This is a genomic window from Escherichia sp. MOD1-EC5990, from assembly GCF_002965285.1.
GTDB classification, from domain to species: domain Bacteria; phylum Pseudomonadota; class Gammaproteobacteria; order Enterobacterales; family Enterobacteriaceae; genus Escherichia; species Escherichia coli_F.
The window spans coordinates 1-84,256 of record NZ_PTRV01000022.1 but is presented as its reverse complement, the minus strand read 5'-3'; the positions used below and the strand labels follow the sequence as shown (position 1 = coordinate 84,256).

Here is an 84,256-nt window from a genome sequence, read left to right as displayed (position 1 = left end):
CTATTAATATTTTGACGAATGATAAGGTATTCAAGGCAGGGTTAAGACGTAAGATGCGAAAAGCAGCCATGGACAGAAAGTATCTGGCGTCAGTCCTTGCTGGGAGCGGGCTTTCGTAGTCTTACCCCGACTCTCCCCGGCCCTAAACACAACCCCCACTCACCACAACCTAAACTCATCCGCATCCCGCCATGCTGGAAACTTTTCTCTATATTCCCTTAACACCGCCATCGACAACTCGGCATCAATGCGCGTTGCCTGATGCGCGTCGGCAGTAGTAATAATCTCGCCCTGTGGATTAATCACCCGGCTGTCACCGCGATAATGGCAGCCGTTGCCATCGCTGCCGACGCGATTGCATCCCGCCACATACGCCTGATTCTCAATCGCGCGGGCCGTCAGCAATGCCTGCCAGTGCAGAGAGCGCGGTGCAGGCCAGTTGGCAACGTAGATGGCGAGGTCATAATCGTTGAGATTGCGCGACCACACCGGAAAACGCAGGTCGTAGCACACCAGCGGCAAAATACGCCAGCCGCGCCATTCCACAATCACTCGCGCATTGCCCGCTTTATAATGCAGATGCTCATCTGCCATTCGGAACAGATGACGCTTATCATAAAAATGTACCGTGCCGCCCGGCTCAACCAGCAAAAAGCGGTTAACCGAACCAGACTCCGTTTGTAATGCAACACTGCCTGCAATCAGCGCATTGCACTGCTGCGCTTTAGCTGTCATCCAGTTCACTACGTCATCTTGTGCTAGCGACGAAGCTGCCGCTTCCATGGCAAAGCCGCTGGTAAACATCTCCGGTAGAACGATCACATCGCGCCCGGTAATACCTTCTAGTTGACGATCAAAATGGCGCAGGTTGGCAGGACCATCCATCCACACCAGTGGTTGCTGCAAAAGCGTAATCTTCAAGCCAGGCACGGTGTACAACTCCTTTATGTGAAGGGTTTTATAACTTTAACACCTTATCAGGCAGTTGCCTTAGCGCAGAATAAATTGATAACAAATGCTGATATTGGAAATATCTGATTTGCAAATTATCGTGTTATCGCCAGGCTTTAGGAGGTTAATAACATGGGCAGGATAAGCTCGGGAGGAATGATGTTTAAGGCAATAACAACAGTCGCCGCTCTGGTCATCGCCACCAGTGCAATGGCGCAGGATGATTTAACCATTAGCAGCCTTGCAAAGGGCGAAACCACCAAAGCTGCGTTTAATCAGATGGTGCAAGGGCATAAGCTGCCTGCCTGGGTGATGAAAGGCGGGACTTATACCCCTGCACAAACCGTAACGTTGGGAGATGAGACGTATCAGGTGATGAGCGCGTGCAAACCGCATGACTGTGGCTCGCAACGTATCGCTGTGATGTGGTCCGAGAAATCTAATCAGATGACGGGGCTGTTCTCGACCATTGATGAGAAAACGTCGCAAGAGAAACTCACCTGGTTGAATGTGAATGATGCGCTTTCGATTGATGGTAAAACGGTGCTATTCGCGGCGTTGACCGGCAGCCTGGAAAATCATCCGGATGGCTTTAATTTTAAATAATTAGCGGATAATGAAACGGAGCCTTTCGGCTCCGTTATTCAATTATGCGGCTTCAACTTTCCGCACTTTCTCCGGCAACTTTACCGGCTTCGTCGCCAGCTCTTCCGGCTCAAAGTCATCAACGTTAATACTGCGCAGACGACTCTCTTCAGCTTTCACCAGAATAGCGGCTTCATCTTTATCAATCAGCCCCTTTGCCAGCGCGTTGTGCGCCAGTTCATCCAGACGGGTAAATGGCAGGTTTTTACCCAGCTCTTTACAGATCCGCTGATGAATCGGATCGGCGGCAATCACATCCACCAGCGCCTCTTCCAGTAAACCAACCGGGTTATGCTCGCTCGGCGTCAGGTACTGACCGCGACCAATACGTGAACGGGTGGCGTTAGGCACTTGTAAAATCTTCGCCACTTTATGATCCAGTTTGTCAGACGGTGCCAGATAATGGCGTCCGGTCGGGAAGATCACCACATTCAGCAGCCCGGCAACCACGCGGTTCGGGAAGTTTTGCAGTAAATCGTCCATTGCCTGTTCAGCCTGATACAGCGCATCCTGTACGCCCCAATGCACCAGCGGCAGGTCGGCTTCATTACGGCCTTCGTCGTCATAACGCTTCAGAACGGCAGAGGCGAGGTAAAGCTGACTTAAAATATCCCCCAGACGTGCCGAGATGCGTTCGCGACGTTTCAGGCTGCCGCCCAGCACCGCCATCGAAACATCAGAAAGCAGGGCGAGGTTGGCACTCAGGCGGTTCAGGTGCTGATAATAACGTTTAGTGGCATCGCCGGTTGGTGTGCTGCTGGTTAAACCGCGCGTCAGGCCCAGCCAGAAGCTGCGAACTTTGTTACTGCCGACGTGGCCGATATGTTTGAATAGCAGTTTATCGAACGCGTTAACGTCATTGTTCTTCGCCGCTTCCATCTCTTCCAGCACGTACGGATGGCAACGAATCGCTCCCTGACCGAAGATCATCATGCTGCGGGTCAGAATGTTGGCCCCTTCAACGGTGATGGCAATCGGTGCGCCCTGGTAAGCACGGGCCAGGAAGTTGCTTTGCCCGAGCATAATGCCTTTGCCCCCGGTGATATCCATCGCATCAATAATCGACTGCTGCCCGCGGTGGGTACAGTGATACTTAACGATAGCCGACAGCACGGCAGGTTTTTCACCGAGCATAATGCCGTAGGTAATCAGCGATGCCGCAGCATCCATTACATAAGCGTTCCCGGCAATACGCGCCAGCGGCTCTTCAATCCCTTCCATCTTACCGATAGAGATTTTGAACTGACGGCGAATGTGCGCATACGCGCCCGTTGCCAGCGCTACCGATTTCACGCCGCCGGTTGAGTTGGAAGGTAGGGTGATGCCGCGGCCCACGGAGAGACACTCCACCAGCATCCGCCAGCCTTGCCCGGCCATTTTTGGTCCGCCGATAATGTAGTCGATCGGTACGAAGACATCTTTGCCGCGCGTCGGTCCGTTCTGGAACGGTACGTTCAGCGGAAAGTGGCGACGACCAATTTCCACGCCTGGCGTGGTGGTCGGGATCAGCGCACAAGTAATGCCTAAATCTTCTGCACCACCCAGCAGTTTTTCCGGGTCGGAGAGTTTAAACGCCAGCCCAAGCACGGTAGCAATTGGCGCGAGCGTAATGTAGCGTTTGTTCCAGGTCAGTCGCATCCCCAGCACCTGCTGGCCCTGCCACTCGCCCATGCAGACAATCCCGGTATCCGGAATCGCGCCCGCATCGGAACCCGCTTCCGGGCTGGTCAGTGCAAAGCAAGGGAGCTCCTGACCACGCGCCAGACGCGGCAGATAGTGATTTTTCTGCTCGTCAGTGCCGTAATGTTGCAGCAGCTCGCCCGGGCCTAATGAGTTCGGCACGCCGACGGTAATCGCCAGGATCCCGCTCACGCCGGAGAGTTTTTGCAGCACACGAGATTGGGCATAAGCCGAGAACTCCAGCCCGCCGTACTCTTTTTTGATGATCATCGCGAAGAAGCGATGCTCTTTAAGGTACGCCCACAGCTCCGGCGGCAAATCAGCCAGCTCATGAGTAATCTGGAAATCATTCGCCATCCGGCAGGCTTCTTCTACCGGGCCGTCGAGAAACGCTTGCTCTTCTGCGGTCAGGCGCGGCTGCGGATAGTTATGCAGCTTTTTCCAGTCCGGCTTACCCTGGAACAAGTCGCCTTCCCACCAGGTAGTGCCTGCATCAATCGCTTCTTTTTCAGTGCGTGACATCGGTGGCATCACCTTACGGAATCCACGAAATACCGGCGCGGAAATCATCGACTTACGCATAGGCGCAAAGTTAAATGGCACGAGGATAATGGCCAGAGGCACCAGTACCCACGCCGACCACAGACCAGCGACGCCGAGGGCGGCTGTCCAGGCGAGCAAAATCAGACTGCTGATAAATAAGCTCACGCGGTGATAGAACAACGCGCCGAGCAGGACAACCGTAGCGAGAATACTCAAAATCATCATAACGAAAAGCCCCTTACTTGTAGGAGGTCTGACCACTTGTGATGATATGGTTGTAGTGGATGTAAAAATATTTAGCAATGTGTTTACAATATAATTACAACAAAGCTCACATTGTTGCTGTTTTTATCCGCACTTCAGGTCAAAAAGTCCTGGTCATCGCACCTGCCCGTACTTCTCGCTTTTGGCGGTATCCGGTACACTGCATTTTGTCTATTACATTTATGCTGAAGGATATCCTCATGTACCAGGATCTTATTCGTAACGAACTGAACGAAGCGGCGGAAACGCTGGCTAACTTTTTAAAAGATGACGCCAATATTCACGCCATTCAGCGCGCGGCGGTCCTGTTAGCAGATAGCTTTAAAGCCGGTGGTAAGGTGCTTTCCTGCGGTAATGGCGGTTCCCATTGCGACGCCATGCACTTTGCCGAAGAGTTGACGGGGCGCTACCGTGAAAACCGTCCGGGCTATCCGGCGATTGCCATTTCTGACGTTAGTCATATTTCCTGCGTCGGTAACGATTTCGGTTTCAATGATATTTTCTCCCGTTACGTTGAAGCGGTAGGTCGCGAAGGCGATGTACTGCTGGGGATCTCCACCTCTGGTAACTCTGCAAACGTGATCAAAGCGATCGCAGCGGCGCGTGAGAAGGGGATGAAAGTGATCACCCTGACCGGTAAAGACGGCGGCAAAATGGCTGGCACGGCGGATATCGAAATTCGCGTTCCGCACTTTGGTTATGCCGACCGCATTCAGGAGATTCACATTAAAGTGATCCATATCCTGATCCAGTTAATTGAAAAAGAGATGGCTAAGTAAGGGCTTTTCTCCCTCTCCCTATCAGGGAGAGGGCCGGGGTGAGGGTAACAGCCTGCACCTTATTACTTTTTAATCAATCTTCGCCGGGGGCCATGCGCTCCCGCTGTTGTGGAGGTTACCGATGTGCGAATTGCTCGGGATGAGCGCCAACGTCCCTACCGATATCTGCTTTAGTTTCACCGGACTTGTACAGCGTGGTGGTGGAACCGGGCCACATAAAGATGGCTGGGGCATTACCTTTTACGAAGGTAAAGGCTGTCGCACATTTAAAGATCCACAACCCAGCTTTAATTCCCCCATCGCCAAACTTGTCCAGGACTACCCGATAAAATCCTGTTCGGTGGTGGCTCATATTCGCCAGGCTAATCGGGGCGAGGTGGCGCTGGAAAATACTCACCCATTTACCCGCGAGTTATGGGGGCGTAACTGGACTTATGCCCATAACGGACAACTGACGGGCTACAAATCACTGGAAACCGGCAACTTCCGCCCGGTAGGCGAAACCGACAGCGAAAAAGCCTTCTGCTGGCTCCTACATAAATTAACGCAGCGTTACCCGCGCACACCGGGCAACATGGCGGCGGTATTTAAATATATCGCCTCACTGGCGGATGAACTGCGGCAGAAGGGCGTTTTCAACATGCTGCTTTCGGACGGGCGCTATGTAATGGCGTATTGCTCGACTAATTTACACTGGATCACCCGCCGCGCGCCGTTTGGCGTGGCAACGTTGCTGGATCAGGATGTGGAAATCGACTTCAGCTCGCAGACCACACCGAATGATGTGGTCACGGTGATTGCAACACAGCCGCTGACGGGCAATGAAACCTGGCAAAAGATTATGCCAGGCGAATGGCGCTTATTTTGCCTCGGGGAGCGTGTAGTTTGATGCCAGCTGTGGTTGCACAACTTCGTGGCTTAACGGCTTGCTGACCACGTAACGGCCATTGACCACAGAAACGGTCGGTGGCTTACGGGTTTGCTCAAAGTAGTCGTAGCCCGGCTTCAGTTGCTCCCAGAAGTCCTTAAAGTTGGAATATTTATGGCGCTTCATATTGGCGTCGGTCATGCGGAACGGGTAAATACTCACTTGCACGCTCGGCTGACCAAACACCAGCGCACCAGTAACGAACTGGAAGATCTCATCAATACCCTGATTGGTCATCGCGTAGCAGCCGATGGAAACACAATCGCCGTGGATCATCAGGTATTTCCCTTCATAACCATGCGCACGGTCATAGGCATTGGGGAAACCGATATTAATCGCCTTGTAGTAACGGCTGTCTGGTTTTAACTGATTACGCTGGACGCTATAAAACCCTTCCGGGCTTTTGAAATCGCCCTGACGCTGTTTTGGCCCCAAGCCGCCGGAATATTTACAGATTTTATAGCTGTCGAGCAGTTGATATTGCTCGCCCATTTTGACGTAGAGATCGAGCGTACGTTCTTCCTTGAAGATCTGGATGTAGACAGGGGATCCCATCAACTGCTGCTTATACTCTTTGCTCACTGGCGTGGTCGAGCTACTGCTGCCCAGCAAACCGGCAAACGAAACGCACGGGATCAACAACATCGCAAGAATTAATGCGATTTTACGCATACTGCTTATTCCTTGATAAAACGGTTACACACGCCAGGACGGCAAAATGGATCCCAAATCGGAATAGTCTGGATTTGGAAGGCTCACATTATCACCAAAAGAGTTTTACGCAAGCCTGTCGGCGCAGGGTTTACAAATTTAGCACAAGGGCAGTTTTCATTAGTCCGAAAAGCGCATGTATCATTTATTTCCTAAGATTATGAAACCTCAATAGTAATATGCAAATAAGCAATTAATAATCCCGTTTACTCCTCCGGTCTTTTAAAATTCTCACCTTCATTCAGCCGGTTTATGTCCTTCATGTCTTCGTTCTTGCTCGGCAGATTTCTGCATCCAGGCGTGTTTTCGTTATGCGTTTTGCTCCCTTTACTCGCCAGCGCCACCACATCACATATCTCTTTCAGCTACGCCGCCCGCCAGCGGATGCAAAACCGTGCGCGTTTATTAAAACAGTACCAAATTCATCTGAAAAAGCAGGCCAGCTATATTGTGGAAGGCAATGCCGAAAGCAGAAGGGCACTGCGGCAACACAACCGCGAACAGATAAAACAGCATCCAGAATGGTTTCCTGCGCCGCTCAAGGCGAGTGACAGACGCTGGCAGGCGCTGGCGGAAAACAATCATTTCCTCAGCAGTAACCACCTGCATAATATCACCGAAGTGGCGATTCACCGTCTGGAGCAGCAGCTTGGCAAGCCATACGTCTGGGGCGGCACGCGACCCGATCAAGGCTTCGACTGTAGCGGGTTGGTTTTTTATGCCTACAACAAGATCCTCGAGGCGAAACTCCCGCGCACGGCCAATGAGATGTATCACTACCGTCGGGCAACCATTGTGGCAAATAACGACCTGCGCCGGGGAGATTTGCTGTTTTTCCATATTCACAGCCGCGAGATTGCCGACCATATGGGCGTGTATCTGGGAGACGGTCAGTTTATCGAGTCGCCGCGCACCGGGGAAACCATTCGGGTAAGTCGGTTAGCTGAACCTTTCTGGCATGATCATTTTTTAGGCGCGCGGCGGATTTTGACGGAAGAGACGATTTTGTAAATGGGTAATATTGACGAACTGGCAACAGGTCGGATGCCACGCGGCATCCGACCTGTTTACATCTGGGCTGAAAACTCACGTTCTAAGACATCAATAATGAGCTGGTTTTTTGAAATGGAATGTTGTCTGGCGACGATGGTCAGCCGCGAATCGATGTGATGCGGCACACGAAGCGTCAGGCGTTTTTGCTCTTCTTCTTCACGAAAAGGGGCAATACCGTCCTCTTCACAATCCGCCATCCACTCATCCAGAGCGCTTTCGCCTTCACGATATAATGCCTCAATACTTGTGGCTACAAAGTCACAATAACCGTTTACATTGAGGAACTTGCCGCGAAATGCGTTGATATCGGCTTCAAATGTCACTGCGGCTGGTTGACCTTTAATTGTGATAATGTTCGATGCTTTATTCATAATCTACCCCTACACAGTTAACAAACCACTCCTTAAGACCTGCTACTGCGCCTTTATCCATCACATTCTTTGGATGCGGCTCATGTGTGCTGAATTTGGTCGTTCCAATCTGAAATTTTCGTCTGGAGCCGTTGTTATTTTTTATTGAGCCACCCACCGCTTTAATGAGAGCAACAACATCATCCCATTTAATTCCAGATTTTGGCGGCTCCGTCATTACATCGTCGAATGTTTTTCTATGACGAGAGCCTAGCGCGCTGACCTTAATCATACTATCAATCCATGACGTCATTGTATGGTGTCATCGTAGTCTCTTTGCAGTGTGACGTCAATTAATGGTGTCAGGTGCTGCAAAGTATGGAAAAGAATCCTCAATCAACTCAACGCCCCCATAATCTTCAACTCCAGCTCGTCCGGCACTTCGTTATACGACAGCACATGCAACCCCGGCGCAAACAACCTCGCATAACGCGCCAGCAAAGGGCGCAACTGCGGCGGCACCAGCAGCACCGGGTCTTTCCCTGCCGCTTTCATCTGCTCTTTCACCTGCGGCATCGTGTTCTGGAACTGGTTGAGCATATTCGGGTCCACCGGCACGCTATCGAGCATCACTTTGCCAGCCTGTTGCGCCTGATTCACCACGTTGGACAGCAGGTTTTCCAGCTCATTATTCAGCGTATACACCGTCAGCTCCTGCTTGCGAACGAACGGATGGGTAATGCTGCGCCGCAGTGCCAGGCGCACATCGGCCGCCAGCAGAATATGATCTTTGGTGACGGTGCTACTGGCGACCAGCACGGTGGCGATGGTGACGATATCGCGCAGGGAAACGCCTTCGGTCAGTAGTGCCCGGTACACTTTCAGCAACTGGCTGTAATTCAGCGCCGCACTCAAATCCTCTGCCAGGCGCGGTGCCATTGACGACAAACGGTTATGCAACTGCGTGATGTCGTCATAGTTAAACAAATCAGGAATATAGCTGCGCACAATCTTATTAACATGGGTAGCAATCACGCTGGCGCTGTCGATCACCTGATACCCCATATTCAGCGCCTTCGCCTTCTGCGCGGGCTGAATCCAGGTGACCGGCATCCCGTACGCCGGGTCGTTCCCCAGCACGCCGTCTATCTCGCCGTAGGTTTCGCTGGAGGGCAACGCCATCAGTTTATCCGCCGGAATATCAGCTTCATCAGCCTTAATGCCGTTGATGAAAATGGCGTACTGGCTGGGCTTGAGGCGGAAGTTTTCGCGAATACGGATCTCCGGCAGCAGCACGCCGTTGCCGTCGGAAATCACCTGCCGCACGCCGCGAATACGCTGGGTGAGCGGGTTGCCCTGCGCTTTGTCCACCAGCGCCACCAGCTTGTAACCGAGGCTTAAACTGATGGGCTCGATCAGCGGAATGGTTTCCCAACTGACCTGTTGCTCGCTGGTTTCAGTGATTGTGCGGGTCAGCGTTTCGAGGCTTTTCTCTTCCGCCTCCGCCGCCTGCGGGCGTTTGCTCATTCGCCAGCCGGTAAAGCCAAGCAAGGCGCTGAACATCAGGAACGGGAAGTGCGGCATTCCCGGCACCACCGCCAGCACGAACATAATCCCGGTGGCGGTGTAGAGCACCGACGGGCTTGCCAGCAACTGATGGCGCACGTCATGGGCGATATCGCCGTTGTCGCTGACGCGGGTGACGATAATCGCTGCCGCGGTAGAGAGCAGCAGGGACGGGATCTGCGCTACCAGCCCGTCACCGATGGTCATCAGCACATACTGCTGGAAGGCGGCATCGGCGCTCAGGTTGTATTTGAAGATCCCGATACAAACGCCGCCAATCAGGTTGATCGCCAGAATCATCATCCCGGCGATGGCATCCCCGCGCACAAACTTCGATGCCCCGTCCATCGCGCCGTAGAAATCGGCCTCGCTGGCAACATCTTTGCGGCGGGTCTGCGCCTGCGCCTGGTTGATCAACCCGGCGTTAAGATCGGCGTCAATCGCCATTTGCTTGCCGGGCATCGCGTCTAGGGTAAAGCGGGCAGAAACCTCGGAAATACGCTCGGCCCCTTTGGTGACGACAATAAAGTTGATGATCATCAGGATGATAAACACCACGAAACCGACGACAAAGTTGCCGCCAATCACCACCTGACCAAACGACTCAATCACCTTACCCGCTGCGCCCGCGCCGAGATGCCCGTGCAGCAGCACCACGCGCGTAGAAGCAACGTTAAGCGTCAGGCGCATTAAGGTGGTGATCAGCAAAATAGTCGGGAACAGGCTGAATTCCAGCGGACGTTTCGCCGACACCGCCACCAGCAGCACCATCACCGCCAGCACAATGTTGAAGGTGAACAGAATATCCAGCAGCGCAGGCGGCAGCGGCAAAATAACCATCGCCAGAATACACAAGATCACCAGCGGCACGCCGAGATTGCCGCCGCGCAGTAGCGCGAGGAACGATTTAGTTGTTTTCGCCATCCAGTTTAAGCACCTCTTTGGGAATGGAAATATGTCTGTTCAGAGCCGGGCGCGGCTGTGCGCCGTCGCGCCAGTGTTTCATTTGCAGGACGTAGGTCAGAACGTGGGCGATGGCCCGGTAAAGCTGAAACGGAATTTGCTGATTCACCTGGGTGGTGTAGTAAACCGAGCGCGCCAGTCGCGGGAACTCGACCACTTCCACCTGATTTTCAGTGGCGACCTGACGAATATAGAGGGCGATTTCATCGGTACCTTTTGCCACCACAAACGGCGCGGCGGCGCGTGACTGGTCATACTGCAACGCCACGGCGTAGTGGGTCGGGTTGGTGATCACCACGTTGGCTTTCGGCACCACTTTGCGAATTTGCCCCATCGCCAGTTGCCGTTGCAGCCGCCGCACGCGCGCCTTCACTTCCGGCTTGCCTTCCTGATTTTTGTACTCTTCTTTCAGCTCCTGCTTAGTCATCTTCAGCCCTTTGGTGAACAGGGCTTTCGCCAGCGGCACGTCGATAAGCGCGAAGAAAATAAACAGGATGACAAAGTTGCGCATCACGCTGGCGTAGAGCGACAAACCCTCATTCATCGCCAGTTTGAACGGCAGCGCTTGCAGGCCGAGGAAGGCGGCAAAGTTATTGCGCAGGCTAATCCACAGCATCACCAGCACCACCACCGACTTCGCCGTCATCTTGCCTGTTTCCGCAAGATGTTCACTGGAGAACAGCCGCCCAATCCCTTTTAACGGACTGATTTTGCTGAAATCCGGGAGGATTTTTTTTGGCAAGAACAGCCAGCCACCGGGCACCAGCGAAGAGAGCAGCGCGGCGGCGGGCATCGGTAGCAAGGTGAGAATAAACTTGCCGAGAATTAACAGGTGATGGCGCAGAAACTGGCCGATCACCTCCGGGTTATTAATCTCCTGCGCGTACTGATGCACGCTGATAAAACTCTCGCGTACAAAATCGGCATACCACGGGAAGCTGCTGGAGATCACCACAAACGCCGCAAACAGGCTCGCCGCCAGCCCTATATCCTTTGAGCGCGGCAGTTGTCCCTCTTCACGCGCTTTACGCAGCTTTTGCGCCGAGGGTTTCTCTGTTTTTTCTTCGCTGCTGCTATCCGCCATAGTGACCTTTCAGCGCGTCGAGCTGCTGCAACACAAAATTCGCCATATGCAGATAGTGATCCGGCAGGTTGTAGAGCAGGGTGGCAAAGCAGACCAGCCCTGCCAGCATGTTGATGGGAAAGCCAAGTGAAAAGAGATTCAGCGGCGGCGCAATGCGGTTGAGCAGGCCAAAGCAGCCCTGCACAATCAGCATGATAAAAGTGGTCGGCAGCGCAAGCAGCGATGCGGACGCCAGCACCCAGCTAAAGGCCAGCGCAATGGTGCGCAGGGTTTGCGGATGCAGCGCGTTGCCAATCGGCCAGTAGGTGAAGCCCTTGTACAACACGCTCACCAGCAACAGATGCCCGTCCATGGCAAAAAACAGCAGGATCGCGTAGACGTTGATAAGCTCCGCCAGCACGGTGGTCGATGCGCCGCTGCTCGGGTCGTTCATCACCGCCATGCTCATCCCCATATTGAACGAGAGAATTTGCCCGGCGAGTTGCAGCGCCAGAAACAGAAACTGAAACATCAGCCCGAATAACATGCCCCATAAGATTTGCTCCACCGTCAGGATCAAACTGTTGAGCGAGAGCAAATCATGCGGAATGGGATGGGGGATCAACGGCGTGATGATGATTGCCAGCGCCAGCGACAAAATAATCCGCACGCGCATAGTCAGGGCGCTGTTATCCAGCACCGGCACATAGCGCAGAAACGCCATAATGCGCACGAAGGGAAACCACAGCCCCAGCGCCAGATCCGTCAGTTGCGTAACGTCGCTTGTGCGCATCTTAATGCACCAGCAACGCGGCCTGGCTAAACAGGTGAATGCACAGGTCATGCAACTGGGTAATCATCCATTTGCCGCATATCCCCAGCACCACCAGCGTGACAATCAGCCTCGGCAAAAAGCTCAGGGTCTGTTCGTTAATCTGCGTCACCGCCTGGAACACGCTCACCAGCAGGCCAACGAGCAGGCTTGGCACCACCAGTACCGAAACCAGTAAAATCACCACTTTTATGCCGCTGGCGACAATGTCGGCGGCTACGTCAACGGTCAGCATAATCAGCCCAGCCCCAGTCCGCGAATGCTGGTGGTGAGCGTGCCGATGGTCAACGACCAGCCGTCGATCAGCACAAACAGCATCAGCTTAAAGGGCAGCGAAACGATCAGCGGCGACAGCATCATCATCCCCATCGCCATCAATACGCTGGCGACAATCAGGTCGATAACCAGAAACGGGATGTAAATCATAAAGCCAATCTGGAAAGCGGTTTTCAGTTCGCTCAGCACATAGGCGGGCACCACGATGGAGAGATCCTGGTCGGCGGCATTGCCCTTTGCGCCGCCGATGGTCATGATTTGCGCCATCGCTTTTTTGTCGGTCTGCGCCAGCATAAAGCGTTTCAGCGGCGTCGCGGCGGTGCTTAACGCATCGGTCAGGGTAATCTGATCGTTTTCGAACGGCACCACCGCGTGGTCGTAAATATTCAGCCAGACAGGGCGCATCACCAGCAGGGTGAGGGAGAGCGCAATGCCAATCAGAATGCGGTTTGGCGGCGTTTGTTGCAGCCCCAGCGCCTGGCGCAGTAGTGAAAGCACGATAATAAAGCGCGTAAAGCAGGTCATCATCAGCACCATCGTCGGCAACAAACCGACGAGGGTCATCAGAATCAGTACCTGAATTTTGACGCTGTACTCCTGAGTGTTGCCGTGAGTGACCACATTAAGCAGCGCAATATCGCCGCCCTGGGCTAATGCCAGCGGCGCGAGCGCCAGCAGCGCCAGGCCCAGCGTCAGTTGAGTGCGGCGTTTCATGGCGCCAGGTCGTTGATATCGCGGGTGTTAAACTCCAGCACGCGCAGGCCGTACTTCTCGTTGACCACTACCACTTCCGCTTTGCCCAGCAGGATATTGTTCACTTTGATATCCAGCGGCTCCCCGGCGAGTTTATCCAGTTCAATCACCGTGTCATCGTCGATGTTCAGCAGGTCGGCTAACATGATTTCCACCGAGGAGACTTCCAGCGTTAAGGTCACCGGAATGCGTTTCAGCAGCGTCATCGAGTCGGAAAAACGGTCCTCCAGGCGGGTGACCAGCGTTTCGGCGTCGGCGGATTTCGTGACAGGCGCAACGTCATCGGTGAGGCCAAAATCCCCGGCTAAAATATCTTCTTGCTTACTCATGGCTATTCTCATTTTTGCCCGCCAGCTCCGACAAAAACAGTTTGTCTTTGTCTTCCACTATCAGGGCGCTAAATAATTCAGATTGCCCAATCGCCACCGGGAACGTTTCTCCCAGCGAGATGGGTAAAATATCTCCGGCTTTTACCTGCGCCAGATCGGCAACATTCATCGACAGCTCGGCGATTTTGACGTTCAGGGTCAACGGCAGGGAGCGGATGATCTCTTTAATCAGTGCCGGCTTGTTGACGGATTTCGCCACCTGCTGCGGTTTACTGTGCTCACTGTGGCGGATCAGATTTAAAATAAAATCGGTGTGGGCATCGTCGAGCAAAATACGAAAACGGCTCTCTTCATCGCCCGCGAGGGTAAAGGTTAATTGATACGCCCAGTGGGTAATCACTGTGCTGCTGTCCAGTTTTAATTTCAGTGCAATACCGGAGGTTTGCAGATTAAATATCAGCGTGCAGATATCCAGCGCGAGTCGGTTCTTTAATCGTGTTTCGGTTTTGGTCGGTAGGCCGTTATGCGCTTTCGCCTCTTCAAGAGACGATTCCAGACCATAAAAATTACCCAGCAGCATTAACAATAAGGAACGATCAATATCAAACGCCAGATGCCCGACCTGGGAAACCATCAACTCGGCGTTTTTATTAATAATATCCATTTCGCAACCAATCTTTTTTAAAGTGATATTGCTGCGATGCTTTTTGAGAAAGTAGCTGCCAAGATGCGAATCAATCACGTCAAAATTCCCCGTAAACAGGGTCGGCAGGCGATGGTAGGGGCGTCCGAGCCGATTACCTTCTAATTTAAAGATGCCTGGCGTTTTACTGTACTTCAGCATGGCTTACTTTCTCTGCTGTAATGGTATGGGCGTTTTTGTGCATGCAATTCCGGCAGTGACACAAGGTGAGGTATTAAATAGACGGGGCGTGAAAGGGGCAAATTATTAATAGGGTGAAAAAATAATTAAATTATTAAAGGGTGAGATATCAGGCATCGTCATAAAACATTGCACGAACAGTAGGCCTGATAAGACGCGCAGCATCGCATCAGGCACCGGTGCAAGATTGTCGGATGCGGCGTAAACGCCTTATCCGGCCTACATGGATAACTCGTTGTTTGTAAAAAAATAATATTTTTATTATCGTTTAATTCAAACTTGTTAATCCCGCCGGTGATACGCTTCAGAACATCCTGATTATTGTCGCTACTTATATTGTTCACCCTATGTCTGAACTTATTGCATCTGCCGCCTCCAGCATTAACGCTTTTACTCTGGCAAAGCGTGTCGCCGCCTTTAACGTGCCGGTCCTGATTCAGGGCGAAACCGGCGCGGGGAAAGAGTGCGTGGCGAAGTATATTCACACCGTAGCCTTTGGTGAAAATGATAATGCGCCCTATATCGGCGTGAACTGCGCGGCGATCCCGGAAAATATGCTGGAATCGACGTTATTTGGCTACGACAAAGGTGCATTTACCGGCGCAATTGCCAGCGTGCCAGGAAAAATGGAACTGGCAAATAACGGCACCTTATTACTCGATGAAATTGGTGAAATGCCGCTGGCGCTACAGGCCAAAATATTACGCGTATTGCAGGAACAACAGGTTGAGCGATTAGGCAGTAACCGACAAATCAAACTCAATTTTCGCCTGATTGCCTGCACCAATAAAAACCTGGAGCAGGAAGTTGCCGCCGGACGTTTTCGTGAAGATCTCTATTATCGTCTGGCGGTTATCCCTATTACCATGCCGCCACTGCGTGAACGCCTGAACGATATTATTCCGCTGGCAGAGTCATTTATTAAAAAATACTCCACGGTGCTGGTGAAAAATATCACCCTGTCCGAATCCACCCGCCGTGCGCTGCTTAATTACCGCTGGCCCGGTAACGTGCGCCAACTGGAAAACGCCATTCAGCGGGGAATGATTTTAAATCGCGACGGCGTAATTTACCCGGATGCATTAGGCCTGCCGGACACCGATATTGCTGACCACAGTGAACTGCAATGGCCTGTTCAGCCCGCCGTCCACATTGCCGAAACCGGCGATTTAGGCCAGCACGGACGAAGCGCGCAGTATCAATATATCGCCGACCTGATGCGCAAATATCAGGGCAACCGCAGCAAAATCGCCGACCTGTTAGGCATTACCCCACGTGCCCTGCGCTATCGACTGGCCTCCATGCGCAAGCACGGTATCGAAGTTTTCTCCTGACCCGGAAGTTAAAAATGAGCATTACCACAATCAACAGCACCATGCAGGCGCAAATTATGCAGGACGTGCAGCGGATGCAGGCCAACGCCCAGGCGCCAGTGCTACCCGCCATGACCTTCAGTTCCACCGACCCGGACGTGTCGTTTAACCGTATTATGTTCGGCGCGCTCGGTCACGTTGACCAGTTCCAGCAGGTGGCGGAGCAGCAGCAAACGGCTGTCGACACGGGCAAAAGTGATGACCTCGCCGGGGCGATGATCGCCAGCCAGCAGGCGTCGCTCTCTTTCTCCGCGCTGGTGCAGGTGCGCAACAAAATCGCCACCGGATTTAACGATCTGATGAGTATGTCGATCTAACCCTATGAATGCACAAATAAAGAAGTTAACCCAGGCCTTTCCGGCGTTTCGACTGCGGCTCGCAGATAACAAACGCTGGGCGTTGATGGCGGGTGTGGGGCTTGCCGTTGCGGCGACGGCGATTATCGTCAGCGTGCTATGGACGGGGAATCGCGGCTACGTCTCGCTCTACGGACGCCAGGAAAATCTGCCCGTGTCGCAGATTGTCACCGTGCTGGACGGCGAAAAGCTCACCTACCGCATCGACCCGCAAAGCGGGCAGATACTGGTGCCGGAAGACGAACTGTCGAAAACGCGCATGACCCTTGCCGCGAAAGGCGTGCAGGCGATATTGCCCAGCGGCTACGAGCTGATGGACAAAGACGAAATGCTCGGCAGCAGTCAGTTCGTGCAGAACGTGCGCTATAAACGCAGCCTCGAAGGGGAGCTGGCGCAGAGCATCATGTCGCTGGACGCGGTGGAAAGCGCGCGGGTGCATCTGGCGCTCAACGAAGAAAGCTCGTTTGTGGTCAGCGATGAGCCGCAAAACAGTGCCTCGGTGGTGGTGCGCTTGCATTACGGCGCGAAGCTGAATATGGACCAGGTGAACGCCATTGTGCATCTGGTGTCCGGCAGTATTCCGGGGCTACAGGCCAGCAAAGTCAGCGTCGTCGATCAGGCGGGAAATCTGCTGACCGACGGCATTGGCGCGGGCGAGGCGGTTTCTGCCGCGACCCGTAAACGCGATCAGATCCTCAAAGATATTCAGGACAAAACCCGTGCCAGCGTGGCGAACGTGCTGGATTCGCTGGTTGGCATGGGGAATTACCGCGTCAGTGTGATGCCGGATCTCGACCTCAGCACCATCGACGAAACTCAGGAACACTACGGTGACGCGCCGAAAATCAACCGCGAAGAGAGCGTGCTGGACAGCGACACTAATCAGGTGGCGATGGGCGTGCCCGGTTCGCTCAGTAACCGTCCGCCGATTGCAGCGAATCAGATGACCAACGGTGCGGAAGAAAACCGCTCGCCGGAAGCGCTTTCCAAACACAGCGAAAGTAAGCGCGACTACTCTTACGACCGCAGCGTCCAGCATATTCAGCATCCCGGCTTTGCGGTGAAACGCCTCAACGTGGCGGTGGTGCTCAATCAAAACGCCCCGGCGCTGAAAAACTGGAAGCCGGAGCAAACCACGCAACTGACCGCGTTGCTGAATAATGCCGCCGGAATCGACGCCCAGCGTGGTGACAATCTCACCTTATCACTGCTCAACTTTGTGCCGCAGGCGGTGCCTGTCGAACCGGTTATTCCACTGTGGAAAGATGACAGTGTACTGGCGTGGGGGCGGCTGATTGGCTGCGGCCTGCTGGCGCTGTTGCTGCTGTTCTTTGTGGTGCGCCCGCTGATGAAACGGCTGACGGCGGTACGTGCGCCGGTTATCACACCAGAACCGGAAGCCATCAGCGAACCGTGGATCGCCGTGCCGGAAGAGGAGCGTAAAAATGTCGACCTGCCGTCGCTGCCTGGCGATGACAGCCTGCCGTCCCAGAGTTCTGGCCTCGAAGTGAAACTCGAGTTCCTGCAAAAACTGGCCATGAGCGACACCGATCGCGTTGCCGAAGTTCTCAGACAATGGATTACCAGCAATGAGCGAATTGACAATAAATAAGAGCAACAGCTATCTCGAACAGGCGGCGATTCTGCTGCTGTGTCTGGGCGAAGAAGCGGCGGCAACGGTGATGCAAAAACTCAGCCGCGAAGAAGTGGTGCGCCTGAGCGAAAACATGGCGCGGCTTTCCGGCGTCAAAACCAGCATGGCACGCAAAGTGATCAATAACTTCTTTGATGAGTTCCGCGAACAGAGCGGGATCAACGGCGCATCGCGATCCATGTTGCAGGGCATTCTTAACAAGGCGCTGGGCACCGAGATCGCCAGCAGCGTGATCAATGGCATCTACGGCGATGAGATTCGCTCGCGGATGGCGCGCCTGCAATGGGTGGAACCGCGCCAGCTGGCGATGCTGATCTCCGAAGAACATCTGCAATTGCAGGCGGTATTCCTCGCGTTTCTGACGCCGGAAATCTCGGCGGCGGTGCTCTCTTATCTCAACGAATCGGTGCAAAACGAAATTCTCTACCGGGTAGCGAAACTCAACGACGTCAACCGCGACGTGGTGGATGAACTGGATCGTCTGATCGAACGCGGCCTGTCGGTGCTTTCAGAGCACGGCTCGAAGGTGAAGGGCATCAAACAGGCGGCGGATATTGTCAACCGCTTCCAGGGAAACCAGCAGGTGATCCTCGACCAGATGCGCGAGCGCGACGAAGACGTGCTGGAGCAGTTGCAGGATGAGATGTACGACTTCTTTATTCTCAGCCGCCAGAACGAAGAGGTACGCCGTCGCCTGCTCGACGAAGTGCCAATGGAAGACTGGGCGGTGGCGCTGAAAGGCACCGAAGCCCTGTTACGTCGCTCCATTTATGCGGTGATGCCAAAACGTCAGGTGCAGCAACTGGAAGCGATCACCGCGCGCCTGGGTCCGGTGCCGGTTAGCCGTATCGAACAAATCCGCCGCGAAATCATGGGTATCGCCCGTGAACTGGAAGAGGCGGGCGAAATTCAGCTACAGCTCTTTGCGGAACAGACGGCGGAGTAACCCATGACCATTGAAACACTGCGCGGGCGCTATCGCCTGCACCGTTTCCCGCCGCGCCAGCGTGCGGTGACCGGAGAACCGCTCACTGCCAGCATTAGCGCCGCCGATTACCAGCGCCAGTTGATGGACGGTTTTCAGGAAGGGCTGCAAAAAGGGTTTGCTCAGGGCATGACCGAGGGGCAGGAGCAGGGCTTTAGCGAAGGTCATCAGCAAGGTTTTGCCGAGGGGCAACGTCAGGGCTACACCGAAGGCAGCCTCGCCGGGCAGCAGGAAGGGCGCAAGCAGTTTATTGAAGCGGCGCAGCCGCTGGAGGCCATCAGCGGTAAAGTGAACGACTTCCTCGCCCATATCGAACGTAAACAGCGGGAAGATTTGCTGCAACTGGTGGAGAAAGTCACCCGCCAGGTGATTCGCTGCGAACTGGCGCTGCAACCGACGCAGTTACTGGCGCTGGTGGAAGAGGCGCTGGCGGCCTTCCCGGCGATGCCGGAAACCCTGCAAGTGATGCTGAGCACGGAAGAGTTTAACCGCCTGCGCGATGCGGTGCCGGTAAAGGTCAACGAATGGGGGCTGACGCCTTCGCCGGATTTGCCGCCGGGGGAATGCCGGGTGATTACCGATAAATCAGAACTGGATATCGGCTGCGAGCATCGCCTTGAACAATGCATGACCGCACTGCAAGAGACGCTAACGCCGGAGTCGCAGGGTGAGTGATTTTTCTGCTTTCGATAACGCCCTGCGCTCGCTGGAGTCGATCCCGCTGGCTCGCGTCGCCGGACGGCTGGTGCGCCTGAACGGCATTCTGCTGGAGAGCGTCGGCTGCCCATTAATGACCGGACAACTGTGCCGCATAGAAAGCGCCAATCATACGCTGATTGACGCGCAGGCCGTGGGCTTTAATCGCGACATCACCTATTTAATGCCATTCAAACAGCCAGTTGGCCTGATGGCGGGGGCGCGTGTCTTCCCGGAAGAAAAAGCCCACGACATCCTGATTGGCGAAAGCTGGTTAGGCCGCGTGGTGAATGGCCTCGGCGAACCGCTGGATGGTAAAGGCCGCCTGAACGGCAACGACCTTCTGCCGCCGCTACCGCCCTCGGTCAATCCCTTAACCCGCCGTTCGGTGGACGAACCCTTAGATGTGGGCGTGAAAGCGATCAACGGCCTGCTGACCATCGGCAAAGGCCAGCGCGTCGGGCTAATGGCGGGCAGCGGCGTCGGGAAAAGCGTGCTGCTGGGGATGATCACCCGCCAGACTAAAGCCGACATCGTGGTGGTTGGGCTGATTGGCGAACGCGGGCGTGAAGTGAAAGAGTTTATCGACCATTCCTTGGGCGCGGACGGGCTGGCGAAGTCTATCGTCGTCGTCGCGCCCGCCGATGAATCGCCGCTGATGCGCCTGAAAGCCACCGAACTGTGCCACTCCATCGCCGCCTGGTTTCGCGACCGCGGGCATCATGTTTTACTGCTGGTGGATTCCCTGACCCGCTATGCGATGGCGCAACGTGAAATTGCGCTCTCGCTTGGCGAACCACCCGCCACCAAAGGCTATCCGCCGTCGGCATTCGGCATGATCCCCAAACTGGTCGAAAGCGCAGGCAACAGCGAAAGCGCGGGATCGATGACTGCCATCTACACCGTGCTGGCGGAAGGCGACGATCAGCAAGATCCCATCGTCGACTGCGCCCGCGCGGTGCTGGACGGGCATATCGTATTAACCCGCAAACTGGCGGAAGCGGGGCACTATCCGGCCATCGATATCGGCCAGTCGATCAGCCGCTGCATGAACCAGGTCACCCGCCCGGAACATCAGCAATCCGCTCGCGCGTTAAAGCAAAACTACGCCGCCTATATGGAGATCAAACCGCTGATCCCACTCGGTGGCTACGTGGCAGGCGCGGATGCCAGCGTCGACAAAGCGGTGAAAATGTTCCCGGCCATCGAGCGATTTTTACGCCAGGAGATGCGCGAACCCGCCTCCCTCGAACTGGTACAAAGCCGCCTGCAAATCCTCTTTCCTGGTGCCAAAAAGGCAGAACAGTAACTATGCGACAAATCATCGACACCCTCGCGCAATTGCAGCGCCTGCGGGATAAATCGGTCAAAGACAAAACCGTCGAGCTGGCAAAGCAAAAACAGATTTGCGCGGGCTATGACAACAATATCAAAGCGTTAGGCTACCTGGTGGAGAAAACATCTGCGGGCGCGGCGGCGTCGGTGGAATCGCTGAAAAACGTCAGCGGCTACAAAGGCACCTTGCGCAAAGTGATCGCCTGGCAGGAGCAGGAAAAAACGCTGGCAAACATCAAGGCTACGCGAATGCAGAAAAACCTGACGGCGGCGGCATGCGAAGAAAAAGTGGTGACCCTGACGCTGGATGACAAACGCCGCGAGCAGCAAGAAAGTGCCACGGCGAAAGCGCAAAAAGCGGTGGATGACATCGCCGTTCAGTGCTGGCTGCGGCAAAAATTAGCGGAGTAGCCATGAAAACGGTCATCACCTTCGGCACCTTCGATGTGTTTCATGTCGGTCATCTGCGCCTTTTACAACGCGCCCGCACGCTGGGCGAACGGCTGCTGGTCGGCGTATCCTCTGATGCTTTAAATATCGCCAAAAAGGGCAGGGCACCGGTTTACCCTCAGGATGACCGCATGGCGATTATCGCCGGGCTGGCGTGCGTGGATGGCGTATTTCTGGAGGAGTCGCTGGCGCAGAAAGCGGAATATCTGCGGGGGTACAGTGCGGATGCTTTGGTGATGGGCGATGACTGGGCAGGGAAGTTTGATAGCTTTGCGTATATTTGTGAGGTGGTCTATTTCCCGCGCACGCCGTCGGTGTCGACGACGGGGATAATTGAGGTGATTCGGAGTAAATCAGCCACCTACTGATTTGATTCCCGCAGTGAGAGAAGATGATGCCGTCTGCCGTTTGGCTATGTTAAATATGTTTAAAAAATCGCGTTTTTTCGACATATCGCCAAAACATGTCGATGGCATAAACGTATTCCAACGACATGTTTAAAAAATCGAATTTTATCGACATATTCCTGACGGTTCCTTGCCCGCCAGCGCCTCCACAACCACCATCGCCGCCCGTTCTCCCGCCTTGCCATCCATAAACGCGTCACAATAGTGATGGCGAATCTCCGTAAGCCGCGCCTGTACCGCCCCCCAGTCAAACGCCTCTGACAATAAGTAACGCAGCTCAGCCATATCATGAGCCACCGGCAATATTTCGCGAATCCGCTGGTCAGCGCTCTCCGCCGTGGAGTAACTTTTCTCACCGTCGAGCAGTTCCGTCATACCCGGAAAGTCGAGCAGGATCACTCGCTTATCAACGTGGATAGCATCGAAAATAAAGCCGCTGTTATCGGTGAGCACGTAATCGGCCTTTGCCAGCTGCGCCAGTGTGTGCTGGGCTGAGTTGGTGCACTGTTTTAAATGCCTGCGTGCCTGGGTTAGCGATGCGGCTTCTTCCGGGCGCGAGCAGGTACCGTGGTGCAGTTTGCAAATCAGGTTCACATCACCGCTCAAGCGCCCCAATTTTTCTGCCCAGTGGGGCAGGGAGCTTAATGCGCCAAACGTGGGGGCGTAGAGCACCGTAGGTTTACGGGAATCGGGTTGGATATTTTCCGGCAGGGCGCGGTCAAACGTGCCGTTATGCCAGGCGTCGAAGCGTGGGTTGCCGACCACTTTCGCGCTGCTGAGGTGCGCCAGCGCCTGCTGGCTGTAGTGGCTGTAACACAAAATGCGTTGATAAAAACGGTTCCAGTCGGCGTGGTTCCACGTTTCTTTGGCTAAGCCGTACATGGCGCGGATGTTCACGGGTGAAAGGCCATTGAGCGCGGGTGTGTGGTAGGGGCTGACCAGGCATTTCACCCGCTGACCGTGTGCCTGCATTTCAGACAAGCGCATACCTTTAAGCTGCGGATCGTCGATGCTTTTTAGCGTCGCCAGCATTTCATCCAGAAACGGTTTAAACACGCGATCGTTGATTACCAGTGTGCAACTTTGCCCCTGCGCCTGTAGGGCGGTGATGATTGGGCGATAGAGCGCGTAGTGGAATGAGGTTTCCATTAAAAAGCCGATGGTGTCGGCGATGGGTAATGCGGATGGCTTTGTGGCTATGGGTAACTTATTGAAATAGTGAATGATGTTATCGGTCGCTTTTTTCTCGATATCGCTAAAGCCCGGTCGCTGGTAACAAATACTCGGGTAACAGGCCAGCCATTTGTCGGCGCGTAGCAGTGGCTGCCAGCCGTCTTCCAGCGAGTGCTCATCGTTGCCCATCTGCTGCGCCAGTTGTGGGTAGTAACGACTGTTCACCAGATAAGCGCACACTTTGCGGCAGTCCCGCGCGTGCACCAGCCCCGGCAGGCTTTTTAGCATTGTTCCTTGCGAAATTTCGCCACCAAGGATCATCACCTGCCAGGGGATTTTCGCCAGGCTCGCCAGCAGCGTGTTCAGTACCTGAATATGTTTCTCCTGCTTGAGAATAACCGCGTCATCTTCCAGCAGCAGGTAATTTTGCCAGCTGTGCTGTTGCGCCAGGCGTAGCGCCTGCAAGTGCGACAGGCGGCGGCCCCGTTGACCGTTTTCATCTTCACAGGCGGCAAGGCGGGTAATTTTTTCAGGCGGAATATGCAGCAATGCCAGCTCTTCACGGATCTGCCGTAAACGATCCGGGCGTTTATCCAGATTCACAACAACTATCTGATCGATCGCCTGATGGTTGATCCCCTGGTGATGCGTGGCGTTATGCAGACTCAGATAAGCATTGCGTAGCAGCGGATCGCTGACGATATCGCTCAGTTCGGCATTTACAGGCGTGCTGGCCCCAAGAATAAAATCTTTATCAAAGGTGTTGTGGCTATGCGAGATACACAAAATGGTGCGTTCGCTGGGCAGTTGTAGCGGGTTAACGCTGAAATTGTCGGTGAAACTTTTCTCTTCGCCTAAATTGCAATCGTCATCGTAACGGTGCTTTTTCAGGTAGTTACGGTGATAACAAAAGGTGCCGTTGAGGATGTTATGCGGGCCAAAGCTGCGGCTTTGAAAGATGCGGTTGATATGGCTGTACCAGATGGGGATCTGGTCGGAACCAGAGATCAGCGCCCGGTGTTTTTGCATCATGGCGATGGTCCAGGAGATTTTATCTGCCGGGTAGTAGTCGTCGTCATCCATGCAGAGGATATATTCGCCGCTCGCCAGTTCGTTGAGCATATTGCGTTTTTTGCCCAGCGGCAGTTTTTCCGGGTGATGGATGTAGCGGATGTTAAAGGCTTCCGGTGTGCCATTGGTCAGGCGGTCGATGATGTGTTGATGGCTTTGCGGTGAGTCGTCGAGGATGATCAGTTCGCGGCGGTCTGCCGGGTAGTTCTGATAGCGGTACATATAGAGCAGGTACGGGAGGAATGCGCCGCGGTTCCAGGTTGGCGTGACGACGCTGACGAACGGTTTTTCGCGGTGGGTGGCGAGTGTTTTGATGATGCTTGGTGTTGGCATGGTGTTTGGGTGAGTTAGTGGGTGAATGTGATGGGTTAGGAGGCGCTATGCGCGCTTTGCCCCTCACCCTAACCCTCTCCCCGAAGGGGCGAGGGGACCGATCGAGCGTGGTGCTGAATTGGGCGCAGGTTTTCTCCCTCTCCCTGTGGGAGAGGGCCGGGGTGAGGGGCATCAGCGCGCACAGAGCGATTCATGTAAGCAGCGAAAACGCTGAAAGCAGCGGCTCGGCGGCACATAACGACTGAATTTGCTGGCGAACTAACAGCGCATTTTCACTCACTCGCCAGCGTTCAAACACCGCGAAGAGGGCGAAAATATCCTCCTGCCGCAGCGGTGAATCATCCAGCGTCCATAAACTGATTAACGTGCGGATGAGGTAAAAATCGCACACCAGCGGGCAATAATCCGCCCCGTCAGTCTGCCCAATCACATCGTGGTAAACGCGGTAAATCAGCCAGTTACGCATCATCCACGGCGCGGTGGCAAAATGCTGTTGCCAGGTGGTTTGCCACTGCGTCTGAAGCTGATGCTGTAACAGGGCTTCGCTGTTGGCGTCGTGCAGCGTCAGCAAAGTCACCTGCAACGGTAGCGAGGCTTTGCGCGGGCTTTCTGGCAGAATCGACCAGTCAAACGCACAACTGCCGAGCAGTGTCACCAGTTGGCGCGCCAGCTGTGGCACGGGCGGTAGCTGGGCGAACTGTGCCTGTAGCGTGCCTTTTTGTGCGTGATCGGCCAGCGCCTGCGGCAGCGTTGTCAGCCGGGCAAGAGTGTCGCCGTCTCTGCCCGGCATTTTATTGGCGCGGGAGAGCAGGATACCGACGGCATACAGTGAAAGCTCTGGGGTTAAATCCGGGAGCGTGAGGGTGCTCAAAATTATCTGGTTTACTATCGCATCGCGCGCGGAGAGTGCTGCGGCATTTTCTTCCACAGGGCGATAGGTAAGCTGTAATTCAAAGGCCCTGGCATCGTTGAGCACTGCTTTGCAACTGGCAATATCGGTCAATGCCAGGCTCTGGCGAATCTCATTCTTCCACACCTTGCGGACGTATAAAGGCGAATCGGGATATTGCGCCATAAAATTGCGCACATATTCCGGTTCGTAACATTCAATAAAACTCATAGGTGGCTTCCAGTCTTTAATGCTGTGCAGGATGTGCAATAAGCGTGCCGGGATTTTTTTTCATCAAAAACAAAGGATTGGAAATCAGGCGGAAAATCCGTTTCCGCTATGGGGAAGGTATTCGCGTTATTCCTGATACAGAAAATCCGCTTCGCTGCCTAAAAAAGACTGAATAAATTCATACTGACGAATCAACAGCTCGCCGTTTTTATCGTTATAGGCTTTGCAGCGTTCCGTTTTTTGCTCCAGGCGTTGCCACAACTGTTGTGCTGCCGCTTTTTGTACCGCCGGAAGCCAGGCAAACACCTGCGCCAGACCGTCACGATTTACGCTGACACCCAGCAGTTGCAGCAGGCTGTGCCGCTGATGGCTATGCCCATGCAACTGCTCATAGTGCTGCGTTATCTCGTCGTTTACCGCCATCAACTCTTCACTGGCGCGGCGAATCATGCAGATCCGCTGACGCTGGAGAAGTTCGCGCAGGGAATCGTACAGTGCGTCGTCGTCACGAATTCCCTGCAACAACGCCTTCACCTGTTGTAACCGGATACTCACTTCATCGGCCTCTTAGTTCTGGAAAAAACTCAGCATGTCGCTGGCTAACTGTTCGGTGTCCACTTGCAGGCTGCCGGACGCCAGCATCGCCTGCATTTGCGCCACTTTATCGCTGTCGATATCGCTCTCTTGCTGGTCGTTCAGCGTTTGCTGGGCAGACTGCAATCCCGCCTGGGTAATGTCGTCGGCGCTGAGCGTCGTGGTGGTCGCCGTAGTTTTGCGCGGCTGGCTGGAGCCTGCCGTTGTGGCTGTCGGGCGATTGCCTGGCATAGTCGGGGTGATTTTCATCGCAACCTCGTCTCTGTTTGAAGGTGTGTTACTCCGGTAAAGCGGTTAACAGGCGGCAAAACTTTAATCGCCTGCGTAAATTACTCCGCGCTTACCGTTGTCACCACGCCGCTTTCCGCCACTATTGCGCTAATGACCCGCTGACTGCTGGCGTTACGTACTTTCACCATTTCCCCTTTGCGACCATTTTTCAGCGCCACGCCGGGCATCGAGGCGGTGATCCCCGCGCTCTGGTAAACAATCATCACCGGCTGATCGCGCTCGATCAGCACTGGCGAAACCAGTTCTTCTTTGGTAAGCGGCCTGCCTGGTTGCAGGGCATGTTTGCTGCTTAAACCAATCGCTTCATTGAGATCCATCAGCACATCCCGCCGCTGGGCGCTGACGTTGTAGGGCTTCAGCTCCACATCATTTGCCGTGAGCGGCGTATCGCGGGCAACCAGTGACTTCGCCATCACCACCGGCACCAGAACATCCGGGCGCACCGCAACGTTCATCTGCCAGCTTTGCGGGCAACTGACGGTGAAGTTCATCCGGTTGAGAGCGATTTCCGCAGGCGAAGTCAGCGTGACGCCGGGGGCCGTAGCGCAGGGCGCGGCGGTCGCAATCTGCGAGGGAATGTAGACCTTAAAGGTGTAGCGATAGTCATGCCACTGCCGCTGTTGCGCCAGCGATTCAATCTGCTGGCTCGCGGCATTCAGCACCTGGGCGTTGACTTGTTCCCGCGCGCTATGTTGCACGGGATGGACGGCGGCGTAGCCCGGTAAGGCCAGCGCCAGGAGGAAATACAACTTCCGCCTGCAAAATTGAAAACTCATAAACCCTTTCTCATCAGTCACTTAAAAATTGGCACAGCGATTGCTTAGCGTATGCGGATTGAAGCGGGAGTGACGCAAGAAATGGGGATCAGTTTTCAGCAAGCATTGGGAGTACATCCGCAGGCAGTGAAGTTACGTCTTGAGAGGACCGAGCTACTGACTGCGAATCTGGCGAATGTCGATACGCCAAATTTCAAGGCTAAAGATATTGATTTTGCCAGGGAGATGCAACGGGCAAATAACGCGGCGGTGGATGTGCAGTACCGCGTGCCGATGCAGCCGTCGGAAGATGGTAACACCGTGGAACTGAACAGCGAACAGGCGCGGTTTTCACAAAATAGTATGGATTATCAAAGCAGTCTGACCTTTCTGAATCTGCAAATCAGCGGTATCAGAGAGGCCATTGAAGGGAAATAAGCATGTCATTTACTGATATCTATCAGATTTCCGGCTCGGCGATGACGGCGCAAACGCTGCGTCTGAATACCGTCGCCAGTAACCTGGCGAATGCCAATGCGCCCGCCAGCAGCGAGGCGCAGGCGTATAAAGCACGCAGCCCGGTGTTTGCCGCGGTGTATCACCACAGTTTGCTGGCGGGAACGCATCGTCATGCCATTGACGGCGCCAGCGTGCAGGTGCAGGACGTGCTGCAAACCGGCGGGGCGCTGAAACGCTATGAACCGCATTCGCCGCTGGCGGATGCCAACGGCGATGTCTGGTATCCCGACGTCAACGTGGTGGAACAGATGGCGGACATGATGTCGGCTTCGCGCGATTTTGAAACCAATGTCGATGTGCTCAACAACGTGAAAAGTATGCAGCAAAGCCTGCTGAAACTGGGAGAAGCCTGATGAATACCCTGGCGCTGAATGCGCAATCGCCGCAGCCGACCGCCACGGCGGAAAGCAACAACGTGGCGGCCAGCGACACGACAAGCAGCAGCGATAGCTCGCCCGTCGATACTTTCCTGACGCTGTTTGTCGCCGAGATCCAAAACCAGGACCCGACCGACCCGACCGATGCCACCGAATATATCGACCAGCTTTCGTCGATGGCGCAGGTGGCGATGATGGAAGAGATGAGCGTGCAGGCCAATACCAACGCGGTGCTGATGAGCAACATTCAGGTGATGGCGCTCGGCAACCTGGTGGGCGACGACATTATGGTGCAGACCACCGCCTTGCAGGTGAGTGACCAGACCATTAACGGTCGCGCCACACTGGACGACGCCTGTACCACCGCCGAACTCCACTTTACCGATGCCGCGGGCGATGACTACACCGTCTCGCTGATCCCGGAAGGGAGTTCGTCGGTTGGACCAGGCCAGGTTGATTTCTCGATTAATCCGGCGGATTACGGCATCCCGCCGGGTGATTACGACGTTTCGGTGGTGACCAACACCGGGGAAGAAGAGGTACCGATTGAAGTCTCCGGCGAAGTGGAGGATGTACGTATCCCGCTCGACGGCAGCTCTCCGGTGCTCAACGTTGCAGGTGTGGGCGAAGTGCCGTTCACCATGATTAGCCAGTTTGGCGTACCCGATGCCGACAGTGATGTGGCGTAAGAATCAATTAACAGGAAGAAACAATGAGTTATGAAATTGCCGCAACGGGGCTGAATGCCGTTAACGAACAGCTGGACGGGATCAGTAACAACATCGCTAACGCCGGAACGGTGGGGTATAAGTCGATGACTACCCAGTTTTCAGCCATGTATGCCGGAAGCCAGGCAATGGGCGTCAGCGTGGCGGGCACCGCGCAAAGTATTTCGCGCGGCGGTTCGCTGGTCTCCACCGGTAATGCGCTGGATCTGGCGATTAACGACGACGGCTTTTTTGTGATGTGCGACAGCGCAGGCAACATCTCTTATACCCGCGCCGGATCGTTTGAAACGGACAAAGACGGCTATATCGTTAACGCCTCGGGCGCTTATTTGCAGGGCTATCCGGTCGATGACAGCGGCACTTTGCAAACCGGTACGGTGACGGATATCCAGATCAAAACCGGCAATATCCCGGCGCAGGCCAGCAGCAGCCTGACCTTTACCGCCAACTTCGATGCCAGTGACGACGCTATCGACCGCACTACCGTGCCGTTCGATCCGACCAACAGCAGTTCGTACACCGACAGCTACACCACCACGGTGTATGACTCATTAGGTAACGAACACTCGGTATGCCAGTACTTCACCAAAACCAGCGATAACACCTGGGAAGTGCAGTACACCTTCGACGGTCAGCAGCAGACTGGTGTTCCGGCGACGACCTTAACCTTCGACCCGAATACCGGAAAACTGACCTCGCCAACTACGCCGCAGACCATTGAGTTTCAGACCGACGCCGCCGCGCCCATCGATTTGACCGTCGATTACTCCACCTGTACGCAATACGGTTCTGAATTTTCTGTCACCACCAACTCCGCCAACGGTTACGCTTCCGCCACGCAAAACGGTGTGCAGGTTGATGACGATGGCAAAGTTTACGCCACCTACAGCAACGGCGAGCGCATGTTGCAGGGCCAAGTGGTGCTGGCGACTTTCCCGAATGAAAACGGCCTGGAGGCAGTGAGCGGCACCGCATGGGTACAAACCGGGGAATCCGGCACGCCACTGATTGGCGTTCCCGGCTCCGGCACCTGCGGCACGCTGTCGTCCGGTGTGCTCGAAAGCTCTAACGTCGATATCACCAGCGAACTGGTTAACCTGATGACCGCCCAGCGTAACTATCAGGCCAACACCAAAGTTATCGCCACCAGCACACAGCTCGATGACGCGCTGTTCCAGGCAATGTAATGGATCGCTTGATTTATACCGCCCTGAGCGGGGCTTCTCAGACGTTGTACGAGCAGCAAATTAGCGCCAACAACCTGGCGAACGTCAACACCAACGGTTTTCGCGCCGATATGGCGATGGCGACCAACGACAAGGTGAAAGGCGGCGGCTTCGACACGCGCTATATGGCGCAGGAAGGGGCCAGCGGCGTGAACGACAGCACGGGTGTGGCGGAGAAAACCGAACGCCCGCTGGACGTGGCGATTCAGGGGGCGGGTTACATTGCGGTGCAGGATAAAAACGGCAACGAAGTTTATACCCGCAACGGCAACATTCAGCAGGACGATCAGGGGCAACTGACCATCGACGGCAATCTGGTACTGGGGGATAACGGCCCGATCATTCTGCCGCCGAACGCCATTGCCTCGTTTGGCAGCGACGGCACGCTGTCGGTGACGCCCGATGACGGTGACGTGACCGCCACGATGGATATCGACCGCCTGAAGCTGGTGGATATCCCGGTTGCTAACCTGGCGAAAAATCCTGAAGGGATGCTGGTGACTAGCGACGGCGTTCCGGCCCAGCGTGATGAAAACATCAAAGTCAGCGGCGGTTTTCTCGAGGGCAGCAACGTCTCGGCGGTGAGCGAAATGATGTCGTCCATCGCCATGAACCGCCAGTTTGAAGCGCAGATCAAAATGATGAAAACCGCCGAAGATATCAGCGACGCGGGCAACCGCTTATTGCGCGGCTCGTAACCGCTCATCGTAGGCCGGATAAGGCGTTCACGCCGCATCCGGCAACTATGCGGCGGTGCCTGATGCGACGCTTTGCGTCTTATCAGGCCTACAAGTTTGTGCCCAAATCGTAGGCCGGATAAGGCGTTTACGCCGCATCCGGCAACCGCGGCCCCAAAATAACACGGAATTTACCACCATGAACGCAGCATTATGGATCAGCAAAACCGGCCTCTCGGCGCAGGATGCTGAAATGAGCGCGATTGCCAACAACATCGCCAACGTTAACACCACCGGCTTCAAGCGCGACCGGGTGATGTTTCAGGATCTGTTCTACCAGACCCAGGAAGCGCCGGGCGCGATGCTCGACCAGAACAACATCATGCCGACCGGGCTGCAATTCGGTAGCGGCGTGCGCATTGTCGGCACTCAGAAAACCTTTACCGAAGGCAACGTCGAAACCACCGACAACGCGATGAATGTCGCCATTATGGGGCAGGGGTTTTTGCAGGTGCAAAAGGCCAACGGCGATATCGCCTATACCCGCGACGGCAACTTGCAGGTGAACGCCGACGGCGTGCTGACCAACTCGCAGGGCTTGCCGTTACAGCCGGAAATCGACGTTCCGGCGGGGGCGACGAATGTTGCGTTTGGTGAGGACGGCACGGTGACGGCTATCTTACCTGGCGACAGCGACGTGACCGAGTTAGGGCAACTGACGCTGGTCAACTTCGCCAACCCGGCGGGGCTTTCTGCCGAGGGTGACAACCTCTATCTGGAAACCGCCGCCAGCGGTCAGCCGACCGAAGGCGTACCGGGCGAAGATGGGCTTGGCACCTTGCAGGACAATGCGCTCGAAGGCTCGAACGTGGATATCGTCAACGAAATGGTGGCGATGATTACGGTGCAACGTGCCTACGAGATGAACGCCAAAATGGTGTCGGCGGCGGACGATATGTTGCAGTACATCAGTCAGACGCTGTAAGGCGTTAAGGGCGGTGCGGCCTGATGCCCTCACCCCGGCCCTCTCCCACAGGGAGAGGGAGAAAAGTGGAGCACGATGTAAAAACGCGCTCGATCGGTCCCCTCGCCCCTTTGGGGAGAGGGTTAGGGTGAGGGGGAACAAACCCGCTCCAACCCACCAAACAACCGGCCACCCCGTGGCCTGCAACACTAAACAGGCAGAACGTGAAAAATTATCTCTGGCTGGTGGCGCTGCTTCCCCTGCTTAGCGGGTGTGAATCGCAGGCCATTCTGGTCAAAAAAGACGACGCATACTTTGCGCCACCGAAAACCGAAGCGCCGCCTCCGGCAGACGGGCGTGCCGGGGGCGTGTTTGAAACGGGCTACAACTGGTCGCTAACCGCCGATCGGCGGGCTTATCGCGTGGGCGATATCCTGACGGTGATCCTCGAAGAATCGACCCAGTCGAGCAAACAGGCGAAAACCAATTTCGGCAAAAGCAACAGCGTCGATATCACCGCGCCAACGGTATTTGGTCACACCAAAAATAACCTCTCCGGCTCCATCGACGCCAACCGCGACTTTGACGGCAGCGCCACGTCCCAGCAGCAGAACAGTCTGCGCGGGGAGATCACTGTTTCCGTCCATGCGGTGCAGCCCAACGGCATCCTGGAAATTCGCGGCGAGAAATGGCTCACCCTCAATCAGGGCGATGAGTACATCCGCTTAAGCGGCCTGGTGCGCGCCGACGATATCCAGAATGACAACTCGGTTTCTTCCCAGCGGATCGCCGACGCCCGTATCTCCTATGCCGGACGTGGCGCGTTAAGCGACGCCAACGCCGCAGGCTGGCTGACCCGGCTGTTTAACCATCCTCTGTTCCCGATTTAATGCCGGAGAGTGCAATGCAAAACTGGATAAAAACGGTGATGGTAGCCGTAAGCCTGGCGCTACCTGGCGTGGCGCTGGCGCAATCGCTGGAGTCGCTGGTCAACGTACAGGGCGTGCGTGAAAACCAACTGGTCGGCTACAGCCTGGTGGTCGGCCTCGACGGTACGGGCGATAAAAACTAGGTCAAATTCACCAACCAGACCATCACCAATATGCTGCGCCAGTTTGGCGTGCAGTTGCCAAATAAAATCGACCCGAAGGTGAAAAACGTCGCCGCGGTGGCGGTGAGCGCCACGTTGCCGCCGATGTACTCGCGTGGGCAGACTATTGATGTCACCGTCTCGTCGATTGGCGATGCCAAAAGTATTCGCGGCGGCACCTTGCTGCTGACCCAGTTGCACGGCGCAGATGGCGAAGTGTATGCCCTGGCGCAGGGAAGTGTGGTGGTGGGCGGGATGAATGCCACCGGGGCCAGCGGCTCGAGCGTAACGGTTAATACGCCGACCGCCGGGTTAATCCCCAATGGCGCGACGGTGGAGCGCGAAATCCCCAGCGATTTTCAGATGGGCGACACCATCACGCTTAACCTGAAACGCCCGTCGTTTAAAGACGCCAACAACATTGCGGCGGCGATCAACGCTTCGTTTGGCGGCATTGCCACGGCGCAGAGTTCCACCAACGTCACCGTGCGTGCGCCCACCAGCCCCGGCGCGCGGGTGGCGTTTATGTCGCAACTGGATGATGTGCAGGTGCAGGCGGAGAAAATCCGCGCCCGCGTGGTGTTTAACTCGCGTACCGGTACGGTGGTGATGGGCGATGGCATCGCGCTGCACGCGGCGGCGGTGTCGCACGGCAGCCTGACCGTCTCAATTAACGAAACCAGCAACGTCAGCCAGCCGAATGCCTTTGCGGGCGGGCGTACGGCGGTAACGCCGCAGAGCAATATCGCGGTGAATCATGCCCGTCCGGGCGTGGTGAGTTTGCCGGAGTCGAGCAGCCTGAAAACGCTGGTCAATGCGCTGAACAGTTTAGGCGCAACGCCGGACGACATTATGTCGATTTTGCAGGCGCTGCATGAAGCGGGCGCGCTGGATGCCGACCTGGAGGTGATCTGATGAAAGTCAACGCCAGCGGCGGGATTGACGGCAGCGATGCGTTAATGGGGCCGAAGGTTCAGGCCAATGATATTAAGCAGGCCGCCGAACAGTTTGAGGCGATTTTTTTACGCAACATGCTGAAAGAGATGCGTAAAACCAACGAGTTGTTTGATTCGAAAGATAACCCATTTAACAGCGATTCGGTGCGCATGATGCAGGGGTTTTATGACGATGAGTTGTGTAACACCCTGGCGCAGCAGCACGGGATAGGGATCGCGGCGATGATTGTGAAGCAGTTGTCGCCGAAGCATAAATGAGGCTCCGACGTTCGGTGCCTGATGCGACGCTGTCTCGTCTTATCAGGCCTACGAGTCCGCACATATTTTTATGTTTGCGCCTGTATGTAGGCCGGATAAGGCGTTCACACCGCATCCGGCGATCGGTGCACGGTGCCTGATGCGACGCTGACGCGTCTTATCAGGCCTACGGGTCCGCGCCTGTTTTTATGGGTGTGCCCGTTTGTAGGCCGGATAAGGCGTTTACGCCGCATCCGGCTATCGGTGCACAACGCCTGATGCGACGCTGACGCGTCTTATCAGGCCTACGAGTTCGCACATATTTTTATGTTTGTGCCCGTATGCAGGCTGCATCCGGCGTGTGGCGCCCGGTTTACGGAACTTAAGAATCCCCAACTTCACGCCGCTTTTATCCGGCACGATTTACCGGTAAGGATCCAACATGGACATGATTAACATCGGCTACAGCGGCGCATCAACGGCGCAGGTGGAGCTGAACGTCACGGCGCAAAACACCGCTAACGCCATGACCACGGGCTACACCCGCCAGGTGGCGGAGATCAGCACCATCGGTGCCAGCGGCGGTTCGCCGAACAGCGCCGGAAACGGTGTACAGGTGGACAGCATTCGTCGCGTCTCCAACCAGTATCAGGTGAATCAGGTGTGGTATGCCGCCAGCGATTACGGCTATTACAACACCCAGCAAGGGTATCTCACGCAACTGGAAGCGGTATTGAGCGACGATAACAGTAGCCTGAGCGGCGGGTTCGATAACTTTTTCGCGGCCCTCAACGAAGCGACCACCAGCCCCGATGATTCTGCCCTGCGCGAGCAGGTGATCAGCGAAGCCGGGGCGCTGTCGTTGCGTATCGATAACACGCTCGATTACATCGACTCGCAAAGCACAGAAATCATCAGCCAGCAGCAGGCGATGGTGTCGCAAATCAATACGCTCACCAGCGGCATCGCCAGCTATAACCAGCAAATCGCCCAGGCCGAAGCCAACGGTGATAACGCCTCCGCGCTGTATGACGCTCGTGATCAGATGGTGGAAGAACTCAGCGGAATGATGGATGTGCAGGTCAATATCGACGACCAGGGCAACTACAACGTCACCCTGCAAAACGGTCAGCCGCTGGTGAGCGGGCAGCAAAGTTCGACCATCGCGCTGGAAACCAACGCCGATGGCACGCCAACGATGACACTGACCTTTGCCGGAACGACCTCGACCATGACCACCGATACCGGCGGTTCATTAGGCGCACTTTTTGATTATCAAAACGACGTGCTGACGCCGCTGACCGACACCATCAACAGCATGGCGTCGCAGTTCGCCGATGCGGTCAACAATCAGCTGGCGCAGGGCTATGATCTCAACGGTAACCCCGGCGAGCCGCTGTTTATTTACGATGCCAGTAATGCCGATGGCCCGCTGACCGTTAACCCGGATATCACCGCCGATGAACTGGCGTTCTCCAGTTCGCCGGACGAAAGCGGCAACAGCGACAACCTGCAGGCGCTGATCAACATCTCCACTGAGCCGCTGGAGATAGCCAACCTCGGCAGCGTGACGGTCGGGCAAGCGTGCTCGTCGATCATCAGCAATATTGGCATTTACACTCAGCAAAACCAGACCGAAGTGACCGCTGCGTCCAATGTCTATTCTGAGGCGCAAAACCAGCAGAGCAGCGTCAGCGGCGTCAGCATGGACGAAGAGGCGGTGAACCTGATCACCTATCAACAAATTTATGAAGCCAATCTGAAAGTCATTTCCGCCGGGGCCGAGATTTTTGATTCGGTGCTGGAAATGTGCAGCTAAGCGGGAGCGCGAAAATGCGAGTAACCACCCAACAAACCTACGTCTCGATGACGCAAAGTTTTAATAATCTTTCTGGCGAACTGGCGCACGTGGTCGAGCAGATGGCAACCGGCAAGGAAATTTTGCAGCCATCGGATGATCCTATCGCCGCCACACGTATCACCCAGTTGAACCGCCAGCAGTCGGCGATTGAGCAGTATCAGAGCAATATCGACTCCGCGTCGGCGGGCTTAAGCCAGCAGGAATCCATTCTTGATGGCGTCAACAACAGCCTGCTGGCGGTGCGCGACGACCTGCTGGAAGCAGCGAACGGCACCAATACCGCCGATTCGCTGGCAAGCCTCGGTCAGGATATTGAGTCGCTAACCGAATCGATGGTGGCGGCGCTCAACTATCAGGATGAAGACGGGCATTACGTCTTTGGCGGCACTATCAACGATCAACCGCCGATTGTGGCGGTGGACGATGACGGTGATGGCGTGACCGATCGCTACAGCTATCAGGGTAACAGCGACCATCGCCAGACTACGGTGTCGAACGGCGTCGAAGTAGACACCAACGTGGCGGCGAGCGATTTCTTTGGCAGCAATTTAGATGTGCTCAACACGCTCAATGCCCTGTCGCAGGAGTTGCAAAACCCTAACGTTGACCCGGCAGATCCGCAGGTACAAAGCGATATTCAAAACGCCGTTAATGTGGTGGACACCGCCTCGGACGACCTCAACGCCTCGATTGCGTCGCTCGGCGAGACACAAAACACCATGTCGATGCTGAGCGATGCGCAGACCGATATCTCTACCTCTAATGATGAGTTGATTGGTTCATTGCAGGATCTCGATTACGGCCCGGCGTCGATCACCTTTACCGGACTGGAAGTGGCAATGGAAGCTACCCTCAAGACTTACTCGAAGGTGAGTGAGTTGAATTTGTTCAGCGTTCTCTAACTCTTTCAGGAACAGTATGCAGGTCGGACTTACATCTTCATCACTCGCCACCGGCGGCGCGCATAGCGCTGCGGTATCGTCGTCAACCGTTGCGCCCACTCAGGCGGTGCGGCAAAAGCTCCCGGCGACGGCGAGTGAATATCCGGCCTCGCCGCTGATTACCACTCGCCCGCAGCGTTACAGCGTGCAGCTTAACGATCAGCTCACCACGTTGCAGCAGGCGGATCACTATCTCGGGCAACTGGAGCAGCAATTGCTCGATTATCGTCATAGCCAGCGTAAGAGCGGGCAGGCGCAGGGTACGGCGCTCACGCAGATGCTGGACAAACGCACCGCACTTTCCGGCGGCGCGGTGGACCGCCAGTTGCAGCCGGTGTTACAGGGCGAAGCGCGGGTGACCTTTCACTCGCCGGATCTGGCGAATCTCGTCAACAACCCTACACCGGGAACGCGGATGTTCAGCGTTTCTGACGGGCGGCAGACCCAGCTTTCGGCGGTGATGCTGTCTGAGGATGATAACGCCGGGCAGTACCAGACACGGCTGACCAACGCCCTGCGCCGCGTAGGCGTGCAGCTGCATCAGCAAGCGGATGGCATCAGTTTCTCCACCACTGAAAAACAGTGGCCCCATATCGAGCGCACCTTAAGCGTGCGCAGCGATGGCGATAAGTCGGCGTTTATGCCGCTAAAAACCTTTTCCGAACCCTCTGAAGCCGAGCGGTTAGCGCAAAGCCTGCAACAGGGCGGGGCGGGGATTTCTCAGACGTTAGAAAACATTAATCAGCAGCGCGCGAAGATGGCTGTGCAGCAGCAAAAGGTCCGCCAGTTGATCGACGGCATGTCCCGCTTTCCGCAGACAGAAAGCGCGGTACAGGCGTCGGAAAATCTCGGCGGTGTGCTCGACAGCGCCAATCATAACTATCAGGTTTTATTGCAGGCGGTGAACGGTCAGGCGCGAATTTCCAGCCAGACGGTGAGGAATTTATTGGGGTAATTATGGGTATGCCGGATAAGACGCGTTTAGCGTCGCATCCGGCATTTATTAGCATTCATCAGCACTTCTGCACAGTATTTAACAACTTCTCTAAATTCTGATACATCGTGCTATTAATATCACTGTTCTGCCAGCCTTCCACATTAAAGGTTAATTGCCAGCTACCATTGCACTGGTTGCGCAGAACAATATCACTCTCCAGTCGGTTACGAACATATTTATAATAGGTTGTCATTGTCATATTATGCGCTGACAATAAATTATCGAGTTTGTCTTTTCCTGGTGCGAGGGTTTGTGATAGTAACGGTACGGAATTATTTTCTCCAGCAGAAGTTAAATGAAATATTTTTATTCTTGGACTGTTAATTGACTCTTTTACCAGTTGCGGGGCGTCAGGTGTACTTTTCAAGTGTGAATACCCCACGGTCGAGCCAATTAATATAACAGCTGCGGCCAACGCTAACCCCATCAGTCCTTTATGTTTTTTTCTAACAGGTACAGGCGGTGTTGTCGAAGATATCTCTTCTGGGGCTGTATCCTGTATCTGGTCGGTAATGATCAGCGCTTCTGCAGGCGATGACTCCGGCAAAGACACATACTCTTTATTGCACAGGTACCCTTTTTTCGGGATAGTTTTAATAATGTTCTGTTGCTTGCCGTCATCATCAATGGCAACGCGCAGAGCGTGGATCGCCGTCGGCAGGCTGTTACCGCCGACAATGCGGTTCTTCCATACTTCGGCACATAAATAAGATCGCGATAAAACCACATCGGCATTTTTTGCTAATGTTTCCAGCAAAATAAAATGGTATTCGCCGAGACGACGTGTTTCACCCGTTTCGCAATGTATTAAGGCATTGAGTGACGGGTCCATCCGCCAGTTGTTGATAATAATACTCATAGTTGAGTTTACCTTAGCAAGGGATAAATGGTTCCTGATAGTGCTTTACATAAAGCACAGTCTTATACGTCCCTGAGAAGATGATTTTTCTGCGTGATAATTAATATTTTATGGTAATAGGATTATTCTTAATCACTATATGGCGTGGGAATGTAACGAAATGACAGGACAGGTACAATAGGCAAATGTGTACTATTTGCAACGCAATGTAAATTTTGGCATCAGTACATTGAGAACAAAGCGCATTAATTGATGACAATCTTAACTATATCAAGCGGTTAATAAAGACATATTTTGATACCTGGCCATGTGGCAGATATTGCTAATAATCTTTTTATCTGAATTTAACCTCTACTTTTTTTAGCTAAAAGTGGCATCGGATAATACGTGGCGAAATTTTTTTCATAGTGATTTTAAGTTTGCGCCTGAGGTGTCGTTTTTACAGGGTATCGAAACGAAAACGATTAATCCCAAGGAGCAGTATCATGTTATCTATTAACACCAATAACGCCTCAATGGCCGCCGTTAATGCAATCAGCAAAAGCAGTTCTTCTTTGTCTACATCTATGGAACGCCTGGCAACAGGTAACCGGATTAACTCTTCTGCCGATGACGCCGCAGGCAAACAGATTGCTAACCGTCTGACTGCACAGTCCAGCGGTATGGGTGTGGCACTGAGCAACATTAATGATGCAACGGCGATGCTGCAAACCGCTGACAGCATGTTCGACGAAATGTCTGATGTGCTGGGTCGTATGAAAGACCTGTCAACTCAGGCAGCGAACGGCACCTACAGCGACGACGATCTGCAGGCGATGCAGGACGAATACGACGAACTGGGTCAGCAGATGTCTGACATGCTGCAAAACACCACTTATGGCGGCACCAACCTGTTCGGTGTTTCCGGTACCAGCAACACCGGTACTGACGGTCTGTTCCAGAGCGCGGTGACTTTCCAGGTGGGCGCGGAATCTTCCGACACCATGACCGTGAACATTTCAAGCCAACTGAATACGCTGGTGACGGATCTTTCTGCTATCAGCAACTCCTTTAGTGCGGATCAGGCTGACACCACGGGTACTGCGGGCGTGTCTGGCGGTACTGAACTGACTGCGTCTGGCTCAGCTAACCAGATGATCACCAGCATTTCTACGGCGATGGATGATGTTTCACAGATCCAGTCCAAGCTGGGTGCGTCTATCAACCGTCTGAACGACACCGCAAACAACCTGACCAGTATGCAGGACAACACCGAAGTCGCTATCGGCAACATCATGGATACCGATTACGCGACGGAAGCGTCCAACATGACCAAACAGCAGGTGCTGATGCAGACCGGTATCACTATGCTGAAACAATCCAACAGCATGTCCAGCATGGTTTCCAGCCTGCTGCAGTAGTGCGGGATTGCCGGATGCGGCGTGAACGCCTTATCCGGCCTACAAAATTTTGCAAATTCAATATATTGCAGAAACCTTGTAGGCCTGATAAGCGCAGCGCATCAGGCAGTGTTGCGTTTGTCATCAGTCTCAATACCGCCTGCGGGCGGTGTTGTGCTTTTTGCGGCAGGCACTTTTCCGCCGAACCGGAAACACGCTTTCCGCCCATTTTTCAATCTTTTGATTATTCACATAAAAAATATTGGCACGCCTTTTGCCAATAACCTGACATCGTTATCCGGAGTCATCAATGATTAACCCAAGAACTATTGCCCAGGAAATCGCTTATGCGGATGTCGCTACCCAGGCGGCAAATTTGCAGGAAAAGCAGACCGAGCTGGATGCCGAAAGCAGCGGCCTGGATACGCTCAGCTCGGCGTTGAGCGACTTTCAAAGTGCCGTCGATGCGCTGAACAGCGATACCGACGGCCCGGTAACGTTTGCCGCCACCAGCAATAATGACTCAGCGACCGTTTCCGCTAACTCGCAGGCACAGGCGGGAAGCTACTCGTTTTTCGTTGAGCAACTGGCGCAGGGGCAGCAGACCACGTTCAGTATGGGCGACGACGCCTTTTCCGCTACCGGCACCTTCGAGCTGACGATGGGCGACAGCACCATGGATATTGATTTGTCGGCGGCGGATCAGAACGGTGACGGCGACGGTTTTATCGACGCCAGCGAGCTGGTGAATGCGATTAACGACTCTGACGATAACCCCGGCGTTTCAGCGGCGCTGGTAAAAACCGACGGCACCACCACCATTATGCTCACCTCGGATAGCACCGGGGCGCAGAGCGCATTTTCGGTGAGCGTAACGGGGCATGATGCCAGCAACGATAGCGCCAGTGCGCCCGTTGCCACGGATGTTTCCTCCGCTCAGGACGCGATTATTCATCTCGGCAGTGCCACGGGGCCCGAGATCACCAACAGCAGCAACACCTTTGATGATGTGATCCCCGGCGTCACCATGACTTTCACCGAAGTCAGCGATTCTGACAGCGATCTCACTACCTTTAACATCAGCGAAGATTCCAGCGCCAGCCAGGAGAAAGTACAGACCTTTGTTGATGCCTATAACACCTTGATTGATACGGTTGATTCGTTGACTACTCATGGTGATGACAGTACCAGCGCCGGGGTATTTGCGGGTGACGCCGGGCTCAACTCACTGGCGAACCAGCTCGATGATATCGCCCATGCCAGCTACAACGGGGTGTCGATTGTTGACTATGGCATCACGCTTGATTCTCACGGCCACTTACAGATTGACTCCGACCAGTTCAACGACGAAATGGCGAAAAATCCTGACGGTCTGACCTCTATTTTCGTTGGCGACAACAGCATGGTGGCACAGATGGACGATCTGATTAACACCTACACGGACTCCAGCAACGGCATCATCACCCTGCGCCAGCAGAACATTGACGATCAGATGAGCAAAATTCAGGACGAAGGCGATCAGCTTACCGATACCTATAACGCCAACTATGACCGTTATCTGGAGGAGTACACCAACACGCTGGTTGAGGTGTACACCATGAAAGCCAGCATGGCGGCATTCGCGTAACTCAGAAGGAATATCCCTAAAGATGTACCAAGTACAGGATGGCTATTCGCAATATAAAGAGATCGATCTCGCGGCGCGTACTGCGGCGGCATCGCCTCTGGAACTGGTGCTGGTGCTGTTTTCTGGTCTGATGGACGAGCTGGAACGCGCCAAAAGTCATATTGAAGGGCGGCGTTTCGAGAAGAAAGCCCAGAGCATCAATAAATGTATCGACATTCTCAATGCGCTTACCAGTTCGCTGGAATTTGAAACCGGCGGCGAGCTGGTGGTCAACCTTTCACGCCTCTATGACCACTGTGTGTATCGCTTGTATGAAGCCAGCGGTGAACTGTCGGCAGAGAAAATCGATGAAGTGATGCTGATCTTAAGCAATCTGCGCGAAGGCTGGGAAGGGCTTTCGGGCAAGCTGGGTTAAGACGATGGAAAAACAATGCAGGCAACTTTTCGCGCTGGTTGAGGCGATGAATGAGGCACTGGATAAACAACGCTGGCGACGCCTTCCGGCACTGCATCAGCAGTTGATGCGCCAGTTTCACGATTACGCGGCGGCGGAAACCGATACGGCGCAGTTGTGTGCGGTGAAAGCACAATTGTACGGCGCGTTTAATGCCCTGATTAAACGGCGCGAGCAGCGTGCAGAAGTGTTGAAGGCGCGTATGGAACAGCATCAGCGCCATCAGGAAGGCGTGCTGGCCTACTCAATTATTAATTTATTTTCGGAGAAGTCATGAATCCGGCATTGCTTGCCACGCTCGGAACACTTGCGGAAACGGCGTCGCTGAAAGCGGATATTTTACCGTCGGTGAGCGGTGAAAACGCGCCCGCGTTTACCCTGCCGAAAATGGCGGTGGCCGCGGTGGCAGAGCGCGTTCATAACGCTAAAACCAGCCAGCAACAGGCGACGCATCCCCAGGAGAACGATCCGGTGGCGATGCAGGCGCTAATGGCGCTGTTACTTCCGCAACCTGCCGCGCCGCATCAGGACACGCCGCAGCCGCGAAACGTCGCAACATCGCCGGTTATCCAGCACTTGACGAAAGCGGTGGCGCAAAACGCGCCACAATACCCGACGCAACAGCAGGAGCCCACGCCGTTGCCGCCGCAGTTGCAGGCGCTGGTCAGCCAGTTACCGCAGGTGAAACCGGAGCAGCAGGCCAGACTGGCGACTTACGCCAGTGAAGATTTACATGCCATTGCGCCGACGCAGCCGCGCGTATCGGCACAGCCCGCTCGTCCGAAACCTGAGCCAAACCGCGTGACCGCGCGCCCGCAGGTCGAGCGTAAAACGGAAAAAGTAGCAGACAGCGAGCCGGTTATTGCGAGGGCCGTGTTGCAGGTTAAGACGCCGGAGCTGGTCAGCGATCATCAGGAGATTGCCACTAAACCCGTCACGCTCTCAATGGACGAGCTGGGCGAAAAGCTGACGACGCTTCTGAAAGATCAGATCCACTTTCAGCTCAACAAACAGCAGCAGATCTCCATGATACGTCTTGATCCGCCGTCGCTTGGCAAGCTCGAGATCGCCGTGCAACTCGACAACGGCAAACTAACGGTGCACATCGGCGCGAACCAAAGCGAGGTTTGTCGCGCGTTACAGCAGTTTAGCGACGATCTCCGCCAGCATCTGACGGCGCAAAATTTTATGGAGGTGAACGTACAGGTCTCCTCCGAAGGGCAGTCGCAGCAACAGCAACAACAGTCGGGCCATCAGCAGGAAGAGGTGAGTGCCGCCTTACTTCTTGACGATGCGCCTCAATTTCCACAGAACGAATCCGTTTTAATCAAAGTGTAAAGGCAAGATGAAGAAAATCGTGGTGGCGGGCGTGGTCAGCGCCGTTCTGGCGTTAGTGGTAGGTGCCGGAGCAGGATGGGGAGTCTGGCATCACTATGCCGGAAAAGGAAAACCGACTGCCGCCGCGCAGACGGAATCCGTGGAAACTCTGGATGAGAGCAAAAGCGTATTTGTGACCTTACCGGAAACCATTGTCACGCTGCATGATAAAAATGGCGCGGATCATTATTTGTCAGCGGAGTTAGTCATGGTGGTCGCCAGTGATAAAGAAGCGGAAAAAATAAAACATCAGGAGCCGCTGTATCAAAGTATTGCAGTTGAATGCCTGACGGAAATGAAATTTGAAGATTTGCGCGGCATGAAAATATCTGCCATCCGCAAACTGATTTCTGACGCGTTAAAGCAAGATCTTCAGCGTCGCAAAATGAGCGCACCGTATAAGGATTTACTGGTGAAAAAAGTGGTCTTCCAGTAATCACCAGGCGGATATAAACATGCTACAGGATGTATTCGAGTCAGAAGAATTTGCTGCCGCGCCGGTATTAACCCCGCAGCAGGAGAGCCACTATTTGCAGGCCTATTTACCGTTGGTGCGTAAAGTGGTGCGGCAACTTGCCCCGCAATGTAACTGCATTATTGACCGTCAGGATATGGAACAAACGGCGTTAATGGGGCTGCTTAACGCCATTCGCCGCTACGGGCTGCCGGATGAAGGTTTTGCGGGCTATGCCGTGCACCGTATTCGCGGTGCGATCCTGGATGAGCTGCGCGCTCTCGACTGGCGACCGCGCCAGCTGCGGCAGAAATATCATCAGATGAAGGACCTGATACGCGAAACGCGTAAGAAACTGGGGCACGAACCGGAGTGGTCAGAACTGGCTGTGGAAGGGATCTCGCATGAAGATTATCTCGAATATCAGCAACTGGAAGGAGCGGAAACGCTCGCCAGCCTTGACGAACTGCTGAACGGCGAAGGGCCTGGCATTCCGCTTGCTGGCAGGGAACTGGAAGAGCAGTTTATTACTCAGCAAATGCTGCAACAGGCGCTTTCACAATTAAGTGAAAAAGAGCAACTGATCCTCTCCATGTATTACCAGCATGAGATGAATCTCAAAGAAATTGCGCTGGTATTAGGGCTAACCGAGGCCCGAATTTGTCAACTGAATAAACAGATCGCGCAGAAAATTCGTGATTTTGTCTATCCGAATTAAAGTGAAGAAATCATGCAAAAAATATTAGGTTTACTGGTGGTGCTCGGCTGCGTATTTGGCGGATATTTTGAAGCCGGTGGACAATTAGTGGCTATCTGGCAACCGGCGGAAATGATCATTATTTTAGGCGCGGGTTTCGGGGCGATGATTATTGGTAACCCGAAACATGTGCTGAAAGAGATTGCCCATCAAATTAAAGGCGTAATCAGTAAAAAACAGCTCGGGCCGGAGTTTCAGCGTCAGCTTTTAATGTGCCTGTATGAGTTGCTCGAAATGGTGCAAAACGGCGGTCTGCGCATGTTGGATCAGCATATCGAGCAGCCGGAAGAGAGCACTATTTTCCAGAAATACCCGCTGATATTAACCCAGAAGCGGCTGGTGACTTTTATTGCCGATAACTTTCGCCTGATGGCGATGGGCAAAATCGACGCCCATGAACTGGAAGGCATTCTCGATCAGGAGCTGGACACCGCCGAAGAGTCGCTGCTCACGCCGTCGCGCTCATTGCAACGTACCGCCGAAGCGATGCCGGGGTTTGGCATTTGCGCGGCAGTGCTCGGCATCATCATCACCATGCAGTCGATTGACGGCTCTATCGCCCTGATTGGCCTGAAAGTGGCAGCGGCGCTGGTGGGAACGTTTTTAGGCGTGTTTATCTGCTACTGCCTGATGGACCCGCTCGCCAACGCCATGGAACAGCAGGCGCGGGCGGAACATTCGCTGCTGGAGTGCGTGCGTACCGTGCTGGTGGCGCAGGCGGGCGGCAAACCAACGCTGCTGGCGGTGGATGCCGGGCGTAAGCTGCTGCATCTGGCGTCAAAACCGACTTTCGCCAACCTCGACGCGTGGGTGAATGCGATGCTGGAGCAAGAATAAGCATGAGGAAGACGGGCAACCGCCGCGAGCGAGGGGCAAAAACCACCATCGTCCGGCGGCAGATCAAAAAGAATCATGCCGGGCATCACGGCGGGGCGTGGAAGGTGGCGTTCGCCGACTTTACTTTGGCAATGATGGCACTGTTTATGACGCTGTGGATAGTCAACAGTGTTAGTAAATCTGAGCGTGAAAGCATTATCGCCGCGCTGCACGGGCAGTCGATTTTCAACGGTGGTGGGCTGTCGCCGTTAAATAAAATCAGCCCGACGCATCCGCTGAAACCTGCCACCGTGGCGGTGCCGGAAGAGACGGAGAAAAAAGCGCGTGACGTCAACGAGAAAACGGCGCTACTGAAGAAGAAGTCCGCCACTGAGCTTGGCGAGCTGGCGACCAGTATCAACACCATCGCCCGCGATGCGCATATGGAAGCCAATCTGGAGATGGAGATTGTCCCGCAGGGATTACGCGTGCTGATTAAAGATGACCAGAACCGCAATATGTTTGAACGCGGCAGCGCGAAGATTATGCCGTTCTTTAAAACGCTGCTGGTGGAGCTCGCGCCAGTGTTCGACTCGCTCGATAACAAAATTATTATTACCGGGCATACTGATGCGATGGCCTATAAAAGCAATATCTACAACAACTGGAACCTTTCGGGTGACCGCGCGCTCTCGGCCCGTCGGGTGCTGGAAGATGCCGGGATGCCGGAAGATAAAGTGATGCAGGTGAGCGCAATGGCGGACCAGATGCTGCTGGATGCCAAAAATCCACAAAGCGCGGGCAATCGGCGCATTGAGATTATGGTGCTCACCAAAAGCGCGTCCGATACGTTGTATCAATATTTTGGTCAGCATGGCGATAAAGTGGTGCAGCCGTTGGTGAAAAAGCTGGATAAGCAGCAGGTGCTTTCGCAGCGAACGCGTTAAATGCTGAATCTTTACGCATTTCTCAAACTCTGAAATCACTGTATACTTTACCAGTATTGAGAGGTGAGCAATGCGTAAAATCATTCATGTGGATATGGACTGCTTTTTCGCCGCGGTGGAGATGCGCGACAATCCCGCCCTGCGCGATATCCCTATTGCTATTGGCGGCAGCCGCGAACGCCGGGGGGTGATCAGCACCGCCAATTATCCTGCGCGTAAATTTGGCGTGCGTAGCGCAATGCCAACCGGCATGGCGCTCAAACTGTGTCCGCATCTCACCTTGCTTCCAGGGCGCTTTGACGCCTACAAAGAAGCGTCAAATCATATCCGCGAAATCTTCTCTCGCTACACATCGCGTATTGAGCCGCTGTCACTGGATGAAGCCTATCTCGACGTCACCGATAGTGTCCATTGCCACGGCTCTGCGACCCTTATCGCTCAGGAAATCCGCCAGACGATCTTCAACGAGCTGCAACTGACGGCGTCTGCGGGCGTTGCGCCGGTCAAGTTTCTCGCCAAAATCGCCTCAGACATGAATAAACCCAACGGTCAGTTTGTGATTACGCCAGCAGAAGTTCCGGCATTTCTGCAAACCTTACCGCTGGCAAAAATTCCCGGTGTCGGCAAAGTCTCGGCGGCAAAACTGGAAGCGATGGGGCTACGAACCTGCGGCGATGTACAAAAGTGTGATCTGGTGACATTGCTTAAACGCTTTGGCAAATTTGGCCGCATTTTGTGGGAGCGTAGTCAGGGCATTGACGAGCGCGACGTTAACAGCGAAAGGTTGCGAAAATCCGTCGGTGTAGAACGCACGATGGCGGAAGATATTCATCACTGGTCTGAATGTGAAGCGATCATCGAGCGGTTGTACCCGGAACTTGAACGTCGTCTGGCAAAGGTAAAACCTGATTTACTGATTGCCCGCCAGGGGGTGAAATTAAAGTTCGACGATTTTCAGCAAACCACCCAGGAACACGTCTGGCCGCGGCTGAATAAAGCTGACTTGATCGCCACTGCGCGTAAAACCTGGGATGAACGCCGTGGCGGGCGCGGTGTGCGACTGGTGGGGCTGCATGTGACGTTGCTTGATCCGCAAATGGAAAGACAACTGGTGCTGGGATTATGAATAATATACAAATAAGGAACTATCAGCCTGGCGATTTTCAGCAACTATGCGCTATTTTTATTAGAGCGGTTACGATGACCGCTAGTCAGCATTATTCACCACAACAAATTGCCGCCTGGGCGCAGATTGATGAACATCGATGGAAAGAGAAACTCGCGAAATCACAAGTGCGGGTTGCGGTTATTAATACACAACTGGTCGGCTTTATTACCTGCATTGAGCATTATATCGATATGTTATTTGTTGATCCGAAATACAACCGCTGCGGGGTTGCCAGCGCTTTGTTAAAACCTTTGATTAAGTCTGAATCCGAACTTACGGTAGATGCCAGCATAACCGCAAAACCCTTTTTTGAACGTTATGGTTTTCAGACAGTTAAGCAGCAGCGCGTTGAATGCCGGGGAGCGTGGTTTACTAATTTTCATATGCGATATAAACCGCAACACTAAATCCAGCTTGCAATGAAAATAACGCCCGCCTAATATGTGCGCGTTTTCTTATTCCACAAACTGCAAGGAGGTAAATCATGAAAAATCCTTTATCAATGACTCTTTGCAGACCTTTCCAGGATTAATTCTTTTTTTCTTGCCCTGGATTCGTCTGCCATTTCTTGATTTTTATATTTATATACTCTAAATAATTCGAGTTGCAGGAAGGCGACAAGCGAGTGAATCCCCAGGAGCTTACTAAAGTAAGTGACTGGGGTGAACGAACGCAGTCGCAGTACATGCAACTTGAAGTATGACGAGTATAAATGGAATGATACATGGGCAAATATATTCGTCCCTTATCCGATGCGGTATTTACCATCGCATCTGATGACCTGTGGATCGAGAGTTCAGCGATCCAACAATTACACACCTCGGCAAATTTACCCGACATGCAACGCGTAGTAGGGATGCCAGATTTACACCCCGGACGCGGCTATCCGATTGGCGCAGCGTTCTTCTCCGTAGGCCGTTTTTACCCGGCACTGGTCGGCAATGATATCGGCTGCGGCATGGCGCTATGGCAAACAGATATTCTCGCGCGTAAATACAACGCCGATAAGTTTGAAAAGCGATTATCTGCGCTGGATGACGTTGCTGAAGAAAGCTGGCTGGAGGAAAACCTGCCGTCAGCGTTTGCACAGCATCCGTGGCGCTGCGCGCTTGGCTCTATCGGTGGCGGAAACCACTTCGCAGAACTGCAAAAAGTTGATCAAATCATCGACGCGGAACTGTTTGCACTGGCAGGTCTGGATGCGCAGCATCTGCAACTGCTGGTTCATAGCGGCTCGAGGGGGCTGGGGCAGTCTATTTTACAGCGGCATATTGCCTCGTTTTCGCATCATGGTTTGCCTCAAGGCAGTGACGACGCGCTACGGTATATTGCGGAACATGACGATGCGCTGGCGTTTGCGCGTATTAATCGCCAGCTGATCGCTTTGCGCATAATGCAACAAGTTAAGGCCAACGGAAATTCGGTTCTGGATGTGGCGCATAACTTTGTTAGCGCATGTCGAATCGGCGATCAACAAGGATGGTTACACCGTAAAGGGGCTACGCCGGATGACAACGGTCTGGTGATTATTCCCGGTTCACGCGGTGATTACTCCTGGCTGGTTAAGCCTGTTGCGAACGAAAAAACGCTCCACTCGCTGGCGCATGGGGCAGGGCGTAAATGGGGGCGCACCGAGTGTAAAGGGCGTCTGGCAGCGAAACACACGGCGACGCAACTCTCACGTACTGAACTTGGCAGTCGGGTAATTTGTCGCGATAAACAACTCATCTTTGAAGAAGCGCCACAAGCCTATAAATCGGCTGAAAGTGTGGTGCAATGTCTGGTGCAGGCCGGTTTAATTATTCCTGTCGCGCGACTGCGTCCGGTGCTGACGCTCAAAAACAGTGGAGGGAAAAAAGGATGATCTTGCTACAACTCTCCTCAGCTCAGGGGCCGGAAGAATGTTGTCTCGCAGTGAAAAAGGCACTGGACAGGCTGATTAAAGAAGCTGCCCGACAAGACGTCGCGGTAACGGTGCTGGAAACAGAAACGGGTCGCTACTCTGACACACTGCGTTCGGCGCTGGTTTCACTTGATGGCGACAACGCATGGGCACTAAGCGAAAGCTGGTGTGGCACTATCCAGTGGATTTGTCCGAGTCCGTATCGCCCTCATCATGGGCGCAAAAACTGGTTTCTGGGCATTGGGCGTTTTACTTCAGATGAGCAGGAGCAATCCGATGCGATCCATTATGAGACGCTGCGTTCGTCGGGGCCGGGCGGTCAACATGTCAATAAAACCGACTCGGCGGTACGCGCCACGCATCTGGCATCCGGGATTAGCGTGAAGGTTCAGTCAGAGCGCAGCCAGCATGCTAACAAACGGCTGGCGCGATTACTGATTGCCTGGAAGCTGGAACAACAGCGACAGGAAAATAGCGCGGCGCTGAAATCGCAGCGGCGAATGTTCCATCACCAGATTGAACGTGGCAACCCGCGACGGACGTTTACAGGGATGGCTTTTATCGCTGTGTAATAGAGGAATGTCACCCGCCGTTTTCTTCGTGAAAGCGGCGGGCAAAAATGAAAGGATTCGTCATGTTTATCGGTCATCTTCCGGCTGGATATTTAATAACTTGTACTTTAGTGAAACGCCTACCGCTGATTTCTCGTCATGCGCGGTGGGCGATGGTTATTGGCTTAGTCGGGGCCGTTGCACCCGATTTTGATCTCTTCTGGTGTTATCTGGTGGATAACGGGCAACGACATCATCATCTTTACCCGTCTCATTGGCCATTATTATGGTTTGCTCTGCTGGCGGCGACATTAGTCTGGGCCGCAATTGCGAAGAATAAACTTCCGGCGTGGCTGGGCGTGGTGTTTTGCCTGAATGGTATTGTGCATTTGTTGCTTGATACGCTGGTCGGTGATATCTGGTGGTTGATGCCTTTCGTTAACCAACCCTTTGCACTCTTTCATATTACGGCGGTACATCATCCGTGGTGGCTCAATTTTTTATTACACTGGTCGTTTTTACTGGAACTGGCATTAGTAGCTGCCGCCATTGCCATGTGGTGCAGGCGTAATGCTAAAATGGTAAATGTAAAACGCGTGAAAAAATGATTCTGACTTTAAGCGGCGTAACATGTTTCCTGGGGAAATTCTCCCGTGGCTAAGTATGTTTTCCTGACTTTGCCCCAGGCTCTGAACATATAAAAATTCTGCTTTTCACCCTTAAGTTCTTTCACGGATTCCAGCGCAAAACTTTCTTTGGTGATCAGAAATTCTCCCCATGAAATATGGTCGCAGCTATATAAATATGCGACCTTTTCATGAGTTTCATAATGTTTTGTTATTTCGATATAGATAGCCATTGGCTTCAAACAGTAGTCCACGCCCGCAGGCGTGGACATTATTGTAATTACTTCGCCGGAATTTCTTTCAGCAGTTCTGTCAGCAGTGTCCAGTAATGGCCTACGCTTTCGATGTGAACTTGCTCATCCGGAGAGTGTGGACCGGTGATGGTTGGCCCGATAGAAACCATGTCCATTTCCGGATACGGTTTTTTGAACAGACCACATTCCAGGCCCGCGTGAATAATCTGGATGTTCGGCGTCTTGTTGAACAGGCGCTGATAGGTTTCACGTACCAGATGCATCACCGGAGAATTAGCGTCCGGCTGCCAGCCAGGATATGCGCCTTTCGCTTCGGTTTTCGCGCCTGCCAGTTTACCCAGCGAATCCAGCATGCTCACCACGTAGTCTTTACCGCTGTCGATCAGAGAACGGATCAGGCAGTGAATTTCTACGTTGTTGTCGGTCATGGTCACGACACCGACGTTCAGTGAGGTTTCAACCACGCCTTTTGCTACGTCGGAGTTGCGGATCACACCGTTAGGGGTGGCGTTCAACAGACGAATAAAGGTATCGCGAGATTTCGCAATCAGGGCAGCTTTATCGTTCGCAACAGAGTCCAGCAACAAGGCCAGATTTTTCTCTTTCTCTGCCAGCTCGTTTTTCAGGATGTCCTGATAGGTATTCACCAGCGTTTTCAGCGCGTCGACTTTATCAGCTGCGACAGCAATGGTCGCAAAGGCTTCACGCGGGATGGCGTTACGCAGTGTGCCGCCGTTGAAATCGATAAGACGCAGGTCCAGTTCTTCTGCATGTCCCGCAAGGAAGCGCACCAGCAGTTTGTTCGCGTTACCCAGGCCAACGTGGATTTCACCGCCGGAGTGACCGCCTTTCAGACCTTTTAAGGTTAATTTGAAGGTTTCAAAACCAGCCGGAACGGCTTCACGATCTAAATGCAGGTTGGAGGTGAAGTCGATACCCCCAGCACAACCCATGTAGATTTCACCTTCTTCTTCGGAGTCGGTGTTAATCAGAATGTCAGCCTGTAACCAGTTGCTCTGTAAGCCGAACGCCCCGTCCATACCGGCTTCTTCGGTCATGGTTAGCAGCACTTCCAGCGGGCCGTGAACCACGTTTTCGTCAGCCAGAACCGCCAGTGCAGAGGCCATACCAATGCCGTTATCCGCGCCCAGCGTGGTACCGCGCGCTTTAACCCATTCGCCATCAATATAAGGCTGGATAGGATCTTTAGTGAAATCGTGCACGGTATCGTTATTTTTCTGCGGCACCATATCGAGGTGGGCCTGCAAGACGACTGGTTTACGATTTTCCATACCTGCGGTAGCAGGTTTACGAATCAGGATATTACCCACCTGATCGCGTTCGACATGGAAACCTTTCTCTTTTGCCCAACCAACAATGTATTCAGCGAGTTGCTCTTCATGATAGGACGGGTGAGGAATAGAACAGATTTTGGCAAAAATATCCCACAGCGGCTGTGGAGATAATTGAGACAGTTCAGACACGTTAAGTCTCCTTGTCGATCACCCGCAAAACAGTATTGCAGGTCACAGGGTTAGCAGAAAATGTTGTCAACACAAGACAGGCTTGCGAGATATGTTTGAGAATACCACTTTATCCCGCGTCAGGGAGAGGCTGTGCGTAAAAAGACGCGGACTCATGTGAAATACTGGTTTTTAGTGCGTCAGATCTCTATAATCTCGCGCAACCTATTTTCCCCTCGAACACTTTTTAAGCCGTAGATAAACAGGCTGGGACACTTCACATGAGCGAAAAATACATCGTCACCTGGGACATGTTGCAGATCCATGCACGTAAACTCGCAAGCCGACTGATGCCTTCTGAACAATGGAAAGGCATTATTGCCGTAAGCCGTGGCGGTCTGGTACCGGGTGCGTTACTGGCGCGTGAACTGGGTATTCGTCATGTCGATACCGTTTGTATTTCCAGCTACGATCACGACAACCAGCGCGAGCTTAAAGTGCTGAAACGCGCAGAAGGCGATGGCGAAGGCTTCATCGTTATTGATGATCTGGTGGATACCGGCGGTACTGCAGTTGCGATTCGTGAAATGTATCCAAAAGCGCACTTTGTCACCATCTTCGCTAAACCGGCAGGTCGTCCGCTGGTTGATGATTATGTTGTTGATATCCCACAAGATACCTGGATTGAACAACCGTGGGATATGGGCGTCGTATTCGTCCCGCCAATCTCCGGTCGCTAATCTTTTCAACGCCTGGCACTGCCGGGCGTTGTTCTTTTTAACTTCAGGCAGGTTACAATAGTTTCCAGTAAGTATTCTGGAGGCTGCATCCATGACACAGGCAAACCTGAGCGAAACCCTGTTCAAACCCCGCTTTAAACATCCTGAAACCTCGACGCTAGTCCGCCGCTTTAATCACGGCGCACAACCGCCTGTGCAGTCGGCCCTTGATGGTAAAACCATCCCCCACTGGTATCGCATGATAAACCGTCTGATGTGGATCTGGCGCGGCATTGACCCACGTGAAATCCTCGACGTTCAGGCGCGTATTGTGATGAGCGATGCTGAACGTACCGACGATGATTTATACGATACGGTGATTGGCTACCGCGGCGGCAACTGGATTTATGAATGGGCCACCCAGGCGATGGTGTGGCAACAAAAAGCTTGTGCGGAAGAAGATCCACAACTCAGTGGTCGTCACTGGCTGCATGCGGCCACGTTGTACAACATTGCCGCCTATCCTCATCTGAAAGGGGATGACCTGGCCGAGCAAGCGCAGGCTTTGTCAAACCGTGCCTATGAAGAGGCCGCCCAACGTCTGCCGGGCACGATGCGGCAGATGGAGTTTACCGTACCAGGCGGTGCGCCCATCACCGGCTTTTTGCATATGCCGAAAGGCGATGGCCCGTTCCCGACGGTATTAATGTGTGGTGGTCTGGATGCGATGCAGACGGATTATTACAGTCTGTATGAACGTTATTTTGCCCCGCGCGGCATTGCGATGCTGACTATTGATATGCCGTCGGTGGGCTTTTCTTCAAAATGGAAGCTCACCCAGGACTCCAGCCTGTTGCATCAGCACGTCTTAAAGGCGCTGCCTAACGTCCCGTGGGTGGATCACACCCGTGTCGCGGCCTTTGGTTTCCGTTTTGGCGCTAACGTTGCTGTGCGTCTGGCATATCTTGAATCGCCGCGTCTGAAAGCGGTTGCCTGTCTTGGTCCGGTAGTTCATACCCTGTTGAGTGATTTTAAGTGCCAGCAACAGGTGCCGGAAATGTATCTTGACGTTCTGGCGAGTCGTTTGGGGATGCATGATGCTTCCGATGAAGCGTTGCGTGTGGAACTGAATCGTTATTCATTAAAAGTGCAAGGATTGCTGGGCCGTCGCTGCCCAACGCCAATGTTATCAGGCTATTGGAAGAACGATCCGTTCAGCCCGGAAGAGGACTCTCGCTTAATCACCTCATCATCTGCTGATGGTAAATTGTTAGAGATTCCGTTTAACCCCGTGTATCGGAATTTTGACAAAGGTCTTCAGGAAATCACGAGCTGGATCGAAAAACGATTGTGTTAAAAATTTGCTAAATTTTACCAGTTTGGTAAAACAGGTGCATCACAACAGGAGATCGCAATGACGTTACCGAGTGGACACCCGAAGAGCAGATTGATCAAAAAATTTACCGCACTAGGCCCCTATATTCGTGAAGGTAAGTGCGAAGATAATCGATTCTTTTTCGATTGTCTGGCTGTATGCGTCAACGTGAAACCAGCGCCGGAAGTGCGTGAGTTCTGGGGTTGGTGGATGGAGCTTGAAGCGCAGGAATCCCGTTTTACTTACAGCTACCAGTTTGGTCTGTTCGATAAAGCAGGCGACTGGAAGAACGTTCCGGTAAAAGATGCCGAAGTGGTTGAGCGACTGGAACATACCCTGCGTGAGTTTCATGAGAAGCTGCGTGAACTGCTGACGACACTGAATCTGAAGCTGGAACCGGCGGATGATTTTCGTGATGAACCGGTGAAGTTAACCGCGTGAGTGAAAAGTGCCGGATGCGCCGCATCCGGCAATCTCCATTAAAACTGATAGGTCATCCCAACCGCGACAATATCATCATTATTAATATTTAATTTGTTATCGCTGTCCAGTTGGTTTATTTTATAATCAACAAACGCTGACATATTTTTGTTGAAATAATATGTAGCACCGATATCAATATAATTGACCAGATCCTCATCACCGATGCCCTCAATATCTTTCCCTTTCGATAAGACATAACCCAGCGATGGACGCAGGCCAAAGTCGAATTGGTATTGAGCGACTGCTTCAAAGTTCTGCGTCTTATTGGCAAAGCCGCCAGAGATTGGCGTCATTTTACGCGTTTCAGAATAGAAAGTTGCCAGGTAAATATTATTGGCATCGTATTTCAGGCCTGTTGCCCATGCTTCTGCACGCTTGCCCGTGCCACGGCTTTGCAGGTTCTGCTCGTTGGTGCGATCGGAGTTGGTATAGGCCCCACTAATGGCAAAATCGCTGCCGCCAAAGTCATATGTCAATGACGTGCCGAAGCCATCACCGTTTTGCTTTTTAACGTCGCGGTTTTCGTTTTTTCCTTGATATTGCAGGGTTAAGTTCAGGCCATCGATAACGCCGAAGAAGTCGGTGTTCCGATACGTTGCCAGACCGCTGGCGCGTTTGGTCATAAAGTTGTCGGTCTGCGCGGAGGAATCGCCGCCGAATTCCGGGAACATATCGGTCCATGCTTCCACGTCATACAGCGCCCCCAGGTTACGACCATAGTCGAAAGAACCCAAATCTTTATATTTCAACCCGGCAAAGGCAAGACGCGTTTTTTGCTGAGCAGTATCACTCTCTGCTTTATTTCCGGCAAACTCTGCTTCCCAGCGACCATAACCGGTCAGTTGATCGTTAATTTGTGTTTCGCCTTTAAAACCAAAACGAATATAACTTTGGTCGCCATCTTTACTGTCATTATCGCTCATATAATGCATGGCTTTAACTTTGCCATAGATATCCAGTTTATTACCGTCTTTGTTATATATTTCTGCGGCCTGTACGGATGCCGATGCCACAATGCCCATCACCACTAATGCCAGAGTGCTCTTTTTCATTTTCATTCCTGATTTTAATTAACGCGCGAATATTCAGCGGGAGAGCCCCGTTGAAAACAGGAAAGTTTTTAACCTGAGATTGTTAAAGATATATTACAGATTAATGATATTCTTAAAATGTGGTAATTTATTAAATCTGTAATAAAAGCGTAAACAACTGCCGCTACGCTTGCTGATCCCGCGCAACAAAACGCCATGCTTTGCTTGCAGATGGTTGGCAACCGGCGACAGTCCTGCTAAAACGTTCGTTTGATATCATTTTCCCTAAAATTGAATGGCAGAGAATCATGAGTGACAGCCAGACGCTGGTGGTAAAACTCGGCACCAGTGTGCTAACAGGCGGATCGCGCCGCCTGAACCGTGCCCATATCGTTGAACTTGTTCGCCAGTGTGCGCAGCTACATGCCGCCGGGCATCGGATTGTAATTGTGACGTCGGGTGCGATTGCCGCCGGACGTGAGCACCTGGGTTACCCGGAACTGCCAGCGACTATCGCCTCGAAACAACTTCTGGCGGCGGTAGGGCAGAGTCGACTGATTCAACTGTGGGAACAGCTGTTTTCGATTTATGGTATTCACGTCGGGCAGATGCTGCTAACTCGTGCTGATATGGAGGACCGTGAACGCTTCCTGAACGCCCGCGACACCTTGCGTGCACTGCTCGATAACAACATCGTTCCGGTAATCAATGAGAACGATGCTGTCGCTACTGCAGAGATTAAAGTCGGCGATAACGATAACCTTTCGGCACTGGCGGCGATTCTGGCAGGTGCCGATAAACTGTTGTTGCTGACCGATCAAAAAGGTTTGTATACCGCTGACCCGCGTAGCAATCCGCAGGCAGAACTGATTAAAGATGTGTACGGCATTGATGACGCACTGCGCGCGATTGCCGGTGATAGCGTTTCAGGTCTTGGAACCGGCGGCATGAGCACTAAATTGCAGGCCGCTGACGTGGCTTGCCGTGCGGGTATCGACACCATTATTGCCGCGGGCAGTAAGCCGGGTGTCATTGGTGATGTGATGGAAGGTATTTCCGTCGGTACGCTGTTCCATGCCCAGGCGACTCCGCTTGAAAACCGCAAACGTTGGATTTTCGGTGCGCCGCCTGCGGGTGAAATCACGGTAGATGAAGGGGCAACCGCCGCCATTCTTGAACGCGGCAGCTCCCTGTTGCCGAAAGGCATTAAAAGCGTAACCGGCAACTTCTCGCGTGGTGAAGTCATTCGCATTTGCAACCTTGAAGGTCGCGATATCGCCCACGGCGTCAGTCGTTACAACAGCGATGCATTACGCCGTATTGCCGGACATCACTCGCAAGAAATTGATGCAATACTGGGATATGAATACGGCCCGGTTGCCGTTCACCGTGATGATATGATTACCCGTTAAGGAGCAGCCGATGCTGGAACAAATGGGCATTGCCGCGAAGCAAGCCTCGTATAATTTAGCGCAACTCTCCAGTCGCGAAAAAAATCGCGTGCTGGAAAAAATCGCCGATGAACTGGAAGCACAAAGCGAAAGCATCCTCAATGCTAATGCCCAGGATGTTGCTGACGCGCGTGCCAATGGCCTTAGCGAAGCGATGCTTGACCGCCTGGCACTGACGCCCGCACGGCTGAAAAGCATTGCCGATGATGTGCGCCAGGTATGTAACCTCGCCGATCCAGTGGGGCAGGTAATTGATGGCGGGGTGCTGGACAGCGGCCTGCGTCTGGAACGCCGTCGCGTACCGCTGGGGGTGATTGGTGTAATTTATGAAGCGCGCCCGAACGTGACGGTTGATGTTGCTTCACTGTGCCTGAAAACCGGTAACGCGGTGATCCTGCGCGGCGGCAAAGAAACCTGTCGCACTAACGCTGCAACGGTGGCGGTGATTCAGGACGCCCTGAAATCCTGCGGTTTACCGGCGGGTGCCGTGCAGGCGATTGATAATCCTGACCGTGCGCTGGTCAGTGAACTGCTGCGTATGGATAAATACATCGACATGCTGATCCCACGCGGCGGGGCTGGGTTGCATAAACTGTGCCGCGAACAGTCGACGATTCCGGTAATCACAGGTGGTATAGGCGTATGCCATATTTACGTTGATGAAAGTGCAGAGATCGCTGAAGCATTGAAAGTGATTGTCAACGCGAAAACTCAGCGCCCGAGCACGTGTAATACGGTAGAAACGTTGCTGGTAAATAAAAACATCGCAGATAGCTTCCTGCCCGCATTAAGCAAGCAAATGGCGGAAAGCTGCGTGACATTACACGCTGACGCAACTGCGCTGGCGCAGTTGCAGGCAGGCCCCGCGAAGGTGGTGGCTGTTAAAGCCGAAGAGTATGACGATGAGTTCCTGTCATTAGACTTGAACGTCAAAATCGTCAGCGATCTTGACGATGCCATCGCCCATATTCGTGAACACGGTACGCAACACTCCGATGCGATCCTGACCCGCGATATGCGTAATGCCCAGCGTTTTGTTAACGAAGTGGATTCGTCCGCTGTTTACGTTAACGCCTCTACGCGTTTTACCGACGGCGGCCAGTTTGGTCTGGGTGCGGAAGTGGCGGTAAGCACACAAAAACTCCACGCGCGTGGCCCAATGGGGCTGGAAGCACTGACCACTTACAAGTGGATCGGCATTGGTGATTACACCATTCGTGCGTAAATAAAACCGGGTGATGCAAAAGTAGCCATTTGATTCACAAGGCCATTGACGCATCGCCCGGTTAGTTTTAACCTTGTCCACCGTAATTCACGTTCGTGAACATGTCCTTTCAGGGCCGATATAGCTCAGTTGGTAGAGCAGCGCATTCGTAATGCGAAGGTCGTAGGTTCGACTCCTATTATCGGCACCATTTCAAACTCTTCCCAAGTCTACCGAAATCAACTAAAAGCCCGTACACTGTGGTTTCTGGCTCGTATCTTGTCTCCTGTTATCAACTGGACTCAACCGAAATCAAGTTGCAGTTGGGGGCATTAGTGGGGGTATTCTATGTTCGGTCCAGGGAGATGCCCCAATGAAGCTTAATGCACGACAGGTAGACGCTGCTAAACCCAGAGAGAGAAAGCCTATAAGCTGGCGGATGGTGCTGGTTTGTATCTTGAGGTTGTTCCCCCTGGTTCCAGATACTGGCGGATGAAGTATCGCTTCTATGGAAAAGAGAAGCGTATGGCTTTTGGTGTCTATCCAGCAGTGTCCCTTGTACAAGCGAGGGCACTACGCGATGAAGCCAAGAAAAAGCTGGCCGAGGGCATCGATCCGTCTTTCGCCAAGAAAGAAGAAAAGCTGGTTCGCGATGTGCAACTCAATAATACGTTCCAGTCTGTGGCGCTTGAGTGGCACGGTACGAAGGTGAGCCGGTGGTCAGAAGGGTATGCTTCTGACATTCTGGAGGCCTTTAATAAAGATATTTTCCCCTATATCGGTCAACTGCCGGTGAATGAAATCAAACCGCTGGTTCTGCTTAATGTGCTACGTCGAATGGAAAGCCGTGGCGCGACAGAGAAGGCTAAAAAGGTTCGCCAGCGCTGCAGCAAAGTCTTTCGTTACGCCATAGTGACTGGTCGTGCGGAATACAATCCTGCTGCGGATCTAACCAGCGCGATGTCAGGCCATGAATCGAAGCATTATCCCTTCCTTACTGTTGATGAGTTACCGGACTTCTTTAAAGCCCTATCCAACTATACAGGAAGCCCGCTAGTTGTTCTTGCCGCTCGGCTGTTGATCCTTACGGGAGTTCGCACCGGCGAGCTTCGAGGTGCTTTCTGGAGTGAGTTTGATCTTGAGAAAGCGGTGTGGGAAATACCTGAAGAGCGTATGAAGATGAAACGGCCTCATCTTGTACCCCTCTCTACCCAAGCGCTGGAAATCGTACAGCACCTCAAAGTAATGTCTGGGCAATATCCGTTGGTGTTTCCTGGGAGGAATGATCCCCGCAAAACGATGAGTGAAGCGAGTATAAATCAGGTGTTCAAGCGGATTGGATATACGGGGAAGGTAACGGGGCACGGTTTCCGTCACACGATGAGTACGATTTTGCATGAGGAAGGGTTCAATACAGCGTGGATTGAAACCCAGCTGGCTCACGTTGATAAGAATGCGATTCGTGGGACGTATAACCATGCGTTGTATTTGGAAGGACGTAGGGAGATGATGCAGTGGTATGCGGATTATATTGATAACATTGGAAAATATAATGTAATCATGGTCTTATGATACGAGCCTTAAATTGGTCCTTTATTCGTAGGTAGTATGAACTCTAAAGCTGAACTCCTCCGTGTGGGAGGAGTTCAACCACAGTAATTTTTTTTGTACTGATTTGCATTTACGCTTACTTTTGAAACGTTACACTTTCGTCTGACAGCCTGCTTAGTGCCAGAAGCGGACATTGCGGCGTTACGGCACGTTAGGTCAGATATTTAAATGCACATGGTCCGCTTGTGGCGGAAGGATACTTACAAGAGTTGGTGAGAGATAGTAAAATCAATATGAAAATTAAAATTCGGCAATAATTCCTGATATAGTCATCTTAATGAACATAAAAACTATCACAATAGGATAGTTTTTATGTCATACTTGTTAGTTAATCACTTAAGGAATGAAGTGAGGCTCGTTGTGCAGAGGTTAAGCTAAGGAGGATTTTTTCTCGATACTCAGGTGCAAAGGAAAAGAAAACATCAGGAAAAATTCTTATGATAGTTGATATCATAGTCTTAACCACCTTATCAATCACCTTCGAAATATTATCTATTTTAACCAAGTCTATTTCGGGAAAAACATTTAAAGCTTTTATGTGAGCCATTTCTTTTACAGTAGCTGTATGTACGTGACTGCATAACGAAGAGTATTCAGCTTTTAAAGTTTCATGTAGTAGAGGATTTTTTTTGAAGACAGGATGTTCCCCAGTTTGTTCAATTACCTTAAACAATGATTTTTCTTCAAGTATTGAAGGATCTAGTAAGCAACCGATTGATTTTAAAGAATTTTCAATATAACTTCGCATCATTAGATTTGCTGGTTTGTATGCACCATTTATAACCATAAACATAGCTGTACCAAGGTCAGATGAAGCTTCTTGCAATCGCTCCAATGAGTTGGCGTCTATTTTCTCCTTGGAGAAATGATACAAACAGTAAACAAGGCACATAAAAGAATAATATCTCTTATGTATCATGCTTATTTTCCCTCTTGAGTTAATATTCTCGAAAACATTTTTTAATTTATATTCAGAGAAATAAGTAACTAACTCAGTGAAATCGCTGTTTACTTCTCTCGACATTGTTAGTCCTTATTGAATATATCTTTTATAACTTCATTCCAGTCATATATCTCATTTTGAGCGCTAGAAAGGTTCTTCCTCTCTTTTATTCTACTCAAAACTAGAGGGTTATTTGACATTGAATTGATAATATTATAAGCCTTACCTAAATCGGATGAGTTTTTCTCGTGAACGTCACACACGATTATGCCGATCATTTCCTCTCTAGATCTTTTTTCAGGCCTGCTGATTTCGATACCTAACATGCGTGCAAAATCATCTATATCTTTATTTTTTTGGAAGAGATCTTTGTCTAATAAAATCCTCGGAAGATACCCAACAAGGAAACCTTTAATATCATTTTTTTTAGACTTTGAATTTCTTTCGTTAACTTCTAAATTATCAGTATAACTATCTTGAAGTAATTCAATAAAGTTGATTCTTGATAATTTTTTTGAAATAAAGGAAAACTCCTCTAAAAAGTTTAACAGTTGCTTAATTTCTTTTGAGTTATTTTTTTTGTCAATCATAAGTCACCTACTCTAGAGAGAAGTTCGTCAGTAATTTTAGACAGCGAAAACTTCATATCCTCATCCGTTAAATTGTTAATAAATAAGCCTCTTGTTTGATTTCTTGCCAACTCAGTACGTTTGCTCAAATATGATTTAAAGATCTTATTACGCCAACGTTTTTGATTATTGAAGTAACGAAGACTTTCCTCATATAAATTACTATTACCTTCAACCATATTAAAAACTATGCCCGCACATTCAATCTTAAGATCGAAATTTTCTCTCTTCTCATTTATAATGCTATCTAATAGATCGATACCAGTGATCGAAAGAGGATCGGGTTTGGCTGGAATGAGGTAATAATCAGATGCAATTAATGCGCTGGACATCCAAACTGATGGGGTTGGTGGGGTATCAATTATGACATAATCATAGTCATTTTCATGGATTTTAAGAAAGCGTCTAAGCTTGTTTTCTATCCCTTCTCCTGGTTTCATTTCAATTTTATATAGCCCAAGGCTTCCGGGAACAATGTGAAAATTATTATTTAATTGAATTGGTGTTATATCGGCTAATTCTTTAGGTGTGTTAACTAAAGGACCAGTCATTGTAGATAGTCGAATTTTTGAACTATAAAAAATATCACATATGCTATCGCCTCCGCTTTTCATATGTGCAACATATTTGCTTGTATCCATTACACATTGCGTTGCGTTAAATTGTGGGTCGATATCTATTAATAATATTTTTTACCCAAGTTTATCTGAAAGATGATTAGCAATATTGGTAGCCAATGTTGACTTACCAACGCCACCTTTCATATTGATTAAGCTAATAACTTTCAATCTTCTTGCTCCTGTTTTGATTAACGCTAAGCTTTTTCATCAGCATTGAAATTTAACATGTGTTTTACAAACTTATGTCTTATCACTACCTTATCATTTTTTACATACACCATAAATATTTTTAACTAAAAATTTTTGGTTTTCAACCTGAAATCTTTATCTTTAAAAACAAAACATTACAATATTTTTAGTAAGATGCCTTACCTAATGTAATGTGAATGGCTCAATTTTGATTAACACTTAAGCTATGTTAATAATGGTTTTGTAAGTGTGATGAGGGTTCCATATGAAGAAGTGATTTCCCGAACAATACAACATGAATATCATCCTCGTAGTCGGTGTTTCTTCACATGAACTCTGTCGCAAATACGCTATATGAAACGTGGCAAGATGAATGTACCTGAGGTTATCAATCTTAAACCGCTTGAGAGTACGCCCTGATCCTGCCCGTTGATAAACTAACTGCATTGTTTGTAATGCTTCATCGGTGGTGAGAACAAGTTTCGTACTTCCGCTTCTCGCTCAAAGCGGCCCCTGGAATTGAACGCAGAATGACTACCTGACACAATATTGCACAGTGAAGAGTCGGTCGTTGTTAACGTTCATATTTTCAATGTATCAATGACCATACGCAGGGCGGGGGAGACGTTGCGATGGGGATAATAGAGAAATAATCCTTCCATTCGCAGGCTGTAACGCTGTAATACCCTGATAAGCTTACCGTGTTCTAAATCATCGGCGACCAATTCAACAGGGACATAGGCTAATCCGAGGCCCAGTCGGGCGGCTTCTGCTTCCATATAGCTGTCGGATAGGGCCCATTGCCCTTCAGGCCGGTGGGTAATTTTTTTATCATCCTGATTGAGTTCCCACTGGTATACGCTGCCGTCGGCAAACTGATAGGCGATACAGGGATGCGCCTTTAAATCCGCCGGGGTTTGCGGAAAACCATAGCGACGAAAATGTTCCGGAGTCCCCACAATTGCCATCTCCATATCGGGCGTGATGCGTACCGCGACCATACCCTGGCCGACTTCAGGCCCCAGGCGGACACCAGCATCGAATCTTTCCTCGATGATATCGACGAACCGGCTCTCATTTATCAGTTCAAGCCGGATATCAGGATATCGCTGTTTAAATACCGCCAGCTTTGGCAGCAGGCATTTATCAATCGCGTGCTGGCTGGCATTGATACGCACCGTGCCGGAGGGCGTCTCTCGATAGTGCGCCAGTGTGGCAAGCCCAAGATCTAACATTTCAAATCCAGATGCCGTCTTCTGGTAGAGCTGCTCGCCTGCTTGCGTCAGCGACAGTTTACGCGTGGTGCGCACCAGCAGCTGGACGCCGAGCCTTTCTTCAAGCTCGCGAACAGAACGGCTGACTCCTGACTGAGCAAGACCCAGCCGCTGAGCTGCTGCGGTAAAGCTGCCTTCTCGCACCACCTGCATAAACAGGTACAGCTCGTTGTAGTTCTCCCTTTTCGCCATTGAAACATCCCCCCTTCATGCCGGCAATCTCCGCATTAATTTATAACAATATGGTATTAATCTTAGCATTAATCGCCCCCTAATCAGCACTAATTCTGCTCACTATAATGACCCCATCAAAGTAAAGCACCGCAGTGTTGTCCGTCGGAAACCTGTATCTCTCTGTTGTTTTTTATGGGGATTTTTATGAAAGCCTTCACCCGAACGCTAAAAATCGCGATGCCGACCATGCTGCTTTTCGCATCATTAAGTGGAGTCACGACAATGAGTTATGCTGATTCAACCAATCCTAATGCCCCTGTGTCCATGACAGATAAATGGGATAAAACGTTCGCCGAGAGCCAGAAAGTCGATCACCGTAAAGTCTCGTTCCCGAACCGATATGGCATCACCTTAGTGGGCGATCTTTACCTGCCTAAAGACCGTGGCGATCGCAAGCTGGCGGCGATTGCGGTCAGTGGGCCATTTGGCGCGGTGAAAGAGCAATCCAGCGGCCTGTATGCGCAGACGCTGGCGGAACGAGGGTTTGTTACCCTGGCGTTCGATCCTTCTTACACCGGGGAAAGCGGCGGCTATCCGCGAAACGTCGCCTCACCGGATATCAACACTGAAGATTTCAGCGCGGCGGTGGATTTCTTAGGGCTGCAAAAAGAGGTAGATCGCAACCGTATCGGGCTGCTCGGTATTTGTGGCTGGGGCGGCATGGCGCTGAACGACGCGGCGATGGATACCCGCGTTAAAGCGGTAGCTACCAGCGTGATGTATGACATGAGCCGGGCGATGGGCCATGGTGTGGGGGATGGCAAAGACCGTTATTCTACCGCCGACCGTCGTGCTGTTCTGCAATATCTGAATGAACAGCGCTGGAAGGATGCGCAGAGCGGAACGTTCGCTCACGGTGGTCATGATATTAATGTCGATAGCAACGGCAAGGTCAGTGCGGGCGAGCGCATTCTGCCAGAAACGCTGCCGGCAAATCCTCATTCGGTACTGAAAGAGTTCTTTGACTACTATCGCATGCCGCGCGGCTTCCACGAACGTTCCGTTAACTCTACCGGGGCGTGGACGGCAACGATGCCGCTGTCATTTATGAATATGCCGCTGTTGAGTTACGCCAGTGAAATCACCATTCCGACGCTGATTGTGACCGGTGAGAAAGCGCATTCACGCTATTTTGCTGAAGATGCTTACAAGGCGGTTGGCAGTAAAGACAAAGAGCTGGTGGTGGTACCAGGGGCAAATCACGTGGACCTGTACGATAACGTGGCCGGAAAAATACCTTTCGCGAAGTTCGAACAATTTTTCCAGACCAAACTGAAATAAAACCTCTCCTGAATTGATGCAAAGCCACCGGTCTATGGCCGGTGGCTTTTATCCTGATCTTTGTGAAATTTCACTATGTCGACACTAAGCCAAACACCATCACCTCATCATCAGCACGCATACTGGGGCGGTATTTTTGCCATGACCCTGTGCGTGTTTGTGCTGATTGCTTCTGAATTTATGCCCGTCAGCCTGCTCACGCCGATTACCCGCGATTTAGGCGTGACGGAGGGGTTGGCTGGGCAGGGGATTGCTATCTCCGGCGCGCTGGCGGTTCTGACCAGCCTGACGCTTTCAACGCTAGCTGGAAAGATGAATCGTAAGTTCCTGCTGCTGGGGATGACGGTTCTGATGGCCGTATCGGGGCTTATTATTGCGCTGGCTTCCAGTTATCTGATGTATATGATCGGTCGCGCGATGATTGGTGTGGCGATTGGCGGATTCTGGTCGATGTCTGCGGCAACGGCGATTCGTCTGGTGCCGCAGCAACAGGTCACGCGTGCGCTGGCGATTTTCAATGCCGGTAATGCGCTGGCGACGGTCGTGGCCGCGCCGCTGGGAAGCTATCTGGGTGCCACGGTCGGATGGCGAGGCGCTTTCTTGTGCCTGGTGCCCATCGCGGTGGTCGCCTTTATCTGGCAGTGCATCAGCCTGCCCAGTATGGATGCGAATAAAAGCCACACGTCATTTGGCACGGTATTCCGCTTATTTAGCCGCCGCATGGTTGTGGTCGGCATGATAGCTTGTGGCCTGTTTTTCATGGGGCAGTTTGCGCTATTCACCTATGTGCGCCCGTTTCTGGAGTCGGTGACACTGGTTGATTCCTTAGGCTTGTCGTTGATTTTGCTGATTATCGGCGTGGCCGGTTTTATTGGCACGCTGGTTGTTTCGGCATTTCTCAACAGAAAATTCTACCCCACGCTGATGGCCATACCCGGACTTATGGCCGTCATTGCTATCGGTCTGATGCTTATCGGGCATCACGTCTGGACGGTCTCGCTGCTGTTAGGACTCTGGGGCATGCTGGCCACCGCCGCGCCAACCGGATGGTGGACATGGATTGCGCGTACGTTGCCTGACAACGCCGAAGCCGGAGGCGGGCTCATGGTCGCGGTGATTCAGCTCGCCATCGCCCTTGGATCAACGGCAGGAGGCATTGTGTTTGACCGCCTTGGCTGGCAGAGCACGTTTGCTATGAGTAGCGTGCTGCTCCTTTGCGCTGGCGTACTGACCTTTGTTACCGCACGCCAGAAGGCCGGTGCGCTTTAGTCCGGCGAGGGCGCGCGTTGCTGAATAAGTTACACAAGGCGATGAGCGCCCACTATGGGTTGGGCGCTCTTTTAAACGATTTAGGTGATTTTCTAAAACGGCTACTGCAGATTTTTCTCTTAATTTATGGTATTTCCCCCGGAGGCGAGAAAGCGCTCTCCACGCCCGGCCGCAAGGATCACGACGACGGGGGCAGGCATGAATCCTCCTCCTGATGGAGACGTACAGAAGCGACTTCTGCCAGCACGGAGAGTGCCAGAGTATGCGCATCCCGGGCTTTGGGGAATATCCCGATGGGTGCCCGGATTTGCGCTGTCTCCTCCCTGGACCATCCTAGCTCGTGGAGCTTTTGCAGACGTAACGTGTGGGTTCGATAGCTGCCCAATGCGCCGAGATAAAAGGGTTTTGCCTCTCGCGCGGCCTGCAACACTGGCAGCTCCCGGTTGAGATCATGGCACAGCAAAATGACCGCCGTATCGGTATCGATCTGAGCGCTGGCTGAGGCCGGAAAAATATCGAAGATATGGCTGTCATAGCCTGTGGCTGCTGCAAGACTCGCGGTTGCCTGCGCCTCAAGAGAACGTCCGTAAATCATCAGCCTGACGCATGGCCTGAACCCCACCTCAAAGCCATTGAGATTCCAGCCCGTTCGGGTTTGCGTGGGCAGGCACACCAGCGATTGAGCTTGCGGATCGTAGCGCAGACCCGCCGGTTTTCTCTGTTCCAGGCGGTTCAGCACGGCGAGCAGAGGCTGTGCCGAGCGTAGTTTATGGAGCGTCAGCGTGATCCCACCGCCGCAGGGCAGAACGATGTCAAACCACGGCGAACCTTCGCCATAGCGAATTTCGCGATCGCAGCCTGAGCCCATCACCTCCAGCGCTTCAAAAGCGGCAGCGGCCTCCACGCAGCCGCCAGAGACAAAACCGCAGTAACGACCATCTTCGCGCACCACCATCTGTGCTCCGAGCGGGCGCGCCGCGCCGCCGCGTATCTCCACCAGCGTCACCAGCACCGCTCCTTTACCGGACATTAGCGCCTCTACGGCGAAGCGCAGAATGGTCCGGTGGTCATCGGTGAGAAACGCCTGCTCTGGCTTATGCCAGTGCTCGTCTTTGTCAAAAAGCGAGTATGACATTGTTCCTCCTTAAACCACATCCGGCAGTTTATCGAGCAGCTTATCCAGAGTGATGGGATAATCCCGTACCCGAATACCGGTGGCGTTATACACCGCGTTGGCGATAGCCGCGCTCACGCCGCACAGGCCCAGCTCACCGACACCTTTGGCCTTCATCGGGGAGGAGATGGGGTCGGTATCATCCAGGAAAATCACCTCCTGTTTTGGGATATCCGCATGAACCGGCACCTCATACCCCGCCATATCGTGATTAACGAAGTAGCCCAAACGGTCATCTACCGCCAGCTCCTCCATCAGTGCCGCGCCCATGCCCATAGTCATCGCGCCAATGACCTGGCTGCGTGCAGTTTTCGGATTCAGAATGCGCCCCGCTGCGCACACGGCGAGCATACGCCGGACCCGAACTTCTCCCGTCGCGCTATGCACGCCGACCTCCGCAAAATGCCCGGCAAAGGTCGATTGCTGGTACTCCTTGCTGAGAGTGCCGAACTCAATGCTCTCTTCCGCTGTCAGTCTGCCGCCTGCGGTGGCCTCATGTAGCGTGGCGCTTCGGGTACCGTTGGTAATCTTGCCGTCGGCAAACTGCGACTGCTCAGGATCAAACCCGACCGCCGAGGCAATCATTTCGCGAAGTTTCACACAGGCGGCGTAAACGCCGGAGGTGGAGGTATTCGCGCCCCATTGTCCACCAGAACCCGCAGAAACCGGGAAACTGGAATCGCCGAGGTGAACCGCAACCTGCTCCAGCGGTACGCCAAGCATTTCCGCTGCCGTCTGGGCCAGAATGGTGTAGCTGCCGGTGCCAATGTCGGTCATGTCCGTTTCTACGGTAACGGTGCCATTTTGTTCGAGGTGAACCCGAGCACCCGATTTTTCCAACAGATTATTGCGAAAGCCCGCAGCAACACCGTGGCCGACTAGCCACTCCCCGTCGCGCACCTGTCCGGGTGTGGCGTTGCGCTGCTTCCAGCCAAATTTATCCGCTCCGGTGCGCAAGCACTCGATAAGCTGACGGCGAGAGAAGCGGCGCGTCGGGTCGGCGGGGTCAACCTGAGTGTCATTCAGGATGCGAAACTCGACGGGATCGATGCCCGCTTTTTCCGCCAGTTCGTCGATCGCGATTTCGAGCGCCATCAGACCGGGGGCTTCGCCGGGCGCACGCATGGCGTTCCCTTCCGGCAAATCAAGCGCGGCGAGCCGCAGGCCGGTATGACGGTTTGCCCCTGCGTAGAGTAATTCGCTTTGCTGTACCGCCGTTTCCGGCGTGCCGCCGGGCAGGTTTCCGGACCAGCTTTCATGTGAGATAGCGGTGATTTTCCCGCTCTGGTCGGCACCGATACGCAGGTGCTGAAGGGTGGCGGGGCGGTGCGTGGTGTTATTGGGAATAGTGGGGCGGGGGAGCATCACTTTAACCGGACGTTTCACCGCACGGGCGGCGAGGGCCGCCAGCAGCGCATCGCTTCTCAGGAATAGCTTGCCGCCAAACCCTCCGCCGATATACGGGGAGATAATACGCACATTCTCCACGGGCACTTTCAGCGTTTTTGCCAGATCGGTGCGGCACCAGTCAATCATCTGATTTGAGGTCCAGAGGGTAAGCTTATTTCCATCCCAGACGGCCATCGAGGCATGCGGCTCCATCGCCATATGGCTCTGGTCCGGGGTCGTGTATGTAGCATCAATTTTCACCGCAGCGGAGGTGAAAGCCCCGTCAAAGTCACCAACGTTTTTATCGGGCGTGTCTTCCGGCGGCTGACTGACGGCCTGTTTCTCGTCCGCCAGGGAGTAAGCTCCTTTATTACGGCGATAGTGCGCCTGCACCAGCGAGGCCGCCGCTCGCGCCTGTTCGAAGGTCTCGGCCACTACCAGCGCAATGGCCTGATGATAGTGCTCAATAGTGGGGCCGCCTAACAGCCTGGCGGTGTTTTTGTCGCCTTTGCCGAGTGCCCCAGCGTTACTGGCGGTAATGACAGCCAGTACGCCCGGCGCTTTTTGCGCGGCGTCCGTATCAAGGGCGGTGAGGCGTCCTTTGGCAATGGCGGAACCGACGATATAGCCATAGGCGGCGTTGGGGGCTTCTTCATGCCATTCGTAGGCGTAGCGTGCCGTGCCGGTAGTTTTCAGCGGTCCGTCGATGCGGTCATGGGGACGACCGACAACCTTCAGCTGATCGATCGGGTTTTCCCCTGCGGGTTTATCAAATTTCATGCCTGTGCCCTCGCTTCAGCCAGTACGGAGGCAAGCGTTCGCTTCGCCAACAGGAGTTTAAAGGTATTTTCAGCGGTGGGATGGGCGCTGGCGAACAGCGCGTCATACACGGCCTGCGCCCCCTGGGATAGCTGAGTATCCGCAGCCTCAATGCGCCAGGGCTTATGTGCTACTCCGCCCAGCGCGACCCGCCCGCTGCCGTCAGGCTGAATAATCGCCGCGACCGATACCAGGGCAAAGGCGTAGGAGGCGCGATCGCGCACCTTGCGGTAGATATGTTTTCCGCCGAGCGGCGGAGGTAACGTCACCGCAACGATAAGCTCACCGGGAAGCAGGGCGGTTTCAATGTGCGGCGTTTTCCCCGGTGGGTGATAAAAATCAGCCAGTGTGATACTGCGAGTTTTTCCCTCCGGCGTGATGGTTTCCACCACCGCATCCAGCAACCGCATTGCGACCGCCATATCGCTCGGATGGGTGGCAATGCAGGCTTCGCTTACGCCTACCACCGCGTGCTGACGGCTAAAGCCTTCAAGTGCCGCGCAGCCGCTCCCGGGCAGGCGCTTATTGCAGGGCTGATTGGTGTCGTAAAAATAGGGGCAGCGCGTGCGCTGGAGCAGATTACCTGCGGTGGTTGCCTGATTACGTAACTGGCCAGACGCGCCAGCGAGCAGAGCGCGGGAGAGTACCGCGTAATCACGACGCACGCGCTCGTGAGCCGCCAGGTCGGTGTTCCGTACCAGTGCGCCGATGCGCAGCCCACCCGCGTCGGTCACTTCAATCTTATCGAGCCCGAGCCCGTTCACATCGATAAGGTGGGTTGGCGTTTCAATTTCCAGCTTCATCAGGTCCAGCAGATTGGTCCCGCCAGCGATAAATTTTGCGCCGGGTACGCGCTGAGCGCTAAGTGCCGCCTCGGCAGGGGTGTTCACACGTTCATAGGTAAACGCCTTCATGATTTTATCTCCCCCGCAGCGTCTTCAATGGCGGCAAGGATGTTAGCGTATGCACCACAGCGACAGATGTTGCCGCTCATACGTTCACGGATCTCATCGGCAGTTCTTTCTGGAGGGGAAACCAAATCGACCGTGACGTGACTGGGAATGCCGTCCTGAATCTCTTTTAGCACCGCTACTGATGAGCAAATTTGCCCGGAGGTGCAGTAGCCGCACTGGAAGCCATCATGCTTGATAAAGGCCGCCTGCATGGGGTGAAGATTCTCTGGTGAACCCAGGCCTTCAATGGTGGTGATCTCGGCCCCCTGATGCATGACTGCCAGCGTCAGGCAGGCATTAAGCCTGCGACCATTGACCAGTACGGTACAGGCTCCGCACTGTCCGTGATCGCAACCTTTCTTGGTACCGATCAGATGCAGATTTTCACGCAAAGCGTCCAGTAGCGTGGTTCGGGTATCCACCTCAAGCTGCTCGGTTTTGCCGTTCACCTTAAGTGTCAGGGGCATTATCTCTGGCGCGGGTGTAGCTGCCGGAACGCTTGCCGCAAGCGTAGAATGAGGATAAACCACGGCGGTCGCCGCCGTTGCGGCGCTCACTTTAATCAGATCGCGGCGGGTCAAACTAAAATCGTGCGGCTCGTGCTTCCCAACCCGATTATCTTCGGGGTATTCGCCTTGGTTGCTCATACCAGGCCTCCGGTATTCTAAAGGGGAAAATAAGAGTGCGTTGCGAGAGTGTTGATGCTTTTTTAAACGTTAAGCATAGTCGGTGAGAGCAGGAGGATTATTCTTAAAACGCGAATGCAGCTATGAGCCCGGCTAATTAATTCATATTCGCCGATGACGGGAGCTAGTTTATTGCTTTAGTTGTGCGATGCAAAAACCGATAAGGAAACCTGTGATTGTCAGCTCTGCATCACCCTGCAAATCGTTGTCACTTCTAACATAAAAATAGGGAGAAATGATGGTGCTTATATTAATTGGCGATTAGTCACCATTGCATTATACAAAACAATACAGTTCTTTACATTTGTCTTGTTTTATGAATACTCCTGAAGAGGTGTATAGCATAATGGTACAAGCAGGGTAGATATGAATATATTTGAACAAACTCCACCGAACCGCAGACGTTATGGTCTTGCTGCATTCATTGGGCTGATTGCTGGCGTTGTTTCCGCATTTGTGAAGTGGGGGGCTGAAGTTCCATTGCCGCCACGTAGCCCGGTGGATATGTTTAATGCAGCGTGTGGCCCGGAATCATTAATCAGGGCTGCTGGGCAAATTGATTGCTCCCGTAATTTTCTCAATCCTCCGTATATTTTTCTTCGAGACTGGCTGGGGCTGACAGATCCCAATGCGGCTGTTTATACCTTTGCCGGGCATGTCTTTAACTGGGTTGGTGTTACGCACATTATCTTTTCGATAGTGTTTGCTGTCGGTTATTGTGTGGTCGCTGAAGTATTTCCAAAAATTAAACTTTGGCAGGGCTTACTGGCAGGTGCTTTAGCCCAACTTTTTGTTCATATGATTTCATTCCCTCTCATGGGACTTACGCCACCTCTCTTTGATCTTCCGTGGTATGAGAATGTCTCTGAAATTTTTGGACATTTAGTCTGGTTCTGGTCTATTGAAATTATTCGCAGAGATTTACGAAACAGAATTACCCATGAGCCAGACCCTGAGATCCCTTTAGGCTCAAACAGATAATGCATTGAATGATAAAAATGGCGCAAATACAGCGCCATTTTTATAGGTTAAAAACATTGTTTTTAACTTTCTGATGCAGATAGCCAGTGAGTACATCGCGCTACTTCAGGATGCTGTAGATCCGGAGAACCCTATAGAGGAAGAGGCATTGTTGCTGGCAGATGGAAGAAGTTTCGGGTTTTGTTATCCCTGAAAAACGAAGCCCCGCGATTATAGCTGGCGGGGCAGTGCAATTAATTATTGCATATTTATAACGGTGTCAGCCCGTATTTAGCTCTTGCACGATTGCAAGCCTCATTGACTTCTCCGTTCTCACCAGACATGGCGAATTCTCTGCACGTGGACGATCGATTTTTATATATCGTGCAGCAGGCATTTTTGCCCGGTGTTCCTGCAAGGGCAATACATCGGGGGTTTTTCTGATTGGTACCGCTCATGCATCGGTGAAAAGGGGATATTTGTTCAGTGAGCCTGGCGGGAATGGTACCGCCAGCATCGTCGGCTTCGGCCCAGTAAAAAGAGACGCGGAAAAATGCACAACAGGCACCACACGTCATGCATGGATTCAGATTGCTCATAATTCACCAGTACAGCTATAAATCGTAAAGAGAACAGCGGTACATCGTATGTAAGAACGTACCGCGGTTGGCTGGGGAACTTTCGATAGTGTGAGTATTGAATGATTTCCAGCCGTTACCGATTTTACGTACTAATTCGTGAAGAAACCACTCGTTAGCAGGCTGCCTGGCACTTTTCCGTGTCTCCTGAACACTATGGTGTACATATGAGAAAGCCCATCATTACAGGTGACATTGACGATCGCTTCCACATCATTTAAACGATTATTTGAGTCTCTGAGGTGGAATTCTTCCCTCGTCCGATGGATAAGTCTTAGTCCGCCGAAGGGGGCTTAGCAGGACAGGAATCGCTAATCTTAATGAATTTGTCGTTATAGACCAGATAATGATTCCCCGGCTGACGTAACTCAGGCTGATGAACTACGTCTCCCGGACGTAGATACCAGGCGTCGCCTTCCTCTTCGGTCGAATCACATCCTGGTTTAATCAGTAGCTTAAACCACGTGTTGCCGGTGTTACTTACCGTTCCTGTCACCTGGTCGAAGGACCATTTAAACTGAACCTGACGAGGTCGTACTACCAGAATGGTATCCATCACCACCACCGGCTCTGTGCTGACCTCGCCGCCGGTTGGGCTACGTCTTGTCTGGTTGCGAGTGGGGACCTCGCGGAATGAGACCCGGTAGTAGCGCTCGCGGTTATCCTGGGGGCCATGATAGTAAAATTTAAAATACTCACTCTCACCAGCCTGCAACGCCAGCTGGCGGGGAGCGAAAAGCAGTTCACCATCCACCGGTCGAGTGCGCAATTCACTGCTGCCTGGGCTATCGATGGCACTGATGGCAATACGGTATATCCGTGCGCTTTTGTTGTTATTCACTACACGTTTGCTGACAAAGTCAGTCTCGGACGGCAGCGAAAATGTCAGATTGCCGACCGAAATCGCCTGTGTCAAAGGTGCCGCCAGCATACAGACCACTGTCAGCAGCGCCTTAGTTAATGTTACGCCACGTCGCCTGAACATGAATCTCTCCTGAAGCGCTGACTTCGCCAAACCAGCCGTTATCATCTACCGTACGCAGCGAAATGGCGTTATCCATTGGAATTGAAAATTTGACAGTGGTCTTATCCATCTGCCCCACTTCGCCAGAGATATCAGTCCACGGTGTGGTTAGCCACAGCGCATCGGTCATATCCCGCCAGCTATCATCGCACCCGGCATCGTAGGTTTTTGTAGCTCCGTTGCGGGTAATAAAGGAAAGCATCGCCGGGAATGGTACTTTCGCCTTACCGTCATCGGAGCTGAAGACACAATAGGAGCGTCCGCCAATCACCTGCGCGGGTCCGGTCACCTTGATCAGCACTTCGTCGGCAGCTGTTTTACCGCTGGTGGTTACGATATAGCCGAAATCGAGTGCCGGTTCGCCGCTGCCGACATATCCCTCTCGCGACGGTGTCTGAGTATATTCATCGGAGATAATACTGATGCTGAAATCACGGGGTTTGATAATCAGCGTGTTGGAGGTAGAAAATTCATACCAGCCAGACTCCGGTGATGTGGTGTTCTGAAAGCGAAAGTTGAATAGATCTTTGGTGTTGATATCGCTGATCCCCAGGTTCACCATCTGCTTAAAGAAGTTGCTCGAGAAGAAAACATAGATCGAGTCTGCGCTCTTCATCTCGTTGAAGGTGTAGTAATAAGCGGTATTGCTCACCGGTTTCCATGAACTGCCATTCAGACTGAACTGCATATCGTACGCCCCGACGGCCGAGGCTAACGACGAGTTGGCGATCGCCGGGAATATATGGATTGAGGTGTTGCTGAGCCCGTTTGTTTGCAGGGTATAGTTAACCATCTTACAACTTAATCCTGAACGGCTGCCGATGGTTTGCGTCCGGCAGTCGGCGTTCCCTTCCCCCAGAGTCGGTACTCCGTCGCTGTTGATAAATACCTCCGCCAGCGAGTGGGTATTTATCAACCGCAAATTTGCTGCTTTCGTATGGGTGACGTTGCGAACATACCAGTTGCCGGAGGCCTGATCCTTACAGCGCGCGCCGCTGCTGGCGTCATAGTTCACTGAGGTTTGGCAGGCATTGATGGTCATCGTAAAGCTGCTGCCAACGGGCATTTGTTGCAGATACTGGTAAAACGCGTCTGACAACATGCCGTGCATCCACTTCGAGCCGCCGCTGGTCACCGTCGCGCCATAAAATCCACTGGCGTCGGTGGTTTGCGGCAGGATAAGACTGGTGGTCATATTACACCCTGCGTACCAGTTGATGCAGCGCAAGCCAGTTAAAGGAGATGAAACCGGCGAATTATCCAGCCACATATCAAACTTCCAGTTGGTATAAAGTCCGGTGTTGTAACCGTTATCAATGTAGCCGAGGCTTTGTTGATAGATGGTTCCTGAGCCAGTGTATTTTAAACCGGTCCAGCGGTTGGCACCGGTCAGGCGCGGATCCAGCGCCCCGCCAGGCGTGACGAAAAAGTTGTCGTCTGAGTTGTTTTCGACAAACACAAACTCGCGTGCCGGTGCATCCGCCCAGGTTGTTTTGCTCACTGCAGCTCTGAGCGCGGTTGCTGGCCAGAATAGCGCAAAGATTATCATCGCTATCAGTAGGTTAACTCTCATTCTCTTCTCCTGTCTGCGTCACCGTCGCCCACGATGAGAGGCCGCTGCAGACCACATCACCGACCCAGACGGCACCGCGCGCCTGGTTGAGTTCCAGTGCCACTTCGCAGGTTTTATTGCCACTGTAGCGAAAATCGATAGTGGGGTATTTCTTATCCACGTCCATGACAAACTCGCCGTTTTCATCGGTTCGGGTTCGGCCGATATGGTTGTTAATCCGTGCGTTAGCCAGCAGTGTGCCGTCTTCTGCACGGATACGACCGGAGACGGTAACCATCTGCTTCACCTCTGGCTCAATGACGGCGACATTGCCTGGATAGAGGGTCAGATGGCTTTTGCGGCCGCTGACGATATCGTAGCTGTCGAGTGAGTTTTTGCTGTTCTGCAACTCCACCTCATATCTCCCATACGGAGAGAGCGGGAGGTAGTTGCGCTTGCCGTTAAGCGGGAAAATCCGTCCGTTGATTTTGGCGCTGATCTGACCGTCGTCCTCCAGCCCGGTATTGAATATCACCCCGGCGTTGCCATCAGTCCGCCCGCTGGCTGCAATGTTTTTACCCTGCCAGCCAACGCTGCCATTGGCAGTTAAGTTGGTATTGACGTAGCCGTCCGCCGCGCTATTGACGTTCAGCGTTCCGCTGGCGTAGCGAGCGTCGAACTGTGCATACGCCCCACCGCTGAGGGTTTTGTCATCACCGGTATCGCCGGAGATGGCTCGTGACAGATTGGCACCAACAGTGCGAATGGTCCCTTCATCAAACTGCTTGCGTGCTGACAGGTTTGCCATGGTGTAGCCGTTTTGATGAGTCATCCCTGCGCTAAACCAGTTGCCCAGTGGTAGCGAGAGATCGAGAGCGATATATTTCCCTGTATTGGCGCTGCTGTCGCCGTTGTTATAGCGCTGAATACCGGCTCGCAGGCCAAGCGAACCAAAGGTACCGCTGTAGACATTTTGATAGTAATCTGCCGTGTAATAATGGCTGTTGTAACGGCGGTCATCATTGTAGCTGATGCTGAATGTGCCCAGCTTCGACCACAGTGAGTTCAGGTTGAGTGTGCCGCCGATTGCACGGTTGTCGGCATCGCTACGTCGCAATTGATTGCCAATGCGGGTTTTTTCCTGATTAACCCATAGCGAACTAAAGCCTCCCGGTAGTGTGGCGCTGATGCTGCCGATATTGCTCCATGAGCTGTCACTGGCCAGCATGTTTTGCAGGTTAACGTTGATTGCTCCCCCAAGCGGCAGCGTCAGACGGGTTTCACCCACTGCCTGATTATCGTACCCATATCCCGTTGCCGCCCAGCTAAGCGTACTCAGTGAGCCGGAGCTCGAGGCACCTGCTAGCCAGCTATCTTTAGCTGGTCGCGTCTTTTTCCCGTTTTCCGACCAGCGATCCATATGAAAGCTACCGCCCCATATCTGCCACGCCAGTGGTGCACCGACGCCGCGCCCCCGGCTAAACAGCTTATTGACCCGCTGGGTGCGTTTGCTAATCACGCGACCGTTAACGATGACCTCAACTTCCACATCGTAAATACCGTACGGTAGACCCCGGGTATCCACTTCATGATTGCCCATGGTGAAGTTCTGAACGCTCAGTAACCGCCCATCACGGGTGAGATGTACTTCGCCCGCTGCAGGTAAAAAGGCGATCACTGGCGTGGCCGACTGGCTGCTGTCGAAGATGGTGGAGCTGGCCTGGTTTCCCCAGGAAAGGCCGTAAATCTTCCCTGCTGAAATGGCGGTCATCGGCCCTAAGGACTGCAAGTTCCAGGTGTCGAGCATTCCACCGGCAAATCGGTGACCAGCAAAATCGCGTTCATACATCGCTTTATATAATTCACTGTCCTGTTGACCGCTACCGATCCCATACAGCGAGCCGTCGAGCACCACATGATGTTCGCGCAGTGCTGTCACGTTATTTAGCGACAGATAGCTGGATGTATTGTTCCCGCCGTTACGCAACTGGTTGTTATAGATGCCGAAGTTATAGCTCAGGTTACTGCTGAGGGTGTTAACACTGGACTGCCCGATGTCTTCGCTACGTGAGCGTAGTACGGTGCCCAGTGCTTCGCGCTTGACCACCAGCTGCAGCAGCAGTTGGCGCAAGCTGAGATCCAACTGCGCGTTGTCAGTCAGGGGGATGGTAAGGGCCTCATTGAACGGGGCGTTGGCCAGAGTCATCAGTTGCTGTCGAGTTTGTTCGCTGACACTGGCGTTATCTTCACTCTCTTCCAGCTGTATTTTCCGGATGCGTAACTGTCCATCATCCAACCAGATAAAAGCGCTGCCGATTCGCTGATCGTCCTGGCGACCCTGGCTACCGGCAAGATGAATATAGAGCGGGACGCTCATGCCGTCCTGAAGCGCCTGACTGAAGGCCTGCGGAATAATCACCCCACCTATTTGCTGCGCGCTTATGTCAGCAGCGCTGGCATCGGGCTGAACGAACAAAAAGACCATGCCGAAGGCAAACTGGGCTTTCAGTCCTGGGGAGAACCGTCGTAAAGGCATTGTCGTTATCCATCTGCACAGCTATCTATTTCACGGGAATGAACTTATCACCCTGCCAAAGTGCAACCCGTCCTTTGTTATCCGCAGTGTCCACGCGGGTAAAACGACGCGACTTGCCCGGCATCAGGTAGTAGTTCTCTTTACACTCCTTACCATTGGCGGCTTTCAGGCAGGGGCCGTAGGCGAGGATCCGCAGCGTCGCATTTCCTGTATTTGTCAGGGAGCCGTTGGCGTACTGAAAGTGGTAGTTCGCCTGGCGGGGGGCGACGACCAGAATGGTGCCGATGCGGGCGGAAGCAGTGGCTACAGCGCTGCGGTTGGCATTATCGCGCTGCGCATCACTGAGGGCCTGATCGAACCAGACAATGCGGTAATAGCGCTCTTTCTCATCTACTGGTCCCTTATAGAAGAAGCGGATCACTTCGCTGGCTTGGGCGGGTAACAGCAAGCTGGCGGGAGTGAGTAGCAACTCATCCGGCTTGTCCATTGCGATAACCTGCCCGTCGTCAAGCGGTGAAGAGAGCCGTTCGAGACGGATATTGATGAGGCGACCACTGTCGGTACTGTTTTTGATTGTTTTGCTCAGCGTGCTGCTGTCACTGTTCATAAACGATGATATATCGCCGACATCCAGCGCCTGGGCCGGAGATATTCCGGCAAACAGCAGAGCGAGAGGCAGAAGGTGCTTTTTCATAACAATTCCGTCCAGGAATAAAGCAGGGGGGCTACCCCTGCTGGTACATCAAAGAGATCAACTGGTCCAGGTAGCGTCGAACTGTACGCTAACGTCGCCGCTCCAGATGCCTTCCGGTAGAGTGCTGTAATCGGTTACTGCGGTGGTACCATTGGTGGTACCGCTGATGATGGAGAAGGTGAAACCATCCTGTGCGGTGGTACGATTGCTGGCATTGTAGCCGTTAGCCAGCGGGCTAAGGTTGCCGCCCAGTACGCCGTTGGCGGTATCGATCATCACGGTATCGCCAGTTTTTTCGACTGCCGCGCCGTTATAATCCACGCCCACATTCAGTGTGGAACCTGAGGTATCCAACTGGGTTAAGGTGTTGGTGATAAGACGTGAGGTCAGTTTAAAGGCGGTAGCCGTTGAGTCACCCTCAATAGCCACGTCAAATAGACCTTTCTGTGAGTTAAAACCTTTAATGCCTTCGGCATACTGGAACGCCAGACTACCGAGCGGCGTCACAACCAGCTTACTGGTTGTGTCTTTTTTGGCTGTTGCCGACCAGGTCGCTACAGCCTGAGCTGTTACGTCAGCAGCCTGAGCCACACCCATGCCGGTAAACACCGTTACCAGAGCTATTGCCAGAACCTTTTTTTTCATTGCTTTTCTTCCCGAGTTAAATTGAGGACATGATGTCCCTGTGAGTCATTTTTTAAAACTAACTTGCCTGGAGTTTACGGAACCAACTTATATATTTTTGAGTACAGCTTGGCCTCAGCATTACGCCGATGGGTATACACTGTCTTCACACTACAATTTTCAATTCTGGCAATCGATTTAGGCAGCATTCCCTGGGCCGTCATGCGGATAATTTCCATTTCCCGGTCCGTGATTTTATCTTTCTTAATATCTTTTTTGAGAAACCTGCCATTAATCACATAGGCCAATTCGTTTCTAATATCACGACTCAGCCCAGCGTATACCACGCCCCTAATATTGCTGTTGTAATACCAATAATTTGCTAAGGCTTCTGACTTTCTGGCCGCAATCAATACGACCTGTTTCCCCTTTACCGCGGATAACCATTCGTTATCACGGTTTATAAACTCAGTTAAAGAATCCGTATTGAGATTGATAAACACGAAATCTTTTCTAATTTTCTCCAGCGATAGATAAATTAATCTGTCGATATCCACAATCAGTTCAGAGAGTCCTTTATAGAAGTAGGCGTCATGGGGAGACCAGATGTATTTATCAGAACGGTTTTGATATTCCATATGGTTTTTAACCTCATAGTCCCTGCTGTAATCATTTTGCCATGTCACTACTTTCCAAACCTGTAATTTTTACAGGTACATTCAGTGTTGTTAGTAAATCGGAAGTAAATAAGATACGTAGTACATATCAATATAGGTTAAACGAGATTAAGCTTTAATTATTTTCGATTGGGCTTAAATTTATGTTTTTTTCCTGATGAGTGTCAATATGTGAACAGAAAAGGAATTCCATGGTTAAGTCAATATTTACTAAAAATGAAAATATTGCTTTTTTGATAAGAAGAAAAAGACATTCAGTTTCATAAGGTTATTGGCAATATAACGTTCAATTCTTACTTGCATTTTATATTAGCCAGGAACTTTGCCCTGAGGTGTTAGGAATAGTCTTAATGCGTTTTGTGCTCGACTAGTAAAAAAACAAGTTTTAATGATAATAAATAGAACATAAAACTATTATTGACCATCATTAAAGAAGATTTGACAATCAATAAGGTGTTTTAATGGATTAACATGCCGCACAAAATGGTTATGGGTGTTTACTCCAATAAGTGGTGAAAAATTGAATAGGTGTGACTACGTCATCTGTTCGGTAAGCCCCCCAAGAGCCAAATTAAGTGAAGTTAAACGAAGGCTGCCAGCTGTCACAGGAACGATGGCCTCTTTGACAGGGCACTGCGTGCAGTCATCTGTGCGCGTTACTCTAACTGGCACTCAAACGTCGGCGATGGGGTTACCGGTGGATCAGGCTGTTCCTGTGGCGTAAACGTTTTTATGTTAGTACCAACAGATTTACCACATTTATCATCTTAACAGTTTGAGTGTAAATGCAGGCTGCTCCGCAAAGGGAGGAGGCGGAGTGGCTTGTTCAGTCTAAAAGAGAGTTGATACCAGCATACAGGGGCGAAGTTGGTCAACAAATCAACATTAATATAATGGAATATTCGGAGAGAAACGTCAGGCAGTTGGCTTTAAATGAACTTAAAGAATATATTTCCAGGAAAATTAATGTTGGTGTAATCAATACACCAACATTAATCCGGTCTGATTATTAATCAGACAAATATCGTTAATCCGGCGAATTATGAATCAACGCTTTTTCTTACGCCCCTGAACGGCCTTAAAACGTGGATTAGATTTACAAATCACATACAGCCGTCCTTTTCGCTTCACAATCTGACAGTCTGGATGGCGTTCTTTTGCGGTACGCAGAGAGTTAAGGACTTTCATCACGCCCCCTTTTTCGTGCTAACAAAACGACCAAAACGTTGGGTGAACCGTGCAACATTTCCTTCTGATGCCACTGTTCTCAGCTTCCCTGTATAGAACGGGTGCGATTTCGAAGAGACATCAATTGTCACGTACGGATACGTTACGCCATCCAGCTCAATCTCACGGTCTGTTTTGATAGTCGAGCCGATTTTAAAGTACTCATCAACACTGGTGTCATGGAACACCACAGTACGATACTCAGGATGGATATTGGGTTTCATCATTTTTACCTGTTATGTTATAACATAACCGTAAAGATACATGCTCATCCGGATCATTTCAACACCCAATCCCTGTGACCATTTGTGGTATGTGGAATTTCGGCAACGGGGAAGTCTGGCATTGTTAGCAGCCATTGGCGACGCTCCCATAAACGCCTGGATGAGTGATTGATGATGGTTTCGCTGAGAGTATGAATTTTTCGAGAATGGAGGCTATCTCCACTTTACTGGCCGATGATTTATCGCAGTTTGATTGATTACCTGACAGCGTGTATTCCTCTCCCACGGATATAATAATTACTTAAAAAAAAGGGAGAGGATGCATCTTTTGAATATTGCTGAAATGAACAGTTTATTGCCGTTATTAATAGAAATGGAGGAATAAATAGGCGTATTCTACAATTGCTACCAAAACAACGATATTAATCAGTTTATGACTGATTTGCTGTACTTTATTCTCTTTCATTGGTACTTCCTCGCTTTAAAAAAGAGTGCACTTCGTAAGTGCCCTTATATAAATAACGAGTTTGGTCAACCAATTTTTTGACATGTATCACAAATTTGAATGGATGTATTACATCGGCTATCTTTTATTGCCCCAAAGTCATTGATATATGTCGCCTGAAGTCAGTCCGGGAATGAGTCTGATCTCAAAACTGGCCCAGCCCTGGCGTTGATTGGCGCTGAGGAGCATACCTCATCTCATCATAATGTCGTATCTCCTGGGGTGTTATACAAGATATCGTTGTTGGTAACCTGGGAAAGGAATTGAGTTCTATTAAACCGTCAAGTATGCCGGATACATACTGGATTACACAGCAGGCACGCCTTATGAGAGAACGTGCCGCAGTGACGGGTTAATTATCTGAAAGAATTTGCGAGGCTGTATCGGTTACTCATTGGTTTGATAGTTTTACTCTCGGGAGAGTAATAGATATTTAATCCATTAACGGAAACCAGCCAGTTCCTTTCGATGTCTGAATTTGATCCCATAGTTTATCCGGAATGGTTAATTCAGGAACAAGTTGTGGATTAAGGGTTGTTTGAATTTCATGGCCTCTACCTGATTCAGCTAAAGTCACCCATTCTGGATTTATCACCAGCCCTTTACCGATCGCAACAAGTGGCAGGCCAGTGGAAATTGCTTCTTGAGCCTGAGACGGTGTGCGTATTTTACCTGCAGCGATTACCGGCACTCTGCCTGCAATATGATTTAAAATCAATTCAATAGTTCGGGGGCCATTTGGCGACTCAACAGGGTAGCTATCGTTAATACTGACCAGCGAGGTATGTATATACGAAATACCGGATGAAATGAGCCGATCAAGGAGTTTATAAGTATCCTCTATCCGCAGCCCCCCTGTTGCAGATTCTTCAGGAGATATTCTGTAACCGATGGCAAAGGGCTTTGTCGCATATTCATAGACTACATTTTTTACTTCCTGTAATACGGCCAGCGGGAAGCGCATACGTCCTTCGAGATCTCCTCCCCATCGGTCATTACGCTGGTTAAATAGAGGGGAGAAGAAATTCTGTAGAAGGAATCCGTGCGCACCATGAAGTTCAATGCCATCAAAACCTGCTTTAATCGCCCTTTTTGTGACATCTCCGAATGCTCTAATGGTTTCCTGAATTTCGTTTTCAGTCATTTCCCTGCTTTGTACCACTCTCTTCATAAAGTCACCAGATTTTACGCTTGATGCGCTGGCACTAATAACATCGTTATTTGGTACAAGCTCCGGGATGGCTTTATTACCGGCGTGGAAAATCTGCAAAATAGCCGGAGCACCCCCACTTTGGGCTGCCGCTGCTAACTTTTCAAGGCTGTTAATGAAACGGTCGTCATATGCGGCAAATTCATGAGTAAACCCAATGCCGCTTGGCGTGACATAGGTACATCCTGTTATTACTAAACCAACATTTTGTGAGCGGCGTTTATAAAATTCGAGTTCTTGCTCAGAGATGGTTCCATCAGGATTCGCTGACCAGGTCGTCATAGGGGCCATAACGATACGATTACGTAGCTTTATTTTTTCTGTCAGCATAAAAGGAGAAAACAATGATGGGTGTTTATTTGTCATAACAATACCTCAAATGTTTATCTGATTTTAATGCGTATAATCTTAATAAGTTGAGTTGCTACTTTTTGATGCTTTTTTCCTTTAATAGAATTCTTTTTGAGTAATTTCATTATTGTTGTGTAGTCAATAAAGGATAAATCTCAGGGAGATAATGAATCTCCCTGCAAGGTTATTACAAATGTGTTTTGTAAAAAGGAATTAATTTATCGAGCGCCTGTTTCACAGGTTCTGGCTTATCGGTGATGCTGCCAACTTACTGATTTAGTGTATGATGGTGTTTTTGAGGTGCTCCAGTGGCTTCTGTTTCTATCAGCT

At 52.3% G+C, this 84,256-nt stretch carries 86 protein-coding genes, 1 tRNA gene and 5 pseudogenes; 51 read left to right on the top strand and 41 right to left on the bottom strand.

Annotated elements, in window-relative coordinates; genetic code table 11:
• A pseudogene (locus BEB42_RS20860) lies at positions 1-119 on the top strand (ISAs1 family transposase); the annotation flags it as partial.
• Between the two features lie 40 nt (positions 120-159).
• Here BEB42_RS20860 and yafV read toward each other — a convergent pair.
• Positions 160-930, bottom strand: a complete 771-nt coding sequence (yafV, locus tag BEB42_RS20855) for a 2-oxoglutaramate amidase (RefSeq protein WP_001118032.1) — start codon at positions 928-930, stop codon at positions 160-162.
• Between the two features lie 180 nt (positions 931-1,110).
• Between yafV and ivy the strand changes: the two genes are divergently transcribed.
• Positions 1,111-1,557 (top strand): Ivy family C-type lysozyme inhibitor, encoded by a 447-nt coding sequence (ivy, locus tag BEB42_RS20850; RefSeq protein WP_001308392.1) that lies wholly within the window; start codon positions 1,111-1,113, stop codon positions 1,555-1,557.
• Positions 1,558-1,599: 42 nt separating this feature from the next.
• Here the strand turns inward: ivy and fadE are convergent, their stop codons facing one another.
• A complete protein-coding gene (fadE, locus tag BEB42_RS20845; RefSeq protein ID WP_000973101.1) occupies positions 1,600-4,044 on the bottom strand; it encodes an acyl-CoA dehydrogenase FadE in 2,445 nt (814 codons plus the stop codon).
• Between the two features lie 239 nt (positions 4,045-4,283).
• Here fadE and lpcA point away from each other — a divergent pair, with 239 nt between their 5' ends.
• Both lpcA and BEB42_RS20835 read left to right on the top strand, forming a co-directional pair.
• A complete protein-coding gene (gene lpcA / locus BEB42_RS20840) occupies positions 4,284-4,862 on the top strand; it encodes a D-sedoheptulose 7-phosphate isomerase (protein WP_001353440.1) in 579 nt (192 codons plus the stop codon).
• A gap of 121 nt (positions 4,863-4,983) precedes the next feature.
• Complete coding sequence (locus tag BEB42_RS20835; RefSeq protein ID WP_000333380.1) at positions 4,984-5,751, top strand: class II glutamine amidotransferase; 768 nt, start codon at positions 4,984-4,986, stop codon at positions 5,749-5,751.
• Here BEB42_RS20835 and dpaA read toward each other — a convergent pair.
• Positions 5,722-6,462, bottom strand: a complete 741-nt coding sequence (dpaA, locus tag BEB42_RS20830) for a peptidoglycan meso-diaminopimelic acid protein amidase (protein WP_001225679.1) — start codon at positions 6,460-6,462, stop codon at positions 5,722-5,724. The two genes, BEB42_RS20835 and dpaA, sit on opposite strands and share 30 nt — an antisense overlap.
• A gap of 300 nt (positions 6,463-6,762) precedes the next feature.
• Between dpaA and BEB42_RS20825 the strand changes: the two genes are divergently transcribed.
• Positions 6,763-7,512, top strand: coding sequence for a C40 family peptidase (locus tag BEB42_RS20825; protein WP_000093942.1), 750 nt, complete (start codon positions 6,763-6,765; stop codon positions 7,510-7,512).
• Between the two features lie 56 nt (positions 7,513-7,568).
• Here the strand turns inward: BEB42_RS20825 and BEB42_RS20820 are convergent, their stop codons facing one another.
• The 9 genes from BEB42_RS20820 to BEB42_RS20780 all read right to left on the bottom strand — a co-directional run bounded on the left by BEB42_RS20820 (position 7,569) and on the right by BEB42_RS20780 (position 14,530).
• Positions 7,569-7,925 (bottom strand): type II toxin-antitoxin system HicB family antitoxin, encoded by a 357-nt coding sequence (locus BEB42_RS20820; RefSeq protein WP_001030482.1) that lies wholly within the window; start codon positions 7,923-7,925, stop codon positions 7,569-7,571.
• On the bottom strand, positions 7,918-8,196 hold the full coding sequence (locus tag BEB42_RS20815; RefSeq protein ID WP_000598759.1) for a type II toxin-antitoxin system HicA family toxin: 279 nt from the start codon (positions 8,194-8,196) through the stop codon (positions 7,918-7,920). Before BEB42_RS20815 ends, BEB42_RS20820 begins: the two co-directional genes overlap by 8 nt.
• A gap of 104 nt (positions 8,197-8,300) precedes the next feature.
• Positions 8,301-10,394: a flagellar biosynthesis protein FlhA gene (gene flhA / locus BEB42_RS20810; RefSeq protein WP_001140810.1), complete on the bottom strand. Its 2,094-nt coding sequence runs from the start codon at positions 10,392-10,394 to the stop codon at positions 8,301-8,303.
• Positions 10,378-11,517 (bottom strand): flagellar type III secretion system protein FlhB, encoded by a 1,140-nt coding sequence (gene flhB / locus BEB42_RS20805; RefSeq protein ID WP_000785644.1) that lies wholly within the window; start codon positions 11,515-11,517, stop codon positions 10,378-10,380. The genes flhA and flhB overlap by 17 nt, the downstream gene beginning before the upstream one ends.
• Positions 11,507-12,289: a flagellar biosynthetic protein FliR gene (gene fliR / locus BEB42_RS20800; RefSeq protein ID WP_001260514.1), complete on the bottom strand. Its 783-nt coding sequence runs from the start codon at positions 12,287-12,289 to the stop codon at positions 11,507-11,509. The genes flhB and fliR overlap by 11 nt, the downstream gene beginning before the upstream one ends.
• A gap of 1 nt (position 12,290) precedes the next feature.
• A complete protein-coding gene (locus BEB42_RS20795) occupies positions 12,291-12,563 on the bottom strand; it encodes a flagellar biosynthetic protein FliQ (protein WP_000958539.1) in 273 nt (90 codons plus the stop codon).
• Between the two features lie 2 nt (positions 12,564-12,565).
• Positions 12,566-13,318, bottom strand: coding sequence for a flagellar type III secretion system pore protein FliP (gene fliP / locus BEB42_RS20790; protein ID WP_000830268.1), 753 nt, complete (start codon positions 13,316-13,318; stop codon positions 12,566-12,568).
• Positions 13,315-13,686, bottom strand: coding sequence for a FliM/FliN family flagellar motor switch protein (locus BEB42_RS20785; protein WP_000043125.1), 372 nt, complete (start codon positions 13,684-13,686; stop codon positions 13,315-13,317). Before BEB42_RS20785 ends, fliP begins: the two co-directional genes overlap by 4 nt.
• Positions 13,679-14,530 carry a FliM/FliN family flagellar motor switch protein gene (locus BEB42_RS20780; protein ID WP_000922508.1) on the bottom strand — a complete coding sequence of 284 codons (852 nt, stop codon included), beginning with the start codon at positions 14,528-14,530 and terminating at the stop codon, positions 13,679-13,681. The genes BEB42_RS20785 and BEB42_RS20780 overlap by 8 nt, the downstream gene beginning before the upstream one ends.
• Before the next feature lie 386 nt (positions 14,531-14,916).
• On the opposite strand from BEB42_RS20780, the gene BEB42_RS20770 reads away from it, so the two are divergent.
• The 8 genes from BEB42_RS20770 to BEB42_RS20735 are packed head-to-tail and all read left to right on the top strand — an operon-like array spanning position 14,917 to position 21,786.
• Positions 14,917-15,903 (top strand): sigma-54 interaction domain-containing protein, encoded by a 987-nt coding sequence (locus tag BEB42_RS20770; RefSeq protein ID WP_001292192.1) that lies wholly within the window; start codon positions 14,917-14,919, stop codon positions 15,901-15,903.
• Between the two features lie 14 nt (positions 15,904-15,917).
• Positions 15,918-16,259: a flagellar hook-basal body complex protein FliE gene (locus BEB42_RS20765; RefSeq protein WP_000029082.1), complete on the top strand. Its 342-nt coding sequence runs from the start codon at positions 15,918-15,920 to the stop codon at positions 16,257-16,259.
• 4 nt (positions 16,260-16,263) lie between these two features.
• Positions 16,264-17,910, top strand: coding sequence for a flagellar basal-body MS-ring/collar protein FliF (gene fliF, locus BEB42_RS20760; RefSeq protein ID WP_000993682.1), 1,647 nt, complete (start codon positions 16,264-16,266; stop codon positions 17,908-17,910).
• On the top strand, positions 17,888-18,898 hold the full coding sequence (locus BEB42_RS20755) for a flagellar motor switch protein FliG (RefSeq protein ID WP_001293120.1): 1,011 nt from the start codon (positions 17,888-17,890) through the stop codon (positions 18,896-18,898). Before fliF ends, BEB42_RS20755 begins: the two co-directional genes overlap by 23 nt.
• Positions 18,899-18,901: 3 nt before the next feature.
• Complete coding sequence (gene fliH, locus BEB42_RS20750) at positions 18,902-19,612, top strand: flagellar assembly protein FliH (protein ID WP_000151509.1); 711 nt, start codon at positions 18,902-18,904, stop codon at positions 19,610-19,612.
• Entirely contained in the window at positions 19,605-20,942 is a 1,338-nt protein-coding gene (fliI, locus tag BEB42_RS20745; protein WP_001279401.1) for a flagellar protein export ATPase FliI, read from the top strand. The genes fliH and fliI overlap by 8 nt, the downstream gene beginning before the upstream one ends.
• Positions 20,943-20,944: 2 nt before the next feature.
• A complete protein-coding gene (fliJ, locus tag BEB42_RS20740) occupies positions 20,945-21,379 on the top strand; it encodes a flagellar export protein FliJ (protein ID WP_001248922.1) in 435 nt (144 codons plus the stop codon).
• Positions 21,380-21,381: 2 nt separating this feature from the next.
• Positions 21,382-21,786 (top strand): adenylyltransferase/cytidyltransferase family protein, encoded by a 405-nt coding sequence (locus BEB42_RS20735; protein ID WP_000859536.1) that lies wholly within the window; start codon positions 21,382-21,384, stop codon positions 21,784-21,786.
• A 144-nt stretch (positions 21,787-21,930) separates the two neighbouring features.
• On the opposite strand, the gene BEB42_RS20730 is transcribed toward BEB42_RS20735, so the two are convergent.
• The 5 genes from BEB42_RS20730 to flgA form a co-directional block, all read right to left on the bottom strand.
• The gene (locus BEB42_RS20730) at positions 21,931-24,402 is read right to left on the bottom strand and encodes a glycosyltransferase (protein WP_001353437.1); all 2,472 of its coding nucleotides are present in this window, start codon (positions 24,400-24,402) and stop codon (positions 21,931-21,933) included.
• A 190-nt stretch (positions 24,403-24,592) separates the two neighbouring features.
• Positions 24,593-25,522, bottom strand: a complete 930-nt coding sequence (locus tag BEB42_RS20725; protein WP_000008073.1) for a hypothetical protein — start codon at positions 25,520-25,522, stop codon at positions 24,593-24,595.
• A gap of 126 nt (positions 25,523-25,648) precedes the next feature.
• The gene (flgN, locus tag BEB42_RS20720) at positions 25,649-26,077 is read right to left on the bottom strand and encodes a flagellar protein FlgN (RefSeq protein WP_001353436.1); all 429 of its coding nucleotides are present in this window, start codon (positions 26,075-26,077) and stop codon (positions 25,649-25,651) included.
• A gap of 12 nt (positions 26,078-26,089) precedes the next feature.
• Entirely contained in the window at positions 26,090-26,365 is a 276-nt protein-coding gene (gene flgM / locus BEB42_RS20715) for a flagellar biosynthesis anti-sigma factor FlgM (RefSeq protein ID WP_000705399.1), read from the bottom strand.
• Between the two features lie 80 nt (positions 26,366-26,445).
• A complete protein-coding gene (flgA, locus tag BEB42_RS20710; RefSeq protein ID WP_024218668.1) occupies positions 26,446-27,183 on the bottom strand; it encodes a flagellar basal body P-ring formation chaperone FlgA in 738 nt (245 codons plus the stop codon).
• 81 nt (positions 27,184-27,264) lie between these two features.
• Between flgA and BEB42_RS20705 the strand changes: the two genes are divergently transcribed.
• The 12 genes and pseudogenes from BEB42_RS20705 (at position 27,265) to BEB42_RS20650 (ending at position 37,693) form a co-directional block, all read left to right on the top strand.
• The gene (locus BEB42_RS20705; protein WP_000512950.1) at positions 27,265-27,600 is read left to right on the top strand and encodes a flagellar basal body protein; all 336 of its coding nucleotides are present in this window, start codon (positions 27,265-27,267) and stop codon (positions 27,598-27,600) included.
• A 2-nt stretch (positions 27,601-27,602) separates the two neighbouring features.
• A complete protein-coding gene (flgC, locus tag BEB42_RS20700) occupies positions 27,603-28,034 on the top strand; it encodes a flagellar basal body rod protein FlgC (RefSeq protein WP_000010947.1) in 432 nt (143 codons plus the stop codon).
• Complete coding sequence (locus BEB42_RS20695) at positions 28,034-28,747, top strand: flagellar hook capping FlgD N-terminal domain-containing protein (RefSeq protein WP_001093683.1); 714 nt, start codon at positions 28,034-28,036, stop codon at positions 28,745-28,747. Before flgC ends, BEB42_RS20695 begins: the two co-directional genes overlap by 1 nt.
• 23 nt (positions 28,748-28,770) lie before the next feature.
• On the top strand, positions 28,771-29,973 hold the full coding sequence (gene flgE / locus BEB42_RS20690; protein ID WP_000119516.1) for a flagellar hook protein FlgE: 1,203 nt from the start codon (positions 28,771-28,773) through the stop codon (positions 29,971-29,973).
• The gene (locus BEB42_RS20685) at positions 29,973-30,710 is read left to right on the top strand and encodes a flagellar basal body rod protein FlgF (protein WP_000375454.1); all 738 of its coding nucleotides are present in this window, start codon (positions 29,973-29,975) and stop codon (positions 30,708-30,710) included. The genes flgE and BEB42_RS20685 overlap by 1 nt, the downstream gene beginning before the upstream one ends.
• Before the next feature lie 178 nt (positions 30,711-30,888).
• Positions 30,889-31,674 carry a flagellar basal-body rod protein FlgG gene (flgG, locus tag BEB42_RS20680; RefSeq protein WP_000990540.1) on the top strand — a complete coding sequence of 262 codons (786 nt, stop codon included), beginning with the start codon at positions 30,889-30,891 and terminating at the stop codon, positions 31,672-31,674.
• A 203-nt stretch (positions 31,675-31,877) separates the two neighbouring features.
• Positions 31,878-32,543: a flagellar basal body L-ring protein FlgH gene (gene flgH, locus BEB42_RS20675; RefSeq protein ID WP_000800865.1), complete on the top strand. Its 666-nt coding sequence runs from the start codon at positions 31,878-31,880 to the stop codon at positions 32,541-32,543.
• A gap of 14 nt (positions 32,544-32,557) precedes the next feature.
• Positions 32,558-33,658: pseudogene (locus tag BEB42_RS20670) on the top strand (flagellar basal body P-ring protein FlgI).
• On the top strand, positions 33,658-33,957 hold the full coding sequence (locus tag BEB42_RS20665) for a rod-binding protein (RefSeq protein ID WP_000867179.1): 300 nt from the start codon (positions 33,658-33,660) through the stop codon (positions 33,955-33,957). Before BEB42_RS20670 ends, BEB42_RS20665 begins: the two are co-directional and overlap by 1 nt.
• Before the next feature lie 421 nt (positions 33,958-34,378).
• Positions 34,379-35,755 (top strand): flagellar hook-associated protein FlgK, encoded by a 1,377-nt coding sequence (gene flgK / locus BEB42_RS20660; protein ID WP_000367220.1) that lies wholly within the window; start codon positions 34,379-34,381, stop codon positions 35,753-35,755.
• A 14-nt stretch (positions 35,756-35,769) separates the two neighbouring features.
• Positions 35,770-36,699: a flagellar hook-associated protein FlgL gene (gene flgL, locus BEB42_RS20655; RefSeq protein ID WP_001266813.1), complete on the top strand. Its 930-nt coding sequence runs from the start codon at positions 35,770-35,772 to the stop codon at positions 36,697-36,699.
• A 16-nt stretch (positions 36,700-36,715) separates the two neighbouring features.
• Positions 36,716-37,693: a flagellar hook-associated protein gene (locus BEB42_RS20650; RefSeq protein WP_105267523.1), complete on the top strand. Its 978-nt coding sequence runs from the start codon at positions 36,716-36,718 to the stop codon at positions 37,691-37,693.
• A gap of 58 nt (positions 37,694-37,751) precedes the next feature.
• Here BEB42_RS20650 and BEB42_RS20645 read toward each other — a convergent pair whose 3' ends face one another.
• Positions 37,752-38,594, bottom strand: coding sequence for a winged helix-turn-helix domain-containing protein (locus BEB42_RS20645; RefSeq protein WP_000022363.1), 843 nt, complete (start codon positions 38,592-38,594; stop codon positions 37,752-37,754).
• A gap of 485 nt (positions 38,595-39,079) precedes the next feature.
• Between BEB42_RS20645 and lafA the strand changes: the two genes are divergently transcribed.
• From lafA to BEB42_RS20565, 15 genes are all read left to right on the top strand, one after another.
• Positions 39,080-39,994 (top strand): lateral flagellin LafA, encoded by a 915-nt coding sequence (lafA, locus tag BEB42_RS20640; protein ID WP_000949083.1) that lies wholly within the window; start codon positions 39,080-39,082, stop codon positions 39,992-39,994.
• A gap of 21 nt (positions 39,995-40,015) precedes the next feature.
• The gene (locus BEB42_RS20635; RefSeq protein WP_227456939.1) at positions 40,016-40,291 is read left to right on the top strand and encodes a hypothetical protein; all 276 of its coding nucleotides are present in this window, start codon (positions 40,016-40,018) and stop codon (positions 40,289-40,291) included.
• A complete protein-coding gene (fliD, locus tag BEB42_RS20630) occupies positions 40,284-41,600 on the top strand; it encodes a flagellar filament capping protein FliD (protein ID WP_000609688.1) in 1,317 nt (438 codons plus the stop codon). Before BEB42_RS20635 ends, fliD begins: the two co-directional genes overlap by 8 nt.
• Before the next feature lie 22 nt (positions 41,601-41,622).
• A complete protein-coding gene (gene fliS / locus BEB42_RS20625) occupies positions 41,623-42,015 on the top strand; it encodes a flagellar export chaperone FliS (RefSeq protein WP_000285319.1) in 393 nt (130 codons plus the stop codon).
• Between the two features lie 4 nt (positions 42,016-42,019).
• A complete protein-coding gene (locus BEB42_RS20620) occupies positions 42,020-42,331 on the top strand; it encodes a hypothetical protein (RefSeq protein ID WP_000414762.1) in 312 nt (103 codons plus the stop codon).
• A complete protein-coding gene (locus BEB42_RS20615) occupies positions 42,328-43,392 on the top strand; it encodes a flagellar hook-length control protein FliK (protein ID WP_001067487.1) in 1,065 nt (354 codons plus the stop codon). The genes BEB42_RS20620 and BEB42_RS20615 overlap by 4 nt, the downstream gene beginning before the upstream one ends.
• A gap of 7 nt (positions 43,393-43,399) precedes the next feature.
• Complete coding sequence (locus BEB42_RS20610; protein ID WP_000725254.1) at positions 43,400-43,867, top strand: flagellar basal body-associated FliL family protein; 468 nt, start codon at positions 43,400-43,402, stop codon at positions 43,865-43,867.
• 19 nt (positions 43,868-43,886) lie between these two features.
• Entirely contained in the window at positions 43,887-44,603 is a 717-nt protein-coding gene (locus BEB42_RS20605) for a FliA/WhiG family RNA polymerase sigma factor (protein WP_000938728.1), read from the top strand.
• A 12-nt stretch (positions 44,604-44,615) separates the two neighbouring features.
• A complete protein-coding gene (motA, locus tag BEB42_RS20600) occupies positions 44,616-45,479 on the top strand; it encodes a flagellar motor stator protein MotA (RefSeq protein WP_001169517.1) in 864 nt (287 codons plus the stop codon).
• A 2-nt stretch (positions 45,480-45,481) separates the two neighbouring features.
• On the top strand, positions 45,482-46,405 hold the full coding sequence (gene lafU / locus BEB42_RS20595) for a putative lateral flagellar export/assembly protein LafU (protein ID WP_001232567.1): 924 nt from the start codon (positions 45,482-45,484) through the stop codon (positions 46,403-46,405).
• A 70-nt stretch (positions 46,406-46,475) separates the two neighbouring features.
• Positions 46,476-47,531 (top strand): DNA polymerase IV, encoded by a 1,056-nt coding sequence (dinB, locus tag BEB42_RS20590; protein ID WP_001226166.1) that lies wholly within the window; start codon positions 46,476-46,478, stop codon positions 47,529-47,531.
• Entirely contained in the window at positions 47,528-47,980 is a 453-nt protein-coding gene (locus tag BEB42_RS20585) for a GNAT family N-acetyltransferase (RefSeq protein WP_001059878.1), read from the top strand. Before dinB ends, BEB42_RS20585 begins: the two co-directional genes overlap by 4 nt.
• A gap of 317 nt (positions 47,981-48,297) precedes the next feature.
• Complete coding sequence (locus BEB42_RS20575) at positions 48,298-49,437, top strand: RNA ligase RtcB family protein (RefSeq protein WP_000521572.1); 1,140 nt, start codon at positions 48,298-48,300, stop codon at positions 49,435-49,437.
• On the top strand, positions 49,434-50,048 hold the full coding sequence (gene prfH / locus BEB42_RS20570; RefSeq protein ID WP_000602115.1) for a peptide chain release factor H: 615 nt from the start codon (positions 49,434-49,436) through the stop codon (positions 50,046-50,048). Before BEB42_RS20575 ends, prfH begins: the two co-directional genes overlap by 4 nt.
• A gap of 62 nt (positions 50,049-50,110) precedes the next feature.
• On the top strand, positions 50,111-50,635 hold the full coding sequence (locus BEB42_RS20565) for a metal-dependent hydrolase (protein ID WP_000469797.1): 525 nt from the start codon (positions 50,111-50,113) through the stop codon (positions 50,633-50,635).
• 8 nt (positions 50,636-50,643) lie between these two features.
• Here the strand turns inward: BEB42_RS20565 and BEB42_RS20560 are convergent, their stop codons facing one another.
• Positions 50,644-50,925 (bottom strand): hypothetical protein, encoded by a 282-nt coding sequence (locus BEB42_RS20560; RefSeq protein WP_000106440.1) that lies wholly within the window; start codon positions 50,923-50,925, stop codon positions 50,644-50,646.
• A gap of 8 nt (positions 50,926-50,933) precedes the next feature.
• Positions 50,934-52,391 (bottom strand): cytosol nonspecific dipeptidase, encoded by a 1,458-nt coding sequence (gene pepD, locus BEB42_RS20555; protein WP_001293012.1) that lies wholly within the window; start codon positions 52,389-52,391, stop codon positions 50,934-50,936.
• Between the two features lie 260 nt (positions 52,392-52,651).
• Between pepD and gpt the strand changes: the two genes are divergently transcribed.
• From gpt to crl, 3 genes are all read left to right on the top strand, one after another.
• Positions 52,652-53,110 carry a xanthine phosphoribosyltransferase gene (gpt, locus tag BEB42_RS20550; protein WP_001291990.1) on the top strand — a complete coding sequence of 153 codons (459 nt, stop codon included), beginning with the start codon at positions 52,652-52,654 and terminating at the stop codon, positions 53,108-53,110.
• Positions 53,111-53,201: 91 nt separating this feature from the next.
• Positions 53,202-54,446, top strand: a complete 1,245-nt coding sequence (gene frsA, locus BEB42_RS20545) for an esterase FrsA (protein WP_000189544.1) — start codon at positions 53,202-53,204, stop codon at positions 54,444-54,446.
• Between the two features lie 57 nt (positions 54,447-54,503).
• Complete coding sequence (crl, locus tag BEB42_RS20540; protein WP_000174675.1) at positions 54,504-54,905, top strand: sigma factor-binding protein Crl; 402 nt, start codon at positions 54,504-54,506, stop codon at positions 54,903-54,905.
• Positions 54,906-54,943: 38 nt separating this feature from the next.
• Here the strand turns inward: crl and phoE are convergent, their stop codons facing one another.
• On the bottom strand, positions 54,944-55,999 hold the full coding sequence (gene phoE, locus BEB42_RS20535; RefSeq protein ID WP_105267522.1) for a phosphoporin PhoE: 1,056 nt from the start codon (positions 55,997-55,999) through the stop codon (positions 54,944-54,946).
• Positions 56,000-56,286: 287 nt separating this feature from the next.
• Between phoE and proB the strand changes: the two genes are divergently transcribed.
• From proB to BEB42_RS20515, 4 genes and pseudogenes are all read left to right on the top strand, one after another.
• A complete protein-coding gene (gene proB / locus BEB42_RS20530; protein ID WP_001285288.1) occupies positions 56,287-57,390 on the top strand; it encodes a glutamate 5-kinase in 1,104 nt (367 codons plus the stop codon).
• A gap of 10 nt (positions 57,391-57,400) precedes the next feature.
• A complete protein-coding gene (gene proA / locus BEB42_RS20525) occupies positions 57,401-58,654 on the top strand; it encodes a glutamate-5-semialdehyde dehydrogenase (protein WP_105267521.1) in 1,254 nt (417 codons plus the stop codon).
• A gap of 114 nt (positions 58,655-58,768) precedes the next feature.
• Positions 58,769-58,844, top strand: a tRNA-Thr gene (locus tag BEB42_RS20520).
• A gap of 162 nt (positions 58,845-59,006) precedes the next feature.
• Positions 59,007-60,205: pseudogene (locus tag BEB42_RS20515) on the top strand (tyrosine-type recombinase/integrase).
• Between the two features lie 367 nt (positions 60,206-60,572).
• Here the strand turns inward: BEB42_RS20515 and BEB42_RS20510 are convergent.
• From BEB42_RS20510 to BEB42_RS20495, 4 genes and pseudogenes are all read right to left on the bottom strand, one after another.
• On the bottom strand, positions 60,573-61,268 hold the full coding sequence (locus BEB42_RS20510) for a hypothetical protein (RefSeq protein ID WP_032190252.1): 696 nt from the start codon (positions 61,266-61,268) through the stop codon (positions 60,573-60,575).
• 2 nt (positions 61,269-61,270) lie between these two features.
• Entirely contained in the window at positions 61,271-61,777 is a 507-nt protein-coding gene (locus BEB42_RS20505; RefSeq protein WP_105267520.1) for a hypothetical protein, read from the bottom strand.
• A pseudogene (locus tag BEB42_RS20500) lies at positions 61,774-62,604 on the bottom strand (ParA family protein). The gene BEB42_RS20505 and the pseudogene BEB42_RS20500 overlap by 4 nt, the downstream one beginning before the upstream one ends.
• Positions 62,605-63,206: 602 nt before the next feature.
• Complete coding sequence (locus tag BEB42_RS20495) at positions 63,207-64,091, bottom strand: LysR family transcriptional regulator (protein WP_001119037.1); 885 nt, start codon at positions 64,089-64,091, stop codon at positions 63,207-63,209.
• Between the two features lie 264 nt (positions 64,092-64,355).
• On the opposite strand from BEB42_RS20495, the gene BEB42_RS20490 reads away from it, so the two are divergent.
• Entirely contained in the window at positions 64,356-65,414 is a 1,059-nt protein-coding gene (locus BEB42_RS20490) for an alpha/beta hydrolase (RefSeq protein ID WP_123058317.1), read from the top strand.
• 141 nt (positions 65,415-65,555) lie between these two features.
• On the top strand, positions 65,556-66,683 hold the full coding sequence (locus BEB42_RS20485) for an MFS transporter (RefSeq protein WP_123058316.1): 1,128 nt from the start codon (positions 65,556-65,558) through the stop codon (positions 66,681-66,683).
• A 178-nt stretch (positions 66,684-66,861) separates the two neighbouring features.
• On the opposite strand, the gene paoD is transcribed toward BEB42_RS20485, so the two are convergent.
• From paoD to paoA, 4 genes are read right to left on the bottom strand one after another with little or no spacing between them, the layout of a single operon-like run.
• Positions 66,862-67,818, bottom strand: coding sequence for a molybdenum cofactor insertion chaperone PaoD (paoD, locus tag BEB42_RS20480; RefSeq protein WP_032302490.1), 957 nt, complete (start codon positions 67,816-67,818; stop codon positions 66,862-66,864).
• Positions 67,819-67,827: 9 nt separating this feature from the next.
• Positions 67,828-70,026 carry an aldehyde oxidoreductase molybdenum-binding subunit PaoC gene (gene paoC / locus BEB42_RS20475; protein WP_105267517.1) on the bottom strand — a complete coding sequence of 733 codons (2,199 nt, stop codon included), beginning with the start codon at positions 70,024-70,026 and terminating at the stop codon, positions 67,828-67,830.
• Complete coding sequence (gene paoB / locus BEB42_RS20470; RefSeq protein WP_105267516.1) at positions 70,023-70,979, bottom strand: aldehyde oxidoreductase FAD-binding subunit PaoB; 957 nt, start codon at positions 70,977-70,979, stop codon at positions 70,023-70,025. Before paoB ends, paoC begins: the two co-directional genes overlap by 4 nt.
• Positions 70,976-71,665: an aldehyde dehydrogenase iron-sulfur subunit PaoA gene (gene paoA, locus BEB42_RS20465; RefSeq protein ID WP_000070682.1), complete on the bottom strand. Its 690-nt coding sequence runs from the start codon at positions 71,663-71,665 to the stop codon at positions 70,976-70,978. The genes paoB and paoA overlap by 4 nt, the downstream gene beginning before the upstream one ends.
• Before the next feature lie 405 nt (positions 71,666-72,070).
• On the opposite strand from paoA, the gene BEB42_RS20455 reads away from it, so the two are divergent.
• Positions 72,071-72,685, top strand: coding sequence for a YagU family protein (locus tag BEB42_RS20455; protein ID WP_001019920.1), 615 nt, complete (start codon positions 72,071-72,073; stop codon positions 72,683-72,685).
• Positions 72,686-72,933: 248 nt separating this feature from the next.
• Here BEB42_RS20455 and BEB42_RS20445 read toward each other — a convergent pair whose 3' ends face one another.
• The 7 genes from BEB42_RS20445 to ecpR all read right to left on the bottom strand — a co-directional run bounded on the left by BEB42_RS20445 (position 72,934) and on the right by ecpR (position 80,370).
• Positions 72,934-73,263, bottom strand: coding sequence for a YkgJ family cysteine cluster protein (locus BEB42_RS20445; RefSeq protein WP_001307600.1), 330 nt, complete (start codon positions 73,261-73,263; stop codon positions 72,934-72,936).
• Between the two features lie 313 nt (positions 73,264-73,576).
• Entirely contained in the window at positions 73,577-74,287 is a 711-nt protein-coding gene (gene ecpE / locus BEB42_RS20440) for a fimbrial chaperone EcpE (RefSeq protein WP_001361803.1), read from the bottom strand.
• Positions 74,256-75,899, bottom strand: a complete 1,644-nt coding sequence (gene ecpD / locus BEB42_RS20435; RefSeq protein ID WP_105267515.1) for a fimbrial adhesin EcpD — start codon at positions 75,897-75,899, stop codon at positions 74,256-74,258. The genes ecpE and ecpD overlap by 32 nt, the downstream gene beginning before the upstream one ends.
• Positions 75,889-78,414, bottom strand: coding sequence for a fimbrial usher EcpC (gene ecpC / locus BEB42_RS20430; RefSeq protein WP_105267514.1), 2,526 nt, complete (start codon positions 78,412-78,414; stop codon positions 75,889-75,891). The genes ecpD and ecpC overlap by 11 nt, the downstream gene beginning before the upstream one ends.
• Positions 78,415-78,439: 25 nt before the next feature.
• Positions 78,440-79,108 carry a fimbrial chaperone EcpB gene (gene ecpB, locus BEB42_RS20425; RefSeq protein WP_105267513.1) on the bottom strand — a complete coding sequence of 223 codons (669 nt, stop codon included), beginning with the start codon at positions 79,106-79,108 and terminating at the stop codon, positions 78,440-78,442.
• Positions 79,109-79,165: 57 nt separating this feature from the next.
• Entirely contained in the window at positions 79,166-79,753 is a 588-nt protein-coding gene (gene ecpA / locus BEB42_RS20420) for a common pilus major fimbrillin subunit EcpA (protein ID WP_000730972.1), read from the bottom strand.
• A gap of 74 nt (positions 79,754-79,827) precedes the next feature.
• Entirely contained in the window at positions 79,828-80,370 is a 543-nt protein-coding gene (ecpR, locus tag BEB42_RS20415; protein ID WP_024166199.1) for an ECP biosynthesis operon DNA-binding transcriptional regulator EcpR, read from the bottom strand.
• 824 nt (positions 80,371-81,194) lie between these two features.
• On the opposite strand from ecpR, the gene ykgL reads away from it, so the two are divergent.
• A complete protein-coding gene (gene ykgL, locus BEB42_RS20405; RefSeq protein WP_105267512.1) occupies positions 81,195-81,422 on the top strand; it encodes a protein YkgL in 228 nt (75 codons plus the stop codon).
• Positions 81,423-81,456: 34 nt separating this feature from the next.
• Here the strand turns inward: ykgL and ykgO are convergent, their stop codons facing one another.
• The 5 genes and pseudogenes from ykgO to BEB42_RS26810 all read right to left on the bottom strand — a co-directional run.
• The gene (ykgO, locus tag BEB42_RS20400) at positions 81,457-81,597 is read right to left on the bottom strand and encodes a type B 50S ribosomal protein L36 (protein WP_000866436.1); all 141 of its coding nucleotides are present in this window, start codon (positions 81,595-81,597) and stop codon (positions 81,457-81,459) included.
• Entirely contained in the window at positions 81,597-81,860 is a 264-nt protein-coding gene (locus BEB42_RS20395; RefSeq protein ID WP_000803998.1) for a type B 50S ribosomal protein L31, read from the bottom strand. The genes ykgO and BEB42_RS20395 overlap by 1 nt, the downstream gene beginning before the upstream one ends.
• Before the next feature lie 364 nt (positions 81,861-82,224).
• Entirely contained in the window at positions 82,225-82,326 is a 102-nt protein-coding gene (ykgR, locus tag BEB42_RS20385; RefSeq protein ID WP_032183332.1) for a small membrane protein YkgR, read from the bottom strand.
• A gap of 472 nt (positions 82,327-82,798) precedes the next feature.
• Positions 82,799-83,941, bottom strand: a complete 1,143-nt coding sequence (locus BEB42_RS20380; RefSeq protein ID WP_000182348.1) for an NADH-dependent flavin oxidoreductase — start codon at positions 83,939-83,941, stop codon at positions 82,799-82,801.
• A 172-nt stretch (positions 83,942-84,113) separates the two neighbouring features.
• A pseudogene (locus BEB42_RS26810) lies at positions 84,114-84,179 on the bottom strand (hypothetical protein); the annotation flags it as partial.
• Positions 84,180-84,256 lie beyond the last annotated feature (77 nt).

Bases quoted from the DNA above. Each gene is read 5' to 3' on its own strand.
- proB (WP_001285288.1), top strand. From the start codon at position 56,287: ATGAGTGACAGCCAGACGCTGGTGGTAAAACTCGGCACCAGTGTGCTA.
- lafU (WP_001232567.1), top strand. From the start codon at position 45,482: ATGAGGAAGACGGGCAACCGCCGCGAGCGAGGGGCAAAAACCACCATC.
- paoA (WP_000070682.1), bottom strand. From the start codon at position 71,665: ATGAGCAACCAAGGCGAATACCCCGAAGATAATCGGGTTGGGAAGCAC.
- gpt (WP_001291990.1), top strand. From the start codon at position 52,652: ATGAGCGAAAAATACATCGTCACCTGGGACATGTTGCAGATCCATGCA.
- fliS (WP_000285319.1), top strand. From the start codon at position 41,623: ATGTACCAAGTACAGGATGGCTATTCGCAATATAAAGAGATCGATCTC.
- flgE (WP_000119516.1), top strand. From the start codon at position 28,771: ATGAGTTATGAAATTGCCGCAACGGGGCTGAATGCCGTTAACGAACAG.
- BEB42_RS20575 (WP_000521572.1), top strand. From the start codon at position 48,298: ATGGGCAAATATATTCGTCCCTTATCCGATGCGGTATTTACCATCGCA.
- ykgR (WP_032183332.1), bottom strand. From the start codon at position 82,326: ATGAAAGAGAATAAAGTACAGCAAATCAGTCATAAACTGATTAATATC.
- paoC (WP_105267517.1), bottom strand. From the start codon at position 70,026: ATGAAATTTGATAAACCCGCAGGGGAAAACCCGATCGATCAGCTGAAG.
- BEB42_RS20485 (WP_123058316.1), top strand. From the start codon at position 65,556: ATGACCCTGTGCGTGTTTGTGCTGATTGCTTCTGAATTTATGCCCGTC.
- crl (WP_000174675.1), top strand. From the start codon at position 54,504: ATGACGTTACCGAGTGGACACCCGAAGAGCAGATTGATCAAAAAATTT.
- BEB42_RS20815 (WP_000598759.1), bottom strand. From the start codon at position 8,196: ATGATTAAGGTCAGCGCGCTAGGCTCTCGTCATAGAAAAACATTCGAC.
- BEB42_RS20650 (WP_105267523.1), top strand. From the start codon at position 36,716: ATGCAGGTCGGACTTACATCTTCATCACTCGCCACCGGCGGCGCGCAT.
- BEB42_RS20585 (WP_001059878.1), top strand. From the start codon at position 47,528: ATGAATAATATACAAATAAGGAACTATCAGCCTGGCGATTTTCAGCAA.
- ykgO (WP_000866436.1), bottom strand. From the start codon at position 81,597: ATGAAAGTCCTTAACTCTCTGCGTACCGCAAAAGAACGCCATCCAGAC.
- BEB42_RS20705 (WP_000512950.1), top strand. From the start codon at position 27,265: ATGGGGATCAGTTTTCAGCAAGCATTGGGAGTACATCCGCAGGCAGTG.
- BEB42_RS20505 (WP_105267520.1), bottom strand. From the start codon at position 61,777: ATGATTGACAAAAAAAATAACTCAAAAGAAATTAAGCAACTGTTAAAC.
- prfH (WP_000602115.1), top strand. From the start codon at position 49,434: ATGATCTTGCTACAACTCTCCTCAGCTCAGGGGCCGGAAGAATGTTGT.
- ecpE (WP_001361803.1), bottom strand. From the start codon at position 74,287: ATGTTCAGGCGACGTGGCGTAACATTAACTAAGGCGCTGCTGACAGTG.
- BEB42_RS20725 (WP_000008073.1), bottom strand. From the start codon at position 25,522: ATGAGTTTTATTGAATGTTACGAACCGGAATATGTGCGCAATTTTATG.
- BEB42_RS20565 (WP_000469797.1), top strand. From the start codon at position 50,111: ATGTTTATCGGTCATCTTCCGGCTGGATATTTAATAACTTGTACTTTA.
- flgK (WP_000367220.1), top strand. From the start codon at position 34,379: ATGGACATGATTAACATCGGCTACAGCGGCGCATCAACGGCGCAGGTG.
- lpcA (WP_001353440.1), top strand. From the start codon at position 4,284: ATGTACCAGGATCTTATTCGTAACGAACTGAACGAAGCGGCGGAAACG.
- flhA (WP_001140810.1), bottom strand. From the start codon at position 10,394: ATGGCGAAAACAACTAAATCGTTCCTCGCGCTACTGCGCGGCGGCAAT.
- BEB42_RS20560 (WP_000106440.1), bottom strand. From the start codon at position 50,925: ATGTCCACGCCTGCGGGCGTGGACTACTGTTTGAAGCCAATGGCTATC.
- dpaA (WP_001225679.1), bottom strand. From the start codon at position 6,462: ATGCGTAAAATCGCATTAATTCTTGCGATGTTGTTGATCCCGTGCGTT.
- lafA (WP_000949083.1), top strand. From the start codon at position 39,080: ATGTTATCTATTAACACCAATAACGCCTCAATGGCCGCCGTTAATGCA.
- BEB42_RS20455 (WP_001019920.1), top strand. From the start codon at position 72,071: ATGAATATATTTGAACAAACTCCACCGAACCGCAGACGTTATGGTCTT.
- BEB42_RS20835 (WP_000333380.1), top strand. From the start codon at position 4,984: ATGTGCGAATTGCTCGGGATGAGCGCCAACGTCCCTACCGATATCTGC.
- fliD (WP_000609688.1), top strand. From the start codon at position 40,284: ATGATTAACCCAAGAACTATTGCCCAGGAAATCGCTTATGCGGATGTC.
- proA (WP_105267521.1), top strand. From the start codon at position 57,401: ATGCTGGAACAAATGGGCATTGCCGCGAAGCAAGCCTCGTATAATTTA.
- ivy (WP_001308392.1), top strand. From the start codon at position 1,111: ATGTTTAAGGCAATAACAACAGTCGCCGCTCTGGTCATCGCCACCAGT.
- flhB (WP_000785644.1), bottom strand. From the start codon at position 11,517: ATGGCGGATAGCAGCAGCGAAGAAAAAACAGAGAAACCCTCGGCGCAA.
- fliH (WP_000151509.1), top strand. From the start codon at position 18,902: ATGACCATTGAAACACTGCGCGGGCGCTATCGCCTGCACCGTTTCCCG.
- BEB42_RS20765 (WP_000029082.1), top strand. From the start codon at position 15,918: ATGAGCATTACCACAATCAACAGCACCATGCAGGCGCAAATTATGCAG.
- fliR (WP_001260514.1), bottom strand. From the start codon at position 12,289: ATGCGCACAAGCGACGTTACGCAACTGACGGATCTGGCGCTGGGGCTG.
- BEB42_RS20785 (WP_000043125.1), bottom strand. From the start codon at position 13,686: ATGAGTAAGCAAGAAGATATTTTAGCCGGGGATTTTGGCCTCACCGAT.
- motA (WP_001169517.1), top strand. From the start codon at position 44,616: ATGCAAAAAATATTAGGTTTACTGGTGGTGCTCGGCTGCGTATTTGGC.
- BEB42_RS20620 (WP_000414762.1), top strand. From the start codon at position 42,020: ATGGAAAAACAATGCAGGCAACTTTTCGCGCTGGTTGAGGCGATGAAT.
- phoE (WP_105267522.1), bottom strand. From the start codon at position 55,999: ATGAAAAAGAGCACTCTGGCATTAGTGGTGATGGGCATTGTGGCATCG.
- BEB42_RS20445 (WP_001307600.1), bottom strand. From the start codon at position 73,263: ATGAGCAATCTGAATCCATGCATGACGTGTGGTGCCTGTTGTGCATTT.
- fliF (WP_000993682.1), top strand. From the start codon at position 16,264: ATGAATGCACAAATAAAGAAGTTAACCCAGGCCTTTCCGGCGTTTCGA.
- BEB42_RS20610 (WP_000725254.1), top strand. From the start codon at position 43,400: ATGAAGAAAATCGTGGTGGCGGGCGTGGTCAGCGCCGTTCTGGCGTTA.
- BEB42_RS20685 (WP_000375454.1), top strand. From the start codon at position 29,973: ATGGATCGCTTGATTTATACCGCCCTGAGCGGGGCTTCTCAGACGTTG.
- BEB42_RS20510 (WP_032190252.1), bottom strand. From the start codon at position 61,268: ATGTCGAGAGAAGTAAACAGCGATTTCACTGAGTTAGTTACTTATTTC.
- BEB42_RS20735 (WP_000859536.1), top strand. From the start codon at position 21,382: ATGAAAACGGTCATCACCTTCGGCACCTTCGATGTGTTTCATGTCGGT.
- BEB42_RS20665 (WP_000867179.1), top strand. From the start codon at position 33,658: ATGAAAGTCAACGCCAGCGGCGGGATTGACGGCAGCGATGCGTTAATG.
- fliJ (WP_001248922.1), top strand. From the start codon at position 20,945: ATGCGACAAATCATCGACACCCTCGCGCAATTGCAGCGCCTGCGGGAT.
- BEB42_RS20820 (WP_001030482.1), bottom strand. From the start codon at position 7,925: ATGAATAAAGCATCGAACATTATCACAATTAAAGGTCAACCAGCCGCA.
- ecpC (WP_105267514.1), bottom strand. From the start codon at position 78,414: ATGCCTTTACGACGGTTCTCCCCAGGACTGAAAGCCCAGTTTGCCTTC.
- flgC (WP_000010947.1), top strand. From the start codon at position 27,603: ATGTCATTTACTGATATCTATCAGATTTCCGGCTCGGCGATGACGGCG.
- BEB42_RS20825 (WP_000093942.1), top strand. From the start codon at position 6,763: ATGTCTTCGTTCTTGCTCGGCAGATTTCTGCATCCAGGCGTGTTTTCG.
- dinB (WP_001226166.1), top strand. From the start codon at position 46,476: ATGCGTAAAATCATTCATGTGGATATGGACTGCTTTTTCGCCGCGGTG.
- BEB42_RS20795 (WP_000958539.1), bottom strand. From the start codon at position 12,563: ATGCTGACCGTTGACGTAGCCGCCGACATTGTCGCCAGCGGCATAAAA.
- BEB42_RS20395 (WP_000803998.1), bottom strand. From the start codon at position 81,860: ATGAAACCCAATATCCATCCTGAGTATCGTACTGTGGTGTTCCATGAC.
- BEB42_RS20695 (WP_001093683.1), top strand. From the start codon at position 28,034: ATGAATACCCTGGCGCTGAATGCGCAATCGCCGCAGCCGACCGCCACG.
- flgL (WP_001266813.1), top strand. From the start codon at position 35,770: ATGCGAGTAACCACCCAACAAACCTACGTCTCGATGACGCAAAGTTTT.
- flgM (WP_000705399.1), bottom strand. From the start codon at position 26,365: ATGAAAATCACCCCGACTATGCCAGGCAATCGCCCGACAGCCACAACG.
- fliP (WP_000830268.1), bottom strand. From the start codon at position 13,318: ATGAAACGCCGCACTCAACTGACGCTGGGCCTGGCGCTGCTGGCGCTC.
- flgG (WP_000990540.1), top strand. From the start codon at position 30,889: ATGAACGCAGCATTATGGATCAGCAAAACCGGCCTCTCGGCGCAGGAT.
- flgA (WP_024218668.1), bottom strand. From the start codon at position 27,183: ATGAGTTTTCAATTTTGCAGGCGGAAGTTGTATTTCCTCCTGGCGCTG.
- BEB42_RS20755 (WP_001293120.1), top strand. From the start codon at position 17,888: ATGAGCGAATTGACAATAAATAAGAGCAACAGCTATCTCGAACAGGCG.
- BEB42_RS20770 (WP_001292192.1), top strand. From the start codon at position 14,917: ATGTCTGAACTTATTGCATCTGCCGCCTCCAGCATTAACGCTTTTACT.
- ecpR (WP_024166199.1), bottom strand. From the start codon at position 80,370: ATGGAATATCAAAACCGTTCTGATAAATACATCTGGTCTCCCCATGAC.
- BEB42_RS20730 (WP_001353437.1), bottom strand. From the start codon at position 24,402: ATGCCAACACCAAGCATCATCAAAACACTCGCCACCCACCGCGAAAAA.
- BEB42_RS20645 (WP_000022363.1), bottom strand. From the start codon at position 38,594: ATGAGTATTATTATCAACAACTGGCGGATGGACCCGTCACTCAATGCC.
- BEB42_RS20490 (WP_123058317.1), top strand. From the start codon at position 64,356: ATGAGTTATGCTGATTCAACCAATCCTAATGCCCCTGTGTCCATGACA.
- BEB42_RS20780 (WP_000922508.1), bottom strand. From the start codon at position 14,530: ATGCTGAAGTACAGTAAAACGCCAGGCATCTTTAAATTAGAAGGTAAT.
- ecpB (WP_105267513.1), bottom strand. From the start codon at position 79,108: ATGAAAAAGCACCTTCTGCCTCTCGCTCTGCTGTTTGCCGGAATATCT.
- BEB42_RS20605 (WP_000938728.1), top strand. From the start codon at position 43,887: ATGCTACAGGATGTATTCGAGTCAGAAGAATTTGCTGCCGCGCCGGTA.
- ecpD (WP_105267515.1), bottom strand. From the start codon at position 75,899: ATGAGAGTTAACCTACTGATAGCGATGATAATCTTTGCGCTATTCTGG.
- frsA (WP_000189544.1), top strand. From the start codon at position 53,202: ATGACACAGGCAAACCTGAGCGAAACCCTGTTCAAACCCCGCTTTAAA.
- fadE (WP_000973101.1), bottom strand. From the start codon at position 4,044: ATGATGATTTTGAGTATTCTCGCTACGGTTGTCCTGCTCGGCGCGTTG.
- BEB42_RS20495 (WP_001119037.1), bottom strand. From the start codon at position 64,091: ATGGCGAAAAGGGAGAACTACAACGAGCTGTACCTGTTTATGCAGGTG.
- BEB42_RS20380 (WP_000182348.1), bottom strand. From the start codon at position 83,941: ATGACAAATAAACACCCATCATTGTTTTCTCCTTTTATGCTGACAGAA.
- ecpA (WP_000730972.1), bottom strand. From the start codon at position 79,753: ATGAAAAAAAAGGTTCTGGCAATAGCTCTGGTAACGGTGTTTACCGGC.
- paoB (WP_105267516.1), bottom strand. From the start codon at position 70,979: ATGAAGGCGTTTACCTATGAACGTGTGAACACCCCTGCCGAGGCGGCA.
- ykgL (WP_105267512.1), top strand. From the start codon at position 81,195: ATGCAGGCTGCTCCGCAAAGGGAGGAGGCGGAGTGGCTTGTTCAGTCT.
- BEB42_RS20615 (WP_001067487.1), top strand. From the start codon at position 42,328: ATGAATCCGGCATTGCTTGCCACGCTCGGAACACTTGCGGAAACGGCG.
- paoD (WP_032302490.1), bottom strand. From the start codon at position 67,818: ATGTCATACTCGCTTTTTGACAAAGACGAGCACTGGCATAAGCCAGAG.